We start from the raw sequence: 113,117 nt of genomic DNA, 5'->3' as shown, positions 1-113,117 counted from the left end.
AAGGTGGCCTCCGCCTCCCTCACCGACGACGAGCTGCTGCGCGCCCTGCGCGCCACCGGCCGTACGGTCATCCTCTCCACCGGCATGTCCACCCCGAAGCAGATCCGCCACGCGGTCGAGGTCCTGGGCAGCGACAACATCCTCATGTGCCACGCCACGTCGACGTACCCGGCGCAGGCCGAGGAGCTCAACCTCCGCGTCATCAACACCCTCCAGCAGGAGTACCCGAACGTCCCGATCGGCTACTCCGGCCACGAGACCGGCCTGCAGACCACCCTCGCCGCCGTCGCCCTCGGCGCCGTCTTCGTCGAGCGGCACATCACCCTCGACCGCGCCATGTGGGGCTCCGACCAGGCCGCCTCCGTCGAGCCGCAGGGCCTGACCCGACTGGTGCGCGACATCCGCACCATCGAGGCCTCCCTCGGCGACGGCGTCAAGAAGGTCTACGACTCCGAGCTGGGCCCGATGAAGAAGCTGCGCCGCGTCACCGGCGTGGTCGCCGAGGCGGAGATCGCCGCCGCCGCCGGCGAACCCGTGACCGTCTGACCCCGCATCCCCTCCACCCCACCCTTACGACGACGGGAACGGTCGTACGTCGATGAGCCCCCGCGCCGGCCGGCCCGGCCCCCACACTCTCGCCTTCGTCGAGAGCCCGGTACAACTGCTCAACGTGCTGGAGTGGGCGCACGCGCATGCGCCCGGCGTGGGGCTCACCCTCGTGGTGCTGTCCCCGGTCGACCCCATGACCCGCGGCCAGTTGCGCCGCATGGCGGAGCTGGCCCGCGAGGAGGGCCACGAGGTCCGCTGGGAGGAGGCGCGCGGGGGAGCGGGCGCCCCGCTGCAGACGGTCGGCGGCCTCACCGGGCCGCTCCGCCGGGCCGCCCGCGTCGTCCTCGGCGACCCCTTCTCCCGCTACGTCCAGCTGCTGCTGACGATCACCCGCGCCCGTGAGGTCGTCGTCGTCGACGACGGCACCGCGACCATGGAGTTCGTCGGCCAGCTGGCCCGGGGCGAACGCCTGGTGCGCTGGCACCGCAAGGGCGGCCGCCCCGGCCCCCGCGAACTCGTCCTCGCCCCCGTGTCCGCCGCCGCCCGGCGCCGGCTCACCCCCGGTGAGAAGCGCACGGTGGAGGTCTTCACCTCCATGCCCATGGAGGACACCCCGCCCGGCGTCACCGTCAGCTCCCACACCTTCGCCTGGACCAGGGACCGCTTCGGCCCGCCCCGCGTCACCCGGGGCGCCGACATGGTCGGCACGTCCCTGGTGGAGACCGGGGTGGTGGACGCCGACGCCTACCTGGAGGCCGTACGCGCCCTGGTCGCCACGCACGGCGCCAAGCGCTACTTCGCCCACCGCCGCGAGAGCACGGAGAAACTCCACCGGCTCGCCGTCGAGACGGGACTGGAGATCGTCCGCCCGGAGTTCCCGCTGGAGCTCATCGCCCGGCGCGGTCCCATCGGCGCCACCGTCCTCAGCTTCCCCTCCACGGTCGTCCACACCCTCCCGCTGGCCCTCGCCGGCACCGGCGTCCGCGTCGTGGTGTGCGACATAGACCCCGCCTGGCTGACCAAGCACGCCTCCCCCAGGGCCCAGGGCTTCCTGGCCAACGTCACCGACACGGCCAGGTCCGCCCACCACCTGCGGACGGCTCCGGCGGTCTGAGTCCCGGCGCCGGAAGGGAGCGGGTGTTCGGGCGCTCGCTCATGTCGGCGAAACCCGATGTCACCAGGTGAGAGCGCCCGTATGCTGGCCGTGGAGCCGGTTCTCGTCCTGCTGGAGGTCCCGATGAGCACGCCCGCACCCGAAGGCCTCGGCTACCCACAACCGAGGCCACGCGTGTCGGTCGAGGAGCTGCTGGCGGCGAAGAACACCCAGCCGATCCGTTCCCTGGACGACCTCGCCGCCGACACCTTCGAGTCGGACGAGGAGCTGGAAGAGTTCCTCGCCTTCACCTACGCCGAGCGTCGGCGCGACGCCGCCTGAGCCCGCCACATGCAACCCGTCGTCCTCGACACCGACGTCGCCTCCCTGCTGCACAAACGCAAGCTGACCGGGCCACTGGCGACCCGCCTGATCGGCCGCAAACCGCTGATCACCTTCGTGACCTACGGTGAACTCACGAAGTGGATGGAGATCCGTCACTGGGGCACCCGAAGCCGCCAGGAACTCGCCGACTGGCTCGCCGACGTCCCGGTCCTCCCGGGCGACGAAGCCGTCGCCACCACCTGGGGGCGACTGTCCGCCGCAGGGATACAGCGTGGCCGGCCCCGCCCCACCAACGACATGTGGATCGCCGCCAGCGCCCTCACCTACGACCTGCCGCTGGCCACCCTCAACCTCAAGGACTACGAGGACTTCCGCCTTCACCACGGCCTTCGCGTGCTCGGCGCCGAATAGCAGCCGTCGCCTGCCGGCATCCGCCGAATGAACCCGCCCGCGTGCCTTCGGCCGATCGTGGTAACCGTGAGGGGTGGACGGGTGCCGGAACCATGGCACGGAGTGTGATCGACCTCATGGACCGGCAGGCCATCGGCCTATACCCTCGCAAAAAGGCGGTGAGTGTACCCACCTCCACACACGGCTATGCGTAGGGCAGCCAGATTTTCTCCCCCCAACGGGCTGATTTTTCTTGATCGGGGGTCAGTGGACGGCTCCGGCGCCCTACTCTTCAAAGGGTGAAACCACTGATGTCACTGGAGTCCGAGATCGATCTCCCCGGGGGAGCGGTGCTCCCCGGCGCGTTGCCCGAGACCCTGCGCGCCGAACTCGTGGCCTTCCGACGCGACCTGCACATGCACCCGGAACTCGGCCACCAGGAGTTCCGCACCACCGCGGCGATCAAGGAACGCCTCGAGCAGGCCGGTCTGAAGCCGCGCGTCCTCTCCGGCGGCACCGGCGTGATCTGTGACATCGGAACCGACGACGAGGCCGGCACGGACTCGGCGATGCTCGCCCTGCGCGCCGACATCGACGGCCTGCCCATCCCCGACATGAAGGCCGACTGCCCCTACCGCTCCACCGTGCCCGACCGGGCCCACGCCTGCGGCCACGACGTGCACACCACCGTCGTGCTCGGCACCGGCCTGGTCCTCGCCGAACTGCACCGCCAGGGCCTGCTGCCCCGCCCCGTGCGGCTGATCTTCCAGCCCGCCGAGGAGGTGCTGCCCGGCGGGGCCGCCGAGGTCGTCGAGGACGGCGGACTCGACGGCGTCGGCCGGATCCTCGCCGTGCACTGCGACCCCCGCGTCGACGCCGGGAAGATCGGGCTGCGCGAGGGCGCCATCACCTCCGCCTGCGACCGGCTGGAGATCGCCCTCGACGGCCCCGGCGGCCACACCGCCCGCCCGCACCTGACCACCGACCTGGTCACCGCCGCCGCGCGGGTCGTCACCGACGTGCCCGCGCTGGTCGGCCGACGGGTCGACAGCCGCAGCGGGCTCGCCGTGACCTGGGGCCGGGTCGAGTCGGGCCACGCGCCCAACGTCATCCCGCAGCACGCCGAGCTGTCCGGCACCGTGCGCTGCCTGGACCTGGAGACCTGGCGGCAGGCCCCCGACATCGTGGTCGCCGCCATCGACGAGGTGGCCAACCTGCACCGCGCCAAGTCGGAGATCACCTACGTGCGCGGCGTCCCGCCGGTCGTCAACGAGGCCGGCGCCACCGAGCTGCTGCGCGACGCCATGATCGCCCGGCGCGGAGCCGACTCCGTCGAGAGCACCGAACAGAGCCTCGGCGGCGAGGACTTCTCCTGGTACCTGGAGCGCGTCCCCGGCGCCATGGCCCGCCTCGGCGTCCGCCCCCCGGGCGAGCGCACCGTGCGCGACCTGCACCAGGGCGACTTCGACGTGGACGAACACGCCATCACCGTAGGAGTGGAACTCTTCACCGGCGCGGCCCTCCTGGACGCCCTGCGCTAGGCAGTTCAGCCCCTCTGGGGGTGCCCCCTTCGGGGGAGTTCGAGGAGCGGGGTCCGGGGCGGAGCCCCGGGTTCGGGACGGGAAGGGGCGGCGGGGGCGAAAACCCTTGTCCGGCCCCACCGCGTCACCTCTCCCACCCGCTCCGCTTGCGCGCCCCGCGCACCAGAGGCAGCGTGGGCCGCGTGCACCCACGCCCCCCGCACCGACCGCCCGCTTCGGCCCCGTACGGCCCCCTGGTTCACAAGGACGTAACCGGCCATCGGCACGAATGGATAACGGCCCCGCTCGACCCCGTTCCCAGGAGTGTCTACGCGCGTTAATGTGCGCCGAACCGAGCGCCCGCTGCGGGGCTTTGGAGAATGGGGAACTTCAGATGCGTCGGATATCCAAACTGACCCGCGTCGCGGTGGGGGTCGCCTCGCTCGCACTCGCCGCCACCGCCTGCGGCGGCACCAGCGGTGACAACGGCGACAGCGGAGGTTCCAAGGAAGACCTCGGCCTCGCCATCGCCTACGACATCGGCGGCAAGGGCGACCAGTCCTTCAACGACGCGGCCTTCGCCGGCCTCACCAAGGCCAAGGACGAGTTCGGCTACAAGACCGCCGACGTCGAGCCCACCGAGGGCGAGACCGACGCGGACAAGGAGCAGCGCCTGGCCTCGCTGGCCCGCCAGGGCTACAACCCGGTCATCGGCGTCGGCTTCGCCTACGGCCCCGCGATGAAGGCCGTCGCCGCGAAGTACCCGAAGACCACCTTCGGCATCGTCGACTCCGTGGTCGAGGGCGACAACGTCGCCTCCCTCGTCTTCGCCGAGGAGCAGGCCTCCTACCTCGCCGGCGTCGCCGCCGCCAAGGCCACCAAGACGAAGACGGTCGGCTTCGTGGGCGGTGTGGACATCCCGCTGATCCACAAGTTCCAGGCCGGCTACGAGCAGGGCGTCAAGGCGACCGACCCCGACGTCAAGGTGATCCCGCAGTACCTGACGCAGACCGCGGAGGAGGGCGGCTTCTCCAGCCCCGACAAGGGCAAGGCCGCCGCCGAGGGCCAGATCGAGAAGAAGGCCGACGTCATCTACCAGGCGGCCGGTCTCTCCGGCCAGGGCGTCATCGAGGCCGCCGCCAAGGCGAAGGTCTGGGCGATCGGTGTCGACTCCGACCAGTACCAGCAGGAAGCCCTCGCCGCGTACAAGGACTACATCCTCACCTCCGCCCTGAAGGACGTCGGCGGCGCGGTGTACGCCCTGGCCAAGTCCGTCGAGGACGGCAAGCCGCTGACCGGCACCCAGGTCTTCGACCTGAAGATGGACGGCGTCGGCCTGTCCGAGAGCAACCCGAAGATGGCCGAGATCCCCGGCCTGACGGACGCCGTGAACAAGGCCAAGGAAGGCATCATCGACGGCTCCATCCAGGTCAAGACGGAGTAGCCGGACCCGGTGCACACGCACGGAGAGGGCCGGCACACCGGGTGCCGGCCCTCTCCGTCGTTCCCGCGCCCGCTCACCCACCGCCACCCTCCGTTCGCGCCCGGCGACGCCCTGGCCACCGCTCGGCGTTGCGTTGGCCACGGCCGCATAACAAGGTGGACAGAAGGGGTTTTCAGGCAGGTCTACGCGCGTTAATCTGCGGCAAAGCCAGCGCCGCAGCTGAACACGTCCCGGCGCTTGTACGACTAGGAGCACCACACATGCGCCGGATTTCCCGGATCACGGTCGCAGGCGCAGCGACCGCCTCCCTGGCCCTCGCCCTCTCCGCCTGCGGCGGCACCTCCACCTCTTCGAGCTCGTCCGAGTCGAAGGGCGACAAGGGCCTCGCCATCGCGTACGACGTCGGCGGCAAGGGCGACCAGTCCTTCAACGACGCCGCGTACGCGGGTCTGGAGAAGGCGAAGAAGGAGTTCGGCTACGAGACGGCCGACGTCGAGCCCACCGACGGCGAGACCGACGCCGACAAGGAGCAGCGCCTGGTCTCGCTGGCGAAGCAGGGCTACAACCCGGTCATCGGCGTCGGCTACGCGTACGCCTCCGCCGTCAAGGGCGCCGCGGAGAAGTTCCCGGACACCACCTTCGGCATCGTCGACGACGCCACGATCGAGGCGAAGAACGTCGCCGACCTGGTCTTCTCCGAGGAGCAGGCCTCCTACCTCGCCGGTGTCGCCGCCGCCAAGACCACCAAGACCGACGTCGTCGGCTTCGTGGGCGGTGTGAACATCCCGCTGATCCACAAGTTCCGCGCGGGCTTCGAGCAGGGCGTGAAGGACACCGACCCCAAGGTCAAGGTCATCTCGCAGTTCCTGACGCAGACCGCGGAGGAGGGCGGCTTCTCCAGCCCCGACAAGGGCAAGAGCGCCGCCGAGGGCCAGATCGAGAAGAAGGCCGACGTCGTCTACGCGGCCGCCGGCCTGTCCGGCCAGGGCGTCATCGAGGCCGCCGCCGCCAACAAGGTGTGGGCGATCGGCGTCGACTCCGACCAGTACAAGCAGGAAGCCCTCGCCAAGTACAAGGACTCGATCCTGACCTCGGCGATGAAGGACGTCGCCAAGGCGGTGTACAACCTGGCGAAGTCGGTCGAGGACGGCACGCCCACGACCGGTATCGTCAAGGGCGATCTGAAGACGGGTGAGGTGAGCCTGTCGAACTCCAACCCGAAGTTCGCGGACGACGCCGAGCTCCAGGAAGCCATCGAGACGGCCAAGGAGAAGATCATCAGCGGCGAGATCAAGGTCAAGTCGAGCTGAGCTGAGACACCCCTGTACCACCGCGGGGTCGCGACCGCTCGACGGGGTACGAGGAGCCCGGCTCCTCGTACCCCGTCGGTCAGGTGCGCCACCCCTTTGTATGCCGTAGGGGCGCTACGCGCGTAGACGGCCCCCGTCCCCAGGAGAGTGCGTCATCAACGCGTCCAGCAGCCCTCCGGCCGGAGCGGCGGTCAACGATTCGGTGACCGCCGTCGAACTCGCCGGCATCACCAAGCGCTTCCCCGGTGTCGTCGCCAACCACGACATCCACCTCACGGTCCGCAAGGGCACCGTCCACGCCCTCGTCGGGGAGAACGGCGCCGGCAAGTCGACCCTGATGAAGATCCTCTACGGCATGCAGAAGCCGGACGAGGGCACCATCACGATCCACGGCGAACAGGTGAGCTTCTCCTCGCCCGCCGACGCCATCGTCCGGGGCATCGGCATGGTGCACCAGCACTTCATGCTCGCCGACAACCTCACCGTCCTCGAGAACGTCGTCCTCGGCAGCGAGAAGCTCCACGGCATCGGCGCCAAGGCCCGCCGCAAGATCAAGGAGCTCTCCGACCGCTACGGCCTCGGCGTCCGCCCCGACGTCCTGGTCGAGGAGCTCGGCGTCGCCGCCCGCCAGCGCGTGGAGATCCTCAAGGTCCTCTACCGCGGCGCCACCACCCTGATCCTCGACGAGCCCACCGCCGTCCTCGTGCCGCAGGAGGTCGACGCCCTCTTCGACAACCTGCGCGAGCTGAAGGCCGAGGGCCTGTCGGTCATCTTCATCTCCCACAAGCTGGGCGAGGTGCTCTCCGTCGCCGACGAGATCACCGTCATCCGCCGCGGCACCACGGTCGGCACGGCGGTCCCCGCCGAGACGACCCCGCGCCAGCTCGCCGAGCTGATGGTCGGCAGCGAGCTGCCCACCCCCGAGACGGCCGAGTCCACGGTCACCGACCGCCCCGTCATCACCGTCGACAAGCTGCGCCTGGCGGCCCCCGGCGGCAAGGCCCTGCTCGACGACATCAGCTTCACCATCCACGCGGGCGAGGTCCTCGGCATCGCCGGTGTGGAGGGCAACGGCCAGACCGAGCTGGTCGACGCGCTCATCGGCCTGAAGCACGCCGACTCCGGCGTCATCCGGCTGGCCGACGAGGAGATCACCTCCTGGGCCACCCGCAAGCGCCGCGAGCAGGGCATCGGCTACATCCCCGAGGACCGCCACCGTCACGGCCTGCTCCTGGAGGCCCCCCTCTGGGAGAACCGCATCCTCGGTCACGTCACCGAGAAGCCCAACGCCAAGGGCGTCTGGCTCGACCCGAAGGCCGCCCAGGAGGACACCCGCCGGATCGTCACCGAGTACGACGTCCGCACCCCCGGCATCGACGTCACCGCCGCCTCCCTGTCCGGCGGCAACCAGCAGAAGCTGATCGTCGGCCGCGAGATGAGCCACAAGCCGCGCTTCCTGATCGCCGCCCACCCCACCCGCGGTGTGGACGTCGGCGCGCAGGCCGCCATCTGGGACCACATCCGCGAGGCCCGCCGCGAGGGCCTGGCCGTCCTGCTGATCTCCGCCGACCTGGACGAGCTCATCGGCCTGTCCGACACCCTCCGGGTGATCTACGACGGCAAGCTGGTCGCGGACGCCGACCCGGCCACCATCACCCCGGAGGAGCTCGGCACCGCCATGACCGGCGCCGCCGAGGGCCACCTGGAGCACGAAGAGACCCCGGCCGACGGCGGCCAGGGTGCGGAAGACGAGGCCCGCTGATGAAGAAGTTCGACAAGGAGCGCGTACTCCTCGCGGTGGCCGGGCCGGTCATCGCGCTCGCCGTGGCCTTCGTGCTCAGCGCGATCGTCCTGATCGCCTCGGGCAAGAACCCGGTCGAACCGTTCGCCCTGATGTTCGAGCAGGCCGGTTTCTCCGACATCCAGGTCCTGATCATCAACCAGGCCTCGATGTACTACATCGCCGCCCTCGCGGTCGCCATCGGCTTCCGCATGAACCTGTTCAACATCGGCGTCGACGGCCAGTACCAGCTCGGCGCCATGATGGCCGCCGTCGTCGGCGCCCACGCCGCCCTCCCGGCGTTCCTCCAGGTCCCGCTGCTGCTGCTGACCGCCCTGCTCACCGGCGCCTTCTGGGCCGGCATCGCCGGTGTCCTCAAGGTCACCCGCGGCGTCAGCGAGGTCGTCGCCACGATCATGCTCAACGCGATCGCCACCTCGCTCATCGTCTACATGTGGAAGCCGGACGTCTTCGGCGTCAAGATCGGCAACAACAGCACCACCGGCGAGATGCACGAGTCCGGCTGGATCCCCGGCATCGACATGGGCGCGGCCGGCGAGATCTACGGCCTGGTGATCCTCGCCGTCCTGCTCGGCATCGGCTACTGGGTCACCCTCAACCGCACCCGCTTCGGCTTCGACCTGCGCGCCTCCGGCGCCTCCGAGTCCGCCGCCTCCGCCAGCGGCGTCGACCCCAAGCGCATGGTCCTCACCGCCATGCTGCTCTCCGGCGCCATCGCCGGCCTCGCGGGCCTGCCGATCCTCCTCGGCGACTCCCACACCTACAACCTCAACTTCCCCACCGGCATCGGCTTCCTCGGCATCGGCATCGCCCTGCTCGGCCGCAACAGCCCGGTCGGCATCGCCTTCGCCGCCCTGCTGTGGGCCTGGCTCGACAAGGCCTCGCCCGAGCTGGACTTCCACGGCTACGACAAGGAGATCGCGGTCATCATGCAGGGCCTGATCGTCCTCTCGGTCGTCGTCTCCTACGAGGCCGTCCGCGAGTGGGGCCTGCGCCGCCAGCAGCGCCGGGTCGGCGCGGAACTCGCCGCAGGGCACGTCCTGGGCGCCGACAACAACACCACGAAGGAGGTGGCCGGCCGATGACCGCTCCGACCACAGCGACCGACGTCAACCAGCCGTCGCTGGAGCACGCACCGAAGGCCGGCCGCCGCATGTCGTGGCCCGTCCTGCTCCTGGTCATCGCCGGAGCCCTGGCACTGGTCTCGATCGTCCGCCTCGTCACCGGCGCGAACGGCATCACCAACGTCAGCCAGATGTCCACCGCCCTCCAGCTCGCCGTCCCGATCGGCCTCGCCGGTCTCGGCGGCCTGTGGGCCGAGCGCGCGGGCGTCGTCAACATCGGCCTCGAAGGCATGATGATCCTGGGCACCTGGTTCGGCGCCTGGGCCGGATTCCAGTGGGGCCCGTGGACCGGCGTCCTCGTCGGCATCATCGGCGGCTGCCTCGGCGGCCTGCTGCACGCCATCGTCACGGTCACCTTCAACGTCAACCACATCGTCTCCGGCGTGGCCATCAACATCCTCGCCCTCGGCGCCACCCGCTACCTCGCCCCGCTCGCCTTCGAGGGCCACCAGGGCGGCTCCGCCAAGCAGTCCCCGGCGGTCGACTCCCTCGGCCACTTCACCGTGCCGGGACTGTCCGACGGGCTGAGCGACCTCAACGACAAGGGCTGGTTCTTCGTCTCGGACATCGCCGGCCTGCTCGGCGGACTGGTCACCGACGTCTCCTGGCTGACCCTGATCGCCGTCGCGCTCATCCCCGCCACCTGGTGGATCCTGTGGCGCACGGCCTTCGGCCTGCGCCTGCGCTCCTGCGGCGAGAACCCGATCGCCGCCGAGTCCCTCGGCGTCAACGTCTACAAGTACAAGTACCTCGCCGTGATCATCTCCGGCGGCCTGGCCGGCCTCGGCGGCGTCTTCCTCTCCATCGTGGCCAACCCCTTCTACCTGGAGGGCCAGACCTCGGGCCGCGGCTACATCGGCCTCGCCGCGATGATCTTCGGCAACTGGATGCCCGGCGGCCTCGCCATCGGCGCCGGCCTCTTCGGCTACACCGACAGCCTCAACCTGCGCGGCGGCTCCGCCAACGTGCACGCCCTGCTGCTGCTCGGCGCGCTGCTGCTGGTCATCGGCGCGATCTGGCTGGCCGTCCGCAAGAAGTACGTCCACGCGGTGATCACCCTGATCATCGGCGCCCTCGTCTGGGCCTGGTACGCCACCACCAACGAGGTCCCCAACCAGGTCGTCTCCGCCACGCCGTACGTCATCACCCTCGTCGTCCTCGCGCTCTCCGCCCAGCGGCTGCGCATGCCGAAGGCGGACGGAATGCCGTACCGGAAGGGGCAGGGCAAGTGACCTCCGCCGGGTCCACCGCGGCCGACACCGACTGGGAGGCGCTGCGCGCCGTGGCACGGGACGCCATGTCCCACGCCTACGCCCCCTACTCGGGCTACCCGGTCGGCGTAGCGGCCCTGGTCGACGACGGACGTACGGTGTCCGGCTGCAACGTCGAGAACGCCTCGTACGGACTCGGCCTGTGCGCCGAGTGCGGACTGGTCTCCGAGCTCCAGCGCACCGGGGGCGGCCGGCTCACCCACTTCACCTGCGTGGACGGCGACGGCGAGATCCTCGTCCCGTGCGGCCGCTGCCGCCAGCTGCTGTACGAGTTCGGCGGCCCCGGCCTGCTCCTGGAGACCCCCGCGGGGATCCTGCCGCTGTCGGAGATGCTGCCGCAGGCCTTCGGCCCGCAGCACCTCACCAAGTAATCCCCGTACGGCCCCTCCGAGCGACCGTCGACACCCGTCGATACCGTCGACCGGAGGGGCCGCACCCTTCGCACCTTCGGAAGGAACGCCAGCCATGGCCATGGACGCCATCTCCGTCATCCGCACCAAGCGGGACCGCGGCGAACTCAGCGACGAGCAGATCGACTGGGTGATCGACGCGTACACCCGCGGGGAGGTGGCCGACGAGCAGATGTCGGCCCTCGCCATGGCGATCCTCCTCAACGGCATGAACCGGGGCGAGATCGCCCGCTGGACGGCCGCGATGATCGCCTCCGGCGAGCGCATGGACTTCTCCTCCCTGTCCCGCCCCACCGCCGACAAGCACTCCACCGGCGGCGTCGGCGACAAGATCACCCTCCCGCTGGCCCCCCTCGTCGCCGCCTGCGGCGCGGCCGTCCCCCAGCTCTCCGGCCGCGGCCTCGGCCACACCGGCGGCACGCTCGACAAGCTGGAGTCGATCCCCGGCTGGCGCGCGCTGCTCTCCAACGAGGAGATGCTGTCGGTGCTGGACGGCACCGGCGCGGTGATCTGCGCGGCGGGCGACGGACTGGCCCCGGCGGACAAGAAGCTGTACGCCCTCCGGGACGTCACGGGCACGGTCGAGGCGATCCCGCTCATCGCCTCCTCGATCATGTCGAAGAAGATCGCGGAGGGCACCGGCTCCCTGGTCCTGGACGTGAAGGTCGGCACCGGCGCCTTCATGAAGACGATCGACGACGCCCGCGAACTGGCCCGCACCATGGTCGGCCTGGGCACCGACTCCGGCGTGAGGACGGTCGCCCTCCTCACCGACATGTCCACCCCGCTCGGCCTGACCGCCGGCAACGCCCTCGAGGTCCGCGAGTCGGTCGAGGTCCTGGCGGGCGGCGGCCCGGCGGACGTCGTCGAGCTGACCCTCGCCCTGGCCCGCGAGATGCTGGACGCGGCGGGCCTGCGCGACGCCGACCCGGCGAAGGCCCTTGCCGACGGCTCCGCGATGGACGTCTGGCGCCGCATGATCGCGGCCCAGGGCGGCGACCCGGACGCGGAACTGCCGGTCGCCCGGGAACAGCACGTCGTCAAGGCCCCGTCCTCCGGCGTCCTGACCCGCCTCGACGCCTACGACATCGGCGTCGCCGCCTGGCGCCTCGGCGCGGGCCGTGCCCGCAAGGAGGACCCGGTCCAGGCGGGCGCGGGCGTCGAACTCCACGCCAGGCCCGGCGACCGGATCACCGAGGGCCAGCCCCTCCTGACCCTCCACACGGACACCCCGGACCGCTTCGACTACGCGCTCCAGGCTGTGGAGGGCTCGTACGACATCGCGGCCTCCGGCACGGACTTCGAGGCCACGCCGGTGGTGCTGGAACGTATCGCCTGACCAGCGGTTTCCCCGATCGGATGAACGGGACCGGTGGACCCCCACCGGTCCCGTTCGGCATGCTGTACTCGGTGACGCACCGAAGGAGACCGCCATGAGCGCACTCACCGTGAGCCAGGAGCCCGACCAGAACTGGGACGACCTCGTCCGGTTCTGGGAGGAGATGGAATGGCCCGAGGGCAGCAAGGTGGAGATCATCGAGGGGATCGTCACCGTGTCACCCGCTCCCGCATACCGTCACAACGTGATCGCGGCCCGCATCCAGCGTCGCCTCTACTCCGTGATCCCCGAGGACTGGGAGATCTTCCAGACCCTGGCCATCGCTGTGCCGTCACGTCTGGGCATGCTCGTCCCGGACCTCGTGGTCGCCCCGGTACGGGACCACACGGAATCGGACACCCACATTCCCGCCGCCCTCGCCGAGCTGGTCGTCGAGGTCACCTCGAAGTCCAACGCCCGCGACGACCGCGTCAGCAAGCCCGCCGCCTATGCCACCGCGGGCATCCCGCTGTACCTCCTCGTCGACCGCTGGGCCCCCGACGGTCCGACCGCGACGCTCTACGGCGAGCCGAAGGGGGACGTCTACCGCCCCTTGAGCACCGCGAAGTTCGGCGAGCCGATCAAGCTCCCCGCCCCCTTCGACCTCGTCATCGACACCAGCGAGTTCCCCGAGACCTGACTCACCCCGGCAACGCCGCGACCACCGGCACCGGCACGGACGGCACCGTCGACACCAGGATCGCCTCACGGGCCGGCTTCTCGCCCACACGGTAGCCGCGGGCGTAGGTGAAGAGGTTCCGGGCGGCCGGCAGGGCCGAGGTCACCACCACGTCCAGCAGATGCGCGCCGGGACATGACCGGTGCCGATCACCAGGGAACCGCCCAGCACCCCCTGCACGGCAGCTCCCCGCGGACGCGAAGGGCACCGGACACCGTGGACGGGGATGATCTGTGGCACATACAGCCGACCCTCCGGGCAGGGCCGCGCCCAGGTCGATGTGATCCTCACGGCGCCGGCCGCCCGCGATGAGTTACGCGCCGCCGCCCGGTCTACCGGTCGTGGATGCCATGACACCGCCCGTACTCGTGCTCAACGGCCCTCTCGTCCCGGACGAGGTGAGCGGACCCTGCGACGCGCTGCGGGAGCTGATGGACAGCGGCGGCGGTGGCTCGGGCCGGGTGGTCGTGTGCGACGTCGCCGGGCTGGGGCCGGCCGGTCTCGCCGCCGTGAACCTGCTGGCGCGGCTCCAGCTCACCGCCCGCCGGGCCGGGGGCCGGATACGGCTGCGCGACCCCTCCCCGGCGCTATGCGCCCTGCTCGACCTGGTCGGCCTCCGCTTCGAGACGGAGGGGCAGGTCGAACAGCGGGAACCACCGCTTGGTGTCGAGGAAGCAGTGGAACCCGGTGATCCGGCCGTCTGAGATCTCCAGCACCTGGACCGCCCACGGTGTGAAGCCGCCGGCCTCCGGGTCGGGCTTGTACTGCGCGAACCCCGGCAGCCCGTTGACCTCCACCGGTATCAGCCGCGAACCCGCGCAGGCGGCGCCCAGCGTCGTCATGAAGCCCGTGATGTCCTCGGTGCCGGTCAGCCACAGGTCGAACGGCGGCATCGTCATGACGGCGTCCTCGTGCAGCAGCGCGGTCAGCGCCGACATGTCGTACCCCTCGAACGCCGCGACATAGCGCTCGAGCAGCTTCTGCTGCTCCTCGTCCAGCGGGTCGGAGACCGACGCGTCGGAGCCCGGCTGCTGCCGCTCCGCGAGCGTGGCCCGGGCCCGCTGGAGCGCGCTGTTGACCGACGCGACCGACGTGCCCAGCAGCTCGGCGACCTCGCTCGCCTTCCAGGCCAGCACCTCGCGCAGGATCAGCACCGCCCGCTGCTTGGCCGGCAGCTGCTGCAGCGCGGCCATGAAGGCGAGCCGCACCGACTCCTTGGCGACCGCCGCCTCCGCCGGGTCGGCGGGGGCGGGCAGCACCCGGGAGTCGGGCATCGGCTCCAGCCACGTGCTGTCCGGGCGGGGGGACAGCGCCGCCTGCGCCAGCGGGGTGGACTCGGTCAGGTCCATCGGCCTCGCCCGCTTGTTGCCCGCCGTCAGCATGTCCAGACAGACGTTGGTCGCGATGCGGTACAGCCACGAGCGCAGGCTGGAGCGGCCCTCGAACGTGGCGAAGCTGCGCCAGGCGCGGATCATCGTGTCCTGCACCGCGTCCTCCGCCTCGAAGGAGGAGCCCAGCATCCGGTAGCAGTACCCGGTCAGTTCGACCCGGTACTGCTCCAGCCTGGCGTCCAGGCCGGTCGTCGTCGCGGTGCCGTTCGTCATTGTCCACTCACCCCATGCGGCCTCTCGTGGCGCACCATCGCACCCACCACTCCGGAAGCTACAACAGCCCACTGACAACGGCCCGCCGCGTGAACGAACGCGCAGGTCAAGGGTATTCCGCCCCCGCCGCCCCTTCCCGTCCCATCCCGGGGGCGCTGCCCCCGGACCCCCGCTCCTCAAACGCCGGAGGGGCTAAATGTCAGCCCCTCCGGCGTTTGAGGAGCGGGGTCTGGGGCGGAGCCCCAGGTTCGGGGCGGCGGGGGTGGGAAAAGTCAGGCCGGGCGGGCCACGGCCGCCCGCGCCGCCGCCCGCGTCCCGGCCAGGGTGATCGCCGCGACCCCGGCCACCGCGACCAGCCCGACCCCCACCGTCCCGCCCCAGCCCCCCGCGTGGAACGCGAGCGCCCCCACCGTGCTCCCCACGCTGGACCCGACGTAGTACGCGGACTGATACAGGGCCGACGCCTGCGCCCGCCCCACCGTCGCCGTCTTCCCGACCGCCGACGACGCCACCGCGTGCCCCGCGAAGAACCCCGCCGTGATCAGCACCAGCCCCAGCAGCACCACCGGCAACGACCCCGCCAGCGACAGCAGCAGCCCCGCCGCGGTCGTCCCGCCGCCCGCGTACAGCGCGCCCCGGCGGCCCAGCCGCCCCACCAGCCGCCCCGCCGCCGACGCCGAGACCGTGCCGACCAGGTACACCAGGAAGATCGAACCCACGATGCCCTGCGGCAGCGAGAACGGCGCCTCGGTCAGCCGGTAGCCGATCACCGTGTAGACACCGCCGAACACCGTCATGAACAGCGCACCGATCGCGTACAGCCGCCGCAGCAGCGGATCGGCGAGATGCCCCCGGACCGTGCGCACCAGCACACCCGGCCGCAGCGAGCCCGCCCGGAAGTGCCTCGGCGCCGGCAGCAGCAGCCGGAACGCCACCGCGCACGCCACCGCGACCACGCCGATCACCCCGACGGCGACCCGCCAGCCCCACTCCTGCGCCACCCAGCCGGTGATCACCCGGCCGCTCATCCCGCCGACACTGTTACCGGCGACGAACAGCCCGATCGCGGTCACCAGCGCCTTCGGCGTGACCTCCTCCGCGAGATACGCCGTCGCCGACGCCGGCAGCCCGGCCAGCGCCGCACCCTGCAGCGCCCGCAGCGCCACCAGCGCGCCCAGCGACGGCGCGAACGGCACCAGCAGCCCGAGGGTCACCGCGACGGCCAGGGACGCCGTCATGACCGTACGCCGTCCATAGCGCTCCGACAGCGCGCTCATCGGCAGCACGAACAGCGCCAGCCCACCGGTGGCCGCCGCCACCGTCCAGCTCGCGTCCCCCGCGCTCACCGCGAAGTCGCCGGAGATCAGCGGCAGCAGGGCCTGGGTGGAGTACAGCAGCGCGAAGGTCGCGACGCCCGCGAGGAACAGGGCGAGACTCATCCGGCGGTAACCGGGTCCGCCCGGAGACATCCGGGACTCGGAGACGGGCGGCTGGGCGGAGGGAACGGATGCGACGGCGCCCACACTGGTGGACGCCCCGGTACTGGCGGGAGTCATGCCTCGAAGCTACGTACGCCCCCGCTCATCCGTCCAATGCACGGAATCGCCATAATCGTTCCCATGGTGCATCAGCAGAGGTCACAGAGGAGACTGTCACAGACCAGTGACACACAAGACACGGACGACATGTCGAGGCTGCTCGCACCCCGCCTCGCCTACTTCGCCGGCGTCGCCCGCACCGAGCACGTCACCCGCGCCGCCCAGGAGATGCAGGTCCCGCAGTCCACCCTCTCCCGCGCGATGGTCCGCCTCGAACAGGACCTGGGCGTCGAACTGTTCGCCCGCCACGGCCGCACCGTCTCCCTCACCCCGGCCGGCCGCACCTTCCTCACCTCCGTCGAACGCGCCCTCGCCGAGATCGAGCGCGCCGCCGACGAGGTGCGCGCCGACGCCGACCCCGCCACCGGCAAGGTCGCCTTCGGTTTCCTGCACACCATGGGCGCCGAGACCGTGCCCGGCCTGCTGCACGCCTTCCGCGCCGACCATCCGCGCATCCGCTTCAGCCTGGTCCAGAACTACGGCGAGGCCATGCTGGAACGCCTCCGCGCGGGCGAACTCGACCTGTGCCTGACCTCCCCGGTGCCCGACGCCCCCGACCTGGTCGCCCGCCGCCTCGACGAGCAGAAGCTGCGCCTGGTCGTCCCCGCCGACCACCGCCTCGCCGGCCGCCGCCGCATCCGCCTGGCGGAGGCCGCCGACGAGACCTTCGTGACCCTGGAACCCGGCTACGGCCTCCGCCGCATCACCGACGACCTCTGCACTCAGGCCGGCTTCAAACCCCGCATCGCCTTCGAGGGCGAGGAAGCCGAAACCCTGCGCGGCCTGGTGGCGGCGGGTCTGGGCGTGGCCCTCCTGCCCCCACCGGCCTTCCCCCGCCCCGGAGTGGTCGAACTGACGGTCACGGCCCCCAGGGCGGCGAGGGAAATCGGCGTGGCCTGGCTCGCCGGCCACCCGGACACACCCCCCGTGGCAGCCTTCAAGAAGTTCCTGCTCTCCAAGAGGGGTACTTTGCTCCCCACGTGAAGAGGGGTGACTGACCGCCGACGCAAGGGCAACGTACTCAGGGGCGCGGGGCCGTATCGATATGCGGCTCCGCCGCGTGGGCGAGACCAGCCGCAGACAACCCGCACAGGCCGGACGACAGTCACCCCATCCGCGCTACCGCCGCAAAGACTTCCCGAACCCGACGGCAAGCGGCATCCGCAACCCCAACGGCGGAGGCGCGGCCAAAGCATCCTGCACGGGCCGCGAGAACGCCCGTCCGAACAACACCCCCATCACGAAGTCCTCGGACAGCGCCAGCACTTCGTCCCGGTACTGACTCAACCCGTGCCCGTCCGAATGGACTTCGAACCGGCACACCTCCCGGTTCGCCTTCTTCGCCCGCGCCGCCAGCCGGAACGACAGCTCGGGATCGCTGCGCGCGTCGTTCGTGCCGTGCACGATCAGCACCCGCCGGCCGGCGAGCTGTTTCACCGGTTCGGGTGGCGCCGCCACGTCCTCCTCGGGCAGCCAGGGTGCCAGCGCCAGCACGGAGTTGACGGCCTCGTGGCCCCCCGCGCGGAGCGCGGCCCTGCCGCCCATGCCGAGTCCGGCGAGGCAGACGGGGACGTCCCCGTAGCGCCGTACGGCCTCGTCGGCGGCCCACGCGGCGTCGCGCGCGAGATGCGCCTCGCTGCCGTTCCAGCCCCGGTAGCGGTAGTGGACGACATGGGCGGCGAGGCCCTCGTCGCGGCCCGCGCGGGTGAGACGGCGCCCCAGAGCGCGTACGGAGGCGGCCGCCAGCACTGCGGACGGTCTGCGGCCGGACACCTCCTCGCCGCCGGGGAGCAGCAGCACCACTCCGCCCACCGCCGTCGGCTCCGGGCCGAGCGCCCTCCCCAGCCGGGCCGTGCGAACCGGCATCGCTTCCTGTGCCATGACAGAACATTCTCAGAAGTGCGGGTGTACTCCACCCGGCCGTGCGATCACTGTTACGTATCGGCGTTTTCACCCACCCGGTGATCTACGCGCGTAGGAGTTAGAGTGCGGAAATGACGAGCCAGACCATCGCGAACACCCCGACCACGGAGCAGATCCGCCGGGCGCCCAAGGTTCTGCTGCACGACCACCTCGACGGCGGGCTGCGCCCCGGCACCGTCGTGGACCTGGCCCGCGAGAGCGGGTACCACCGGCTTCCCGAGACCGATCCCGACAAGCTCGGCCTGTGGTTCAGGGAGGCCGCCGACTCCGGCTCCCTGGAGCGGTACCTGGAGACGTTCTCGCACACCGTCGGCGTCATGCAGACCCGTGACGCCCTCGTCCGGGTCGCCGCCGAGTGCGCCGAGGACCTCGCCGAGGACGGTGTCGTCTACGCCGAGGTGCGCTACGCGCCCGAGCAGCACCTCGAAGGCGGACTGACCCTCGAAGAGGTCGTCGAGGCCGTCAACGAGGGCTTCCGGGAGGGCGAGCGGCGTGCGCGGGAGAGCGGCCGGCGCATCCGGGTCGGCGCCCTGCTCACCGCGATGCGGCACGCCGCCCGCGCCCTGGAGATCGCCGAACTCGCCAACCGCTACCGGGACCTGGGCGTCGTCGGCTTCGACATCGCGGGCGCCGAGGCCGGCTACCCGCCCACCCGGCACCTCGACGCCTTCGAGTACCTGAAGCGGGAGAACAACCACTTCACCATCCACGCCGGCGAGGCGTTCGGGCTGCCGTCCATCTGGCAGGCCCTCCAGTGGTGCGGCGCCGACCGGCTCGGGCACGGGGTGCGCATCATCGACGACATCCAGATCCGCGGCGACGGCACGGTCGAACTCGGCCGGCTGGCCTCCTACGTCCGCGACAAGCGCATCCCGCTGGAGCTGTGCCCCAGCTCCAACCTCCAGACCGGGGCCGCCGCCTCGTACGCCGAGCACCCCATCGGCCTGCTGCGCCGGCTGCACTTCCGGGCCACGGTGAACACCGACAACCGTCTGATGTCCCACACCACCATGAGCCGGGAATTCGAGCACCTGGTCGAGGCATTCGGTTACACGCTCGACGACATGCAGTGGTTCTCCGTCAATGCGATGAAGTCGGCTTTCATTCCTTTCGATGAACGACTGGCCATGATCAATGACGTCGTCAAGCCCGGATACGCCGAGCTGAAGTCCGAATGGCTGTTCCGTCAGACGGCCTCCACCAGCGGTTCTCCGGAAAAGGAAAACTGAGGGCGGCGTCCGCGGGAAACGTGAACGCCGTCGACGTTCACCATTCGTCCGCATTTCGATGTTTGCGGCGGGAGGGGCCCCGTGTTTACGGTCTCAGCACCGCTCACTCCCCGTATCCCATTTCGAGGACGCATTTACATGAAGCAGTCTGCTGCCAAGACCCTCGGTGTCGCCGTGCTGGGTGCCGCCTTCGCCGCCGCCGGTGCCGGCGCCGCCAACGCGGCCCCGGCCGTCCCGGACGCCGCCCCGGCGCTGGACACCGTCAACCGGGCCGTACCGGCGGAGAAGCTGTCCACCGCGCTGCCCGGCTCGGACCGGGCGCTGGCGACCGGCCAGGAGCTGGCCGGCACCGGCACGGCGACCGCGCAGCCGGTCGCCCAGCGGGTGGGCCCCGAGACCGCGGTCTCCGGCCTCCTCGGCGGCATGCCGCTGCGGAACCTGCCCACCAACGGCGTCACCCTCAACGGGATGCCGATCGGCGCCTGACCCCGCCAGGCGGAAACGCACCGATGGGGCGCGACCCGGAACCGGGTCGCGCCCCATCGGCGTACTCGCGGGAGACGGTGCCGCGGAGCTACCAGGCCGCCCGGGCCTTGTCCTCCGACGGCAACAGGATCCACAGCGCCACGTACAGCAGGAACTGCGGGCCCGGAAGCAGGCACGACAACAGGAAGATCACCCGCATCGTGGTCGCGGAGGTGCCGAAGCGCCGGGCCAGCGCGGCGCACACTCCGCCGATCATGCGGTCGTTGGTGGGGCGGGCGAGGCGGCTCATCGCGGCTCCTTCGTGAGTGGTGCGAGGCCTCCCGACCGGCTGCCTCCGTGCACTCCACGTTACGGAGACGAAGGGGGCAAAGCGTCACTCCATGGGGCGATCCCGACCCTGGGAATCGTCGGGGTCCTACCCTGAGCCGGCTCCTCCGGGAGGAGGGCCGTGACGGAGCGCCGTAGCGTCCGGCGGCGCAGCCAGGCGCGGCCCGCCGGCACCACCGCCGCATGCGCGAGTGCCGCGCCCGCCGTGTTCAGCAGCAGCGAGTCGACGTCCACGACCTGGCCCGGCACCGCCGTCTGCAGCATCTCGATGGCCAGCGACACCAGCGCGGTCGCCGCCATGGCGCGGATCAGCGAACCCAGCCGCGAGACGGCCAGCCGGCCCCCGGCCATCGGCAGCAGCACACCCAGCGGCGCGAGCAGCGCCAGCCCCTCGCAGATCCGGCGGACCCCCGTCGCCCAGCCCAGTGCGAAGTCGCCCCGGATGCCGTCCAGCGGCCGCAGATTGGCGGGCATCACCCAGGGGACGTCCAGGGGGCGCAGCGTGTACCAGGCGACGAACGCGAGATACGCGCCCAGGAGGAGACCCCCTGTCACACGGATACGGGTCGCGGCGGAGCCGCCGATGAGGCCTTGACGCTGCACGACCCCCTAGACGCGGCCTTCGGCACGATCGGTTCCGGGATGTCACCCGTTCACCGGATGAGGCGTGCGCCACAGCCGCGCGCTCACCCGCCGGTGGCCTCCGAGGACGGCGGTTCCTCCTCGTCCGGACGGGACCGGACCTCGTCCGTGCACTCGTAGCGGCGCGGCCGGGCGTCGTCGGGGCCGCCCAGGATCACCGAGCCGTCGCCCTCGGCCGCCGCCGAGTCGGAGAAGGTGCACACGATCTGCGCGAGCCCGGCGGAGGTGAGGTCCGCGGGCGCGGTGCTCAGCCGCAGCGTGTCCTCGGGATCGCCGGAGCGCGGACCGCTCACGGTCATCCCGCGCCGTACCCGCGTGCTGTACCCGGCCCGCTGCTCGGCGGCCGACGGCTCCCGCGACAACTCGTCCAGCAGCCCCTGCGCCACCAGCACGCGCCGCGAGTCCGCCGCCCCGTCCGGCACCCGCACCGTCCGGTCGACGGCCACCAGCGACGACCCGCACAGCAGGAACACCTGTACCGGCAGCCCCCGCTCCGCCCGCGTCGACGCCTCCGGCTCGGCCGGCGAGCAGCGCACCCGCGACGGCGCGGGACCGAAGTCGGTCGGCACCTCCGTGGCCCGTATCCCGCACCCGGCGAGCAGCACCGCGAGCGCCCCCGCCGCGAGCAGTCCCCGCGTACGCCGCGGGGCGGTCCGTACGTTCATCAGGCGTCCCCCTCGGCGACCTCGTCCTCGACGTCGCCGTCCTTCTCCGCGGGGCTCTGCGCGGACACGTCCCGCGGCAGCCGCAGGGTGAACACGGCACCCCCCTCGGGAGAGTTGGCCGCGGTGATCTCGCCACCGTGGATGTGGGCGTTCTCCAGCGCGATGGACAGACCCAGGCCGCTTCCCTCGGAACGCGGCCGCGAGGCGCTCGCCTTGTAGAAGCGGTCGAAGACGTGCGGCAGGACCTCCTCCGGGATGCCGGGACCGTGGTCCCGCACCTCGATGACCACCGCGCCCCCGTCCCCGGCGCCCTCCGCGCCGTCCTCCCGTACCGAGACCCGCACCGGCGACCCGCCGTGCTTGAGCGCGTTCCCGATCAGGTTCGCCAGGATCACGTCCAGCCGGCGCGGGTCGATCCGGGCGTGGATGCCGCGCTCGGCGTCCAGGTCGACCGCGTCCAGCCAGGCACGCGCGTCGATGCAGGCGGTGATCTGGTCGGACATGTCGACGTCGTCGAGGACCAGCCGGGCGGTGCCCGCGTCGAAGCGGGTCACCTCCATCAGGTTCTCCACCAGGTCGTTCAGCCGCCGGGTCTCGCTCACCACCAGCCGTACCGCGGGCTCGATCATCGGGTCGATGCCGCCGCCCTCGGAGTCCAGCTCCTCCTCCAGGACCTCCGTCACCGCCGTGATCGCGGTCAGCGGCGTACGCAGCTCATGGCTCATGTCCGCCACGAACCGCCGGGACGCCTCGTCGCGCCCCGCCATGTCCGCCACCCGCTTCTCCAGCGCCTCGGCCGCCTTGTTGAACGTCCGGGAGAGATCCGCCAGTTCATCGGTGCCCGACACCCTGAGCCGGGTGTCCAGCTTCCCCTCGCCGAGCCGTCGCGCGGCGACGCCGAGCCGCTGCACCGGCTTCAGCACCGTCGTGGCCGCCGCGTGCGCGAGCAGCGCGGAACCTATCAGCGCCAGCCCCGTGGCGATCCCCAGCGACCAGGCCAGCGAGTTGAGGTCCTTCGCCTCCGGCTCCAGCGACTTCAGCATGTAGCCGGTCGGCCCACCGCCGATCACCCGCGTCCCCGCCACCAGGTACGGGGTGTCGCCGTCGACGATCCGCTGCCAGTACAGGTGGTGCGGGTACTTGTTGTTCGACGTGACCTCCTGCCGCTCGGTCACCGCCTCGCGCAGCGAGACCGGCACGTCCTGCAGCGAGAAGCCGTTCAGCCCGCCCGAACTGCCGTACACGGTCCGCCCGTCGGGGTTCTCGGCGACCAGCAGCACGGTGAAGCGCTGGCTGCTGTTCGCCATCTGCCCGGCGGTGTGCTGCAGTTCGTCCTGCGTCGGACGCTCGGGCAGCGAGCCCGCCCGGTTGCGCATCTCCTGCTCGAAGTCGCGCAGCACCGCGTCCTGGGTACGGGTCAGCACCGACTCGCGGTTCAGCCAGTACGCGATGCCGGACGCGGACACCGCGGCGGTGAGCGCGACCAGCCCGAACACCACGACCAGCCGCAGCCGCAGGCTGGTGAACCGCAGCCGTGACCAGACTCCCTTGCGCGCCGCGGACCAGCCGCGGGTCTCTCCGTCGTGCTCCTGTGTCACTGAGGCGGATCCAGCCGGTAGCCGACACCGCGCACGGTACGGATCAGGGTCGGGGACGACGGCACGTCCTCGACCTTGGCGCGCAGCCGCTGGACGCAGGCGTCCACCAGACGCGAGTCGCCCAGGTAGTCGTGCTCCCACACCAGCCGCAGCAACTGCTGCCGGGACAGCGCCTGTCCCGGCCGCCGGCTCAGCTCGAGGAGCAGCCGCAGCTCGGTCGGCGTGAGCTGGAGGTCCTCGCCGTTCTTCGTCACCGTCATCGCCGAACGGTCGATGACCAGACTGCCGAAGGTCGCCGAGTCGGTGGACTCCCGCTCCCCGCGCCGCAGCACCGCCCGGATCCGGGCGTCCAGCACCCGGCCCTGGACCGGTTTGACGACGTAGTCGTCGGCGCCGGACTCCAGCCCGACCACCACGTCGATGTCGTCGTTGCGCGCGGTCAGCAGGATGATCGGCAACTGGTCCGTGCGCCGGATGCGCCGGCACACCTCGAACCCGTCGATGCCGGGCAGCATCACATCCAGCACGATCAGATCCGGCCGCTGCTCACGCAGCAGCTTCAGACCGTCCTCACCGCTGGCAGCGGTCGCCACCCGGTGACCCTGGCGCGTCAGTGAGAGCTCCAGGGCCGTACGGATGGCGTCGTCGTCCTCGATCAGCAACAGGGAAGGCACGGGCTCATTCTGGCCCATGGAGGGCCCCCTGTTCGACCCGTGGACGGCAGATGCCCATTGAGCCCGCATACGTGCCGCTACGTGCACGGACACCTGTGAAGGATCTGTGGGCCCACCGTGACCGACCTCTGTGACACGCCTGTGACAGTCGGCTGACACGGCCATGAAGGTCCCCGGGCAAGCTTTTCGGCACAAGCACAACAGCAGGACAGAACACCGGAAGTCCACGACGGGGGGCGCGAGATGAACACGCTGCACGGCACCAGCACCAGCGCAGTGATCACGCGTCTGCACGACGTGCACCGGGGTTCCGAGAAGTCCGGTGCGGCGGGCATGCGGGGGTGCGCCCGCGGCACCGGGCGTCAGCACACCACGATCATGACGGTGGTTGACGCGTCCACGGGGGACACGAACGGGGGGAACGCGTACAGGGAGGGCTCGGGGGAGCGCCGCTCGCTGTCGGAGGCGGAGTTCACCGCCTACGTCCGGGAGCGCCGCGCCTCCCTGTACGCCACCGCCTACCACCTGACCGGCGACCGCTTCGAGGCCGAGGACCTGCTGCAGAGCGCGCTGTTCTCGACCTACCGGGCGTGGGACCGGATCAGCGACAAGGCGGCGGTCGGCGGATACCTCCGCCGCACCATGACCAACCTGCACATCAGCGCGTGGCGCCGCCGCAAGCTGAACGAGTACCCGACCGAGGAACTGCCGGAGACGGCCGGTGACACGGACGCGATGCGCGGCACCGAGCTGCGCGCCGTGCTGTGGCAGGCGCTGGCCCGGCTGCCCGAGCTCCAGCGCACCATGCTGGTCCTGCGCTACTACGAGGGCCGCACGGACCCGGAGATCGCGGACATCCTCGGCATCAGTGTCGGCACGGTGAAGTCCAGCATCTGGCGGTCGCTCCGCCGGCTGCGAGAGGACGAGGTCCTCAGCTTCGGCCGTGACGAGGAGGACGCCTTCGGGGAGCTTGTCGCCTGAGGGTCACGGGGGGAGCGCGGGGACGCCGGGGGGCGTCGCCGTGACAAATGGGGGAGCGCGGGGGCGTCGGGGGACGTCGCCGTGACGAGCGGGGGACCGGAGGGGGAAGCACGAGGGGGGTCACGGGGGACCTCCGCGGATCCGGGGGGATCACGGGGGAACAAGAGGGATCCGGGGGGATCACGGGGGAGTGCGAAACAGCGGGACTGGAGGGCCGGGGGGCCCGCCCAGTCCCGCCTTTCGTATGTGCCCGTGTGCCCGTGTGCCCCGTGGCGCGGGCGCCCCGCTAGGCCGGCGTGCTCGTCCCCGTCGCCGTACGCCCGGCGACCGCCGCCCTCGCGAGACGGCCCAGCGCCTCGTCCCGGTCGCAGGCGTACGCGCCCAGCGCCGTCTGACGGGCCACGATCGACCGCTCCAGCCGCATCAGCCGCCAGCCGCGGCGCAGCAGGAACGGCACCGACTTGCGGCCCTCCTTCAGATCCCGCAGGAACCGCCGCCGGAACGTCCGCACCGGGCCCCGGCTCAGACACAGCGCGTCGGCCAGCAGCCCGAGTTCGCGGCAGCGCTCGACGATCTCCGCGGCGAAGATGCCCTCGGCGATGAACAGCGGCGTCCCGCCGATGTCGACGGTCTCCTCACCGGTGCGGGCGCTCAGCGAGATGTCGTAGACGGGAACCGGCGTACGACGCGTGCGGCACAGCCGCTCGATCGCGGCGACGGCGGTGTCCGCGTCCCAGGAGCCCGGGTGGTCCCAGTCGATGTCCGTGCTGCCCGCCACGAGGGGGAGGGTCGGGTCGCCGGCCTCCTTGTAGAAGTCGTCGAGGCGCAGCACGGGAAGGCCGGAACGGGCCGCGATGAGGGACTTGCCGGAACCGGAGGGGCCGCAGAGCAGCACGACTCGCGCGGACACGGGCGACTGGGAGGAGCTCACGGGACACCAGTTTGAGGCATCGCCCGGGCGGTGTACGCCCCGCGGTACGGCTTTGAAGCGCGCGTCACACCTCCACTACGCTGCGCGGCGACCCGATCACCCAGTGAAGGCGGCAGGTGGCAGAGCGATGGCCCGACACAAGGCACCCAGGACGCCGACCGTCCGACGCACCCTGGCCGTTCTCGCGACCGCCTCGGTGGCGCTCGGGACCGGCGCGGCGACGGCGGCGGCCGCGGACTCCGACTCGCTCCTCGACGACACCGGCCAGGCCGTGGGCACGGTCGCGGACCTCAAGCCCAACCCGCTCGCCGGCACGGGCGTCGACCCGCTCGACAACGGCGTCGGCACCCAGGTCGCCGACTTCCGGGCGGTGGACTCGCGGGAGGTGACGGGGCCGGTCGCCCAGGCGCGGTCGGTGGGCGGCATCCCGGTGGCGGGGCAGGCGACGGACGCGCTGAGGGGCTGAGTACCGGCCGGGGCGGGGCGCGTTCTCCACGAGGTGGAGGGCAGCCCTTGTCCCGGAACGGGGCTCGGCACGTCACCAGGGCCCGTTCTGCGTAACCACCCTCCAGGGAACCGCCCTTGACGCAGCCGACGAAGGGCTGCCGGGCCGCCCCGTCCAGCACCGTCACGGGGCCGGTCGGGTTCTCGCCGTCGCGGACAGGGACCATGCCGGGGAGGTCGTCGCGGACTTCGGCGCGGACGCCGTCGCCACGCCCCGGCCTCCGTCTCTCCCGCGACGCCGTTCCAGGCCATCCCCCGAAGAGTTCTTCCGCGGTACCCCTTCCGTTGACCGTGCCCGGCTACCTTTTCCCCGCCCCGTCCGGCCGCAGGAGAGGTACGTCCATGAGCACCCCGGCCCGCCGCACCTCGACACGTCAGTCCGCGGCCGTCCTGACGTCGGCCCGGCAGCGGCAGGAAGGGAGCCGGGCCGGGAGTCCGTCCCGGAACCCGGTGGGGCAGGCCCTCCTCCAGATGCAGTCCAGCGCCGGCAACCGGGCCACGGCCGCGGCGGTGCAGCGTGCCAGGAGCGCGGACAAGGGGAGGGCGCAGGAGAACGGTGACGCGTCCGCCGGAGCGAAGAAGAGCTATCGCGACCGGATCGCCGGGCTCCTGGACAGGTTCAAGAAGAATCTCGAGCCCATCGACACCTTCATCAAGGGAGTCCAGACCCCCGTCAACGCGGGCTTCACCCAGCAGGCCGCCGCCGCGGCCAACGAGGGCCTCAAGCACTCCGCCGCCGCCTCGGGGACCTCCGCCGCCTCGGGGAACCTCCTCACGGAGGCCGCCGGCACCGTGGTCAGCGGCATGGACGCGTACAAGAACATGAAGGACGCCAAGACGCACGAGACCGGGGCCAAGCACCACACGGCGCAGAAGAAGGCCAGGACCAAGGGGACCGACGCGGTCATCGGCGCCGCCGGTTCGGGAAGCTACAGCGCCGCCATCGCCAAGGAGGTGACCAAGATCCAGAAGGCGGCGGACGCCGCGGTGGCGTCCGAGGCGAGCGGTATCGCCAGCGCTTCCGTCGGCGCGATCAAGGGCGTGCGGGCGGCCTTCCGCGTCGGGGGAGCGGCCCGCAAGTACAAGAGGGTGAAGGAGCTCGGAGACCCCCACCTCGTTCGGCCGGCCGCGCTGACCCGGCTGAACGAGTCGTACGAGCAGGCCGAATGGGCCGCGGCGGAGGCGTACGTCGCGCTGGACGCCTACTGGGACCACGAGGGCGAGGAACGGCTGGAGCTCGTTTCCGAGGCCATCGACGCCGCCTGGGAGGCGATGAGGGAGGTCCGTGACACCGCCGAGGCCATCCAGCGCACGGAGAGGAAGTGGGAGGGGGAGGCGGACCGGCTGGCCAGGGCGCAGGAGTACGCGAAGAAGAAGCAGCTCACCAAGATCGGCAAAGAGGCGATCGGCGGCGCGGTGGGCGAATCCACCAAGGCCGCGGCCGGCGTCGTGACGGCGGTCGCGGCGGGAACGGCCGGGCTGGCGAGCAACCCGGTCGGATGGGGTCTCGCCGGGGCCGGCGCCAGCCTCGTCCTCGGCGTCACCCTGTACAAGGCGCTCCGCGCCGCCACGAAGCGCTACGAGGAGAAACGCCACCCCGAACGCTGGGCACCGGAGGGCGAGACCCCGGAGAATGCCGCGTCCCGCGGTGACTCGCTGAAGCACGCCCTGACGTTCTGGAAGAAGGTGTCGAAGGGCGAACGCCAGGCCATGGCGCGCGAGATCTACGCCCTGGCGGCGGGCCCCGGCATCCCCGGCAGCGGCGACACGACGCCCGAGATGAGGGAGTCCGCGAGGGCCCTCCTCATCGCTCTCAAGGCGGGCCCCACCGACCACGAGCTGGATCCTGAACCGTGGGCGCAGACCCTCGACGACCCGACGAAGACCGCGGGCTGGATCAGTGAGATAGCGGAACAGCTGGCCTCGGGGTGACGGGGGAGGCGGGGAGCGGGACGGTTCACCGCGCGGGCGGCTGTCGTGTGCCTTCCGGTGGACGGGTACGCCGTCCGTGCGGGGCCGGGTCCAGGTCCCGACGGCCTGTGTCAGGTGGTGCGAGGGGAGCCCGCACCGCTTCTCCGGCCCGGACCTCGGGGCTGCAGCGCGCCCGGCGTCGAAGGCGGCTCCGAAACCCGAGCTGACCACGGACGCCGTGCCGCACCCGGTCGGCGGTGCTCGAAGACGGCCGCGGCTCATCCGGACGGAGATGAGCCGCGGCCGTCTTCGAGGAGGCCGGAGGGCCGGCAGCGCAGGTGGTCGGTCAGTAGGCGGAGCCCGACGCGCCCAGCGAACCCGTCGGGTGCCAGACCGTCTTGGTCTCCAGGAACGCCGTCATGCGGTCCGTGCCGGGCATCGCCGACCAGTCGTCCACAGGCTGTGGACGCAGGACGCGCTTGAGGTTGTCCGCGGCCGCGATCTCCAGCTCCTTCGCCAGCACCTCGTCGGCGCCCGCGAGGTCGATCGCGTTGACGTCCTGGTGCGCGGCGAGCGGGGCGGCGATCTCCGCCGTACGGCCGGAGAGGACGTTGACCACACCGCCGGGGAGGTCGGAGGTGGCCAGGACCTCGCCGAGGGAGAGGGCGGGGAGCGGGGACTTCTCCGACGCCACCACGACCGCCGTGTTGCCGGTGGCGACGACCGGGGCGACCACCGAGACCAGGCCCAGGAAGGACGACTCCTGCGGGGCCAGTACGGCGACCACGCCCGTCGGTTCGGGGGAGGACAGGTTGAAGAACGGGCCCGCGACCGGGTTGCCGCCGCCGACCACCTGGGCGATCTTGTCGGTCCAGCCCGCGTACCAGACCCAGCGGTCGATCGCCGCGTCGACCTGCGCCGCCGCCTTCGACTTCGACAGGCCCTCCGCGTCGGCGACCTCCGCGACGTACTGGTCGCGGCGGCCCTCCAGCATCTCCGCGATCCGGTACAGGATCTGGCCGCGGTTGTACGCCGTCGCACCGGACCAGCCGCCGAACGCCTTGCGCGCGGCGACCACCGCGTCACGGGCGTCCTTGCGGGAGGAGAGCGGGGCGTTCGCCAGCCACTTGCCCTTTGCGTCGCTCACCTCGTACACCCGGCCGCTCTCGGAACGCGGGAACTTCCCGCCGACGTACAGCTTGTAGGTCTTGAAGACACTCAGTCGCTGCTCGGACTTCTCAGACATCGAGGTACGCCTCCAGGCCGTGGCGGCCGCCCTCGCGGCCGAAGCCCGACTCCTTGTAGCCGCCGAACGGCGAGGTCGGGTCGAACTTGTTGAACGTGTTGGACCAGATGACGCCCGCGCGGAGCTTGTTCGCGACCGCCAGGATGCGCGAACCCTTCTCCGTCCAGATGCCCGCCGACAGGCCGTACGGCGTGTTGTTGGCCTTGGCGACGGCCTCGTCGGGCGTGCGGAAGGTGAGGACGGACAGCACCGGGCCGAAGATCTCGTCGCGGGCGACCGTGTGTGCCTGGGTGACGTTCGTGAAGAGCGTCGGGGCGAACCAGTAGCCGGACGAGGGGAGTTCGCAGGCCGGGGACCAGCGCTCGGCGCCCTCCGCCTCGCCCTGGTCCGCGAGTGCGGTGATACGGGCCAGCTGCTCGGCCGAGTTGATCGCGCCGATGTCGGTGTTCTTGTCCAGCGGGTCGCCGAGGCGGAGCGTGGACAGGCGGCGCTTGAGGGAGTCAAGCAGCTCGTCGTGGATCGACTCCTGGACCAGCAGGCGGGAGCCCGCGCAGCAGACCTGGCCCTGGTTGAAGAAGATGCCGTTGACGATGCCCTCGACGGCCTGGTCGATCGGCGCGTCGTCGAAGACGATGTTGGCGCCCTTGCCGCCCAGTTCGAGGGTGACCTTCTTGCGGGTGCCCGCGACCGTGCGCGCGATCTCCTTGCCGACGGCGGTCGAGCCCGTGAAGGCGACCTTGTTCACGTCGGGGTGGGCGATCAGCGCGGCGCCGGTGCGGCCGTCGCCGGTGATGATGTTGACGACGCCCTTGGGCAGGCCCGCCTGGCGGCAGATGTCCGCGAAGAAGAGCGCGGAGAGGGGCGTCGTCTCGGCGGGCTTCAGGACCACCGTGTTGCCGGTCGCCAGCGCCGGGGCGATCTTCCACGCCAGCATCAGCAGCGGGAAGTTCCAGGGGATGACCTGGCCCGCGACGCCGAGGGGACGCGGGTTCGCGCCGTAGCCGGCGTGGTCGAGCTTGTCGGCCCAGCCCGCGTAGTAGAAGAAGTGCGCGGCGACCAGGGGGAGGTCCGCGTCGCGGGTCTCCTTGATCGGCTTGCCGTTGTCGAGGGTTTCGAGGACGGCGAGCTCGCGGCTGCGTTCCTGGATGATGCGGGCGATGCGGAAGAGGTACTTCGCGCGCTCGGAGCCGGGGAGCGCCGACCACTTCTCGAAGGCCTTGCGGGCGGCCCTCACCGCGCGGTCGACGTCTTCCTCGGTGGCCTCGGCGACCTCGGAGAGGACCTCCTCCGTGGAGGGGGAGACGGTCTTGAAGACCTTGCCGCCGGCCGCCTCGGTGAACTCGCCGTCGATGAACAGGCCGTACGACGGGGCGAGGTCGACGACCGAGCGGGACTCGGGCGCCGGTGCGTAGTCGAAAACAGGTGCCATGGTGATCAGTCCACCGTCACGTAGTCGGGGCCGGAGTAGCGGCCGGTGGCCAGCTTCTGACGCTGCATCAGCAGGTCGTTCAGCAGCGAGGAGGCGCCGAAGCGGAACCAGTGGTTGTCCAGCCAGTCCTCGCCCGCGGTCTCGTTGACCAGGACCAGGAACTTGACGGCGTCCTTCGACGTGCGGATGCCGCCGGCCGGCTTCACGCCGACCTGGACGCCCGTCTGGGCGCGGAAGTCGCGGACCGCCTCCAGCATCAGGAGGGTGTTCGCGGGGGTCGCGTTGACGGCGACCTTGCCGGTCGAGGTCTTGATGAAGTCCGCGCCGGCCAGCATGCCGAGCCAGCTCGCCCGGCGGATGTTGTCGTACGTCGACAGCTCGCCGGTCTCGAAGATGACCTTGAGGCGGGCGTTCGTCCCGCAGGCCTCCTTCACGGCGGTGATCTCGTCGTACACCTTCATGTAGTTCCCCGCGAGGAACGCCCCGCGGTCGATGACCATGTCGATCTCGTCCGCACCGGCGGCGACGGCCTCGCGGACGTCCGCCAGCTTCACGGCGATCGGGGCGCGGCCGGCCGGGAAGGCGGTGGCGACGGAGGCGACCTTGACGCCGGATCCGGCGACGGCCTCCTTCGCCGTGGCCACCATGTCGGGGTAGACGCAGACCGCGGCCGTGGCGGGCGTGGTGCGGTCGGTCGGGTCGGGGCGGACCGCCTTCGCGCCGAGCGCCCGGACCTTGCCCGGGGTGTCCGCGCCTTCCAGCGTCGTCAGGTCGACCATCGAGATGGCGAGGTCGATGGCGTACGCCTTCGCGGTCGTCTTGATCGAACGGGTGCCGAGGGAGGCGGCGCGCGCCTCCAGGCCGACCGCGTCGACGCCGGGCAGCCCGTGGAGGAAACGGCGCAGCGTGCTGTCGGACGCGGTGACGTCGCTGAGAGCGTTTGGTGCAGTGGTGGGCATGGTCACCAGACGAGCATATCTACGCGCGTAGCGGCTGTACAGCCCCGTGGGGGATCGCGTACGGCTTCCACCGCGTACGGCTCACTCCGGGGCGTCGTGCAGAATCGGGAGCATGACGTCCCCCGAGCACCAGTCGCCCGACCCGGAGCCCACGAAGCCGACCGGGTCTGCGGCACCCCAGTACAAGGACCGCATCTACCGCTCGCTCGCGGGCATCGTCGGCGGTGTGCTGCTGCTCGCCGTCATCGGCTGGCTCGGCGTCGACGCGGTGTTCGCCGGCGAGGGCCGCACCCCCTGGCTGGCCCTCGCCGCGATGCTCTTCCTCGTACCGCTGATCGTCGCCTACACCCTGCGCCCCGCCGTGTACGTGAACGACGACCGGCTGCGCGTCCGCAACCCGTTCCGCGTGATCGTGCTGCCCTGGGGACAGGTCGCCTCGCTGCGGTCCGGTTTCACCAACGAGGTCTTCGCCGAGTCCGGTGCGAAGTACCAGCTGTGGGCCCTTCCGGTGTCGCTGCGGGCCCGCAGCAAGGCGAACCGGCAGGAGGCGCGGGCCGCGGCGCAGGCCGCGCGCAAGGGCGGCGGCGGTGCGGGGGGTGCCGTCGAGGGGCCTCGGCGGCATGAGAGCGACCTGGCCATGGCCGAGATGCGCGAGCTGCACGAGCGGCGGCGGGGTGACGAGGCCGCGCAGGGTGAGGTGACCGTGCGGTGGGCCTACGAGATCGCGGCGCCGGCCGTCGCGGGGGCCGTGCTGCTGGCGGTGCTGCTGGCCGTGGGGTGAGGGGGTGACGTGGGGCGAGCGGGCTCGCCCCACGTGGGGTTCCCTCAGATGCCGGCGGCCTCGGACAGGTCCTGCTTGATCCTCGCGAGGAGTGCCGTCGCCTTCGTACGGGCCTCGGGGAGGCCGGTCCTCGTGGCGACCGGGACCACCACCTCCAGGTAGCACTTCAGCTTCGGTTCCGTGCCGCTGGGGCGGACGACGACCCGCGCGCCGTCCAGGGTGTAGCGGAGGCCGTCGGTGGGCGGGAGGGTCTCCGTGCCCCGGGTCAGGTCCTCGGCCCCGGTGATGCGCAGGCCGGCCAGCTCCGTGGGCGGCCGGTCGCGCAGGCGGCGCATCGCGGAGGCGATCAGGCCGAGGTCCTGGACGCGGACCGAGAGCTGGTCGGTGGCGTGCAGGCCGTGCTCGACGGCGAGGTCGTCGAGGAGGTCGAGGAGGGTGCGGCCCTCGGCCTTCAGCTCGGACGCCAGTTCCGTGAGGAGGAGGGCCGCCGTGATGCCGTCCTTGTCGCGTACGCCGTCCGGGTCCACGCAGTAGCCGAGGGCCTCCTCGTAGCCGTAGCGCAGGCCCTCCACCCTGGCGATCCACTTGAAGCCGGTCAGGGTCTCCTCGTACGGGAGGCCCGCCTTCTCGGCGATCCGGCCGAGGAGGGACGACGACACGATCGACTCGGCGAACGTGCCGGTCGCCCCGCGGCGGACCAGGTGGGCGGCGAGCAGCGCGCCGACCTCGTCGCCGCGCAGCATGCGCCAGTCCGCGCCGTCCTTGACCGCGGCGGCGCAGCGGTCGGCGTCCGGGTCGTTGGCGATGACCAGGTCGGGGCCGGTCTCCCGGGCCTTCGCGAAGGCCAGGTCCATCGCGCCGGGCTCCTCCGGGTTGGGGAACGCGACGGTCGGGAACTCCGGGTCGGGGTCGGCCTGCTCGGCGACGAGGACGGGCTGCGGGAAGCCGGCCCGTGCGAAGGCGGCGAGGAGGACGTCCTTGCCGACGCCGTGCATCGCCGTGTAGACCGTCCGGGCGGTGCGGGGGGAGTCCTTGGCCAGGACCGCGTCCGTGCGGGCGAGGTAGGCGTCCAGGACGGTGTCGTCGAGGGTCTCCCAGCCTTCGGTGGGGCGGGGGACCGTGGTGAGCGAGGCCACGGCCTCGATCTCGGCGGCGATCTCCGCGTCGGCCGGGGGGACGATCTGGGAACCGTCGCCCAGGTACACCTTGTAGCCGTTGTCGCGGGGCGGGTTGTGGCTGGCGGTGACCTCCACTCCGGCGACGGCGCCGAGGTGCCTTATGGCGAAGGCGAGGACGGGGGTGGGGAGGGGGCGGTCCAGGACGGCCGCGCGCAGTCCGGCGCCGGTCATGACGGCGGCGGTGTCCTCGGCGAAGTCGCGGGACTTGTGGCGGGCGTCGTAGCCGATGACGACCAGGCCGTCGGTGTGGCCGTGCTTCTTGAGGTACGCGGCGAGGCCGGCGGCCGCGCGGATGACGACGGAGCGGTTCATGCGCATCGGGCCCGCGCCCAGTTCGCCCCGGAGGCCGGCGGTGCCGAACTGGAGGGTGCCGCTGAAGCGGGCGGCGATCTCGGTGTGGTCGCCGGTGTCGATGAGGCGGGCGAGTTCCTCGCGGGTGTCCGGGTCGGGGTCCTCGGCGAGCCACGCCTGGGCCTGTGCGATGAGGGCGTCGTCTTGCACGCTGGGTCGACCTCTCTCGTTGGTCGTCGGTCAGGTTTTCATGCTTGCGGAGGGTACGGGGGCGCGCTGACGCCTGTGGCGCCGTTGTTCGCCCCCGGTGGGGGTGCGGGTCTTGTGCCTGCGGCGCCGCTTTCGGTCCGGTGGGGGCGTGTGTAGCGCCCACGGCCGGTGGGTGGGGCGGGGCCGCGTCGGGGGTGTCCGTCCTCGGACTGGCGCGACTGCGTTCCTTGGACGGGGTGCAGGGCGCGGACGCGCCAGCCGCTGCGGGCGGCCACCCCCGCCCCGTCCCCTTCCCGCCGTAGGCGTCCGGTTCTCCGCCCACCCCGATCCACCACGCGTCGCGCCGTACGCGCCTCCCCCCCCCGCGATCAGCCGCACGCCGCTCTCCGCGGGCAGTCATGCCGCTGGGGCGGCACGGGTGGGCGCGACGGCACCCCGCAAACGCCGGGCCGCGCGAACACCCCTGACCCACACCCACGCGAGGCACCCCACCAGGCACCGGAACTGCACGAGCCGGGACGCGACAGCGCGCCGCGCCCCGAGGAAGTGGGACTCCGTGCCTACAGGCGGCCGAGGACCTGACCCAGCAGGGAGCCCATCCGCGTCGCGGAGTCCCGGCCCGCCTGGAGGACCTCCTCGTGGTTCAGCGGCTCGCCCGTCATCCCCGCGGCCAGGTTGGTGACCAGGGAGATGCCCAGAACCTCCGCCCCCGCCTCACGCGCGGCGATGGCCTCGAGGACCGTCGACATGCCGACCAGGTCCGCCCCGATCACCCGGGCCATCCGGATCTCCGCCGGAGTCTCGTAGTGCGGGCCGGGGAACTGCGCGTAGACCCCCTCCTCCAGCGTGGGGTCGATCTCCTTGCACAGCGCCCGCAGGCGGGGCGAGTAGAGATCGGTGAGGTCGACGAAGTTCGCGCCGACGATCGGGGAGGTCGCCGTCAGGTTGATGTGGTCGCTGATCAGCACCGGCTGACCGGGGCGCATGCCCGCGCGCAGCCCTCCGCAGCCGTTCGTCAGGACGATCGTCTTCGCGCCCGCGGCCACGGCCGTACGGACACCGTGGGCCACCGAGGCGACCCCGCGTCCCTCGTAGTAGTGCGTACGGCCCAGGAACACCAGGGCCCGCTTCGCACCGATGGCGTACGAGCGGATCTTGCCGCCGTGGCCCTCCACCGCCGGCGGCGGGAAGCCGGGCAGTTCGGTGACCTGGAACTCGGCCTCGGGCGTGCCGAGGGCGTCCACGGCCGGGGCCCAGCCGGAGCCCATCACGAGGGCGACGTCGTGGGTCTCGGCGCCGGTGAGTTCGCGCAGGCGCGCGGCTGCGGCGTCGGCTGCGGCGTACGGGTCGCCCTGGATGTCGTCCGGAAGAAGAGAAGCGTTCACGCGATGAGGGTAGCCGGTATTCGCCTACGCGCGTAGATGTCGGAGTGAACGGGTTGGCGATCGTTGTCTTGTCGTTTCCCGCGCGGTGGCGCGCGAAGGGGTTGTGAGCAGGTGGCGATCGATTGAGCTTGAGGGTGTTCTGGCGCGTATGCGTGAGTCTGCGGGCAACGGTTGGTGCGCTCACTGGAGGTGAACGGAAGTTCATGTCTCGAATATGTGACCTTCGCCGGTGGTGGTCGTTGGGTGTGGTGACGGATTGCTGCGACAACGGACCGAGGGGTGACGGCGTGAGCGAACTGCGGGAGGTGGCGGCGCCGTTCGTGGTACCAGGCCCCTCGGGAGTTGCCATCCGTACGCGACTCAAGGAGCTGACCGCCGACGACGAGAAGGTTTTGTGCCTGGTCGGGGAACATCTCGGTTCGCTCGCTGCCCGTGATCTGAAGGCGCGGTGCGCGGCCGGGCTGGAGCACGACAGTGAGCAGTGGGCGCAGCGTAAGCGTTTCCTGACCGAGGCGTCCTCCTCCCGCTGGGCGGGCAGCATCACCAAGGCCACCCACGATCAGTGGGCGCTCGCCCGGAGGGCTCAGCTCGCGCACATCCAGAACCTCGAAGCCGGGATCGAGACGGTCGAGCACCGGCTGTCCCAGCCGGTCGGCCAGAAGGGCAGCAAGAAGGCTCCGGGCGGCTACCGCAGCAGGCGGGAGTGGCATGCGAAGTCGCGCCGCCTGCGCGTGCTGGGCGACCGGCTTGAGGCGGTGCGGGCCGACCGCGAGGCCGGAGTCGTGCGTGTGGTGCGCGGCGGCAAGCGGTTGCTGAACACCCGCCACCATCTGGAGCAGGCGCGGCTCACCGAGGAGCAGTGGCGCAGGCGGTGGCAGGCCGGGCGCCGGTTCCTGGCCGCCGACGGCGAGTCCGGCAAAAAGTTCGGTAACGAGACCCTCCGCGTCACCCCCGACGGCGAGGTCTCGATCAAACTCCCCGCGCCGCTGGCGCACCTGGCGAACGCGCCGCACAGCCGGTACGTGCTCACCGCCCGCGTGCGCTTCGCGCACCGGGGTGAGCAGTGGGCCAACCGCGTGGCAGCGAATCGGGCCATCGCCTACCGCATCCACGAGGACACCGTCCGGGGGCGCTGGTATCTGACGGCGTCCTGGGCAATCCCGCCGGTCCAGACGGTGCCATTGGCCACGGCCCGCGCGAACGGCGTGATCGGGGTGGACACCAACGCCGACCACCTGGCCGCCTGGCGCCTCGACGCACACGGCAACCCCACCGGTGAGCCGCGCCGCTTCGACTACGACCTGTCCGGCACCGCAGACCACCGCGACGCCCAGGTCCGGCACGCCCTGATCCGCCTGATGCACTGGGCCAGGCGCCACGGCCTGTCCATCGCGATCGAAGACCTCGACTTCACCACCGAGACCACCCGGGAGAAGCACGGCCGCCGCAAGCGCTTCCGCAACCTGATCTCCGGCATGCCCGTCAGCAGGCTGCGGGCCCGGCTCGTGTCGATGGCGGCCGAACTCGGCATCACCCTCGTCGCGGTCGACCCGGCCTACACCTCGCGCTGGGGCGCCGAGCACTGGCAGAAGCCCCTCGCCGGCAAGACCCGCAAGACTTCTCGCCACGACGCTGCCGCCGTGGCGATCGGCAGGCGCGCCCTGGGGCACCCGATCCGGCGTCGGACGGCACCGCCCCGCACCCACCAGAGCGATGGGTGCGGGCATCGGACCGTCCAGGCCCGACCGGGCACCCCAAGGCGTGAGGGAAACCGCCCCCGCATCCCCGGACCACGGACACGATCCGCTGGCGCCGGACGCGGCGAGAACGCGGCCGACCAGAACGCCCAACACCGTTCGGGGCGTTCGGCTGAGCATGGGTCCTGGCAACAGGACTCGCTCCCGCTCAGCCTCTAGGAACGGTCAGCAAGGGCGCTTGCGGAGTTCCATCACGTAGTCGTGGGGCGCGCCCGCGGACTCCGCCGCGTCGGCGATCTCGCCCAGGTAGCGGGCCGCGGGGAGGCCGCCCTCGTAACTGTTGAGGACGTACGTCCAGGCCGGCTCCTCGCCGTCCAGGGTGTGCACGCGCACCCGGGTGCGGCGGTAGAGGTCCAGGCCGCCCGCGCCCTCCCAGCGGTCCAGGGACTCCTCGTCCATCGGGGCGATGTCGTAGAGGGCGACGAAGACCGCGGAGATCGGGTCCTCGACCAGCGTGGCCAGCGCGCCCTCCCAGCCCATGTGCTCGCCCCCGAACGTCAGTCTCCACCCGTTCAGCCAGCCGGTGGCGCGCAGCGGCGAGTGCGGGGCGCGGCGGGACATCAGCCGCGCGTCGAGATTGCCGGCGTACGCGGCGTAGAGCGACATGGGGGAAGGGTACGGCAGCGGGAACGGGCGCCACTTCCGGTAACGGGGGAGCCACGGTCGAGGCCCCCGGGCGGTCGCACGGTGAAGTGTGCGGGACAATGGAGTACGTGACTCGGATCGTGATCATCGGTGGCGGACCCGGCGGATACGAAGCGGCGCTGGTCGCCGCACAGCTCGGCGCGGAGGTGACCGTCGTCGACTGCGACGGCCTGGGCGGGGCGTCGGTGCTCACCGACTGCGTGCCGTCCAAGACCTTGATCGCCACGGCTGAGGTGATGACCACCTTCGACTCCTCGTACGAGGAGCTGGGCATCATCGTCGCCGACGACACCCCGCCCATGGAGCAGGCCGCCCGGGTGGTGGGCGTGGACCTCGGCAAGGTCAACCGGCGTGTGAAGCGGCTCGCACTGGCCCAGTCCCACGACATCACCGCGTCGGTGACCCGGGCCGGCGCGCGGGTGCTGCGCGGGCGCGGGCGGCTGGAGGGCATGCAGGCGCTCGACGGATCGCGGAAGGTCGTCGTCCGGGCCGCGGACGGGACCGAGGAGACGCTCACCGCCGACGCCGTACTGATCGCGACCGGCGGGCACCCGCGCGAACTGCCGGACGCCCGCCCCGACGGCGAGCGCATCCTGAACTGGACCCAGGTGTACGACCTGAACGAGCTCCCCGAGGAGCTCATCGTGGTCGGATCCGGTGTCACGGGCGCCGAGTTCGCCGGTGCCTACCAGGCGCTCGGGTCGAAGGTGACGCTCGTGTCCTCGCGCGACCGGGTGCTGCCGGGCGAGGACCCGGACGCCGCCGCCGTGCTGGAGGACGTCTTCCGCCGCCGCGGGATGAACGTCATGGCGCGCTCGCGGGCCCAGTCCGCGAAGCGGGTCGGGGACCGGGTGGAGGTGACGCTCGCCGACGGCCGCGTCATCACCGGCTCGCACTGTCTGATGGCCGTGGGCGCCATTCCGAACTCCGAGGGCATGGGCCTGGAGGAGGCCGGGGTCCGGCTGCGCGAGTCCGGCCACATCTGGACCGACAAGGTCTCCCGGACCACCGCCCCCGGCGTCTACGCCGCCGGTGACGTCACCGGCGTCTTCGCGCTCGCCTCCGTGGCGGCGATGCAGGGCCGTATCGCCATGTACCACTTCCTGGGCGACGCGGTGGCCCCGCTGAACCTGAAGACGGTCTCGTCGAACGTCTTCACCGACCCCGAGATCGCCACCGTCGGCTACTCCCAGGCCGACGTCGACGCCGGCAAGATCGACGCCCGCGTGGTGAAGCTGCCGCTGCTGCGCAACCCGCGCGCGAAGATGCAGGGCATCCGCGACGGCTTCGTCAAGATCTTCTGCCGTCCGGGCACCGGCATCGTGGTGGGCGGCGTGGTCGTCGCGCCGCGCGCCTCGGAACTCATCCACCCCATCTCGATCGCGGTCGACAACAATCTGACGGTGGAACAGATCGCGAACGCCTTCACGGTCTACCCCTCGCTGTCGGGCTCGATCGCCGAGGTGGCACGGCAGTTGCACACCCGGAAGGCGGGCGCGGAGGCCTGACGACCGGAAAGGGCGGCCCTATACCACTTGGTGTGGGGCCGTGCGAACAACTTCTGCTATTCAGCGCAAACTGCTGAAAGCAGACGGTCGCTGGCGTTACTGTCAGTTTCGTGTTCGCTGCAGAACGTCGTCAATTGATCCTCGAAATGGTGCGAGCGAACGGGGCCGTGTCGCTCCGTGAGCTCGCCCGCGTCGTCCAGACCTCCGAAGTGACCGTACGGCGGGACGTGCGCGCACTGGAGGCAGAAGGACTCCTCGACCGCCGGCACGGCGGTGCGGTACTGCCGGGCGGTTTCACGCGAGAGTCCGGTTTTCCGCAGAAGTCACATCTCGCGACCGCCGAGAAGACCGCCATCGCCGACCTCGCCGCGAATTTCGTGGAAGAGGGCGAGGCGATCGTGGTCGGCGCGGGTACCACCACACAGGAGCTGGCCCGCCGGCTGGCCCGGGTGCCGGGCCTCACCGTCGTCACCAACTCCCTGCTGGTCGCCCAGGCGTTGGCCCACGCCAACCGGGTGGAGGTGGTGATGACCGGCGGTACGCTCCGCGGCTCGAACTACGCCCTGGTGGGCAGTGGTGCCGAGCAGTCCCTGCAGGGGTTGCGGGTGTCCCGGGCGTTCCTCTCCGGGAGCGGCCTCACCGCCGAGCGCGGGCTGTCCACGTCCAACATGCTGTCGGCGTCGGTCGACCGGGCATTGGTGCAGGCCGCGGCGGAGGTGGTGGTCCTCGCGGACCACACCAAGCTCGGTACGGACACGATGTTCCAGACGGTGCCCACGGATCTGATCACGCGGCTGGTGACCGATGAGCCGGCCGGGCATGACGACCGGGCGGCAACGGAGTTGCAGGCGCTGGCCGATCAGGGTGTGCAGATCGCTGTCGCGGGGGCGGGGGGTGAGGGAGGCTCGGCGGGGCGCCAGCGCCGGGACGTTCCTCTTCCCGGGCCGCGGCGGCAGGGGGCCGGCGGGCTGCGTACGGCTGTGGCGCTGGGGGCGGCGGAGTCGGCGCAGGGGGCTGAGCGGGCGCGGGTGGCGGATCTGCGGAGGCGCTGACGCGGTCTGCTCGGGGGGTGCTTTTGTGAGCGCCCTGCGCTGTCGCGTCCCGGCTCGTGCGGTTCCGGTGCCTGGTGGGGTGCCTCGTGTCCGGCAGGGGCCGGGGGTTGCGCGGCCCGGCACCTTGCGGGTGCCCCGCGTGGGTGTGGGCCGGGTAGCTTCGCGGCCCGGCGTGCTGTGCGGGGTGCCCCCGTGTGGGTGTGGGCCGGGGGGTGTTCGCGCGGCCCGGCGCTTGCGGGGTGCCTCCCCCACTCTCGGCTTCGCTCGAGCGGGAGGTACCCCCACCGCCCACCCGTGCCGCCCCAGCGGCACGACTGCCCGCGGTTACGCCGCCTACGGCGGGGAGGGGACGGGGCGGGGGTGGCCGCCCGCAGTGGCTGGCGCGTCCGCACCCCGTACCCCGTCCAAGGAACGCAGTCGCGCCAGTCCGAGGACGGACACCCCCGACGCGGCCCCGACCCACCCACCGGCCGTGGGCGCTACACACGCCCCCACCGGACCGAAAGCGGCGCCGCAGGCGCAAGACCCGCACCCCCACCGGGGGCGAACAACGGCGCCGCAGGCGCAAGACCCGAGCCCCCACCGGGGGCGAACAGCGGCGCCGCAGGCGTCAGAGGTGTCAGTCCTTGATCTCGCAGATCGCCGCACCGGAGGTGATCGAGGCGCCGACCTCCGCACTCAGGCCCTTGATCGTGCCGGACCGGTGGGCGTTGATGGGCTGCTCCATCTTCATGGCCTCCAGGACGACGACCAGGTCGCCCTCCTTGACCTCCTGCCCCTCCTCCACGGCGAGCTTGACGATCGTGCCCTGCATCGGAGAGGCGAGGGTGTCGCCCGAGGCCACCGGGCCCGACTTCTTCGCCGCCCGCCGCTTCGGCTTCGCGCCCGCCGCCAGCCCCGTACGGGCCAGGGACATGCCCAGCGAGGCCGGGAGGGAGACCTCCAGACGCTTGCCGCCGACCTCGACGACGACCGTCTCGCGGTCGACCTCTTCCTCCGCCCCCGCGTCGACCGCGGCGGCGAACGGCTTGATCTCGTTGACGAACTCCGTCTCGATCCACCGCGTGTGCACCGTGAACGGTTCGGCCGAACCGGTGAGCTCGGGCGCGAACGCCGGGTCCCTCACCACCGTGCGGTGGAACGGGATGGCCGTGGCCATGCCCTCGACCTGGAACTCCTCCAGCGCACGAGAGGCCCGCTCCAGCGCCTCCTTGCGGGTGCGCCCGGTGACGATCAGCTTCGCCAGCAGCGAGTCCCACGCCGGTCCGATGACCGACCCGGACTCCACGCCCGCGTCCAGTCGCACACCCGGCCCCGACGGCGCGTCGAAACGGGTGACGGTACCGGGCGCCGGGAGGAAGTTGCGCCCCGGGTCCTCACCGTTGATGCGGAACTCGAAGGAGTGCCCCCGCAGCACCGGGTCGCCGTACCCCAGCTCCTCACCGTCGGCGATGCGGAACATCTCCCGCACGAGGTCGATCCCCGCGACCTCCTCGGTCACCGGGTGCTCCACCTGCAGACGCGTGTTGACCTCCAGGAAGGAGATCGTGCCGTCCAGGCCGACGAGGAACTCCACGGTGCCCGCGCCGACGTAGCCGGCCTCCTTCAGGATCGCCTTGGAGGCGGAGTACAACTCCTCCATCTGGGCGTCCGACAGGAACGGCGCGGGGGCCTCCTCGACCAGCTTCTGGTGCCGCCGCTGCAGCGAGCAGTCACGGGTGGAGACCACGACCACGTTGCCGTGCTGGTCCGCCAGGCACTGCGTCTCCACGTGGCGGGGCTTGTCCAGGTAGCGCTCGACGAAGCACTCACCGCGACCGAAGGCGGCGACCGCCTCGCGCACCGCGGAGTCGTACAGCTCCGGCACCTCCTCCAGCGTCCGCGCGACCTTCAGACCGCGTCCGCCACCACCGAAGGCGGCCTTGATCGCGATCGGCAGCCCGTGCTCCTCCGCGAAGGCGACGACCTCGTCGGCACCGCTCACCGGATCGGGCGTACCCGCCACCAGCGGAGCGCCCGCGCGCTGCGCGATGTGCCGGGCGGCGACCTTGTCGCCGAGGTCGCGGATGGCCTGCGGCGGCGGGCCGATCCAGATCAGGTCCGCGTCCAGCACCGCCTGGGCGAACTCCGCGTTCTCGGAGAGGAAGCCGTAGCCGGGGTGGATGGCGTCCGCGCCCGACTCACGCGCGGCCTTCAGCACCTTGTCGATGTCGAGGTAACTGGTGGCCGGAGTGTCACCGCCCAGGGCGAACGCCTCATCCGCGGCGCGGACATGCAGAGCGTCCCGGTCCGGGTCGGCATAGACGGCAACGCTCGCGATTCCGGCATCCCGGCAGGCCCGGGCAACGCGGACAGCGATTTCGCCACGGTTGGCGATGAGCACCTTGCGCACGATTGAGGCTCCCTCCTTGAAACAAGCCGAGTTTAGGGACTGCCGACACGGCACTTCGACCCGTCCCCACTGGTGAGCTTGCCCACACGGAGCGTGATACGAGGCTCGCTCGACCCGCGAAAGCCCTTGTCGCACCTCGGTACGCAGGACTCCTCCCGGAAACCCTAGCCGTCCTGTGTGGTCAAGGTCTCTGTGAGAGCGTGCTGCGGCCCACTCCGTTTCTTTGTGGAGTCCCTACGAATGGCCCAATGATTCTTTGCCCTCCGCAGAACCCTTGTACCGAGGTTTACCCGTTAGTAGCCTTCGCGTCGGCCCGAACATACTCGGGGTAACCGCAAGCGTGCTCGAAAGTGGGTGGGGGTCGGTGGTGCGCAGACCGGTGGCGTGGGTCGTGGCGCTCGTACTGTTCGCCGAGGCGCTCGGCACAGCGGCGCTGAACTGGTTCCTGGGCGTCGTCGTCGACCGGCAGGACATGTCGCTGGCCGGTCTCGACCCGGACGTGATGTCGACGTCCTCGAAGATCGGCGGAGTCGTCTTCGGGCTCTACTTCGCGCTGTGCGGCCTGGTGGCCCTGCTGGTCGCCCTGCGCGACCGGGCGCCCGCCGGGCCCGGCCGGGTGCTGCTGATCAGCGCGGCGGTGGTGCACGCGCTGCTGGGTGCGGCCACATGGGGCCTGGTCGGCCCGACCGCGTTCCTCTACATGGTGGTCGTGCTCGCGCTCATCGTGCTGCTGCTGATGACGTACGACGGCGGTCCGGAGCAGCCGGCCGACGCCGGGTCCGGCGCCGCTCCCGGGAGCGGCGCCGGCGGTGACGGCTCGCCGGTCACGCCCCCGGCTGCGCCCACAGCTCCGTGATGCCGACGCCGAGGTCGGCGAGGAGACGCCGGACCAGGGGCAGGCTGATGCCGATGACGTTGCCGTGGTCGCCGTCGATGCCGTCGATGAACGGGGCCGAGCGGCCGTCCAGGGTGAACGCCCCGGCGACGTGGAGCGGTTCGCCGGAGGCCACGTAGGCGGCGATCTCCTCGTCGGTGGGATCGCCGAAGCGGACCACGGTGGAGGCGGTGGCGGAGACGTAACGGCCGCTGACGGTGTCGTACACGCAGTGGCCGGTCTGCAGCGTCCCCGCACGGCCCCGCATGGACTTCCAGCGCGCGGTGGCCTCCTCGGCGTCCGCGGGCTTGCCGAGGGCCTGGCCGTCCAGCTCCAGGACCGAGTCGCAGCCGATCACCAGCGCGCCCTTGACCTCGGGCTTCGCGGCGACGACGGACGCCTTGGCCTCGGCCAGGGCGAGCGCGAGGTCGGCGGGGGTGGGGGCGGTGACGGCGTCCTCGTCGACCCCGCTGACGATCACCTCGGGGTCCAGCCCGGCCTGGCGGAGCAGCCCGAGCCGGGCGGGGGACTGGGAGGCGAGCACGAGTCGCCTGCGGCGCTGAGCAGTCATGTCCTCAGGTTAGCCATCTGGGCCGGGCCGCATCACCGCACGCCGATCACGACCATCGCCAGCACCATGGCCATGGCCAGGAGAACGCTCAGCCTCCGCAGCATGTCCTGCGTGTCCCGCAGTTCCTCGGGCGGCTCGTTCTCGGGGTCGGACCACAGCATGTCACCAGCGTGGGGCCTGGCAGGTCGTGGTGCCTGAGTACGCGTACTCAAGTAGGGGCGCGGGGTTGCAGTACCGTGCGCCCGCGCGGCGGAGCCGCACATGGGTACGGCCTCGCGCCCCTGAGGTCGGCCGCGGCTCAGCTCGGCCAGTAAGTGCGCGTCCACGATGCCGGGCCCGGGCGCGGGACGCTGTGGCCCGCGATCCGGGACGGGTCGGACCAGGAGTCGCGGGGGGTGGGCGCGCCGGGCGGTACGGCTGACGCCGCCGCGGCGCGCGCCCGGACCACCGCCAGTGCGGCGGCCAGCTCCTCCGGGGTGGGGTTGCCCCGTACGACCTTGATCACGTCGACTCCTTACAGGGGGATGTTGCCGTGCTTCTTCGGAGGCAGGGATTCCCGCTTCGTACGCAGCTGACGCAGGCCCCGGACGATGTGCCGGCGGGTGTCCGACGGCAGGATCACCGCGTCGACGTAGCCGCGCTCGGCCGCGACGTAGGGGTTGAGGAGGGCGTCCTCGTACTCCCGCATCAGGCGGGCGCGGGTCTCCTCCGCGTCCTCCGACTCGGCGATGGTGCGACGGTGCAGGATGTTGACCGCTCCCTGCGCGCCCATCACGGCGATCTGGGCGGTGGGCCAGGCGAGGTTGAGGTCGGCGCCCAGGTGCTTGGAGCCCATGACGTCGTACGCGCCGCCGAACGCCTTGCGGGTGATGACCGTGATGAGGGGGACGGTGGCCTCCGCGTAGGCGAAGATCAGCTTGGCGCCGCGTCGGATGATGCCGTCGTGCTCCTGGTCCACGCCGGGCAGGAAGCCGGGGACGTCGACGAAGGTGATCACTGGGATGTTGAAGGCGTCGCAGGTGCGCACGAAACGGGCCGCCTTCTCGGAGGCGGTGATGTCCAGGCAGCCGGCGAACTGCATCGGCTGGTTGGCGACGATGCCGACGGGGCGGCCCTCGACGCGGCCGTAGCCGGTGAGGATGTTCGGCGCGAACAGCGGCTGGGTCTCGAAGAACTCGGCGTCGTCGAGGACGTGCTCGATGACGGTGTGCATGTCGTAGGGCTGGTTCGCCGAGTCCGGGACGAGCGTGTCGAGTTCGCGGTCCTCGTCGGTGACCGTCAGGTCCGCCTCCTCCGGGAACGCCGGGGGGTCGGAGAGGTTGTTGGAGGGGAGGTAGGACAGGAGCTGCTTGACGTACTCGATCGCGTCCTTCTCGTCGCCGGCCATGTGGTGGGCCACGCCGGACGCGGTGTTGTGGGTGCGGGCGCCGCCGAGCTCCTCGAAGCCGACGTCCTCGCCGGTGACCGTCTTGATGACGTCCGGTCCGGTGATGAACATGTGGGACGTCTGGTCGACCATGATCGTGAAGTCGGTGATCGCGGGCGAGTAGACCGCGCCGCCCGCGCACGGGCCGACGACCAGGCTGATCTGCGGGATCACGCCGGAGGCGTGGGTGTTGCGGCGGAAGATCTCGCCGTAGGCGCCGAGGGAGGCCACGCCCTCCTGGATGCGGGCGCCGCCGGAGTCGTTGATGCCGATGACCGGGCAGCCGGTCTTCAGCGCGAAGTCCATCACCTTGACGATCTTCTGGCCGTAGACCTCGCCGAGGGCGCCGCCGAAGACGGTGAAGTCCTGGGAGAAGACGGCGACCGGGCGGCCGTCGACGGTGCCGTAGCCCGTGACGACGCCGTCGCCGTAGGGGCGGTTGGCGTCGAGGCCGAAGTTGGTGGAGCGGTGCCGGGCGAACTCGTCGAGTTCGACGAAGGACCCCTCGTCGAGCAGGAGGTCGATCCGCTCACGGGCCGTCAGCTTGCCCTTGGCGTGCTGCTTTTCGACGGCGCGTGCGGAGCCGGCGTGCGTCGCCTCTTCGATGCGACGCCTCAGATCCGCGAGCTTGCCCGCGGTCGTGTGAATGTCAGGCTGCTGCTCTTCCGGCTCGGACATCGGGATGCGGCTCCCTGCCTGCTCAAAAGGGGGGACGGTTACTCATCCGTAGCGTAGTAGGGGGTCCTCCGATCGGCAGTGCGGTGTTTCCCACACCGCTTTCCCCTTCACAGACGAGGCAAGGAGATCCTCGAAGGGGCGACCGTGAGCCTCGGCCCCCGGGGCCGGGATCCGTCCCCTGTGCGGGGCGGAGGGTGCCGAACCTAGTGTGGGTCGCATGACACCCCATGCTGAAGGTACGCCCGACGGGCGCAGTGAGCCGGGTCCGGGACGCTGGTCCGACCTCGGCCGTCCGCCGTTGAACGCCGCTGGTCTGCGCCGGGGGCTGGTGCGTGCGGGCGGATTGTGGACGCAGGTGGACGTGGTGCAGCGCACCGGTTCCACCAACTCCGACCTCGTGGCCCGTGCCGACGCGGGCGGGCTGGAGGAAGGCGCCGTCCTGGTCGCCGAGGAGCAGACCGCCGCGCGGGGCCGCCTGGACCGGCGGTGGACCGCGCCGGCCCGGTCGGGGTTGTTCTTCTCCGTGCTGTTGCGGCCCGTCGAGGTGCCGGTGGCTCGGTGGGGGTGGCTGCCGCTGCTCACGGGGGTGGCGGTGGCGACCGGGCTGTCGCGGGCCGCGGGTGTCGATACGGCGTTGAAGTGGCCCAACGACCTGCTGGTCACGGTGGGGGGAGAGGAGCGCAAGGCCGGGGGGATCCTGGCGGAGCGGGCCGGTGACGACGGGGTGGTGATCGGCGTCGGGATCAATGTGAGCCTTCGGGACGATGAGCTGCCGGTGCCGACCGCGGGGTCGCTGGCGTCGGCGGGGGCGGTGAGTACGGACCGGGATCCGTTGCTGCGGGGGGTGCTGCGGTCGCTGGAGGACTGGTACGGGCGATGGCGTGCGGTGGGGGGTGACCCGGGGGCGAGCGGCCTGCAGGAGACGTATGCGGCGGGGTGCGCGACGCTGGGGCGGGTGGTGCGGGCGGAGCTGCCGGGGGACCGGGAGCTCGTGGGGGAGGCGGTCGCGGTGGACGGCGACGGGCGGCTGGTGCTGGCCACGGGGGAGGGCGTGCAGGAACCGGTGGGCGCGGGCGACATCGTGCACTTGCGCGCACGCTGATGCCTGCGGCGCGGCGTTCGGTCCGGTGGGGCTGGGGCAGCGCCTACGGAGGGTGGGCGCTACGGCACCCCGTGAGCGTCGGGCCGCGCGACCCCGCCCCCGGCCCACGCCGACGGGGGGGGGGGGGGGGGGGGCACCCCGTAAGCGCGCCGGGCTGCGGGGACGTCCGCGCCGGTGACCATGGAAACGCCGGTCACCGCAACCCCCGGCCCAACCTGACGGAGTGAGCTGGCGCACACCTGCCGTAGAGTTGAGCCCGGTCGATACCTGGCCATGTCAGATCGGAAGGGCACGCGTGACCGTCGACGACTCGGGTTCCACGGACGCGCAGGGCGCCGGCGAGGATCCGCTTGCCCTGCGCCTCGAACAGCTCATCCTGGGCGCCGAGCGCCGTTACACACCGTTTCAGGCGGCCCGCAGCGCCGGCGTCACCATGGAGCTGGCCACCCGCTTCTGGCGGGCGATGGGTTTCGCCGACGTGGGCCAGGCCAAGGCCCTCACCGAGGCGGACGTACTCGCCCTGCGCCGGCTCGCCGGTCTGGTGGAGGCGGGCCTGCTGAGCGAGGCCATGGCGGTACAGGTGGCGCGGTCCACCGGGCAGACCACCGCCCGGCTGGCCGAGTGGCAGATCGACTCGTTCCTGGAGGGGCTGACCGAGCCGCCCGAGCCGGGCATGACCCGTACCGAGGTGACGTATCCGATCGTCGAGCTGCTCCTGCCCGAGCTGGAGGAGTTCCTCGTCTACGTCTGGCGGCGGCAGCTCGCCGCATCGGCCGGGCGGGTCGTGCAGGGCGCCGACGACGAGGAGATGGTCGACCGACGGCTCGCCGTCGCCTTCGCGGACCTCGTGGGGTTCACGCGGCTGACCCGGCGGATGGAGGAGGAGGAGCTCGGCGAGCTCGTCGAGGCCTTCGAGACCACCGCCGCCGATCTGGTCGCCGCGCGGGGCGGGCGGCTCATCAAGACGCTGGGCGACGAGGTGCTCTACGCCGCCGACGACGCCGGTACGGCCGCGGACATCGCGATGCGGCTGATCGAGACGATGGCGAACGACGAGACCATGCCGGAGCTGCGGGTCGGCATGGCGTTCGGCACGGTGACCACCCGGATGGGCGATGTGTTCGGTACGACCGTGAACCTGGCCTCCCGGCTCACGTCCATAGCACCGCGCGATGCCGTGCTCGTCGACAGCGCCTTCGCCGAGGAGCTGATCCGTACCGGTGACGCGCCCGCCTCCGAGGCGGCGGCGGCCGAGGCGGTGGCCGCGGCGGAGAAGGAGGGCGAGGAGCCGCCGGCTTATCGGTTCGCGCTCCAGCCGATGTGGCAGCGGCCCGTGCGTGGTCTGGGTGTGGTGGAGCCCTGGCTGCTCACGCGCCGGAACGGGGCTTCCGTCCCGTCCTAGATCCCCTTACGAGCCGGTCCTGCTGTCGTACGCCCGTCGGTGGTTCTGGATTTCCTCGCCGTGCTCGACGGTCCAGCGGTAAAGGTGACCGAAAGGCTCCCGCAGGGACTCGCCCAGCGCCGTGAGCGAGTATTCGACGCCGACCGGTGAGGTCGGCAGTACTTTCCGCTGGATCATGCCGTTCCGCTCGAGACGGCGCAGTGTCTGGGTGAGGACGCGCTGCGTCACACCTTCCAGGCGGCGCTTCAGCTCATTGAACCGCATGGGCCGCTCCAGAAGCGCCATGACCATCATCGACCACTTGTCCGCTATCTGGTCGAGGATCGGCCGACTGGGGCAGTCCGCCCGGAAAACGACCTGCGTTCCCGCGTCGATGCCGTACGGGTCGGTGTCCCTCATGATCCTTGGTTCTCCCGAAGTGCGTTATTGACGGTCCCGGAGGCATCGCCGACGGTAGGTATGCATCGCAAACCTACATGCCTGTCGGTAACTTATGGAGAGTCCCTTGAACGCCAACGCCTGCTCGACTCTGCACGTGAGCATCGAAGACGGAGTCGCCCGGATCGTCCTCGACAACCCGCCGGTGAACCTGCTCGACGTGACGATGATGCGTGAGCTCCGCACGGTGCTGGACGCCTTGAGGGAGGATTCGTCGGTCCGGGTGATCGTCTTCTCCAGCGCCGACCCGGAGTTCTTCCTCGCTCATGTGGACATGCGGATCGGGGAGAGGACGGACGATCTGGAGCGGCTCGCCGCGTCGGCGCCGGCGGACGTCAACGTGTTCCAGGCCGTAGGCGAGCTCCTCCGCCATCAGCCCCAGGTGACCATCGTGAAGCTCGCCGGGAAGGCCCGCGGGGGCGGGGCGGAATTCGTGGCCGCGGCGGACATGGCGTTCGCCGCTGCCGAGACCGCCGGCATCGGCCAGATCGAAGCGCTCATGGGCATCGTCCCCGGTGGGGGTGGAACGCAGTACCTCCGTGACCGGGTGGGCCGCAATCGCGCGCTGGAGGTGGTGCTCACCGCGGAGCTGTTCGATGCCGGGACCGCGGCGTCCTACGGCTGGATCAACCGGGCTCTGCCGGCCGACCGGCTCGATGAGTACGTCGACCGTGTCGCCCGCGATATCGCCGCCCTGCCCGATGGCGTCATCGAAGCGGCCAAGCGCGCGTTGCCCGCCGAACGCATCACGGACGGACTCCTCCGCGAGAACGAGGCGTGGTCCGCTCGGATCGCTTCGCCCGCTGTGCGGCGGTTGATGGGCCGAGGACTGCGCGACGGGGCGCAGACACCCGCGGGTGAACGCGACCTCGAGGGACTGATGCGCGGTGCCGCGCGCCGGTGAGCCGGGAGCGGTGGTCGGCGCCGGGGCGGCCGAGCGGGCCGGTGGCGCGATCCCGCAGGTCGTCTAACCCTGACCGTCGAGATCCAGGTCACCGCCCACGCAGACGCCGATGATCGGTACGCACAGGCCGGGACGAGGGTTCGGGGCGGAGCCGTCCGGCTGTGGTGGCGTCGGGGTGTGGGGAGCCGGTGGGGGCGGACCCGGAGTGTCGCGTGGGGGCTGCCGGGGTGTGGGTGGGTGCGGTCGGCGGGTCGCCGGGGGGCCGGTGGTGGGTGGGGTGAGGGGGGTGGGGGTGGTCGCTGTGTCCGGGACGGTGGTCCGGGCCGGGGACGATCGCTCGGGCGTTGCGAGCGGGGCCGGGTTCTTGCCGCCCAGGGCCGTGGGGGAGGACGGGCTCGCCTCGGGGGTGGGGGCGACGGTCTCGGGTGCGGTCGGGGAACCGGTGGGTGCGGCGGCGTTCGTGTGAGGGGCGGGGCGGGGGGCCGCCTCCGTGCCGATGTCCGTGCCGCCGCCCTGGGTGGTGGCCAGGCGGGCCAGGGTCACGGCGCTCGCGGCCACGGCCAGGCTTCCCGCGGCCAGCAGAACCTTGCGGGGGCGGGGCTTGCGGTGGCGGCCCCGGAGGCGGGGAGCGCGTGCTGGTGGTTCGTCGGTGGGTGCTGTCGGTGTCATTGCGGTTCCCTCCCCCGCGTGCGCGCCCCCGGCGTGCCGCGGTGTGCGCACGCTATGCACTCCTGCGCGGGGGGCGGGCCGGAGTCGGGGCGATGTCACTCGAACGGGTGGGCGGGGGGTGACAGGGGAACCGGGCGTGCGCCCTTTTCCCCGGTGGGCTCGGGCTGCCATGATCGGGTGAGCGAAAGTTAACCCGCGTTAACCGGAGGATGTCGATGAGTGAGGAACGGTTCGGGGAGTTCGTGCTGGTGCGCCGGCACGAACGGGGGCATGTCGCGGAGCTCGTCCTCGACCGGCCGGGGGCCATGAACGCCGTGTCGACCGGGATGGCCCGCTCCATCGCCGGTGCCTGTGCGGCGCTGGGGGAGGACCGGAGCGTACGGGTGGTGGTGCTGAGCTCCTCGCACGAGCGGGCGTTCTGCGTGGGGGCCGATCTGAAGGAGCGCAATTCCTTCAGCGACGCCGATCTGGTGCGTCAGCGGCCCGTGGCGCGCGGGGCGTACACCGGGGTGCTCGAGCTGCCCGTGCCGACGGTGGCGGCGGTGCACGGGTTCGCGCTCGGCGGCGGGTTCGAGCTGGCCCTGTCGTGCGACGTGATCGTCGCCGACCGTACGGCGGTCGTGGGGCTGCCCGAGGTGTCGGTCGGGGTGATTCCGGGCGGGGGCGGTACGCAGTTGCTGCCCCGGCGGGTGGGGGCGGCCAGAGCCGCCGAGCTGATCTTCACGGCGCGGCGGGTGGAGGCCGCCGAGGCCCGGGAGCTGGGGCTGGTCGACGAGCTGGTGGAGGAGGGGCGGGACCGGGAGGAGGCGCTCGCCATGGCGTCCCGGATCGCCGGGAACTCGCCGGTGGGGCTGCGGGCGGCCAAGCGGGCGCTGCGGCTCGGGCACGGGCTGGATCTGTCCGCCGGGCTGGAGGTCGAGGACGCCGCCTGGCGGTCGGTGGCGTTCTCGGGGGACCGGGCGGAGGGGGTCGCCGCCTTCAACGAGAAGCGCAGGCCGGAGTGGCCCGGGGAGTAGGGATCCGGTGGGCCCCGTTCGCTTCTTTAATGTCCCGGTCGGTCCTGAATCTTCCTAATCTGGAGAGATGGGTGAGGAGAGCCGGCTGGCGGCCGTGGTGGCGCTGGCCCAGGGCATGGCCGCCGCGCACGGTTCGCGGGACGCCTGGCGGGCCGCGGCCGGCGGGGCCTGCCGGGCGCTGGGCGGGAGCTTCGCCGCCCTGTCGGTGTGGGAGCGGGAGCTCGGGCGGCTGCGGGTCCTGGTGAACGTCGGCGAGCTGGCCGAGGGCGAGGAGGAGTTCCCGGAGAACGAGTCCTATCCGGTGCATCAGTTCGCCGAGATCACCGAGTTCCTGCACGAGCGGTGGGCGGGGGGCGGTGAGCCCGACGCCTGGGTGGAGACCGCCGAGGGGCCCTCGGCGGGGCGCGCCGGGTACTGCCATCAGCGGGTGGCCGCGCTCAGGCGGCGGGGCCGCGGGTGCTGTGTGGTCGCGCCGATCGTGCTGCACGGGCGGGCCTGGGGCGAGCTGTATGTGGCCCGGCCGGCCGGTGTGCCCGTCTTCGGGCGGGGCGACGCCGACTTCGCGACGGTCCTGGCCGCCGTCGTGGCCGCCGGGATCGCGCAGACCGAGCGGCTGGAGGAGGCCCGGCGGCTGGCGTACACGGACTCGCTGACCGGGCTGGCCAACCGGCGTGCCGTGGACGCGCGGCTCGACGAGGCCGTGGAGCGGCACCGGCGCGACGGGGCCGTCGTCAGCCTCGTGGTGTGCGATCTGAACGGGCTGAAGCGGGTCAACGACACGCTGGGGCATGCCGTGGGGGACCGGCTGCTGGAGCGGTTCGGGACCGTGCTGTCGCTGTGCGGGGCCATGCTGCCGGGGGCCCTGGCGGCGCGGCTCGGCGGGGACGAGTTCTGTCTGCTGGTGGTGGGGCCGCCGGCCGACGAGGTCGTCAAGGCGGCCGACGAGGTGTGCCGGCGGGCCGTGGAGCTGGGGATCGGGGACGGTGTCGCCTGCGGGGTGGCGTCCACCGAGGATCCCGTCGGGCCGGTGCGCTCCGCCCGGCGGCTGTTCCGGCTGGCCGACGCGGCGCAGTACCGGGCCAAGGCCGAGCGTGCCGCGCATCCCGTCGTGGCCGGACGGGAGGGGCCGGACGATCCCGTCGTGCGGCTCGCGGACGAGCCGTCGCGGGCGGCGGACGGGGAGCGGCGCCGGTTCCGGGGGCGGCATTCGCCGTAGCGCGCGGCCCGGCGGTGTGGGCTGTCGCGCGGGGCCTGTCGCGCGTGACCTGTCGGTAAGGGGTGCGGCGGGAATCCGGTGGTGACATCATTGAATTCAGTGCGTACGCTCCTGAATATGGATATGCACACTGTGGTGGTGGGGACATCAGGCGTGACCGCGTCCGACGTGCTCGCCGTGGCGCGCGGCGGTGCCCGCGTCGAACTGTCCGCGGAGGCGGTGGCCGCCCTCACCGCGTCCCGCGAGATCGTGGACGCCCTGGCCGCCAAGCCGGACCCCGTGTACGGGGTGAGCACCGGCTTCGGCGCCCTGGCGACCCGGCACATCAGCCCCGAGCTCCGTGCCCAGTTGCAGCGCAACATCGTCCGCTCGCACGCCGCCGGAATGGGGCCGCGCGTGGAGCGGGAGGTCGTCCGGGCGCTGATGTTCCTGCGGCTGAAGACCGTCTGCTCCGGACGCACCGGCGTCCGGCCCGAGGTCGCGCGGACGATGGCCGACGTGCTGAACGCCGGGATCACCCCGGTCGTGCACGAGTACGGCTCCCTCGGCTGCTCCGGCGACCTCGCCCCGCTGTCCCACTGCGCCCTCGCGCTGATGGGCGAGGGGGAGGCGGAGGGTCCCGACGGCAGCGTGCGGCCGGCCGGTGAACTGCTCGCCGAGCACGGCATCCAGCCCGTCGAACTGCGCGAGAAGGAGGGGCTCGCCCTCCTCAACGGCACCGACGGCATGCTCGGCATGCTGGTCATGGCCCTCGCCGACCTGGACCTCCTGTACAAGTCCGCCGACGTCACGGCCGCCCTGAGCCTGGAGGCGCTGCTCGGCACCGACAAGGTGCTCGCCCCCGAGCTGCACGCCATCCGCCCGCACCCCGGTCAGGCCGCCAGCGCCGCCAACATGCTGGCCGTACTGAAGGGTTCGGGGCTGACGGGGCACCACCAGGACGACGCGCCCCGCGTCCAGGACGCCTACTCGGTGCGCTGCGCCCCGCAGGTCGCCGGCGCCGGACGGGACACCCTGGCCCACGCCCGGCTGGTCGCCGAGCGCGAACTCGCAGCGGCCGTCGACAATCCGGTGGTGCTGCCCGACGGACGGGTGGAGTCCAACGGCAACTTCCACGGGGCCCCGGTCGCGTATGTGCTGGACTTCCTCGCCATCGCCGTCGCCGACCTCGCCTCCATCGCCGAGCGCCGCACCGACCGGCTGCTGGACAAGAACCGCAGCCACGGGCTGCCGCCCTTCCTCGCCGACGACGCCGGCGTGGACTCCGGGCTGATGATCGCCCAGTACACGCAGGCCGCCCTGGTCAGCGAGTTGAAGCGGCTCGCCGTACCGGCGTCGGCGGACTCCATCCCGTCCTCCGCGATGCAGGAGGACCACGTCTCCATGGGCTGGTCGGCGGCGCGGAAACTGCGCACGGCCGTCGACAACCTCACCCGGGTCGTCGCCGTCGAGCTGTACGCCGCCACCCGGGCCGTGGAACTGCGCGAGGGGCTGACCCCGGCGCCGGCCACGCGGGCGGTCGTCACGGCCGTACGGGAGGCGGGCGTGGGCGGGCCCGGCGCGGACCGCTATCTCGCTCCCGACCTCGCGGCGGCGGACGCGTTCGTGCGGGACGGACGGCTGGTCGCGGCCGTGGAGACGGTCACCGGACCGCTGAGCTGAACCGTCCGGGGCCCGGCGGCCGTTCCGCCGGGCCCTCCGTACATACGTCGCCGGGCTTCCCCGCGCATACGTCAGAGGCCCAGCCGCTCCCGGCGCACCGAGTAGACGACGAAACCGGCGCCGAGGGCGAGGCAGGCCGTGCCGCCGGCGATGTACGGGGTGCTGTCGAAGCTGCCGGTGTCCGCGAGGCGGACGTCCTCGCCCCCACCGCCGACGGACGTCGACACGACTCTCGCCTGCTGTGTGACCTGCGGAGACGGACTCGCCGAGACCGTGTCCGCCACCGGTGTGTTCGAGGTCGCGTTGGCGGACGGGACGAACCACAGGGCGCACAGCAGGGTGCCCGCGGCGGTGGCGGTCAGCAACGGACGGAGCGCGGAAGACACGGAATATCGATCCCCTTGTGGCGCTGGCGAATTGGCCGTGTGGGCAGATGTTAGTGAAAGTCGCGGGTCACAGGAAAGTCACGGGCACCCGAGGCCGTACGCTCCGGGCATGAGCACCCCAGAGACATCACGGTTTGTACGGCTTCGCGTGGAACTCGTCCTCGAGATCGACGACGAGGAGGCGGTGACCGGGGCCGCGCTGAGCAGGATCGCGGAGGACGGCGACATGCCGGACGAGGAACGGGTACACGCCGAGAGCGCCGTGACGGAGGACACCGCGGAGGCCCTCGCCCAGCTCGTCGACCCGTTCGCCCTGCTCGGCGAGGTGCCGGGTGTGGAGCTGCTCCAGGCCTCCTGGAGCGGCGAGGAGATCGACTACGACCCCGACTCGCCGGAGTGGGACCTCGACGAGGACGAGGACGACGAGCCCTACGACGACGAGGGTGACGAGGACGGGGCGGACCGAACCGGCTGAGGCGTTTTGGGGAAATCGTGACCCCGGGCGGCAACCGCCACCGGGGTCCTGTCGTCTCAAGCGACGGAGGCCGACCGGAAACCCTCGCCGTCCGTCCGGCGGACGTGGCGAGCCCCACACTCGCGGGCCGTGGGGAACGGGAGGGCACGGTCGTAGCGTTGAAGGTTGTGGACGAGGTCCCTCGTCTTCGCGGCGGGCCTCGTGGGGTTGGGATTCGGCAACGATGGAGAAGCGTGTGATGACGGTCGGTAAGCGGCGCAGGGGTCTGGCGGCCGCGTCCGCTCTGCTCGGCGGAGTGCTGGTGCTCTCGGCGTGTTCCGGTGGTGACGACAGCGCCTCGGGCGACAGCGACAAGGGCGGTTCACAGGCCCAGGTCGACGAGGCGGCGGCGAAGAAGTCCTCCGAGGCGCAGATCAAGATCACGCCGAAGGACGGTTCCAACAACGCCTCCATCAACAACTCCGCCGCCGTGACCGTGGCCAAGGGCACGCTCACCGAGGTGAAGATGACCACCGCCGACGGCACCGCCGTCGCCGGTGAGATATCCGCCGACAAGAAGAGCTGGAAGCCCAGCGCCCAGCTCGAGCGCGCCACCACCTACAAGCTGTCGGCCACCGCCGAGGACTCCGAGGGCCGCGCCGCCCACGAGAACGCCTCGTTCACCACGGTCGCCCCGGACAACAGCTTCATCGGCACCTTCACCCCGGACGACGGCACCACCGTCGGCGTCGGCATGCCGGTGTCGATCAACTTCGACAAGGCCATCACCAACAAGGCCGAGGTGCAGAAGGGCGTCACCGTCACCAGCAGCAGCGGCCAGGAGGTCGTCTGCCACTGGTTCAACGCCAACCGCATGGACTGCCGGCCCGACGAGTACTGGCAGGAGGAGTCCACCGTCACGCTGAAGCTGGCGCTCGACGGGGTCGAGGGCGCCGAGGGCGTCTACGGTGTGCAGCAGAAGACGGTCACCTTCAAGATCGGCCGCAACCAGGTGACGTACGTCGACGCCAAGACCAAGCAGATGAAGGTCACGCAGGACGGCAAGACCGTCCGCACCATCCCGATCTCCGCCGGGGCGCCCGAGAACAAGACGTACGAGGGCCAGATGGTGATCTCCGAGAAGTTCAAGGAGACCCGGATGAACGGCGCGACGGTCGGCTTCACCGACGACGACGGCAAGGGCGAGTACGACATCAAGGACGTGCCGCACGCCATGCGGCTGAGCACCTCCGGCACCTTCATCCACGGCAACTACTGGGGCGCCAAGTCCATCTTCGGCAGCGTCAACACCAGCCACGGCTGCGTGGGCCTGTCCGACACCAAGGGCGCGAACGACCCGAGCACGCCGGGCGCCTGGTTCTACGACAACTCGATCATCGGCGACGTGGTCGTCGTCCAGAACACCGGCGACAAGACCATCGCCCCGGACAACGGCCTCAACGGCTGGAACATGGACTGGGAGCAGTGGAAGGCGGGCTCGGCGGTCTGACGCCGGCCGCGCACGCGGCGCCCCACCCCACCACCTGACCGATGCCGCCGTCCGCCCCTTCCGGGGAGCGGGCGGCGGCATCGGTCTTCTTCTCATGGGGCTCTTATGGAGCGCTTATCGCTTCATCACCCGGTGTCCCTAGCTTGCCGCCATGTTCTTCACCTACCTGAGGCGCGAGCTGCGCCGCCGCAGAAAGGCGGCCCTCGTCGTCGCCTCCGGGCTCGCGCTCGGCATCGCGCTGGTCATCGTGGTCAACTCCGTGTCCTCCGGCATGGGCAAGGCGCAGGAGAAGGTCCTGGAGTCCCTGTACGGGCTCGGCACGGACATGACGGTCACCAAGGCCGCGGAGGCCCAGTCCGGGACCGCCGGCGAACGCCCCCGGTTCCGGTTCGACGCCCAGGACGACGGCTCCGGCGAGGAGCAGAGCAGCGACCGCGTCATGGTGCAGGGCTTCCAGACCCTGGCGAGCTCCACCGTGACCGAGGTCGGCGAACAGGACGGCGTCGCCGACGCGGTGGGCGGACTGAGCCTCCAAGTCATGAAGGTGAGCGGCGAGTTCACCCGGGGTCAGTTCCAGCAGGACGGCCAGGGCGGTACGGGCGGCCAGGGCGGTCCCGGTGGCGGCCAGTCCTCCCCGCAGGGCCAGGTCGAGGGCGGCGGCGCCGACTTCGACGTCAACAGCTACTCCGTCTACGGCACCGACGTCACCGAGCCCGCCCTCGGCCCGCTGACCTCCTCCGAGATCACCGACGGACGCACCTTCAAGACGACCGAGACCAATGCGAAGGTCGCCGTCGCCGACTCCGCCTACGCCAAGGAGAAGGAGCTCGAGACCGGTGACACCGTCACCGTCAAGGGCACCGAGTACGAGGTCATCGGCATCGCCACCGCCACCAGCGGGGACGCCGCGGCCAACCTCTACCTGCCGCTGAAGCAGGCGCAGACCCTCGCCGACGCCAAGGACAAGGTCACCACGATCTACGTCCAGGCGACCGACTCCCAGCAGATCGACAGCGTCAAGTCCGGGATCCAGAAGAACATTTCCGGTACGACCGTCACGACCTCCGCCGACCTCGCGGACACCGTCTCCGGCTCCCTGTCCACCGCCTCCTCGCTCGCCGCCGGTGTCGGCAAGTGGCTGTCGGCCGTGGTGCTCGTGGCCGCGTTCCTCGTCGCCGGTCTGCTCACCTCCTCCGCCGTCTCCCGCCGGGTGCGCGAGTTCGGCACCCTCAAGGCGCTGGGCTGGAAGTCCGGCCGGGTGACCCGGCAGGTGGTCGGCGAGTCCATGGTCCAGGGCCTGATCGGCGGCGCCCTCGGCATCGCGCTCGGCCTGGCGGGCGCGTACGCCGTCACCGCCGTCAGCCCCACCCTGCAGGCCCAGCTCGGCGGCGGCAGCGGTGGCGCCGGCGGCATGGGCGGACCCGGTGGAGGCGGCATGGGAGGTCCCGGCCGGCAGACCGCCGCCAAGACCCTCGACGTCGCGCTCACCGCGCCGGTCAGCCTCACCACCCTCGCCCTCGCGGTCGGCCTCGCCGTGGCCGGCGGTCTCGTCGCCGGCGCCTTCGGCGGCTGGCGCGCCTCCCGGCTGCGGCCGGCCGACGCGCTCCGCCGCGTCGAGTAGCACCCGCCCGGCACCGGCAACCGGGGCCCGCCCGCGGCGGACGGGCCCCACCCCCGCACGCGATCCAGGAGCAGACCCATGTACGAACTCAGAGGCGTCACCCGGCGCTACACGCGCGGCAAGGAGACCGTCGACGCCCTCGACGGAATCGACCTGACCATCCCCGACGGCGACCGGCTCGTCATCCAGGGCCCCACCGGCGGCGGCAAGTCCACGCTGCTGCAGATGCTCGGCGGCCTCGACCGGCCCACCTCCGGCGAGATCGTCCTCGACGGCACCGACCTGGCCAGGCTGCCCGAGGCCCGGCTCACCCGGGTCCGCAGCGAGAACATCGGCTTCGTCTTCCAGTCGTTCAACCTGATCCCCACGCTCACCGCGCAGGAGAACGTCGAGACCGCGCTCGTCCCGCTCGGCGTGAAGGCCAAGGAGCGCCGGGAGAAGGCCGCCGAGGCGCTGGCGTCGGTCGGCCTGGGCGAGCGGCTGGGCCATCTGCCCGGCGAGATGTCCGGCGGTCAGCAGCAGCGCGTGGCCATCGCGCGGGCGCTGGTGAAGGAGCCGAAGGTGCTGCTCGCCGACGAACCCACCGGAAACCTCGACGAGTCGACGCGCGACGAGATCATGGACGTGCTCATCCGCATGTGGAAGGAGCTGGGGCTGACCTTCGTCATGGTCACCCACGACTCGGCCATCGCGAAGGCGGCCCCGCGCCTGGCGACGATCCGCAAGGGGCGGATCACCGTGAAGGAGAACACGAAAGCCTGACCGGGAAAGCGCCGACCACACGGTTGTGTAACGGAGTTCCGGCGGTGGCATCACAGTCACCCGGCGACTTCCGCACCCTTCCCGGCGTCCCTTGAGGCGCTTGATCACCCCTCGGCATACTGCGGGATCCGGGGGGTGCGCGCATGCGTACGAGACCACCCCCGACCGGGTGACACCGAGTTCACCCGGCGATCTCGCTAGGGGGAACCTTGCGCAGACAAGTGAAGAGGGCGCGCGCGGCCACGGTCGCCACGGCGACCGCCGTGGCGCTCGCGGCGGGCATGGCCGGCCCGGCGTCGGCCGACGGGGAGCGCACGACCGCCGCCGCCTCGACGGGGGCGTCCGCGGCGCAGGCCGAGCACCGGATCACGCTGATCACGGGGGACCGGGTCGCCGTGGACGCCAAGGGCCGCGTGGTCGGCCTGGAGCGGGCCGAGGGCCGGGAGCACATACCCGTACAGGTCCGCCGCACCGGCGGCCACACCCTCGTGCTGCCGGCCGACGCCGCCCGGCTGATCGCGAGCGGCAGGCTGGACCAGCGGCTGTTCGACGTCACCGAGCTGAACAAGGCCGCGACCCGCGGCTCCCAGAAGCGGGGCCTGAAGGTCATCGTCGGCTACAAGGGCGGCGCACAGGCCGCCAAGGGCGACGTCCGTGACGCGGGCACGGTCCGCCGGACCCTGAAGTCCCTGAACGCGGACGCGGTGCAGACCCCGCACGAGGACACGCCCGAGCTGTGGGACGCCGTCACCGACGGCGACAGGACCGCCTCCGGCATCGCCCACGTCTGGCTCGACGGGGTCCGCAAGGCATCCCTCGACACGTCGGTGGCGCAGATCGGCACCCCGAAGGCCTGGGCGGCCGGCTACGACGGCAAGGGCGTGAAGATCGCCGTCCTCGACACGGGTGTCGACGCCACCCACCCGGACCTCAAGGGCCAGGTGACCGCGTCCAAGAACTTCACCTCCGCGGACAGCGCAGGCGACAAGGTCGGCCACGGCACCCACGTCGCCTCCATCGCGGCCGGTACGGGCGCCAAGTCCAAGGGCACGTACAAGGGCGTCGCGCCCGGCGCCAAGATCCTCAACGGCAAGGTCCTCGACGACACCGGCTCCGGTGACGACTCCGGCATCCTCGCCGGCATGGAGTGGGCGGCCGCGCAGGGCGCCGACGTGATCAACATGAGCCTGGGCGGCATGGACACGCCCGAGGTGGATCCGCTTGAGGCGGCGGTCGACAAGCTCTCCGCCGAGAAGGGCGTCCTGTTCGCCATCGCGGCCGGCAACGAGGGCCCGCAGTCGGTCGGTTCGCCCGGCAGCGCGGACGCCGCGCTCACCGTCGGCGCCGTCGACGACAAGGACGCGCTCGCCGACTTCTCCTCCACCGGCCCGCGCGCCGGCGACGGCGCCGTCAAGCCGGACGTCACCGCTCCCGGCGTGGACATCACGGCCGCCTCGGCGAAGGGCAACGCCATCGCCGAGGAGGTCGGCGAGAAGCCGGCCGGGTACATGACCATCTCCGGCACGTCGATGGCGACCCCGCACGTCGCGGGCGCGGCGGCGCTCCTCAAGCAGCAGCACCCCGAGTGGACCTCGGCGGAGCTGAAGGGCGCGCTCACCGGCTCCACCAAGGGCGGTAAGTACACGCCGTTCGAGCAGGGTTCGGGCCGCGTCCAGGTCGACAAGGCCATCAAGCAGACCGTGATCGCCGACCCGGTGTCGCTGAGCTTCGGCATCCAGCAGTGGCCGCACACCGACGACAAGCCCGTCACCAAGCAGCTCACCTACCGCAACCTCGGCACCCGGGACGTCACCCTCGAGCTGACGTCGACCGCCACGAACCCCAAGGGCAAGGCGGCCCCGGCCGGCTTCTTCGCCCTGGGCGCCACGACGGTCACGGTCCCCGCGGGCGGCAAGGCCTCCGTGGACGTCACCGTCGACACCAGGCTCGGCGGCACGACCGACGGCGCGTACTCGGCGTACGTGGTCGCCACCGGCGGCGGGCAGACCGTACGCACGGCCGCCGCGGTGCAGCGCGAGGTCGAGTCGTACGATGTGACGCTGAAGTTCCTCGACCGCGCGGGCAAGCCGGCCGCCGACTACGTCGCCAACCTCGCCGGTCTCTCCGGCCTGGGCGCCGACCGGTGGTACCAGCCCTACGACGCCGACGGCACCGTCACCGTCCGCGTGCCCAAGGGCGGTTACGTCCTGGACACCAGCATCCTCGTCGGCTCCGACCCGGAGACGTACGAGGGCGCCGACTGGCTCGCCCAGCCCAGGCTGGACGTCACCCGGAACACGACGATCACGCTGGACGCCCGCAAGGCCCGGCCGGTGAAGATCACCGTGCCGGACAAGGCGGCCAAGCCCGAGTTCGCCTCCGCCGACTACACTGTCGAGACGAACGACTCCTCCTACGGGTTCGGCTGGTGGCTGGATTCGTACGACAACTTCCGCTCCGCCCACCTCGGCCCGCAGATCACCGACGGCTCGCTGAGCCAGCAGTGGGACGCCCACTTCAGCAAGGGCGCCAAGGACCAGTACGACACCGTCATCGGCGGCAAGGTCAAGAAGCTGGCCACCGGCTACACCCGGCACTACAAGGCGGGCGACCTCGCCACGGTGAAGGTCGGCATGGGCGCGGCGGCGAGCGGCAAGAAGGGCACCGTCAACGCCCTGGGCCTGCTGCCCGGCGGCACCGGCGGCTCCTCGATCGGCATCCCGCAGAACCTGCCCGGCACCCGCACCCTGCACCTGTCCACCGTGGCCGGCGTGAAGTGGGACCTCGACTTCGAACAGCAGGGCGGTGTCGACGCGGACGGCTGGCCCGTCTCCGAGGCCGGGTACCTCATCGGCCGGGAGAAGGGCTACAAGGCCGGCAAGACGTACCAGGAGACCGTGAACACGGCCGTCTTCGGGCCGAGCCTCACCTCCGAGTACGGCCTCTTCCGCGACGGCAACAGCATCTCGGGGCTCGTCCCGCTGTTCGCCGACGGCAAGGGCCACGCCGGCTCCTCGGTGTTCACGTCGGTCACCACCAGCCTCTACCGCAACGGCAAGAAGGTCGGTTCGCACGACGACCCGCTGTTCGGGGAGAAGGAGTTCAAGGTCCCGTCCGGGGACGCCTCCTACAGGCTGACCACCTCGGTCAAGCGCAGCGCCGCGGTCGCCGCCGCCTCCACGCGGATCGACGCGAGCTGGACCTTCCGCTCCAAGAAGACCGCCGAGCTCAAGCAGCTTCCCGCCTCCACGGCCCGCTTCCAGGCGGCCACGGGGCTGGACAGCAAGGCGACGGCCGGCAAGAAGGTCACGATCCCGGTCACCGTCGAGGGCGCCGCCAAGGGCAAGAACCTCAAGTCCCTGACGGTGCACGTGTCGTACGACCACGGCAAGACCTGGAAGAAGACCACGGTCAAGAAGGGGAAGATCACCGTCAAGAACCCGGCGAAGGGGAAGGCCGTCTCCTTCCGCGCCGAGATCGCCGACAAGAAGGGCAACACGTCGACGATCTCGGTCTACAACGCGTACTACGGCAAGTAGTCCGTGAGCGGACGGCCCGCCGGAAGACTTCTCCTCCGGCGGGCCGTTCCGCGGCTGACGCGGGAGAAACCGGGCGTCGCGGGCTGAGGACCGCCGCCTGTCTCGGGGAGCCGTGACGGTCAGGGATCGGGGAGCCGTGACGGTCAGGGATCGGGGGAATCGTGGCGGTCCGGGCTCAGGGAGCCGTGGCGTCCGCCCCGGCCCGCATGGCGTCCGCGCCCCAGCTGCACAGCAGCTTCAGGGCCTCCGCCGACGGTGAACCCGGCTCCGCGAAGTACGTGACCAGCGACTGCCCGGTGTCGTCACCGGCCGGACGGAACGACTCCCACAGCAGCGTCAGCTCACCGACCAGCGGATGCCGGACGTGCTTGACGCCGTGGCTCTTCTCCTTGACGTCGTGCGCCGCCCACAGCCTGCGGAACTCCTCGCTCTTCACCGACAACTCGCCCACCAGCGAGGAAAGCTGCGGGTCGTCCGGGTGACAGCCCGCGTCCATGCGCAGATAGCCGACCATGTCGTGCGCCTTCTGCTCCCACTCCACGAACAGCTCGCGGTAGTCCGGGTTCAGGAACACCAGCCGCGCCCAGTTCCGCTCCTGCGCCGGAAGCCGCCCCCAGTCCCCGAAGACCGCCGCCGCCATCCGGTTCCAGGCGAGGATCTCCGAGCGCCGGCCCACGACGTACGCCGGGACCGCGTCCATCGACTCCAGCAGGTGCCGCAGCGCGGGGCGGGCCTGCTGGGTCCGGGCCACCGGCTTCCGCTTCTGCCGCTTCGGCTTCGCCAGGTGCGTGAGGTGGGACCGCTCGGCGTCGGTGAGGCGCAGGGCGCGCGCGATCGAGTCCAGCACCTCCGCCGACACGTTCTGCCCGTTGCCCTGTTCCAGGCGCGTGTAGTACGCCACGGACACCCCGGCGAGCTGGGCCAGCTCCTCGCGGCGCAGGCCCGGCACCCGGCGGTGCCGTCCGAAGTCCGGCAGGCCCACGTCCCCCGGCTTCAGCCGGGCCCGCCGGGTGCGCAGGAACTCGCTGAGTTCCGCTCGCGGGTCGAGGCCGCCGTTCGCCGGGCCGGCCGGGTGGGTGTGCTGCTCGTCCATGACTCCAGTATTCCCGGTCGTACGCACGGCATCCTGTCCCCGTCAGTGGTACGCACGGCCAACGTAGGCAGAACCGTGGTCTGGGTAAGTACGTGACGTCGTCGCAGGCTGGATGCCGTGCCCGGCCGGACGGAAAGACAGCCGGGCGTACGACCACACGAGGAGAACCCCCGGCATGACCACTGTTGCCGCATACGCCGTACCCGCCGCCAAGGCTCCGCTGGAGCGGACGACCGTCGAGCGGCGCGCGGTCGGCGAGCACGACGTCCTGATCGACATCAAGTTCGCGGGCATCTGCCACTCCGACATCCACCAGGCCCGTGAGGGCTGGGGCGAGGCGATCTTCCCGATGGTCCCCGGCCACGAGATCGCCGGTGTGGTGTCCGAGGTCGGCCCCGGCGTCACCCGGTACCGGGTGGGTGACCGCGTGGGCGTCGGCTGCATGGTCGACTCCTGCCGCACGTGCGAGAACTGCGAGGCCGGCCGGGAGCAGTACTGCACCGGCAGCGGCATGGTCGGCACGTACAACGCCCTCGACAAGAACGGCGAGCCCACCTACGGCGGCTACTCGGAGAAGATCGTCGTCGACGAGGAGTACGTCGTCCGCATCCCCGACGGGCTGGCCCTCGACGTCGCCGCGCCCCTGCTGTGCGCCGGCATCACCCTGTACTCCCCGCTGAAGCGCTGGGGCGCCGGCCCCGGCAAGAAGGTCGCGGTCCTCGGCATGGGCGGTCTCGGCCACATGGGCGTCAAGATCGCGCACGCGCTGGGCGCCGAGGTGACGGTGCTGTCGCAGTCCCTGCGGAAGAAGGACGACGGCCTCAAGCTGGGCGCCGACCACTACCACGCCACCAGCGACCCGAAGACCTTCGAGGAGCTGCGGGGCACCTTCGACCTGATCGTGTCGACGGTGTCGGCCCCGCTGGACTTCGGCGCCTACCTGTCCCTGCTGAAGACGGAGGGCACGCTGGCGAACGTGGGCGCTCCCGAGGAGCCGGTCGCCCTCAACCTCTTCTCGCTGCTCGGTGGCGGCAAGACCCTCGCCGGTTCGATGATCGGCGGCATCGCCGAGACCCAGGAGATGCTGGACTTCTGCGCCGCGCATGGCATCGGCGCGGAGATCGAACTGATCGGCGCGGCCGAGATCAACGAGGCGTACGAGCGCGTCCTGAACAGCGACGTCCGCTACCGCTTCGTGATCGACACGGCGACGATCTGACGCCCGGCGCCGTGTCTCCGGGCCGCCGGGGCCCGGAGACACGCGGGGGCCGCCGCCTTCGGCGGGACCCCCGGCGGGACGGCACGGGTCAGTGCGGGAGCGTCGCCGGGCTGCCGCCGTTCGCCTCGTAGCCGGCCACCGCCAGGGCGCGGTAGACGGCGAACTCGGCGGCCGGGTCGGGGGAGAGGGTCCAGGGGAGGGCGCCCACGTGGCCGTCGATGTGTATGAGCTGGCTCATGGCCTCCGCCCAGCGCTCGCCGCGGACCAGGAAGAAGACCAGCAGGTGCCGCACGTGCGCCGCCATCGGGTCGTCGGGGCGGGCCGAGTGCACCGCGTGCAGCGCGCCGTGCATCGCCTTGGTGACGGTCTCGCTCCGGTAGAAACCGGCGACCAGGTTCACCTCGGGCAGGTGCTCGAACACCGCGAAGAGCGGCATGGCGGCGAGGAGGGAGCCCTGGGGCGCCCGCGCCGCCGCGGCCTCCGCGAACTCGTACGCCTGCTGCCGCGAGCCGTGCCACTTCTCGCACCAGTAGTGCAGCGCGGCCAGGTGCGCCCCCATGTGGGCCGGGGCGCGGTCCAGGATCTTCAGCCAGACCTGCTCGAAGTCCTGCTGCGAGTAACCGAGTCCACGCGCCACCGACAGCTCCACGATGTACGGGACCGGGTCACCGGGAGCCAGCAGCGCGGCCTCGCCGCACGCCGCCTTCGCCTCCTCCATGATGATCCGGAACTCGTCCGTCCCGGGCGCCGCCGTACGCCACGCCTGCTGCACCAGGAACTCGGCGTGCACCGCGGCTCCCCCCGCGTCCTTGGGCATCTCGGTCCGCCACACCCGCAGCCACTGCCCGCCCGGCGCCTCGCCCACCCCGCCGGGCCGCTGCTTCAGCTCCAGCGAGGCCGCGCCCGCGAACGCCTGGACGCGCTGCCAGCGCAGCTCGCCCTCCGCGTCCGTGCCGGCCAGCAGCTGCTGCGCCGCGCGGTAGTCCTGGGTGCGCTGCACCAGGTCCAGGACGTCCAGCAGGTCCTGGTCGGGGCCGGGCATGCGGATGTCCAGCTCCTCCTCGCGGGCGAAGCCGTAGTTCGCCGGGTCCGCCGCGTCCGGGTGGCCGGCGGGGACCTGCGTGATCGTCCCGCGCCCGCGCCTCACGAACGGCAGCACCACGAAGCCGAGCATGACGAGCGCGATCAGGACCCAGAGAATCTCCATGTCACAAGCGAACCAGACCACGCCGACAATTGGCCAACCCGGTACCGGGCCCTGTGGAAAACCCCCGGCATCCGCCCCGCCGCCCGCCCCGACCGCTCCGCGTCCGTCATCCGCGCCGTACGCGCACTACCCTCGGTGCCCATGAGCGACAGGCACATCAGTCAGCACTTCGAGACGCTCGCGATCCACGCGGGCAACACCGCCGACCCCCTGACGGGCGCGGTCGTCCCGCCGATCTACCAGGTGTCCACCTACAAGCAGGACGGCGTCGGCGGCCTGCGCGGCGGCTACGAGTACAGCCGCAGCGCCAATCCGACCAGGACCGCGCTGGAGGAGAACCTCGCGGCCCTGGAGGGCGGCCGCCGCGGCCTCGCGTTCGCGTCCGGACTGGCGGCCGAGGACTGCCTGTTGCGTACGCTGCTCAGCCCCGGCGACCACGTGGTGATCCCGAACGACGCGTACGGCGGCACGTTCCGCCTCTTCGCCAAGGTCGTCGCCCGCTGGGGCGTGGAGTGGTCGGTGGCCGACACGAGCGACCCGGCCGCCGTGCGGGCCGCCCTCACCCCGAAGACCAAGGCCGTCTGGGTGGAGACCCCCTCCAACCCGCTGCTCGGCATCACCGACATCGCCGCCGTGGCCCAGGTCGCCCGGGACGCGGGCGCCCGGCTCGTCGTCGACAACACCTTCGCCACGCCGTACCTCCAGCAGCCGCTCGCGCTCGGCGCGGACGTCGTCGTGCACTCCCTGACCAAGTACATGGGCGGCCACTCCGACGTCGTCGGCGGCGCCCTGATCACCGGCGACGCGGAGCTGGGCGAGGAGCTCGCCTACCACCAGAACGCGATGGGCGCGGTCGCAGGCCCCTTCGACTCCTGGCTGGTGCTGCGCGGCACCAAGACCCTCTCGGTCCGCATGGACCGGCACAGCGAGAACGCGACGAAGGTCGCCGACATGCTCACCCGCCACGCGCGCGTGACGAGCGTCCTGTACCCGGGGCTGCCCGACCACCCCGGTCACGAGGTCGCCGCCAAGCAGATGCGGGCCTTCGGCGGCATGGTCTCCTTCCGCGTGGAGGGCGGCGAGGAGGCGGCCGTCGAGGTCTGCAACCGGGCCCAGGTGTTCACGCTCGGCGAGTCCCTGGGCGGCGTCGAGTCGCTGATCGAGCACCCCGGGCGGATGACGCACGCGTCCGCGGCCGGTTCCGCGCTCGAGGTCCCCGCCGACCTGGTGCGCCTCTCCGTGGGCATCGAGAACGTCGACGACCTGCTCGAAGACCTCCAGCAGGCGCTCGGCCGGTAGACCCCGGTCACCAGCCCGTGAGCGGTGGAGTCGTCTCCGACGGCGGCTCCACCCACGGGCGGACCGTCAGCGCCCACACCACGAACGCCACGGTCACCGCCAGCAACAGCAGCCACATCGCGCGGCGGGCGAGCGTCCTGCGGCGCAGGATGCGGGCCCCGCGGCGGACCGCGTCCGCGTGGAGCCCGTGCGGCACGCGCGGCGGCGACTGCTCCAGCATCCGCCGTACGGTCGCCTCGCGCCTCAGCCGGGTCACGACGGCACCGCCTCGACACCGCCCACCGCGGGGGCCGGTCTGGGGGGCGGGCGCAGCACGGTGGCCATCGCGCGGTGGAAGACGGTCCGCACGCGCTCCGCGGACAGGCCGAGCAGGGCCGCCGTCTGCTCCTCGGCGACTCCTTCCCGCAGCCGCAGGACCAGGATCAGGCGTTCCTGCGGGGAGAGCCGGGCCAGCGGGCCCGCCGGGCGGGCGCGGGGGCGGAGCAGTCCGCCGCGCCGGTGCCAGGCGCCGCTCGCGAAGCGGGTCGCCAGGTACCGGCGGGTGTGGACGTAGGGGTCCGCGCCGTGCAGCCGGTCCCAGCTCGCGTACGTGTGGGCCAGCGCGAGGGTCAGCAGGCGCCGGGCGTGCGGGTTGGCGTCCGGCGGTTCGGCGGTGAGCAGGGTCGCGGTGTGCAGCAGGCGGGGGCCGGCGCCCGCGACGTACGCCTCGAACTCGCGGGCGCGGAGGTCGTCCTGGGAGGTGTGCCGTGGGTGCAACCGTGCCTCCCCTCGCCCCTGAGAGCCCTCGGTTCTCATATCAGGGCAGGGTGCGTCCCGCGGTCAAGAGACGTGCACATGTGGGCGGATCCCGGTTTTCTCGCCCCCGCCGCCCCTTCCCGCCCCGACCTGGGGCTCCGCCCCGGACCCCGCTCCTCAAACGCCGGAGGGGCTGGAAGTCAGCCCGTCCGGCGTTTGAGGACGAGGCCCGTTCAGGGCCGAAGGGGGTCTGGGGGCGCAGCCCCCGGAGAGTCAGGAGTCCACCCGCTCAGAGGTGGACATCCGAGCCGACAGCGCTCCGTTGAAGCGCGTCAGGAGCGCGCAGAACGCCTCGCGCTCCTCCGGCTCCCAGTCCTGCGTCAGCTCGGCCATCAACTGGCGCCGCGAGGAGCGCACTTCCTCCAGGCGCGACTGTCCGCGCGGGGAGAGCTGGAGCACGACCGCGCGGCCGTCCTCGGGGTGCGAGGTCCGTTTGACCAGGCCGGTGTCCACGAGCGGGGCGACCTGCCGGGTGACCGTCGAGGAGTCGATGCCCATGCTCGCGGCGAGCGCCTTGACGCCCATGGGACCTTCCTTGTCGAGGCGGTTGAGCAGCAGGTACGCGGCGCGGTCCATCGAGTTGCGCACCTGGCCGACCCCGCCCAGACGCGTCTGTTCGGCACGGCGGGCGAACAACGCCACCTCATGCTGCAGCGTGTCGAGAAGACCGGTGTCGCCGACGGCCGTCAGGTCCGTCCTCATGTCCATCGACATATCAGGTGTTGTGGGCATGGCCGGGGGCTCACTTCGTGGAGGGCTGCTAATTGGGGGACAGGGTACGCGGCCGGACGTCGGCCCGTACCGGCGCTGCGCAAAGCCGAGTCCGCGGATTGGTCACTCCGGTCGCCGTCACCGGCGGACTGCGATGCTGGAGTCATGAGCTACAGCACGGCCGAATCCCTGCGGACCGTCACTCTCGACGATGTGCGCGGTGCCTGGAAGATGCTCTCGGGCGTGGCACGGACGACCGCGCTGGAGGGCAGCAGGCACCTGTCCCGGCGGGTGGGCGCGCCGGTGCACCTGAAGTGCGAGAACCTCCAGCGGACGGGGTCGTTCAAGCTGCGCGGCGCGTACGTCCGGATCGCCGGGCTGCTGCCCGAGGAGCGGGCCGCCGGTGTCGTCGCGGCGAGCGCCGGCAACCACGCTCAGGGTGTCGCGCTGGCGTCGTCGCTGCTCGGGGTGCGGTCCACGGTCTTCATGCCGAAGGGCGCCCCGCTGCCGAAGATCAGCGCGACCCGGGAGTACGGCGCCGAGGTGCGCCTGCAGGGCCAGGTGGTCGACGAGACGCTGGCCGCGGCGATGGAGTACGCGCACGAGACGGGCGCCGTGTTCATCCATCCCTTCGACCACCCGGACATCATCGCGGGCCAGGGCACGGTGGGCCTGGAGATCCTGGAGCAGTGCCCCGAGGTGCGCACGATCGTCGTCGGGGTCGGCGGGGGCGGGCTGGCCGCCGGGATCGCGGTCGCGGTGAAGGAGCTGCGGCCCGATGTGCGGATCGTCGGCGTGCAGGCGGCGGGCGCGGCGGCGTATCCGCCCTCGCTGGCGGCCGGGCGTCCGGTGTCGGTGCGCAACCCGGTGACGATGGCCGACGGGATCAAGGTGGGGCGGCCCGGTGACGTGCCGTTCGGGATCGTCGGCGAGCTGGTGGACGAGGTGTGCACGGTCACCGAGGACGAGCTGTCGGCCGCGCTGCTGCTCTGTCTGGAGCGGGCCAAGCTGGTCGTCGAGCCGGCCGGGGCGAGCCCGGTCGCGGCGCTGCTGAGCCGGCCCGGCGCCTTCGAGGGGCCGGTCGTCGCGGTGCTGTCCGGCGGCAACGTGGATCCGGTGCTGATGGAGCGGGTGCTGCGGCACGGCATGGCCGCGCAGGGCCGCTACCTGGCCGTACGGCTGCGGCTGACGGACCGGCCGGGTGCCCTCGCCTCGCTTCTGGGGGCGTTGTCAGTGGCGGACGCTAACGTCCTCGATGTGAGCCACGTACGGACCGATCCACGGCTCGGGCTCACGGAGGCGGAGGTCGAGCTGCACCTGGAGACCAAGGGCCCGGAGCACTGCGCGGAGGTCAACAGGGCTCTGCGCGAGGCGGGTTACACGGTCATGGACTGATACCCGACCGGGTGTCACTCCTTCGGGCAATTCCATTGTGAGACGCGATACATCGCGTTATGGTGTGTGTCTCGCCGCCGGGTTGGCCGCCGTCCGTTCCGCCACCCGCGCCCGACGAAAAACCTCAGCACACCAAAGCGCGCAAACCTAGGCTTTCCGAAGAATCACGACGACGTGGAGACTCATATGCCAGGCGCCATCTATGCCGAAGGTCTGGTGAAGACCTTCGGGAACGTAAGGGCACTGGACGGCGTCGACCTGGAGGTCCCCGAGGGCACCGTCCTGGGCCTGCTCGGGCCGAACGGCGCGGGAAAGACCACCACCGTCCGCTGCCTGACCACCCTGCTGCGGCCCGACAGCGGCAAGGCGGTCGTCGCAGGCATCGACGTGCTGAAACAGCCCGACGCCGTACGCCGCTCCATCGGCCTGTCCGGCCAGTTCGCCGCCGTCGACGAGTATCTGACCGGCCGCGAGAACCTGCAGATGGTCGGACAGCTCTACCAGATGAAGGCGAAGGCGGCGAAGGCCCGCGCGGACGAACTGCTGGAGCAGTTCAACCTCGCGGACGCCGCCGACCGCACCGCCAAGACCTACTCCGGGGGCATGCGCCGCCGCCTCGACCTCGCCGCCGCCCTGGTCGTCTCGCCGCCCGTGATGTTCATGGACGAGCCGACCACCGGCCTCGACCCGCGCAACCGCCAGCAACTGTGGGAGGTGATCAAACAGCTCGTCTCCGGCGGTACGACCCTGCTGCTCACCACCCAGTACCTGGAGGAGGCCGACCACCTCGCGCACGACATCGCGGTCGTCGACCACGGCAAGGTCATCGCCCAGGGCACCTCCGACCAGCTCAAGGCCCGCACCGGCGGCGAACGCGTCGAGGTCGTGGTGCACGAACGCGAGCACATCCAGTCGGCGTCCGCCCTCCTCGACAAGTACAGCCTGCGCGGCGCCGGCCAGGGCGACACCACGGTCGAGGACCACATGCGCAAGATCACCACACCGGTCTCCGGCGGCGCGAAACTCCTCGCCGAGATCATCCGCGACCTCGACACCAACGGCATCGAGATCGACGACATCGGTCTGCGCCGCCCCACCCTCGACGACGTCTTCCTCTCCCTCACCGGCCATGTCGCGGAGGCCAAGGACGACCAGGACACCAAGGAGACCGCGAAATGAGCGCCGTCACCGACACCGTCCGGGTCACGGCCCCCGGCAACCCCATCGGCCGGTCGATCCGGGACTCCCTGGTCGTCGCCAAACGCAATCTGATCCGCATGGCCCGGATCCCCGAAGTGGTGATCTTCGGGCTCATCCAGCCCATCATGTTCGTGGTGCTGTTCTCGTACGTGTTCGGCGGGTCCATGGACATCGGCGGCAGTACGAGTCCGCAGGTCTACCGAGAGTTCCTGATGGCCGGCATCTTCGCGCAGACCGTCACCTTCGCCACCGCCGGAGCCGGGGCGGGCATCGCCGAGGACATGCACAAGGGGCTCATCGACCGCTTCCGCTCCCTGCCCATGGCGCGCGGCGCGGTGCTCACCGGCCGCACCCTCGCCGACATGGTGCAGACGGCGCTCACCCTGCTGGTGCTCGCCGTCGTCGCCCTCCTGGTCGGCTGGCGCACCCACACCAGCGTCGGCGAGGTGCTCGGCGCGTTCGCCCTGCTCCTGCTGGCCGGGTACGCGTTCACCTGGATCGGCGCGCTCATCGGCCTGTCGGTCCGCACGCCGGAGGCGGCCACCTCCGGCGGACTGGTCTGGCTCTTCCCGGTGACCTTCGTGTCGAACGCGTTCGTGGACTCCAGCAACATGACGCCCTGGCTGCGCCACATCGCCGACTGGAACCCGTTCAGCGCCACCGTGCAGGCCTGCCGCGAGCTCTTCGGCAACCCCGGGGTCTCCACCTCGGACGCCTGGCCCATGCAGCACCCGGTGTGGGCGTCGCTGATCTACTCGGTCCTGATCATCGCGCTCTTCCGGACGCTCGCCGTGCGCAAGTACCGCTCGGCGGCGGCATGACGAAGCCCCCGGCACCGCAGGGGTGCCGGGGGCCCGTCGGGGACTCGCGGGGGCGGGTCAGCCGTTGTACGGCTTCGCCTCCAGGATCTTCACCGAGGCCTTCTTGCCGTTCGGCAGCTCGTACTCCGCGTCCTCGCCGACCTTGTGGCCGATGACGCCCGAGCCGAGCGGGGACTGCGGCGAGTAGGTCTCGATGTCGGCGCTCGCGTACTCGCGGGAGGCGAGCAGGAAGGACAGCGTGTCGTCCTCGTCACCGTCGAAGGCGATCGTCACGACCATGCCGGGCGCCACGGCGCCGTCGGCCGCCGGGGCCTCGCCGACCTTGGCGTTCTCGAGGAGCTGGGTGAGCTGGCGCACACGGAGCTCCTGCTTGCCCTGCTCCTCCTTGGCCGCGTGGTACCCGCCGTTCTCCCGCAGGTCGCCCTCCTCGCGCGCGGCGGCGATCTTCGCGGAGATCTCCGTGCGCGCGGGACCAGTAAGGTACGCAAGCTCTTCCTTGAGCTTGTTGTACGCCTCCTGGGTCAGCCAGGTGACGTTCTCGCTGGTCTGGGTCACAGGTGCTCCTCGTAGGTACTGGGAATACAAAGCATCGCCCTACCCAGAAGGATGTTCCTCCAGGGATGGGCGAAACCACGAGCCTAACAATTGAGTGCCCGTAGGGGGAGGACATAAGCCACCGGACTCATGTCAGCGCAGGTCAGCGGCCAGGTATTCCCCGCGGCGTCAGCCCGTGTGACAGCCGAGGAGCTCGGCAGAGGTGCCCCGGGAGGTGGTGCGGAGCGTGACGACCTCGTCGACGCGTGTGGCGTCCTCGTCGAAGCGGAAGTCGGCGCGGCCCACCTCGGCGCCGTCCTCGGACTGGGAGCGGACCGTGCAGTAGCCGGCGACGCCCGCGTCCTTGTGCACCTCCAGGTGCACCTTCACGGAGTCCTCGGAGATGTCGAAACCGATCACCTCGGCGCTGATCTCGTTCTGGGCGACGTAGTGGTAGCCGAACCAGCCGACCAGCCCGAGCATCAGCACCGACAGCACGGCGCCGACGACCTTGAGGGTGCGGTCGGCACGCTGGTCCGAGGAGCGGCCGTAACGGCCCTCGGGCAGCCGCGTGCTCGACGTACTCATGATCGTCTCCTCGGCAGGAGGGGGCCGGTGTCCCCAGGCGGGTCCCGGAGCGCGGACTCCGGAATTTTTCGTCCCCCGATTCGGTCACTATAGAAGCCTGCGACCGCGCCGCCGCACTGAGGGCGCCTACCGACTTGAGGATTGAGTCTTGACTGACCAGCTGCGACTGATGGCCGTGCACGCCCACCCCGACGACGAGTCGAGCAAGGGCGCGGCCACCATGGCGAAGTACGTGTCCGAGGGGGTGGACGTGCTGGTGGTGACCTGCACGGGCGGGGAGCGCGGCTCCATCCTCAATCCGAAGCTGCAGGGCGACGCGTACATCGAGGAGCACATCCACGAGGTGCGCAAGAAGGAGATGGACGAGGCCCGGGAGATCCTGGGGGTGAAGCAGGAGTGGCTCGGGTTCGTCGACTCCGGGCTGCCCGAGGGCGACCCGCTGCCGCCGCTGCCGGAGGGCTGCTTCGCCCTGGAGGACGTCGACAAGGCGGCCGGCGAGCTGGTGCGGAAGATCCGTTCCTTCCGTCCCCAGGTGATCACCACCTATGACGAGAACGGCGGCTACCCGCACCCCGACCACATCATGACCCACAAGATCACGATGGTGGCGTTCGAGGGCGCGGCGGACACCGAGAAGTACCCGGAGGACGAGTACGGCCCGGCGTACCAGCCGCTGAAGGTGTACTACAACCAGGGGTTCAACCGTCCCCGCACCGAGGCGCTGCACCAGGCGATGCTGGACCGCGGCCTGGAGTCGCCGTACGGGGACTGGCTGAAGCGCTGGAGCGAGTTCGAGCGCAAGGAGCGCACGCTCACCACGCACGTGCCGTGCGCCGACTTCTTCGAGATCCGTGACAAGGCGCTGATCGCGCACGCGACGCAGATCGACCCCGACGGGGGCTGGTTCCGGGTGCCGATGGACCTCCAGCGGGAGGTCTGGCCGACGGAGGAGTACGAGCTGGCGAAGTCCCTTGTCGATACCTCCCTCCCCGAGGACGACCTCTTCGCGGGCATCCGGGACAATGCCTGACATGAGCGCAAGCGCAAGCCTGGCAATGACCCACCTGGTGCCTCTGGCCAAGGAACTCGACGAGGACAAGGTGACCCCTGGTGTTCTCGGGTTCATCGTGTTCGCGGTGATGGCTCTGGCGGTGTGGGCCCTGATGAAGTCCATGAACCGTCATATGGGCCGCGTCGACTTCGTCGAGTCCGAGGACTCGGGGACGGCCGAGAAGGCCGAGGCGACGGCTGCGGAGAAGCGGGGCTGATCCCGTCCGCCGCTCCCGCGGGCAGTCGTGCCTCCCTCAGCGCCTCAAGGGCCTGGGAGGCATCCCGCGAACGCCGGGCTGAGACGCCTCCGGCCGGCATCGACGCCGGGGGCCGGCTGCGGGGTGGTTGTGCCCACCCTCCCCCACTCTCGGCTTCGCTCGAGCGGGGGAACCCCCACCGCCCCGCGGAACGACTGCCCACAACCACCGGTGGGTGGCCGGCGCGCCCTAAGCCTTCTTGGCCACCGCCACCCCCATCACCTCCCGGGCGTGGCGGCCGGGGACCATGCCCAGGTGCCAGGCCTGCCAGCCGGCCTCCAGGCTGACGCCCCGTTCCAGGAGGAGCTGGTACGCCTCCACGCAGTCGGACAGTTTCCCGTCGCGGGAGTCGTGGCCGGACCGGCCCAGCCGGGACAGCTCCTCCTGGGCCACCGCCGTACCGACCTCCGTGCCGCCCGGTGCCGCGTACGGCAGCAGCGTGCAGCGCAGGAAGCGTGCCCAGTCCTCGCCGCGCCGGTCGCCGTAGGACACGAACAGGGACACCGCCTCGTCGCACAGCGCCAGCGCCTGCTGGGTGCGCGCGTTGCCCGCGTCGACGACCGCCAGCTCCAGGCAGGTCCACGCCTCCCCGTGCGCGACCCCGATGCGCTGGAAGTCGGCGCGCGCGTCCACCAGGAGCTGCCGGGCGAACCCGGAGTTCCGCAGCGACCCCGTCCGGGCCGCCAGCTGGTCCCGGGTCACCCGCGCCGAGTGGTGCCGGGCGCAGGCCAGGCCGTACACGTCCCGCATCCGGGAGAACATCGTGCGGGCGCGTTCCAGCTCGCGCACCGCCCGGTCCAGGTCACCGGTCTCCTCCAGCGCCTGGCCCAGGTAGTACAGCGTCCACGCCTCGCCCCGCGCGTCCTCGTTGTCCCGGTGCCGGGCGGCGGCCCGGCGCAGGTCCTCCACCGCCGGTGAGGCGTCCCCGTCGACCAGCCGGGCCCGCGCCAGCTCGGTCAGCGCCCACGCCTCACCGCGGGCGTCGCGGGTACGGCCGTACAGCTCCAGGGCCGTGCGCAGCTCGGCCTCCGCACGCGGCACGTCGCCCATCCGCAGGTTCAGCTGGCCGAGCTGGAAGTGCGCCCAGGCCTGCCCGTGCACGGACTCGCCCGCGCGGTGCAGCACCAGCGACTCGGTGAGCAGGTCCAGCGCCTCGGACAGCCGGGCCCGGTCCCGCTCCACCGCGGCGAGCGCGTGCATCGTCCAGGCGCGGTCGGTGGCCAGCTCGGGCGCGGCCTGCAGCTCCAGCGCCTCCCGCAGCCTCGCCGACGCCTCCGTCAGATTGCCCTGGTGGTGCAGCGTGATGCCCAGCGAGGTCAGCGCCCGCGCCGCGCCCGCGCCGTGCTGCGCCTCCCGGTACAGGTCCACCACCGACGTCAGCGTGGTCCGCGCCTTGTCCAGCTCGCCGAGCTGCCGTGCCGCGATACCGGTGCGCCACTGCACGGAGCGCACCAGCAGCCCCTCGTCCACGGCCTGCGCCAGCTCGTTGATCTCACCCAGGCGGTACAGGTCGCCGCGCAGCAGGCAGTAGTCGCACAGCGCGCCGAGCAGGTTCAGCACCGCCCGCCGGTCCACGCCCTCCGCGTGCCGCAGCGCCGCCGTGATGAAGCTCGACTCGTCGTCCAGCCAGCGCAGCGCCTCGTCCAGCGAGGTGAAGCCGTACGGGCTGAAGCGGTCCGAGCGGGTCGACATGTTGCCGTCGACCAGCCGCAGCACCGAGTCGGCCAGCTCGGCGTAGTTCACGATCAGCCGTTCCTGCGCGGCCGTGCGCTCGGCCGGTTCCTCCTCGTCGAGGAGCCGGGCCAGGGCGAAGGCGCGGACGAGGTCGTGCAGCCGGTAGCGGCTGTGCCGTACGCGGTCGATCAGGCCGGCGCGGTGCAGCGCGACCAGGTGCCGGGTGCCCTCGGCCTCGTCGGTGGCGAGGAGGGCCGCCGCCGCGGCGGCGCCCAGGGAGGCCCGGCCGGCCAGGGCGAGCCGCCGCAGCAGCCGCCGCAGGATCTCCGGCTGGTCGGTGTAGCGCAGCCACAGCGCCCGCTCGACCGGTTCGACGGGCCCGTAGGCGCCCAGGTCGGTGGCGAGCGCGAGGGGCGAGCGGGGGCCGAGGGCCGCACCGGCGATCCGCAGCGCCAGCGGCAGGCCCCCGCACAGCTCCCGCACCCGCTCGGCGGAGTCGGCGTCGTAGGGACCCGAGGAGTCCTGCGCGGCGACCGCGAGCAGCTCCTCCGCACCGGCCGCGTCCAGCGCGTCCACCGGCAGCTGGTGGACCCGGGCCGGCAGATCGTCCGGCAGCCCGAGCGGCGCGCGGGAGGTGACCAGGACGAGACTGTCGGACCGTTCCGGTATCAGCGTGCGCACCTGCTGCGGATCGGAGGCGTCGTCCAGCACCACCGTCACCGGCATCCCGGTCAGATGCTGGTGGTACAGCTCGCTCAGCCGTTTGACCTGCTGGTCGGGGGAGGACCGCTCGCGGAACAGCAGCTGCTCGCGGGGCGCCCCGAGCCGGTTCAGCAGGTGCAGCAGCGCGTCCCGGGTGGACAGCGGGGGCTCGCCGGGGCTGTCGCCGCGCAGGTCGACGACGCAGGCGCCGCGGAAGTGGTCCTTCAGGTCGTGCGCGGCGCGCACCGCGAGCGTCGTACGGCCGCTGCCGGACGCCCCGTGCAGCACGACCACCGTCGGCTGGGTCTTCGTGGTCGCGCGGGCCGCCTGCACCCACTGCCGGATGCGCGCCATCTCCTGCCGCCGCCCCGCGAACGGTCCCAATGGCTCCGGGAGTTGTCCGAACGACTGCTCCAGCACGCTCCGCCCGCGGGCCGCCGCGCTCTTGTCCGTGCCGCGCAGCCGGGGCCCCGCCTTCTTCGGCCCGGTGGACGCGGCCAGCACCCGCTGCTGGTCCAGGAACGGCCGGATTCCCCGTACCTCCAGCGCCGTCAGCCACTGCAGCCGCAACTGCTGCGGCCCGCCCGGCTGGCTCACCGCGCCGGCCCGGTGGTGCGCGGCGGGCACATGCGCGCCGGCCACCTTCACCACCGTCGCCGCCGCGCCGACGACCCCGACGGTCACGCCCGCGCCCAGCGCCGTCCCGGTGCCCGTCCCGAGCGCCATGTCGGCGACCACGGCCGCGACCCCCGCCACCCCGGCCACCAGCAGCGGCGTCCCGGCGCCCTCGCGGGCGTAACGCTGCCGGAAGGTGAGCCGCCCGGCCTCCGCCTCGTCCAGGGCGCGCGTGTACGCCTCGTACTCCTCGGCCGCCGCCTGCGCCATCGTGTCCAGTGCCCCGCGCGCCCGCGCGAGCAGCACCTTGCCGTCGGTGCGCCCGCCCGACCTGCGCACCTCCTCCTCCACGGCCCGCGCCAACAGCCGCTCGGCGTCCGCCCGCTGACTGTCCCGCATGACATGTCCCCCTCCGGCGGCAACTCCTTCGCCCACGAGTGTCCTTCGTGCGGGCCGTCAGCGCGAGGGGGCGACGATCAACGGCTGCGCCGGCGCTGCCTCTTCATCCGGCCGCGGACCGTGCGGGCCGCGGGTTTGGGCAGGGCCGGTGGCGACGACGGCCAGGAGCGGCCACCCGAGGGTCCGTACCGCCCGCAGGCCGTATCCGGCCACGGCGCATGTGTCACGGCGGGCGGTGATCAGCCGGCCTGTACCGCCCGTTCCGCCGTGCTCACATGCCTGCCGCAAAGGCTTCACGGTCGTTCCGCCGAGGGGGAGCGGGGGCGGTTTTCGGCTATTGCGTGATCAAGTCTTCCTGACATGTACGCGCGGTACCTACTATGGCCGCCGCTCGAAGGAGTGGACCAGACCACTCCTTCGCTCACTGGGCGCATCACGGGCGGGGGCTTCGGTGCACGGGGGTGCCGCGCTCGCCCGTTGTCACCTTGAGGCGGTTCTGTGCGGCTGCCGGGCGGACACATCGAGGTGTCCGCCTCGCCGGCGGAGTCTGTTCGGTCAGATGCACCACCGGACCCTGGAGAACTCTTGAGACGAAGAAGCAGAAGCAGATGGGCTGCCGTCACGGCCGCGGCCATGGCCGCGGCGCTGCTGCCGTCGGCCTACGCCTGGGCGGGCCCCGGCGGGCAGGACACGGCGGCGACGGCGAAGAGTACGGAACGGCCCCCGACTCCGGAGCCCTCCGCGAACCCCTCCGCGGATGCCGGTGACCGGTCCGGCCCCGTCGACAGCGGTCCGTCGAAGGTGGAGAAGCCGGACGGAACGCTTCCGAAGGGCTGGCGCACTTCGGACGACCGGGCCGTCACCGTGGCCGGTGACCCGCGGGGGCTGCACCTGCTGGTCGCGGAGAGTTCCGAGGCGTACCAGTGGCGTGAGATCGCGACCCTGCGTGAGGACGGCTTCGACGCCGACGCCTGGATCGGCAACGTGTGTGTCACGGGCTCGGGGAAGCGCGCGGTCGTCGCCTACGCGCCCCGGACCTTCACCAACGAGCCGGCGCTGTTCGACCGGGGCGCCTTCGCGGCCGTGGTGGACCTGGCGGACGGCAAGGTGACCAAGTTGCGGGAGCAGGTCTCCCTGGCCTACTTCAACCCCGGCTGCGGCACGGACGAGACCGTGGTGCTCAGCCAGTTCGGCGACGAGTCGGTGGGCAGGACCCGGCTGCTGCGGCTCGACGCCGCCACCGGCGAGGTCACCCGCACTCAGACCGTGCCGGGCGAGGCGACGTCGGCCGTGCCGGTCGAGGACGGCATCGTCGCGGCCTTCGGCGACAAGCTGACCCGGGTCGCCGCCGACGGACGCAGGAAAGTGATCGGCGAGACGTCGGGTCCCGCGTTCCGCCTGCACCCGGACGCCGACGGCGGAGTCGGCTTCCTCGACCGCGAGGGCGACCGGGTCGACGTTCGCCGCACGACGTCCGACGGCAAGATCAGCACCCTCGCTCACGGCAGGCTCGGCCAGGTCGGTCTCGCCGGCGGCACCGGCGGCAGGCTCTTCCTCACCGGCGACGCCGAGGACGTGACCGACCTGCCGGCGAGCATCAAGCGCCTGGACGTCGCGGCCGACGCCCAGGTCTCCTCGCACGGACGTCTGGCCGTGCGCAAGGCCGTCTCCGCCGGCCTGCGCACACACGGGTCACCGGACCCACTGGCCGATCGGGCGGACGAAGGCATCGCGCTGCCGTACCGGGTCGAGGCCGAGGTGCCGCAGACCGGCGAGAAGGTCGAGTTCACCGTCCCCGGCAGGACGGCCTCCACCCTGGAGAAGCCCTCACCGGCCCTGCGGACCGCCTCCCCGGCGGGTGCGGGCGGCTCCGGGAAGCAGGAGCAGGGCACGCGGACCCAGGCGGCCGGATCCCGCCCGCTGGCCGCGGTCGACTCCTCCTCCACCACGTACGATCCGGAAGCCACGTGCGGCGTTCCTCGTAACCACCCCGGCTACCAGGCGCTGCAACCCACCCCCAACCAGGTCGAGTGGGCGGTGGACATGGCGATCAGGGGCAACCTCACCAGCGGCTGGATCACCCAGGGCGGCTGGCGCTCCCAGGCCGGACTCGGCTCGTCGGTGTCACCGTCCTCCATGTTCCCGCTGCCGGAACTCAAGGACGCGCCGGCGGGCTCCCGGATACCGGCCCAGGTGCTGCTGGGCGTTCTCGCCCAGGAGTCCAACCTCTGGCAGTCGACCCATCACGTGCTGCCGGGCCAGACCGGCAGCCCGCTGATCGGGAACTTCTACGGCACCAACATCTACCCCGGCACGCCCGGTTACGACCCCGACAAGTACTGGACCATCAACTGGGACGAGGCGGACTGCGGCTACGGCATGGGCCAGCAGACCGACGGCATGAGCAGCGCCTCCCGCCAGCAGCCGGGCAAGCCCGCGGCGTTCCCCGCGGATCAGCAGCGCGCGATCGCCCTCGACTACACGGCCAACGTCGCCGTCGCGGCGCAGACCCTGTCGAAGAAGTGGAACGAGCTGCACACCGACGGCCAGCGCGTCGAGATCAACGACGACGACCCGCGCAACATCGAGAACTGGTTCGCCGCGGTGTGGAACTACAACCTGGGCTTCAACACCCCTGACTCCGAGGGCAAGTGGGGTCTCGGCTGGCTGAACAACCCCGCCAACCCGAAGTACCCGGCGGACCGCAACGCCTTCCTCGACAACAACAGCTACGCGGACGCCGCCCATCCGCAGGACTGGCCCTACCCCGAGAAGGTGATGGGCTGGGCCGCGTTCCCCATCGACACCGGACGCGCCTACAGCGACTCCGGCGAGCAGAACGACAGCAACACGCACGGCTACCAGGCGGCCTGGTGGAACAGCGCCCTCTACCGTACGACCGGCATCAAGCCGCCGCTCAACGCCTTCTGCAACGACACCAACGACTGCGACGACACCAGCCCGCCGGACTGCACCACCCTGGACTGCTTCGAAGCGCGCTGGTACGACGGATACGCCAAGTGGAAGACGTGCTCCGGCGACTGCGGCTTCGAGACCCTCACCTACAAGACCCTGCGCTCGGAACTCGGCCGGGGCGACAGCGGCACACCCACGTGCAGCACCAGTGGTCTGCCTTCCAACGCGCTGATCATCGACGACGTCGCCGACAGCGTGCCGACCATGCGCACGGACTGCGGCAAGTCCTGGACCAACGCGGGCAGACTGGAGTGGGAATTCGCTCCGACCGCCCCCAACGGAACCGACAGCACGGTCACCACGTACGAGGGCAAGGAGGACTTCCACCAGGTCGGCGGCGGGTTCGGGTCCCACTTCTGGTTCGCCCACACCCGCAACGGACAGAAGAGCATCGACAAGATGCGGGTCACGGGCACCTGGAAACTGGACCGGAACATGGACCAGTGGGCCCGTGTGCTCGTGCATCTGCCCGACACCGGTGCCCACACCCAGCAGGCGCGCTACCGTATCGACCTGGGCGACGGCAGCGCGCCGCGGGAGCGTTACGTGAACACCAACGTCCGTACGAACAAGTGGGTGTCGCTGGGCGTGTACCGCTTCGACGGCGTACCCAGCGTCGTCCTGGACAACGAGACGACGGACGGCACCGCCGACAACGACATCGCCTGGGACGCCGTCGCCTTCCAGCCGCTTGCCGCCAAGCCCCAGCACGTCGTCGCCGTACTGGGCGACTCCTACACCTCCGGTGAGGGCGCCGGCGCCTATTCCCCCGAGTCCGACAAGCACCACGGCACCGCGGACTGGAACGGCTGCCGGCGCAGCGACAACGCCTGGGCGCGCAAGATCGTCCTCCCGGGCCAGTCCGCGCCGCTCGGCGAACTGAGCGACGACTGGTCCACGAACGCGGAACTCGGATTCGTCGCGTGCTCGGGCGCGATGACCAAGAACGTGGCCTACGTTCCCTCGGGGAACAGCCCGCAGAATCACAACGAGGGCCAGTTCCGCGAGGTGCGCCAGGTGGATTCCGGGGTTCTGGACGACAGCACCACACTGGTGATGCTCACTCTGGGAGGCAATGACGAGAACGGTTTCGCCAACGCCATGCAGGAGTGCGGCAACATCACCGACTGCAGTGACGACTCGGGCTTCCTGACCGAGAAGAAGGCCATCGTGGACCGCATGGTCGCCGACCTGGAGTACGTCATGACGGACATCGCCGGAAAGGCGCCCAACGCGACGGTGATGCTCATGGGGTACCCCGAGCTCCTCAGCCGTACCGTCAAGTGCGCGGGCTCGTGGTACTACGACATGCCCGAGGTGGCCGCTCTCGCGGAGCTCGTGAACTACGCCAACGCGGAGCAGCGGGAGATGGTGGACCGCCTCCGCACGGGCCCGCAGAAGTACCGGATCCAGTACGCCGACCCGGTCAGCGCCTTCGTCGGCCACGGAGGCTGTGACGACCCGGAGTGGATCAACAAGATCGTCATCGGTCCCAACGGCGAGGGCGACTTCCACGCCGGAGACCCCGCGTCGCAGGCCTGCACCTGGGAATGGCTCGGTGGGGACTGCCTCAGCCGCGAGTCCTTCCACCCGAAGGACGCCGGCACGACGGGCTATGCCGCGGTGATGCGTCAGCGCCTGGACGACATCGGGTACGTAGGTTCGTGAAGTGACACCGCACCGGGAGCCGCGTACCCGCCCAGCCACCGTGACGAGGTGGCTGGGCGGGTGCGCGGGCCTGACCGCCGGTGCGGCGGTCCTGGCCTTCGCGGCCGTCGCCCTGTGGGTCGCGTACGCCGTGCCGGCGTTCTTCGACCGCGCGGAGGTGCCGACGGACGAATCGTTCGGCAAGCAGTCGGGGCTGACCCGGTCCCGCATCGCGCAGGCTCTCGGCGACGGAGTGCTGACCGATCAGGAGATCTCCCACGCCGCGACGGGCAACGAGTGGCAGGCACGGCTCACGGACCCGACGCCGCGCGTCGTGGTGAAGTACCGGGCGAACGATTCCCACCGCTGCTATTCGTTCCTTTTCCCCGACGGGCTCACCGAGCGGGGGACCGTCGGAAGCGTGCCGCTCGACCGGTGCCCCTTCTGACGAGCGGGTGGCGGCTTCGGTGTCCGCGACGCACGAGGCGTCACAGGAGCTCCGGCACGTCTCCGCCGGTGCCGGCGAGCGGGCCGACATGGGCATCGCAAGCTGGGCCGGACGGCCCCGGGCGTGCGACGATGCCGGTATGAATCGCCTGGCCGACTCCCAGTCGCCCTATCTGCTCCAGCACGCCTCCAACCCGGTGGACTGGTGGCCATGGGGAGAGGAGGCGATGGCGGAGGCCAAGCGGCGGAACGTGCCCATCCTCTTGAGTGTGGGCTATTCGAGCTGCCACTGGTGCCATGTCATGGCGCACGAGTCCTTCGAGGACCGGGCCACCGCCGACGAGATGAACGCGCACTTCGTCAGCGTCAAGGTGGACCGTGAGGAGCGCCCGGACGTCGACGCCGTCTACATGGAGGCGGTGCAGGCGGCGACCGGGCAGGGCGGCTGGCCCATGACCGTCTTCCTCACCCCGGACGCCGAGCCGTTCTACTTCGGTACGTACTTCCCGCCCGCCCCCCGGCACGGCATGCCCTCCTTCCGGCAGGTGCTCCAGGGCGTCCACCAGGCGTGGGCCGAGCGGCGCGGCGAGGTCGACGAGGTGGCGGGGAAGATCGCCCGGGATCTGGCAGGGCGGGAGCTGTCCTACGGCGACGACCAGGTGCCCGGCGAACAGGAGCTCGCCCAGGCGCTGCTCGGGCTGACCAGGGAGTACGACCCGCAGCGCGGCGGGTTCGGCGGGGCGCCGAAGTTCCCGCCGTCCATGGTGCTGGAGTTCCTGCTGCGCCACCACGCCCGCACCGGCGCCGAGGGCGCGCTGCAGATGGCGGCGGACACCTGCGAGCGCATGGCGCGCGGCGGGATCTACGACCAGCTCGGCGGCGGCTTCGCCCGGTACTCCGTGGACCGCGACTGGATCGTGCCGCACTTCGAGAAGATGCTCTACGACAACGCCCTGCTGTGCCGGGTCTACGCCCACCTGTGGCGGGCCACCGGCTCCGGACTCGCCCGCCGGGTCGCGCTGGAGACCGCCGACTTCATGGTCCGCGAACTGCGCACCGTCGAGGGCGGCTTCGCCTCGGCGCTGGACGCCGACAGCGACGACGGAACGGGCCGGCATGTCGAGGGCGCGTACTACGTCTGGACGCCCGCGCGACTGCGCGAGGTCCTCGGGGACGACGACGCGGAACTCGCCGCGCGGTACTTCGGCGTGACCGTGGAGGGCACCTTCGAGGAGGGCGCCTCGGTGCTGCAGCTCCCGCAGCGGGACGAGGTGTTCGACGCCGGGCGGATCGACGGCATCAGGGAGCGGCTGCTCGCGGCGCGCTCCGCCCGGCCCGCGCCCGGCCGGGACGACAAGGTGGTCGCCGCCTGGAACGGCCTCGCGATCGCCGCGCTCGCCGAGACCGGCGCCTACTTCGACCGGCCGGACCTCGTCGAGGCCGCCGTCGCCGCCGGTGACCTGCTGGTCCGGCTGCACCTGGACGACCAGGCCCGGATCGCCCGCACCAGCAAGGACGGCCGCACCGGCGCCAACGCGGGGGTGCTGGAGGACTACGCCGATGTCGCCGAGGGCTTCCTGGCGCTCGCCTCGGTGACCGGCGAGGGCGTCTGGCTGGAGTTCGCCGGACTGCTGCTCGACCATGTCCTGGCCCGCTTCACCGACCCCGGCTCGGGCGCCCTGTACGACACGGCGTCCGACGCCGAGCGCCTCATCCGGCGTCCGCAGGACCCGACCGACAACGCCGCCCCGTCCGGCTGGACCGCCGCAGCGGGGGCGTTGCTCGGCTATGCCGCGCACACCGGTTCGGAGCCGCACCGCACGGCCGCCGAACGGGCGCTGGGCGTGGTGAAGGCGCTCGGCCCGCGGGTCCCGCGGTTCATCGGGTGGGGGCTCGCGGTCGCCGAGGCCGTGCTGGACGGGCCGCGGGAGGTCGCGGTGGTCGGCCCGGCGCTCGACGACCCGGCCACGACCGCCCTGCACCGCACGGCGCTCCTGGGTTCCGCGCCCGGCGCGGTGGTCGCCGCCGGAACCCCGGGGAGCGACGAGTTCCCGCTGCTCGCCGACCGCCCACTGGTCCAGGGCGAACCGGCCGCCTACGTCTGCCGCAACTTCACCTGCGACACCCCGACGACCGACCCGGACCGGCTGCACAGGGCGCTGAGCGCCCCATAGGGGCGCGGGGCCGTATCGATATGCGGCTCCGCCGCGCGGGCGCGACCAGCCCTCACGGCGCCGCGGTCCCCCACGGCGCCTTCCCCCGGATGGGGCCGCCGCATCAGCCCCGCTCGGCCCGCGCGGCGACCGCCCGCTCCACGATCGCGACCAGTTGCTCGTGATGCGCCCCCTTCCAGTACGCCCGCCCGCACTCACCGCACTGCGCGAACACGTCGTACGTCCGATGCGTCCCGCCCTTCAACTGGTCGGCGACCTCGTCCTTGGTGGCCCGGCGCAGCAGCCCGTTGCAGGCGGTGCACCGGCTCCACGGCCGCAGCTCGGGCCGGAACCGGTCGAGCACGTAGGTGAGTTGCTCCTCGGGCCGGGTGCTGTAGACGAACGCCCCCGCCCACAGCTCCCGCCGCCGCAGCAGCCCCCGGTCCCGGCTGAGCATCACCCGCCGCTCCGCCGCCGACCGCGCGGCCAGCGCCGGATCGCCGATGTCGGTCGACTCGTACGCCGTGTCCACGCCCAGCAGCCGCAGCCGGCGCGCGAGCGTGCCGAGGTGCACGTCGAGCAGGAACCGCAACGGCGCGCCCGGCACCCGCTGCGGATGCTCGACGGCGCGTACGGTCACCGACTCGCCCGCGGCCGGCACGTGGCCGGCCGGCACCTCGCGGCCGTCCACGAACAGCGCGCCCACCTCGGTCAGCGGGACTCCGAGGGACTCGACGACATGGCCGAGGCTGGAGACGCCGTCGGTGGCGGCCTTCGTGGCACCGGTGGGCCGCGCCCTGGGGACGAAGAGCAGCAGCTCGGGGGCGAACTCGACGTGGATCTCGGGACCGTTCACCCGCCCAAGGATGTCATGTCCGGTGTCCGCCGCTCCGGGATTTCGCGGCGGGCAGGCCGTGCTCGACCACGTCGAGGGCCCGGTCGAGAAGGGTGGGGAGGTCGTCGGTGTGGCCGCGTTCGGCCCAGTACGTCGTGGCCTCCAGCAGGCCGCCGAGCAGGGACGTCGTGGCGACCCGCACCTCCAGGCCGTCCGGGGCGAGCCCGGTGCGCGCGGCGATCGTGTCGGCGAGGAGCCGTCCGGTGGCCGACAGGCTCTCCCGGGTCCGGGAGCGCACCGCCGGGACCTCGGCCAGCAGCCGGGCCCGCAGCAGTGTCACCTCGGGCTGCTCGGCCATCGCGCGGCGCACGGCCCCGCGCAGCACGTGCCGGACGGAGTCCGGCCAGGGCTCGCCGGCGGGCCGTGCGGCGAGTGCCGCGGCCAGCGGACGGTCGGACTCGTCCGTGAGGACGATGTCCTCCTTGGCCGGGAAGTAGCGGATGACGGTCGACGGCGACACCTCGGCGCGCTCGGCGATCCGCTCGATCGTCGTGGCGTCGTAGCCCTCTTCCCCGATCAGCGCGAAGGCCGCGCCGCGGATCGCCTCACGGGTCTTGATCTTCTTCCGCTCGCGCAGCCCCGGCCGGGGCGGGTCGGCGGGGGTGAGGGGGGAGGGTGCGGCCTTCATGAAGGCCATTGTCGGCGATCGCCGGCCACCACGGCCGGTACCGGTCCCGCGGCCGGTACCGGTCACTACGCGTGCCGGTACCGGTCACTACGCGTGCTGGTACGCCACCAGGGAGATGCCGACGTAGTGGGCGATGAAGGCGGCCAGGGTGAAGGAGTGGAAGACCTCGTGGAAGCCGAACCAGCGCGGTGAGGGGTTGGGCTTCTTGATGCCGTAGATCACTCCGCCCGCGCTGTAGAGCAGACCGCCCACGACGACCAGGACGAGTACGGCGATGCCGCCGGTGCGCATGAAGTCCGGGAGGAAGAAGACGGCCGCCCAGCCCATCGCGATGTAGCAGGGCGTGTAGAGCCAGCGGGGCGCGCCGACCCAGAAGACCCGGAAGACGATCCCGGCGGCCGCCGCCGCCCAGATGCCCCACAGCAGCCACTGTCCCTTGGAGTGCGGCAGCAGCAGGATGGTCAGCGGGGTGTAGGTGCCCGCGATGATCAGGAAGATGTTGGCGTGGTCGAGGCGGCGCAGCACCCCGTCCATGCGGGGGCTCCAGTCGCCCCGGTGGTAGAGCGCGCTCACGCCGAACAGCAGGCAGGCGGTCAGGGCGTAGACCCCGCAGGCCAGGCGCCCTCGGGCCGAGTCGGCGAAGGCGGTCAGGGCCAGTCCGGCGACCAGGGCGGCGGGGAACATGCCGAGGTGCAGCCAGCCGCGGAGCTTGGGCTTGACCGGGTGCGGCAGGGAGGTCGCGACCGGACCAGGGCCGTCGGCCACCGGGTCCTCGGGCGCGTCGGGGGCGAGCGCAGTCATGTCCGGCATCGTACCTACGGAACCGTAAGTTATGCCTCGGGGTGCCGAATTGGCCCGCGCCGAGTGGCCATCATCTCACGGTACCCCGTCGCGTTGTCACGCAAAGAAACAGTCCGGTGAACCCAACGTGCACGCAAAGTGCCACGAGAAACCGTGGCCATCGTCACGTTGCTCACCTGTGCGGCCCTCTGGACAGATGGGCGCTCTCGTCGGATGATCAAATGAGTGCGGTCGACACCGGATGAGCGCCCGAGCTCCAACCGTGAAGCATCCGGGTCGCAGCCCCCACGGGGCCTCCCAACAAAAAACCCCTCATTTAGGAGCAATCGTGGCGCGCGACATCGCGGCTCCCAGCGTCCCCACCACCCACCAGGGACTGATTTCCTGGGTCAACGAGATCGCAGACCTGACGCAGCCGGACCGGGTGGTCTGGTGCGACGGCTCGGAGGCTGAGTACGAGCGCCTGTGCGAGGAGCTCGTCGCCAAGGGCACCTTCCGCAAACTCGACCCGATCAAGCGCCCCAACTCCTACTACGCGGCCTCCGACCCCACCGACGTCGCCCGCGTCGAGGACCGGACCTTCATCTGCTCCGAGAAGGAGGAGGACGCCGGCCCGACCAACCACTGGAAGGCCCCCGCCGAGATGCGGGAGATCTTCCGGGGCGACAAGGGCGTCTTCCGCGGCTCGATGAAGGGCCGCACCATGTACGTCGTGCCCTTCTGCATGGGCCCGCTCGGCTCGCCGCTGTCCGCCATCGGCGTCGAGATCACCGACTCGGCGTACGTCGCCGTCTCCATGCGCACCATGACCCGGATGGGTCAGCCGGTCCTGGACGAGCTCGGCTCCGACGGCTTCTTCGTCAAGGCCGTGCACTCGGTCGGCGCCCCGCTGGAGCCCGGCCAGGAGGACGTCCCCTGGCCCTGCAACGGCACCAAGTACATCTCCCACTTCCCCGAGGACCGCGAGATCTGGTCCTACGGCTCCGGCTACGGCGGCAACGCCCTGCTCGGCAAGAAGTGCTACGCCCTGCGCATCGCCTCCGTCATGGCCCGCGACGAGGGCTGGCTGGCCGAGCACATGCTCATCCTGAAGCTCACCCCGCCCACCGGTGAGTCGAAGTACGTCGCCGCCGCCTTCCCGTCCGCCTGCGGCAAGACCAACCTCGCCATGCTGGAGCCCACGATCTCCGGCTGGACGGTCGAGACGATCGGCGACGACATCGCCTGGATGCGCTTCGGCGAGGACGGCCGCCTCTACGCCATCAACCCCGAGGCCGGCTTCTTCGGCGTCGCCCCCGGTACGGGTGAGCACACCAACGCCAACGCGATGAAGACCCTGTGGGGCAACTCCGTCTTCACCAACGTGGCGCTGACGGACGACGGCGACGTGTGGTGGGAGGGCATGACCGAGGAGACCCCCGCCCACCTCACCGACTGGAAGGGCAACGACTGGACCCCGGAGTCCGGCACGCCCGCCGCCCACCCCAACGCCCGCTTCACCACCCCCGCCGCGCAGTGCCCGATCATCGCGCCCGAGTGGGAGGACCCCAAGGGCGTGCCGATCTCCGCGATCCTCTTCGGCGGGCGCCGCGCCAGCGCCGTACCGCTGGTGACGGAGTCCTTCGACTGGAACCACGGCGTCTTCCTCGGCGCCAACGTGGCCAGCGAGAAGACCGCCGCCGCCGAGGGCAAGGTCGGCGAGCTGCGCCGCGACCCGTTCGCCATGCTGCCGTTCTGCGGCTACAACATGGGCGACTACATGGCGCACTGGGTCGACGTGGCCAAGGACAAGGACCAGTCCAAGCTGCCGAAGATCTACTACGTCAACTGGTTCCGCAAGAACGACGACGGCAGGTTCGTCTGGCCCGGCTTCGGCGAGAACTCCCGCGTCCTGAAGTGGATCGTGGAGCGCCTGGACGGCCGCGCGGAGGGCGTCGAGACCCCGATCGGCGTGCTCCCGGCCAAGGCCGCCCTGGACACCGAGGGGCTGGACCTCTCCGACGCCGACCTGGACTTCCTGCTCACCGTCGACAAGGACGTGTGGCGCGAGGAGGCCGCCCTGGTCCCCGACCACCTCAACACCTTCGGCGACCACACGCCCAAGGAGCTGTGGGACCAGTACCACGCGCTGGTGAAGCGCCTGGGCTGACGCCCGCACAGACCCCGCGGCCGGTCACTTCTCGGTATGAGGATGCCCTGACCAGCGATCGTCACACCACGACCGGCCGCGGAACACACCGGCGAGGCCCGCACAACGGCGTGCGGGCCATGGGGCCTGTCGTCTCCTCCCCGCCCGCCCCGGCGGGGAGGCCGACGACAGGCCCTCGCCCATTCCGGGCTCACGGGAACATGCGGGACTCACGGAGACCGGTCCTCCAGGTACCGGGTGTGCGACTCCTGCCGCCGCGCCTCCGTCTCCCGCAGGCCCTGCGCCAGCCGCTCCGCCTCCGCGTGCAGCAGTTCGAGCTGACGCACCAGGTGCTGCTCCGGAGGCACCTGCCCGGGTGTCAGCCGCGTCCACCAGCGGGTCCGCGCGTAGACGTCGACGGCCTCCGGCACGTCCTGCCGCACGGCCCGGGACAGGGTGTGCACGGCGTCCGGGTCCTGGGCGAGGACCTCGGTCGCCCACCCCGGATCCAGCAGCGCGGCCAGCAGTTCCGTCAGCAGGGTGAGCCGGTCCGTCGCGGTGGGCGGCAGGTCGACGTCCGCCAGGTACTCCCGCAGCCGCCCGAAGTCGGCCCGCACCTCGTCGAGCTGCGCGGACGGGTCCGGGAAGGCGGGCGGCGCGGGCCGCTCGGGCGGGGCGACCAGCGCGCCCGCCCCGTACAGCCCGGCCACCACGACCGGCCAGTACGGTCCCGCCACGCCCGTGAACGTCAGCACCAGCCCCGCCAGCCCGCCCACGCACCCGGCGATGTTCTTGCGGGACTCCACGTACCTACTGATAGCCACGGATCTCCTCGAACGCCCCGTCCAGCGAGCCCTGCCCGTCGAACAGCCGGCCTCCGGTCAGCTCGGCGATGTGCTCCAGCTCGGCCCGGTCGGAGTCGCCGAACAGGATGGGGAAGACGGGGATGTCCTGCCGCTCGCGGGACAGCCCCGCGTAGAAGGCGTCGAAGTCACCGGCGTCGTCGCCCGCCGTGTTCTCGCCGTCCGTCATCAGCACGATCGACGTGAACGTGTCCTCGCCGCCGCCCAGACGGTCGTACGCCTTCCGCAGGGACGTGTAGATCGCGGTGTCGCCCTCGGCCCGCAGCCCTTCCGTGTCCCGGCGGATCGCGGCGATCCCCCGCCGCGGATCGTCGGGGCGTACGACATGGGTGCGCACGCTCTTCACGTCCGTGCCGAACGGCATCAGGGTGACCTCCTCCCGGTCGCGGAAGTCGTCGGTGAGGCCGGTGAGGGCCTGCTTCAGCCGGCTGATCCGCTCGCCCTCCATCGAGCCGGAGGTGTCGAGGACGTACACCGTCCGGGACGGGCGGCGCAGCTGGTTCTCGTACGCGTCGAGCAGCCCGTCGGCGACGGAACGGCTGCCGGGGAAGGGCAGTTCGCGCCTGCGGCCGGTGTCCAGCCCGGCCGCGGGTTCCACCGAGGCGACGACCGGGCGGCGCAGCGTGCGGTCGGTGATCAGCCGCTGCACGGCGTCCGAGCGCAGCGCCTCGGTCACCCGGCGTACGTCGTCGCGGGTGGCCGCGTCGGTGGAGGCGAGGGAGGAGAGCGGATAGTCGGCGGTGACCACCCCGTCCTTCGGGCGGATCACCGTCAGGTCCTTGAAGCCCTTGAGGACGGACTCGTAGTTGAGGAGCGCGTCGACGTCACCGCGGCGGTCGTACGCGCCCGCCAGCCAGCCCGACGAACCCGAGGTGAGCTTCTGCCCCTCGAAGAACTCCTTCAGCCGCGGCGTCGCCTTCGTCACGTCGGCGTCGGTGAGCGCGGACTGCGCGCCGGAGAGCGCCGAGGCGACGGAGATCAGCGTGGAGAAACCGGAGTTGGAGCGGGTCGGGTCGGTCATGCCGTAGGTGAGCCCGCCGTCCCGGACGGCCCGCTCGATCGCGGACCAGGTGACGTCCTCGGGGTTCCAGCCCAGCTCCTCGACGACGGCGGACCGCACGCCGACGGCGACCGGGCTGGACATCACGGGCGTCTCCGAGACGATCTTCCCGGCCGCCTCCGGGCGCAGCCGCAGATAGTCGTTGGAGGACAGCCACACGGCGTCGTACCGGCCGTCCGTCTTCCCCGTGGCCAGCATGTCCACGGCGTCGAGCGTGCCGACGTAGGTCGGCCGGACGGTGACGCCGGTGTCCTTCTCGACCCGTTCGAGGACCGGGGTCATGTCGCTGAGTTCGCTGGAGGCCAGCACCCGCAGCGTGCCCGGCGCGGCGGCGTGCGGGTCCTCGTCCTCCCGCGGGTCCGGCCCGGCGGTGCACGCGCTCAGCAGGACCGCGCCGGCGGCGAGCAGCGCGGCCAGGGGGCGTCGTCTCATCCGAGGCCCCCTTCCAGCGCGCCCTGCGACCGGCTGCGCTCCAAGTAGGTACTGGCGTGCTGGAGTTCGGAGGTCAGGTTCTCCACCGTCGCCGCCATCGCCTCGGTCGCCCGCACCTTGTAGGTGTCGATGGCGTCGAGGGTGCGGTAGATCTGCTGGAACGCGGTGCGCAGGGTCTCGGCCCCGACCGCCGGGTCGGCGGCGATGCGCTGGATCTCCCCGCTCTGCGTCGCCAGCATCTCCGCGTTGCCCCGGATCAGCTCCTCGGTGGTGCCGCGCAGCGCGTCGACCTGCTCGACGACCTTCTTCTGGTGGTCGAGCGCGGACGCCAGCATCACGGAGATCCGCAGCGCCGACACGGTCGTCGTGGCCGCCCGGTCCACGCCCTTGATCAGCTCGTCGTTGTTGCGCCGTACGACGTCCATGGCGAGGTAGCCCTGCGCGCACACGGCGAGCTGGGTGAGCAGGTCCTGGTGCTTCTGCCGGACGGGGAAGAGGACGTCGGCGCGGAGCGAGTCGGCCTGTACGGGATCGGTGGTTTCGACGCCCGCGATGTGCCGCTCCACGGCCGCGTCCAGGGCCTCCGTCAGGACGACGTACTCCTGGAGCTTGCCCATGGTCTCCCACAGGCGGACCCGCTCCGTCTGCAACGCGGCGTTGTCGCGGCGCAGTTCGTCCTGTCCGCCGCGCAGCGCGCCCACGATGCCGTTCAGGGTGTTCTGCGCGGAGGCGTACTTGGCGACGTGGTCGCGCAGCCTGTTGCCGCCGGGCAGCCGGGAGAGGAACTTGCGGCCCTTGTTCGCGGGCAGGTCGCGCGGGTCCAGGTCCTCGACCACGCGCCGCAGTTCCACGAGCGACCCGGCGACCTTGGACTGGGCGTCGCCGCCCTTGTCGGGCAGGCTGCGGACCGTGCGTTCCAGCATGCGGTTGGACTGCGCGGTGGCGGTGCGCATCTCGCCGGCGCCCAGTGCGGTGATCTCACCGACCTTGCCCGCGAACTCGGGCGAGCGGGCGTCCAGGGCGGCCAGCCCCTCGACGTACGCGGCGGCCTTGGCCGCCATGTCGGCGCGCACGCCGTCGTCGACGGGCACGAGCCCGCCGGCCCTCTCCCGGGGCACGGGCGTGACGGCCTCGGGCGGTGTGAGGACGAAGTCCCCGTCGGTGCTGCTCATCTGTCGCTGTTCCCCCTTATCCGCGCGCCCGTCGCGCCAGCTCGTGCAGCACCGCCGAGGTGGGCACGGGCGCCTGGCGGACGCCGGTCAGTCGCTGCTTGAGGTAGGCGGTGCGGCCCACGGCGGCCGCCGCGAACTCGGTGACGTCGCCCTGCGGGCGGAAACCGTGCCGGACGGCCAGTTTGCGCAACGCCGGGTCCTCACCGAGGAGTTCGGCGACCTTCCGGCCGTTCTCGGTGAGCGGCACGACGGTGTGGTCGCTGTTGACCGTGGTGTCCGGGTAGAGGACGGCGAGGTCGTCCGCGTTCTGCTGCTCGTTGAGGAGCGCGGCCACCTGGGACTCGTAGACGAGGACGAGCGGGTTGCCGGCCCCGCTGACGAAGTCCCGGAACGCCGCGTCCGTGCCGGTCTGCTGGGCGCCCTGGACGCCGACCAGCTTGCGCAGCAGGGGAGCGGTGCGCCCGATCTCGGCGTCGCTCGCGACCACCTTGCCGCCGTTGGCGACGTAGGAGGCGGCGGCCAGGTACAGGGCGCCGGAGTTGGAGCTCTCCGGGTCGGTGCTGGAGATGAAGAGGGTGCCGGTCAGCTCCCCGTACTTCTCCGCCCCCTCGAGCTGCTGCCAGGTGCGGTCGCGCTCGGCCGCGTCGAGGTAGGCGGCCATCCTCAGCGTGCCCGGGTTCTTCCCGTCGAGCACGGCCAGCCCGTTGGCGGCCAGCACCTCGGCGGCGTTGCGGCGGGACACGACGACGAGGGGCGAGTAGAACGGGCGCGGGAGCATTCCCCGTACCCCGTGCTTCTCGGCCAGTTCGACGGCGGGCGCCCGGCTGGACGGGAAGGCGAGGTCGTACCCCTCCAGATCCAGCCCCTCCATGGCCCAGGACCCGGAGGTCTCGGCCTCGACGGTGTAGCCCTTGGCGGCGAGGGCCTCCACCACGTCCGGATCGGCGAAGAACTCCGCCTTCTCCGATCCGATCACCATGCGCACGGTCTTCGTTGCCGTGCCCGTCTCCCCGCTGTCCCGGCCCGCGACGACGGCGGCCACCACACCGGCCGTCAGCAGCACCGCGAGGACGATTCCCATAATCCGTCTCACGCCCGGAGCATCCCGCCGGAATCCAACGTTCCCCGGCGGCCCCGGTGAACGGCCGGTGTCCGGGTGATACCGGTACGCAACGGGAACCGGCCGATCCGGCCGGCGGGCGCGGGACGCCACCCGTCCCGCGCCCGCCGGCCGGTGGTTGCGTGGTCCGGATCAGCGGGCGCTCCTCCGCACGTCTGAACCAGCGGTTCGTCCGGCCCCGACCTCGGAGGTCCTCGGTGCCGTGGCCGACGGGCGGCCCGACCGGACCGCGGTGGCCGGCCGTCGGACGGCCGTCACGTGACGGCCGTGTCGCCGAGGTTCTCCAGCATCTGCCGGAGGCCGTCGGCGGTCTTCCCGACCAGGCCGCGGTCCACGCCGTCGAGCAGTCGCGCGTAGTCCGCCAGGTGGTCGGCGAAGGCGGCCCGGGTGACCTCGTGTCCGTGCTCGGTGAGGCGGATCCTGACGGTGCGCCGGTCGCCGCCCTCGCGCACCCGCTCGACGAGGCCCTTGGCCTCCATCCTGTCGATGCGGTTGGTGATCGCTCCGGAGGTCACCATGGACGCTTTGAGGAAGGCCCCGGCGGTGAGGGCATAGGGAGGCCCGGAGCGCTGCAGTGTGGTGAGCACGTCGAACTCGCCGTGTTCCACCCCGTGCGCGGCGGCCGTGGCCCTGGCGGACTTGTCGATCACCCGGGCCAGCCGCTGGATCCGTGCGAAGAGTTCCACCGGCCAGAGGTCCTCCACCACATCGGGACGCTCTTTCGCCCACTGGCCGATGATCGCGTCCACGGCATCGCTCATCTCCATCGCTCCTCTCCGTCGACATCTTCTCAACGTTAAGAGACTTGACGTTGAGACGTCTGCACTGCTTTTATCTTAACGTTGAGATTATCAAGGTTGAAGGAGGAGCTTGCCATGTCCGCGATCAACACTCCGCCCGCTGTGGTGCTGACCCGTCGTGCGGACGCCGAGACCTGTTCCGACCCGAGCAGCGTGATGACCCTTCTGGCCGATTCGGACGGCGGCGCGGGCGGGTTCACGAGCTACCGGTCCACCTTCGCGAAGGGCGCGGCAGGAGCGCCGGCCCACTTCCACACCCGGGCGTCGGAACTGTTCTTCGTGATCGGCGGATCCCTGCGGGTGCTGGTGGGCGAGGAGGTCACCGTCCTGGAGGAAGGCGACTTCCTCGCGGTCCCGCCCCGCACCCCGCACGCCTTCGCGGCCGCTCCGGGCCGTGAGGCGGACGTCCTGTTCGTCTTCACCCCCGGTATGGGCAGGTTCGACTACCTGCGCCTGCTCGGCCGGGTGATGCGTGGCGAGGCCGACCCGAAGGAGATCGCCGAGTCGTCGGAGCGCTTCGACAACCACTATGTCGACAGCCCCGTATGGCGTGCCGCCCTGGAGGGTTCCGCGTGATCGGCTCCACTCGGCCGTTCGAGGGGACGGAAGCGGCTGCTCACGGCAGGGCGGCCCCCCGAGCCCGGGGCCGGCCGCCGACGGTGCCGTTTCCGCGTACGGCCGGCGCGGCGCCACGCCGCCGGAAACCTGCCGTGAGGCGCGACGCGCCGGTGTACGCTCCCGATCTTGTACGACCCGAACGGCTGTTCCCCGTCCACGGGTGGGGGCGGCTTTCCAGTGCGGGTCGCCGACACAGCCTGTGGGGGGCACAGTTGAATACAGCACACCGTCCCGGACGCCTCGTGGCCACCGTTCTCGCCGCCGCGCTCGCCGGGACCGGGCTCGCCGTCGCCGTCGCGCCCGCGGCGCACGCGGCCGCATCCGACAGCGTGGCCAAGCTGCCGTTCACCACGTACTCGGCGCTGGCCGTCGACAACGTCCACCAGCGCGTCTTCCTCGCCGACGCCGCCGTGGGCTCCAGCTCCAACTACGGCCGGATCGCCGTCTACACCTTCCAGGGCGAGCGGATCTCCACCATCAACACCGACTACCACGTCTCCGGCCTGGCGCTCAGCGCCGACGCGGGCACGCTCTACGTCGGTGAGCGCTTCCGGATCTCCACGTACGACACCACCACGCTGACCCTCAAGAGCGTGTACAACGCGCCGAGCGACAACTGCGGGCGCGAGGTCGTCGTCGCGGGTGGCAAGCCGTACTACACCTCGCAGTACACCAACTACCTGTACGAGTGCGCCACGGCCACGTCGACCGTGGACACGCTCGTCAACGGCGGCTGGCAGCGCACCGGCTGGAACGACTCCGGCAAGCTGCTGCTGGAGGGCGGCCCGAACGACACGTTCGTGATGGGCCAGGCGCTCAACTCCTCGGCGCCCGACCCGTTCCTCAGCGTCTTCGACGGCAGCGGGGAGACCCCCGTACGGAACGCCACCCGCCGGTTCGCCGACAGCGCGGGCAACGGCGCCCTGAACCTGAAGGACATCGCCGTCTCCCCGGACGGCGCGAAGATCGCCCTCGCCGACGCCTCCGCCGGCACCCGGCTGCTGAACACCAGCGACCTGTCGGACGCGGCCGACGGCTACCAGGCCCTGCCCGCGGGCGCCACCGCCAGCTCGGTCGCCTTCAGCGGCGACGGCAAGTACGTCGCACGCGGCGCCTCGGCCACCGGCGCCACCCCCGACCTGCTGGTCCAGCCCGCCGACCCGACCGATTCCACCGCCCCGCTGGAGTTCGTCTTCGAGGGCAGCCAGGACGGCGACCGGGTCGCGCCGCGCGGCATGGAGTGGTCGGCCGACGGCTCCCGGCTCTTCGCGGTCACCACCAACGCGGCCGGCAACCAGTACTGGCTGCACATCGTCCAGCCCCCGGCCGTCCAGTACGACGTGCGCCTCGGCGAAACGCTCACGCACAGCCCCGCCCAGGCCGTCGCGGGTGAGCCGCTGTCGGTGCGGGGCCGGCTGGAGCACGACGGACCGGCGCCCGCCGAGCCGCTGAAGGTCAAGGCGACCCGCACGGACGCGGGCGGCACCCACGACCTGGGCACCTTCACCGTCAAGGAGGACGGCTCCTACACCGTCCTCGACGAGCCCGGCCTGGTCGGCGACGCCACCTACACCGTCTCCTACCTCGGCGACCTCACCCACCGCCCGGCCACCGACGTCACCCACACGGTGTCCGTAGGCAAGGCGGCCAGCTCGATCGCGCTCACCGCGCCGGAGGAGGCGTCGATGAGCACGGGCGTCCACATCACCGGGGCGTTCACCGCGCAGGGCAAGGCGCTGCCGGACCGGGCGGTGCTGAAGGTGGAGCGCACCGACCGGCTCGGCACCGGCACCCTGTCGTCGGTGACGGTCGCCGCCGACGGCACCTTCACCATCGACGACCTGCCGCGCACCCGCCGGGACACGACCTACACGGTGAGCTGGCCCGGCGACGACCTGCACGAGGCGTCCACGGCGTCGGCGACGGTCCGCGTCACCCGCTGATCCCCGCGCGCCCGCCCCGGCACCCCGGGTGCCGGGGCGGGCGCCGCGCGTCCCGGCGTCAGCGCAGTTCCGCGGGGAGCTCGATCCTCCCCGCGTACGGGCCCTGGTTCTTCTCCGAGACCCGCTGCTCGAAGGAGACTTCCTGGCCGTTGTACGGAACGAGGAAGCCGAAGTCGAGACGGTGACTCTTGATCCGATACGTCTTGGCGTCCAGGACCAGCACCTCCTCCAGGCCGGACAGCGTCAACCGGCCGTCCCGCACGGGTATGCCGGCCTTGCCCAGCTGCTCGGCCGTCGGTTCGAACTCGCGCCTGGCCTTCTCCGCCCACGCCCGGTCCCGCACGGCGCTCAGCTTCTGCCTGCCGCTGGTGACACGGAGTTCGACCGTGCCACCGGCCCGGGTCACCCGCACATCGCCCTCGGCGGCCCGGGCGTAACCCCGGAAGTCCTCGACGGCCGAGACCGGGTCCTCGACCTTGTTCTCCACCTCCGGTCCGGTGGGGTCCACGGCCTTCCAGTCGCCCGCGTCCTCCTTCAAGTAGCCCGCGCCCTCGACGACGTAGAGCTCCTCGGTCCCCTTCGCGCCCTTGCTGCTGGTGCTGACGCCCTGCGAGTGCAGCGCCGCCCGTCCGCCCGCGCGCCGGACGGTGCCCTCGTAGGTGGCGGCGCTCTTCCGCCCCTGAAGGGTCAGCCCCTCCTCGCCCTCCACGGAGAAGCTCCAGGCGGACTCGTCGGCCATGGCCTTCTCGGCGAGATCGAGGAAGTCCTCGGCGGACTCGGGACGCGGGGCCTCCCGGGACGGCTGCGGCGCCGCCGCCTCCTGGGAGTCCCCCGTCCCGCCGGGCTCCTCCGTCTCCGTGCCGCACGCGGTCAGCGCGAGAGCGAGCGGGAGGACGAGCACGACGGCGCGCAGAGGGCCAGTTCGCATGGGGTTTCCTTACGTCGCGACAGGGCGCGGACTGTACAACAACGCGGGGTCCGCGATCACGCCGACAGACAATCCCGGCATCCGGGACGGGTCGGACTCGATGTCGCCGCCGAGGAAGGTCTCCGCGGAACCGGCCCGGCGGGATTCCCCGCCGCTGACCACCCCGGGCGCTTCGGATGTGAACCGCGGGTGAAGGAAGCGGAGTTGCTTGTCAAGCTTCCGTGTTCGTTCCCCCCGCCCGGCGCAACCCCCGCCACACCTTGATCGTCATGCATGCGGCCCCCCACGCCTCACCTCTGTCCTTGAGACTGGAGCAACCTTGCGCACACGCACCCTGGCCGCCGCCCTGGCCGTCGCCACGGCAGCCGCGGGCCTGTCCCTGACCCTCGCCCCCACAGCGAGCGCGGCCACCTCCGCGGCCGACGACTTCAACGGCGACGGCGTCGCCGACCTCGTCGTGGCCACCCCCCATGCCCCCGTCGACGGCCGGACCGACGCCGGCTCGGTCACCGTCCTGTACGGGTCCGCCGACGGCGTCTCGCTGGCCCGCTCGACCACCCTCACCCAGAACTCCGCGGGCGTCCCCGGCGACGCCGGCTCGTACCACCTGTTCGGTGCCACGCACGCCGGTGGCGACCTGGACGCCGACGGTTACACCGACCTCGTCGTCGGCGCGCCGGGCGAAGCGGTGCGGTACAGCAGCTCCTACGGCACGCTCACCGTGCTGTGGGGCGGCCCGGACGGCCTGAGCGGCGACGGCATGACGATGGTCAGCCCGTACGCCACCAGCGAGTGGTCCGCCGAGAAGGACTACGGCAAGAAGGCCGTCGTCGCCGACCTGGACGGCGACGGCGTCCCCCAGATCGCCACCCTCAGCCGCACCAACCTGTGGGCGTACGACGACCTGGCGGGCCGCACGGCGCCCACCGACGCGGCGCGCTTCTACAACTACGGCTCCTACATACAGCCCCGCACCCTCACCGCTGGCGACTTCACCGGCGCCGGACGCGCCCAGCTCGTCGTCACCGGCCCGGAGAACTGCGGCGGGACGCCGGGCGGCTGCCGGCACACCGGCGTGTACACGTGGAGCGACAGCGGACTGGAGGCGGTCTCCGTGCCGGGGCCGGGCACCGACGCCTCCGGTACGGGCGAGGCACCCACCGTCTCCGTCGCCGCCGGGGACATCGACGGCGACGGCCACGCCGACCTCGTCACCGGCCACGTTCCCGCGTCGGCGACGACCACGGGCGAGTACTCGGACGCCGCGGGCTCCGTCCACGTCCGCTACGGCAGCGCGGACGGCCTCGGCGCCCACCGCACCGCCACGCTCGACGCCCCGGGCGGCAGCCGGTCCGGCGACAACTTCGGCGCGTCCGTCGCGGTCGGCGACGTCACGGGCGACGGCTACGCGGACGTGGCCGCCGGGGCGCCGGGCGCGACGGTCCGAGGCGTGCCGGGGACCGGCGCGACGGTGCTGCTCAAGGGCACGGCCACCGGCCTGACCGACACCGGCGCCCAGGTGTTCCACCAGGCCGCCGACGGCGTGCCCGACACGGCGGAGGCGGACGACTGGTTCGGCTCCGCCGTGGACATCACCGACCTCGACGGCGACGGCACGGCGGACCTCACGGTCGCGGCGAAGGGCGAGGACGTCCTCACCGGGTCGGTGCGCGACGGCGCCGACTGGGTGCTGTACGGCTCGGCGACCGGCCTGACGACGACCGGCGCGACCTCGTTCAGCGCACAGGACTTCGGCCTCACCCACCCGAACGCCGAGTTCGGCTCGGTGCTGGGCGGCTGATTCCCCGTAACGCCGCATGAGGGGCGGCTGCCGCGGGCCCGCGGCCCGCGGTGGTCGTCCCGACCGGTCCCTCCGGCTCAGGGCGGTACCGGGTGGCCGTAGTCCTGGTACCAGTGGACGTCGTACCAGCGGGCCGTGGAGAACGGATGGCCCGGGTCCGTGAGCATGTGGTAGATGAACTCGGCGGTCGTGCCGTTGAACCGGATCCACGACCCGGGTGTGTCCTCCTGCGCGAGAACGGGCCACTTGTCCGGATCGGGGTCCCCGGTGAGCCAGTAGAACCCTTCCCCTGGCTCGGTGCCGGCCCACTTCAGCACCCCGCCCGGGGCCGGGTACACCGGGTACGGGTCCCGCAGACGGCTGCCGTGCGTACGGACCCACTCGTCGAGCCACTCGGTGTCCCGGACGATGTCCATGCTCTCGACGTGTGCGTCGGGGAACTGGAGCTGAAGGTAGTCGTCGAAGGCGCCCGGCCTGCCGAAGATCTCGATGAGCCGTTTGTAGTCACCGGGCAGCGGGGTCCCGAGCCGGGCCTCCACCGCCGCCCAGTCGACCGTGCGCACCCGTGTCGGCTCCCACCCGGTGACGGCGACGATCCCGTCCACCCAGGACGCGGGCCTGCCCAGACCCGCCGCGGGATCCTCCCGTTCGGCGACGAGCACGACAGGCCGGACGTCACCGTCGTCGTCGTGCGTCGTGCCGCAGCCGAGCCACCGGTCCCCGCACGCCCACGCCCGCATCTCGACGACCCGCTCCCCGAACGGCGTGAGAAGCGGCAGCCCGGTCCGTACGCTCGCGGCCGGATCGACGGTGCCGCCCGTGACGAGGCTGCGCGGCTCCCCGAACCGCGAGCCGATCGCCTTCTGGAGGTCGGGGAAAGCGGTCCGCGCGGACGGCACCAGGCACACGTGCCCCGCCGCATGCCCCGCCGTCCCGCACACCGGCGTGCTCATACGCTGAGCGGTCAGCCGGTGAACGGCCGCCAGCAACTCCTCCATCGCGTTCATGGCGTCATTCAACCGGACGCCACTGACACCGGATCGCGGTCCGGGGCAGCGCTTCCTTCACCCGGCCCCGCGCCGAGCTCGCACCACTGGTCTACTCTGCGACGCCCACACCGCCGTAGTCCCCGTCCGTGACTCCAAGGTCCCCCACGGCCCGGTCCTCATCGTCACGGCCCCGGCCTGGACGTCGTTCGTCACGTTCCTCAAGCAGGTGCCCGCGTGCCTTCCCTCCGCCACGAGGGAAGGCACGCTCGGGCACTGGCCGAACGGGCAAGGTCAGACCATCACCCACTGGATGTTGGACCACTTGTAGCAGTGCACGAACTGCCCCGTGCTCCGGCGGTAGGTCGGCCATCCGATGTGCTTCAGCGTGTTGGGGCCGTACTCGCCGTCGACGGTCGCTCCGGTCGCCCTCTGCGCCCTGCGCAGCGCGGCCTCGGTCAGGTCACCGAAGACGCCGTCGACCGTCAGACCCGCCGAGTGACACTTGTTCAGGGCTCTTTGCAGGACCCTGACGCCCGTGCCCGTGTCACCGTTGGTGAGATAGCACGTGGCGGTGACGTGGCTCTCGTCGTACCCGAGGGGGATCGCCACGCTGTAGTCCGGGTTGTTGGCCGCGAACAGCGACGCGGAGGTCGTGCAGTGTCGGTAGCCGCCGTGAGCCGATGCCGCGGGGGCTGCGACCACCGCCGCTCCGAGCGTGGCCGCGAGGGTGACTCCTGTGGTGGCCAGTGCCGCGAGGCGACGGCGATTGATGATCCGCATGGTCTTCCTTTCGGTTGGTGAACTCTGGTGTCTCTCAGGGCATGGGCAGCGACTGCAGCCTGATGACCTGCCCCTCGTCGTCGAAACTCAGGTCGTACCCGATGGCCGAGCGGGCCGAGGACGACTTCGCCGTCAGCCGGCTGACGAACTCGGCCCGGGAGTACGACGCGGCACGCGTCTCGTCGCCGAGCGGGACCGACAGCAGCACCTGGGCGTCCTCGGCCATGGGCACCTCCGTGAAGGGCCCCTTGCCCGGGGTGATCACCCATGCGTCGAACTTGGAGTGGAGCTTCTTCTTGGCGGGCCGCACCGACAGGTACGTCCGTCCGTCGTCGGTCCGGACGCCGTCGATCTGGACGAACTTCTTGGCGCCGGCCCAGGAGGCCGCACCGGCCGACGACGACGCCGTACCGTCCGGGCCGGCACCGTCGCCCGGCGCGGTGGCCGGGGCCTTCTCCTCCGCCGACGCGGAAGGCGTCGCCGATGCCACGGGTGCGGTGGTGGCCGCCTGTCCGTCGCTCTCATCACTGCACCCGGTCAGAGCCACAAGGCCGAAGGCGAGAGCGGTGAGGCAGCGCAGGGCGGGCCGGCGGTGTGCGAGGCGCATGGTCAAGTCCCCCGAGAGATCACGTGCGTTCTGGATACGCAGTCTCTACGTGTCACCTCACCCTGCGGGTTACACCCCGAGGCGATTTATTTTGTCGCCGCCCGCCACGGCCCCCAGGGGGACTCACTCGGCGAGCCAGTACGCCTCCCGCAGCGACCGCACGCGGCCCTCGCCGTCGTAGTCGATCGCGAACGCCCACCGGGGACCGGCGGCCAGTTGGTCCACGAGTTCGCCCAGTTCCACGTCCGCGGGGTTCCCGCCGGCCAGCCGCCGTACTTCGACCAGCGTCCACCGCGGCAGGGTCAGCGTGTGCACCCCACCACCCGGTGTCGCGGTTCCCCGCACGCCACGGAGCCGCTCGACGGTGACCCGCACCGTGTCGCCCTGCGCCACCGCCCCGTACACATAGCCCAGCTCGCTGGCGTACTCCTCACCCGGAGCGGGCGTCGGCGGCACGAACGGCGAAGCGGTCGGCGCCGGGACGGCGGCGGGCGGCTCGGGCGCCCGAGTGGCCTGGATCAGCGACACACCGCCCAGGGCCACGGCCGCGGCCAGCAGTGCGCCGCCGGACGCCAGAGCGGCCCGCTTGCGGCGCAGGCGCTGCTCACCGCGCGCCCGGATCCGCTCCGCGGCGAGCGGCTCCGTGTGCCGTCGGCCCGCCTCGGCGAGGTCGGCCAGGTGATCCCCCAGCCTCGTTTCGTCAGCCATGACGTCCCTCCGGCAGGCGGCTCGTCCGCGGATCCAGTTCGGTGTCGGCCAGCAGTCGTGCCAGTGCCGCACGGCCCCGGCTCAGGTGCGCCTTGACCGTACCGACGGGGCAGTCGGCCTCGGCGGCCACCTGTTCCACCGTGAGGTCACACAGATGGTGCAGCACCACGGCCCGGCGCTGCGCCTCCGGGATCTGCCGCAGCGCCTGGACCAGCACCACATGGTGCGGTTCCGGTGGCGGAGTCGTGGCCGGCGGGCCCTGCCGCCGGGCGAACGCGAGCGCGGTGCGCACCCGCCGCCACCGGCTGACCGCCAGCCGCCAGGCCACCGTGCGCACCCACGCCTCGGGTGCGCCGTCCAGGTCCAGCTCGGCCCGGCGTTCCCAGGCCCGGGCGAAGGCCTCCTGGACCACGTCCTGTGCCTCGGCGAGGTCGCCCGTCATGGCGTACAGCTGGCCGATGAGCCGACCGACGCTCTCGGCGTAGAAGGCGTCGAACTCGGCGTGCTCGTCCGCACCCCCGCCGCCGCGCGGTACATCTGGTGATCGCATGCCTCTCCTGTCGCGCTGCACGGTGTCACCCGACTGCCTCGCGACACAAGTGGTCAGCGATTCAAAGGCGGGCTCGGGAGCAGTGACGTTCTTGCCGTCGGGCGCGCAGAGAGAATCATGAGCGTCATGGAGTGGTGTCCCCGGGCCAGCGAGCGAGGCCTGGAGACCAGGCATGCCGGGGCGGTCCGCCGAGCGCGAGGACGTGGCTGAGTGTTCCGTGTTTCCCCGCGTTCCTGGTTGATCCTCGCCGTGCTCGTCGTGGGTCTGTTGGTGCTGACGTATTCCGCCACGACGTCCGAGCCGCGCGCGTCCGCGGACTGGCAGGCCGCTGCCGAACCCTTGCGGGACGGTCCGCTCCCCGCCGGCGGCACGGCCCAGTTGTCGAAGTGCGGGGTGGACGACTGGCCGCGGCCGGAACCACAGGGGAAGGGCGAGGAGAGCAAGGCCCCGAGTCTGGTGCTCACGAGCTGGGGCTTCCACGATCCGGGGCCGAAGACGCCGGGTGAGCCCCGCGTCACCGTTCACGCGGCCATCCGCACGGGCGAACGCCCCCTGCTGCTCGACGCACCGCTGGCCGAGGGCCGGGTCACGCTCGACATCTACGGCCCCCACGGTGAGGGTGTCCGCGCTTCCGCCCGCGGTCTCACGGCGACCGTCGTGGACGGCGGTTACCTGGGCAAGCCGGTGGAGGTCCCGGCGTCCGGCGGTTTCCGTGTGGAGCCGGGCGAGGAGTTGCTCCTGGAAGTGGAGTTGCCTGCCGGGGCCGTGTGTCCTGGTCACAGCCTGGTCGACGTCATCAAGTGCTCGCCCGAGCACACCAATGACGCCGCGGACTGCCCGGTGCTGACCCTCACCCTCGCCGACCCGGCGATCCGTGCGTACCGCGCCGGGACGACGACGGGCGACAGCGCCGCCGGCTCTTTCAGCGACCGGCTTGTCGCCGTCTCCATGGAGCTGGAGGCATCTCGGGTGTGAGCAAGCCCGACCAGGTGCCGTGCGGGCGTACGGTGGGGCCCGCGGCCGAGGTTCAGCCCTGGTTCACCGGCAGGACGGCCGCCGGATCGCAGCGGAGCGGGCAGGCCAGCAGATAGACCTCGCTGCCGAGGAACAGGGCGTAGGCGTCGTCCCGGATGCCGTGGGACTGCACCGGAGCCCCGGGGCGGACGGCGAACTCCCGGGACTCCGGTACCTGGCAGACGAACGCCAACTCCGCGCCGCACGCGCACCGGTAGGACTCGGGGTACAGCGCCCAGGCCGCCGTACCACCCGCCTTGAAGAACATGGTGAACGGCCCGTGCGCGTCCACGAAGGGCCGCAGGGTCAGCGGCAGGGCGCGTACGGCCGGTTCGGGCTCCGCCTCCGGGATCCCCGGGTCGCGCTGGAGCAGCACCCGCCAGAACGAGCCCGGGAACGGCGGCTGGGGAGCCTCCCAGAACCGGGGCGCGAGACGGTCGTCGACCGTCATCGGGTTCGACCTGCCGTTGTGGTGGGCGCACTGGAACACCGACAGGTGTTCTCCGCCGAAGAACTCGATGTCGTCGGGCAGATCCAGTTGGAAGAACAGCGCCATGCGTTCGCCGCAGAAGCACCGCGGCCACTCCTGGTCGTCATCGAGGTAGGGCCATCCGCCGACCGAGTTCCGGGCCGGCCGGTCCAGCGGCTCGGTGCCGATCTCGATCTCGTACTCGCGCGACGGCGCCCACTCCTCCTCCAGTCCGTCCGCGTTCACCGGTCGGTGTCCAGGCGGGCTTCGAGGACGGTCCGACCCGTCAGGCAGCCACCGGGCGCGACGAGCCGCTCCGCGTGGGACGCCCGCACGGCCCGCAGCAGCGGCTCCCAGACAGTGAGGTCACGTATCGAGGACAACGGTGTTCTCCGGTCGGTCGGTGGGTGAGGACAGGGAGACGGCGGGGCACGGCGGGGCGGCTCAGTCGCCCGAGTATCCGAAGATGCCCAGGTGGGTCGGCTCGGGCCGGTCATCGGCGTGGAGGAGGACGTACACACCCGTCCACCGCATGCGGCACTCGTCCAGCAGGGTCTCCTCGGGGGCGGGCGGGAGCCGGTCGGCCGTGCGGGCGTGGTCGAGGAGTTCCGCGAACCGGACCGGTGTCGGCCGGCCGGTGCCGAAGTGGTGCAGGACGCGCTCGTGCGGCAGGGGACGCAGCGTCCCGTAGTCCTCGACGGCGAGCGGCGTCGGCGCCGCGGTGGAGTGGACGACACGCTGGATGTCGAGGATGGAATGCGTCCCCTCCTCACCCATGAACTCCTCGTCGGCCCAGAGGTCGTCCAGGGAGTCGTACATGTCGTCGTGGCCGTACAACTCGTCGAAGACCTGCCGGTGCAATGCCTCCAGCGACTTCTCGACGCTGCCTTCGTACGCGGTGACGTACTCCCACCCACTGGCGCCCACGGCCGCCCCCTCTGTCTCGATCCGGCGTGATCATAGGGCCGCCCACTGACACGGGGCGCCACGCCGCCGGAAACCTGCCGCGCACCCGCCGGTACACGACCTGCACGGTGAGTCGGCCCGGCGACGACCCGCACGAGGCGGCCACGCCGTCGCCGGTCAGGTCGTACACCATCGCCGGCGAGGCCGCCGTTTCCGTGCGCGACCCCGTGATGACGAGTCAATTGCGGACGCCAGGACGGAGCGACGGGTGAAGGTGACCTTCAAGTCCTCTTCCCCGACAGCCGGTTGTTCGCGGGAGGGTGGCCGGAGGCCGGTTCTCGATCATTCCCCGGAAGGATGTGAGGACCGTCCGTTTCCCTTGACGATGATCTCGATCGATCATCCGTCGATCCCGAAGGCAAGCGAAAGGACAGGAAGTTGCGCATTGCCCGACTTCTCGGAGCCATCCTGGGCACCACGTTGTTGACGACCACCGTCGTACTCACCCAACCGGCTCTCGCCGGCCCCGGAGGCTCCACGTCCCTGGACGGAACGGGACTGCGCGACGCGCTGGACGCCGTCCACGAGGCGGGCATGTACGGCGTCTTCTCGTCCGTCCGGGACGGTGGCGAGCGGTGGACCGGGGCGGCGGGTGTCGCAGACGTGGACACCGGCCGCCCGGTCACGCCGGGCATGCGGCAGCGGGTGGGCAGCATCAGCAAGACCTTCACCGCCGTGGGCCTGCTCCAGCAGGCGGAGCGCGGCCGGATCCGGCTCGACGCGCCCGTCTCCGACTACCTGCCGGACCTGATACCCGGGGAACGCGGACGGCAGATCACCGTACGCATGCTCCTCAACCACACCAGCGGGATCGGCGACTACATCGTGGGCGCCTTCCCCTCCCTCGCCCGGGGCTCGACGGCCAGCCTCGACGAGGAGCGCTTCCGCTCCGTCCACCCGCGGGAACTGGTCCGGCTGGGCCTCACGGCCCCCGCCACCGGACGCCCCGGCTCGGTGCCGGGCACGTACTCCAACACCAACTACGTCATCGCCGGGCTCCTTCTGGAGAAGGTCACCGGCCAGAGGGCCTACACGTACCTCACCCGCAACGTCATCGACCGGGCCGGGCTGCGGCGCACGTACCTGCCGCGCTCCCCGTACATCAAGGGTCCGCACCCGCGGATGTACGAGTCGTTCCACGGTCTGATCGATCCGCCCCGCGACTACAGCGTCTACGACATGTCGTGGGCGTACACGGCGGGATCGGTCGTCTCCACCACCGACGACCTGAACCGCTTCTACCGCGCCCTGCTCGGCGGGAAGCTCGTCGGCGCGGCGTCCCTCGACGAGATGACGCGCACGGTCCCCGTCTCCGGCATGGACTACGGCCTCGGCATCTACGCCCTGGACCTGCCCTGCGGACGCTTCTGGGGCCACGACGGCGCGGTGTTCGGAGCCGGCACGATCGCGCTGTCCAGCCGGGACGGCAAGCGCCAGATGGCCGTCGCGCAGAACCTGATGAAGTACCAGGAGGTCGACGAGAACGGCGTGCCGCAGGCACACCCGATCGACAACGCCCTCGGCACGTACGTCGTCCGCGCGCTCTGTCCGGCCGCCCCCGAGGCGGGGGCCGCGAGCCCGGAGGCCCGTCGGGAGGGGCTCACGCGGCTGCCCCGCATCGACGACTTCCCGTTGACCGGGGGTGCCCCGGCCGGCCGGCCGTCTGCCTAGTCCCGCTCGCGAGCAGGGCGGCGCGTCACGGCGGTGGTGTGCCTCTCGTCGAGCCGCCCGGCCGGGCGGCTCGACGAGAGGAAGTGTGGCGCCCGGTCCGCGCGTCGCTGCGGGTGCACGCGGACCGGGGCCGTCGAGGGGAGCCCCCGTGGGGGCTCAGTGGGAGGACGCGAGGGTGCGTGGCTGCAGGGCCGCGGTGTGCGCGTCCATCCGCTCGGCGGCGAGGATCGCCGCCGCCGTGTCGGCGCGGGAGGCGGCGACGACCAGGGCGCGGCCGGCGAGCGCGTGCGCCCGCCGGTGCAGGGCCGCCGCGTTCGGCTCGCGGCCCGTCGTGGTCGCCGACGCGCGGGCCGGCGTACGTCCTCCCCGCAGGCGGGCGACCTCCTCGGCGAGCCGCTCGGCCGCGGTGTCCAGATCGGCCGAGGGTGCCGTCACGCGCAGCTCGTCGGTGACGGCGAGCAGCGCGGCGAGGTGCCCCGCGAGCTGGATGTCCAGCTCTTCCTCACGGGACCGGTGGGGGAAGTCGTGGGGGGTGCCGGCCATCGTGCTGTGGACCGACTTGGCGCGGATCGGTTCGTACATGGATGGCCTCCTGTGGTGTAACAGGAAACCATCCTAGCTTAGATCCATTCTAAAGTTGAGTCGTTCGTAAAAAGGGCCTCCGTGAAGAGGCCCTCCGTGAAGGGGGCGCCCGCGCGCAGACCTCAGGGCTGGCCGTAACCGTCCAGGAAGCGGGCGATCCGCCCGACCGCGTCCCGCAGGTCGGTGACCGACGGCAGGGTCACCACCCGGAAGTGGTCCGGTTCCGGCCAGTTGAAGCCGGTGCCCTGCACGACCATGATCTTCTCGCGGCGCAGCAGGTCCAGGACCATCCGCCGGTCGTCCTTGATCTTGAAGACGTCCGGGTCGAGCCGTGGGAAGAGGTACAGCGCCCCCTTCGGCTTCACGCAGCTCACGCCGGGGATCTGGGTCAGCAGCTCGTACGCCGTGTCCCGCTGCTCGCGCAGCCGTCCGCCCGGCAGCACCAGGTCGTTGATCGTCTGGCGTCCGCTGAGTGCCGCGACCACCCCGTGCTGCCCCGGCATGTTCGCGCACAGGCGCATGTTCGCCAGGATCGTCAGGCCCTCGATGTAGGAGTCGGCGTGGGCGCGCGGCCCCGAGACCGACATCCAGCCCACCCGGTAGCCGGCCACCCGGTACGCCTTCGACATGCCGTTGAAGGTGAGGGTGAGCAGATCGGGGGCGACGGAGGCGGTCGGGACGTGCTTCGCGTCGTCGTAGAGGATCTTGTCGTAGATCTCGTCCGAGCAGACCAGCAGGTTGTGGCGGCGGGCGATGTCGGTGAGGCCCTTGACGACCGCCTCGTCGTAGACCGCGCCGGTCGGGTTGTTCGGGTTGATGATCACGATCGCCTTGGTGCGGTCGGTGACCTTGCGCTCCACGTCGGCGAGGTCCGGCATCCAGTCCGACTGCTCGTCGCACCGGTAGTGCACCGCCGTACCGCCGGAGAGGGAGACGGCCGCGGTCCACAGCGGGTAGTCGGGCGCGGGGACGAGCACCTCGTCGCCGTCGTCCAGCAGCCCCTGCATCGCCATCACGATCAGCTCGGAGACGCCGTTGCCGATGAAGACGTGCTCGACGTCGGTCTCGATGCCGAGGGTCTGGTTGTGCATGACCACCGCCCGGCGCGCGGCCAGCAGGCCCTTCGCGTCGCCGTAGCCGTGCGCCGTCGACACGTTGCGGAGGATGTCCTCCAGGATCTCGGGCGGGCACTCGAAGCCGAACGCCGCCGGGTTGCCGGTGTTCAGCTTGAGGATGCGGTGACCGGCCGCTTCCAGCCGCATCGCCTCCTCGAGCACCGGGCCCCGGATCTCGTAACAGACGTTGGCGAGCTTGGTCGACTGGATCACCTGCATGCTGGGAGCTTACGGCCCGGTATGGCCCTCCGGGCCGTGTTTTCCGCCACGTGAGACGCGTCGTTTCGAGCGATATGTCCGCCGACTGTCCCGTGGGCCCCTTACGTCTCTAGAATGCGCCGCCATGTCCAGCCCTCCTCCGTACGCCGACGGTGGGTACGACGGCCGGGACCCCCAGGGTCCGCCGGCCGTGTACCTCCCGCAGACCGCTCAGGCCCCGGCGTACGACGCCTACACCGACCCCGCGACCGCCCACGGCTGGCAGAACGCGTACGACGAGACACGCGAGCTGCCGCCCGTGGCGGGCGCCGGACCGGGCTCGCCGGAAGAACCGGAAGAAGACGCGGCGCCCCCTCCGGGGGGCGGGGGGACGGACCCGGTGCACGACGCCGGGGCGCCTTCGCCGGAGGGCGGCACGAGCCGTCCCGCGGGAGACGGCGCGGGAAGTGCCCCCGGGCGGTCCCGTGCCGGCGGTTCGCGTCATGGATCGGGCCGGCGCGGGCGCCGCAAGGCCGCGCCCTGGCGCTCGCGCCGCGCCGTGGTGGCGGCGGGGGCGGTGGGCGCGGTGTCGGTGGCGGCGCTGATCGCCGGGTTCGCCTTCTCGGGTTCGCCGTCCGGCGGCGCCGAGGGCGGGGGCGACCGCACGGGGCCGACGGCGGGGGAGTCCGGGGCGGCTTCCTCGGGGCCGGACGCGTCCGGCCCCGCCGAGGAGCCGGCCGGCACCGGCGGCCCCTCGGCCGGTCAGGGCTCCCCGGGCGCGAGCGGTTCCGGCGAGGACCGTGAGGCCGAAGGGGCCCCGTCCGGGGCGTCGGCCGACGCCTCCACCACCTCCACACCGACCCTCCCCACGGCGGCCCCCTCCGCCTCCACGGGCTCGGGCCAGTCTGGTCCGGGCAACGCCGAAGAGGGGCGGGGCCGGGGCCAAGGGCCGAAGAAGACCAGGTAGGAGCGGGGTCCGGGCGGGAGTCCGGACGCGGGCGGGCGGGCCGGTGCCCGGTGGACCGGCCGGCCCGCCGGTCGCGCGTGCCCGGCGCCGTCGGCGCGGTCCCGGACCACGGCGTCCGTTCCGCCGCGACGGGGTTACCGGCTGGAAACAAGTGCTTGTCCCCTCGTCGTCCGCATGCTGACAATGCGCATGACAACCACGTGGGTGGCCGGGAGTCCTCCGGCCGCCCGACGCCGCAAGAGGGGACCCCCATGAGAAAACCTCTCGTCGTCGCGCTCTGTGCCCTGGCCCTCGCCGGGACGGGCGCGATCCCCGCGGTCGCCGCCGAGCCTTCCCCCACGGGCGCGGACGCGACCACGGACGCGGCCCCGACCACGCTGACGGATGTCGTCAACGGCGTGGTCGGGACCGCGGCGGACACCCTGTCCGGACTCACCGCGCCCGAGGAGGGCGCGGTGGACTTCGCCGGCACCGTCTCGCTCAGCAACTGCTCCGGCTCCGTCGTCCGCATGCCCGGCTCGGCGGACGACGACCCGGCGCTCGTCCTCACCAACGGCCACTGCCTGGAGAGCGGCTTCCCCGCACCCGGCCAGGTCCTCGTCGACCGGGCGTCCAGCCGCAGCTTCGGACTGCTGAACTCCGCCGGCTCCAGGGTCGCCACCCTGCGCGCCGACCGGCTCGTCTACGCGACCATGACCGACACGGACGCCGCGATCTACCGGCTGAGCACGACGTACGCGCGGATCAAGAGCGCGTACGGCATCGACGCGCTGACCCTGAGCGCCACCCGCCCGGCGGCCGGCACCTCCATCAGCGTGGTGTCCGGCTACTGGAAACGCATCTACGACTGCTCCGTCGACGGGTTCGCGTACCGCATGAAGGAGGGCGACTGGACCTGGAAGGACTCGGTCCGTTACACCTCCGCCTGCAACACCATCGGCGGCACCTCCGGCTCGCCGGTCGTCGACGGCGCCACCGGTCAGGTGGTCGCCGTCAACAACACCGGCAACGAGGACGGCGAGCGCTGCACGGTCAACAACCCCTGCGAGATCGACGAGAACGGGCAGGTCACGGTCCGTC

The 113,117-nt window shown here is 71.7% G+C and carries 103 protein-coding genes and 3 pseudogenes (2 of these 106 cut by a window edge); 55 read left to right on the top strand and 51 right to left on the bottom strand.

Annotated elements, in window-relative coordinates:
• The 13 genes from ACZ62B_RS06520 to ACZ62B_RS06460 all read left to right on the top strand — a co-directional run.
• Positions 1-546 carry the 3' portion of an N-acetylneuraminate synthase family protein gene (locus ACZ62B_RS06520; protein WP_344557588.1) on the top strand. Its footprint begins 393 nt before the window's first position, so the window shows 546 of its 939 coding nt (coding positions 394-939); its start codon lies off the left edge, out of view; the stop codon is at positions 544-546.
• Positions 547-598: 52 nt separating this feature from the next.
• Positions 599-1,663 carry a hypothetical protein gene (locus tag ACZ62B_RS06515; RefSeq protein ID WP_344557586.1) on the top strand — a complete coding sequence of 355 codons (1,065 nt, stop codon included), beginning with the start codon at positions 599-601 and terminating at the stop codon, positions 1,661-1,663.
• Between the two features lie 81 nt (positions 1,664-1,744).
• Positions 1,745-1,984, top strand: a complete 240-nt coding sequence (locus tag ACZ62B_RS06510; RefSeq protein WP_344557584.1) for a hypothetical protein — start codon at positions 1,745-1,747, stop codon at positions 1,982-1,984.
• A gap of 9 nt (positions 1,985-1,993) precedes the next feature.
• Complete coding sequence (locus ACZ62B_RS06505; protein WP_344557582.1) at positions 1,994-2,398, top strand: type II toxin-antitoxin system VapC family toxin; 405 nt, start codon at positions 1,994-1,996, stop codon at positions 2,396-2,398.
• Between the two features lie 290 nt (positions 2,399-2,688).
• Entirely contained in the window at positions 2,689-3,918 is a 1,230-nt protein-coding gene (locus ACZ62B_RS06500) for a M20 family metallopeptidase (RefSeq protein ID WP_344558050.1), read from the top strand.
• A 373-nt stretch (positions 3,919-4,291) separates the two neighbouring features.
• Positions 4,292-5,341 (top strand): BMP family lipoprotein, encoded by a 1,050-nt coding sequence (locus tag ACZ62B_RS06495; protein WP_469689363.1) that lies wholly within the window; start codon positions 4,292-4,294, stop codon positions 5,339-5,341.
• Between the two features lie 260 nt (positions 5,342-5,601).
• A complete protein-coding gene (locus ACZ62B_RS06490) occupies positions 5,602-6,651 on the top strand; it encodes a BMP family lipoprotein (RefSeq protein ID WP_344557578.1) in 1,050 nt (349 codons plus the stop codon).
• 202 nt (positions 6,652-6,853) lie between these two features.
• Positions 6,854-8,413: an ABC transporter ATP-binding protein gene (locus ACZ62B_RS06485; protein ID WP_344557575.1), complete on the top strand. Its 1,560-nt coding sequence runs from the start codon at positions 6,854-6,856 to the stop codon at positions 8,411-8,413.
• Positions 8,413-9,537 carry an ABC transporter permease gene (locus tag ACZ62B_RS06480; protein ID WP_344557564.1) on the top strand — a complete coding sequence of 375 codons (1,125 nt, stop codon included), beginning with the start codon at positions 8,413-8,415 and terminating at the stop codon, positions 9,535-9,537. Before ACZ62B_RS06485 ends, ACZ62B_RS06480 begins: the two co-directional genes overlap by 1 nt.
• Complete coding sequence (locus ACZ62B_RS06475; protein ID WP_344557554.1) at positions 9,534-10,808, top strand: ABC transporter permease; 1,275 nt, start codon at positions 9,534-9,536, stop codon at positions 10,806-10,808. The genes ACZ62B_RS06480 and ACZ62B_RS06475 overlap by 4 nt, the downstream gene beginning before the upstream one ends.
• A complete protein-coding gene (locus ACZ62B_RS06470) occupies positions 10,805-11,218 on the top strand; it encodes a cytidine deaminase (protein WP_344557552.1) in 414 nt (137 codons plus the stop codon). The genes ACZ62B_RS06475 and ACZ62B_RS06470 overlap by 4 nt, the downstream gene beginning before the upstream one ends.
• 100 nt (positions 11,219-11,318) lie before the next feature.
• Positions 11,319-12,596, top strand: coding sequence for a thymidine phosphorylase (locus ACZ62B_RS06465; RefSeq protein WP_468725210.1), 1,278 nt, complete (start codon positions 11,319-11,321; stop codon positions 12,594-12,596).
• 94 nt (positions 12,597-12,690) lie between these two features.
• Positions 12,691-13,275 carry a Uma2 family endonuclease gene (locus tag ACZ62B_RS06460; RefSeq protein WP_468725143.1) on the top strand — a complete coding sequence of 195 codons (585 nt, stop codon included), beginning with the start codon at positions 12,691-12,693 and terminating at the stop codon, positions 13,273-13,275.
• Position 13,276: 1 nt separating this feature from the next.
• Here ACZ62B_RS06460 and ACZ62B_RS06455 read toward each other — a convergent pair.
• Positions 13,277-13,444: pseudogene (locus ACZ62B_RS06455) on the bottom strand (AEC family transporter); the annotation flags it as partial.
• A gap of 178 nt (positions 13,445-13,622) precedes the next feature.
• Between ACZ62B_RS06455 and ACZ62B_RS06450 the strand changes: the two are divergent.
• Complete coding sequence (locus tag ACZ62B_RS06450) at positions 13,623-14,018, top strand: STAS domain-containing protein (protein WP_344557541.1); 396 nt, start codon at positions 13,623-13,625, stop codon at positions 14,016-14,018.
• Here the strand turns inward: ACZ62B_RS06450 and ACZ62B_RS06445 are convergent.
• Positions 13,902-14,918 carry a sigma-70 family RNA polymerase sigma factor gene (locus ACZ62B_RS06445; RefSeq protein WP_469689362.1) on the bottom strand — a complete coding sequence of 339 codons (1,017 nt, stop codon included), beginning with the start codon at positions 14,916-14,918 and terminating at the stop codon, positions 13,902-13,904. The genes ACZ62B_RS06450 and ACZ62B_RS06445 overlap by 117 nt on opposite strands.
• A 272-nt stretch (positions 14,919-15,190) precedes the next feature.
• The gene (locus tag ACZ62B_RS06440) at positions 15,191-16,474 is read right to left on the bottom strand and encodes an MFS transporter (protein WP_344557537.1); all 1,284 of its coding nucleotides are present in this window, start codon (positions 16,472-16,474) and stop codon (positions 15,191-15,193) included.
• Positions 16,475-16,537: 63 nt separating this feature from the next.
• Between ACZ62B_RS06440 and ACZ62B_RS06435 the strand changes: the two genes are divergently transcribed.
• On the top strand, positions 16,538-17,500 hold the full coding sequence (locus ACZ62B_RS06435) for a LysR family transcriptional regulator (protein ID WP_344557524.1): 963 nt from the start codon (positions 16,538-16,540) through the stop codon (positions 17,498-17,500).
• Positions 17,501-17,635: 135 nt separating this feature from the next.
• Here the strand turns inward: ACZ62B_RS06435 and ACZ62B_RS06430 are convergent, their stop codons facing one another.
• Complete coding sequence (locus ACZ62B_RS06430; RefSeq protein ID WP_344557522.1) at positions 17,636-18,397, bottom strand: alpha/beta hydrolase; 762 nt, start codon at positions 18,395-18,397, stop codon at positions 17,636-17,638.
• 113 nt (positions 18,398-18,510) lie between these two features.
• Here ACZ62B_RS06430 and ACZ62B_RS06425 point away from each other — a divergent pair, with 113 nt between their 5' ends.
• Together ACZ62B_RS06425 and ACZ62B_RS06420 are read left to right on the top strand one after the other, a co-directional pair.
• Positions 18,511-19,668 carry an adenosine deaminase gene (locus tag ACZ62B_RS06425; RefSeq protein ID WP_469689361.1) on the top strand — a complete coding sequence of 386 codons (1,158 nt, stop codon included), beginning with the start codon at positions 18,511-18,513 and terminating at the stop codon, positions 19,666-19,668.
• Between the two features lie 138 nt (positions 19,669-19,806).
• The gene (locus tag ACZ62B_RS06420; RefSeq protein WP_344557519.1) at positions 19,807-20,154 is read left to right on the top strand and encodes an ATP-binding protein; all 348 of its coding nucleotides are present in this window, start codon (positions 19,807-19,809) and stop codon (positions 20,152-20,154) included.
• 88 nt (positions 20,155-20,242) lie between these two features.
• Here ACZ62B_RS06420 and ACZ62B_RS06415 read toward each other — a convergent pair whose 3' ends face one another.
• From ACZ62B_RS06415 to afsQ1, 5 genes are all read right to left on the bottom strand, one after another.
• Positions 20,243-20,443 (bottom strand): PspC domain-containing protein, encoded by a 201-nt coding sequence (locus ACZ62B_RS06415; protein ID WP_344557518.1) that lies wholly within the window; start codon positions 20,441-20,443, stop codon positions 20,243-20,245.
• A 59-nt stretch (positions 20,444-20,502) separates the two neighbouring features.
• Positions 20,503-21,084: a VanZ family protein gene (locus ACZ62B_RS06410; protein ID WP_344557516.1), complete on the bottom strand. Its 582-nt coding sequence runs from the start codon at positions 21,082-21,084 to the stop codon at positions 20,503-20,505.
• An 83-nt stretch (positions 21,085-21,167) separates the two neighbouring features.
• Positions 21,168-21,788 carry a hypothetical protein gene (locus ACZ62B_RS06405; RefSeq protein ID WP_469689360.1) on the bottom strand — a complete coding sequence of 207 codons (621 nt, stop codon included), beginning with the start codon at positions 21,786-21,788 and terminating at the stop codon, positions 21,168-21,170.
• Positions 21,788-23,386, bottom strand: a complete 1,599-nt coding sequence (locus ACZ62B_RS06400; protein WP_469689359.1) for an ATP-binding protein — start codon at positions 23,384-23,386, stop codon at positions 21,788-21,790. Before ACZ62B_RS06400 ends, ACZ62B_RS06405 begins: the two co-directional genes overlap by 1 nt.
• Positions 23,383-24,060: a two-component system response regulator AfsQ1 gene (gene afsQ1, locus ACZ62B_RS06395; protein WP_158075115.1), complete on the bottom strand. Its 678-nt coding sequence runs from the start codon at positions 24,058-24,060 to the stop codon at positions 23,383-23,385. Before afsQ1 ends, ACZ62B_RS06400 begins: the two co-directional genes overlap by 4 nt.
• A gap of 243 nt (positions 24,061-24,303) precedes the next feature.
• Here afsQ1 and ACZ62B_RS06390 point away from each other — a divergent pair, with 243 nt between their 5' ends.
• Positions 24,304-25,041 (top strand): SigE family RNA polymerase sigma factor, encoded by a 738-nt coding sequence (locus ACZ62B_RS06390; protein ID WP_344557502.1) that lies wholly within the window; start codon positions 24,304-24,306, stop codon positions 25,039-25,041.
• A 286-nt stretch (positions 25,042-25,327) separates the two neighbouring features.
• Here ACZ62B_RS06390 and ACZ62B_RS06385 read toward each other — a convergent pair whose 3' ends face one another.
• Entirely contained in the window at positions 25,328-25,972 is a 645-nt protein-coding gene (locus ACZ62B_RS06385) for a uridine kinase family protein (RefSeq protein WP_344557500.1), read from the bottom strand.
• Between the two features lie 127 nt (positions 25,973-26,099).
• Between ACZ62B_RS06385 and ACZ62B_RS06380 the strand changes: the two genes are divergently transcribed.
• The gene (locus ACZ62B_RS06380) at positions 26,100-26,438 is read left to right on the top strand and encodes a hypothetical protein (protein WP_344557498.1); all 339 of its coding nucleotides are present in this window, start codon (positions 26,100-26,102) and stop codon (positions 26,436-26,438) included.
• Positions 26,439-26,818: 380 nt separating this feature from the next.
• Positions 26,819-28,408, top strand: a complete 1,590-nt coding sequence (locus ACZ62B_RS06375) for a hypothetical protein (RefSeq protein WP_469689358.1) — start codon at positions 26,819-26,821, stop codon at positions 28,406-28,408.
• Positions 28,409-28,733: 325 nt separating this feature from the next.
• On the opposite strand, the gene ACZ62B_RS06370 is transcribed toward ACZ62B_RS06375, so the two are convergent.
• Genes ACZ62B_RS06370 through deoC form a run of 3 tightly spaced genes read right to left on the bottom strand, consistent with a single transcriptional unit; the run spans position 28,734 to position 32,021 of the window.
• Positions 28,734-29,633 carry an aldehyde dehydrogenase family protein gene (locus ACZ62B_RS06370; protein ID WP_468888073.1) on the bottom strand — a complete coding sequence of 300 codons (900 nt, stop codon included), beginning with the start codon at positions 29,631-29,633 and terminating at the stop codon, positions 28,734-28,736.
• Positions 29,626-31,062, bottom strand: coding sequence for an aldehyde dehydrogenase family protein (locus ACZ62B_RS06365; RefSeq protein WP_469689357.1), 1,437 nt, complete (start codon positions 31,060-31,062; stop codon positions 29,626-29,628). Before ACZ62B_RS06365 ends, ACZ62B_RS06370 begins: the two co-directional genes overlap by 8 nt.
• A gap of 5 nt (positions 31,063-31,067) precedes the next feature.
• Entirely contained in the window at positions 31,068-32,021 is a 954-nt protein-coding gene (gene deoC / locus ACZ62B_RS06360) for a deoxyribose-phosphate aldolase (RefSeq protein ID WP_073932133.1), read from the bottom strand.
• Between the two features lie 112 nt (positions 32,022-32,133).
• Between deoC and ACZ62B_RS06355 the strand changes: the two genes are divergently transcribed.
• Positions 32,134-32,802, top strand: coding sequence for a PH domain-containing protein (locus ACZ62B_RS06355; RefSeq protein ID WP_344557490.1), 669 nt, complete (start codon positions 32,134-32,136; stop codon positions 32,800-32,802).
• Between the two features lie 44 nt (positions 32,803-32,846).
• Here the strand turns inward: ACZ62B_RS06355 and ACZ62B_RS06350 are convergent, their stop codons facing one another.
• Together ACZ62B_RS06350 and ACZ62B_RS06345 are read right to left on the bottom strand one after the other, a co-directional pair.
• Positions 32,847-34,481, bottom strand: a complete 1,635-nt coding sequence (locus tag ACZ62B_RS06350) for a phospho-sugar mutase (RefSeq protein WP_469689356.1) — start codon at positions 34,479-34,481, stop codon at positions 32,847-32,849.
• Positions 34,482-35,041: 560 nt separating this feature from the next.
• Positions 35,042-35,866, bottom strand: a complete 825-nt coding sequence (locus ACZ62B_RS06345; protein WP_344557486.1) for a purine-nucleoside phosphorylase — start codon at positions 35,864-35,866, stop codon at positions 35,042-35,044.
• 287 nt (positions 35,867-36,153) lie between these two features.
• On the opposite strand from ACZ62B_RS06345, the gene ACZ62B_RS06340 reads away from it, so the two are divergent.
• On the top strand, positions 36,154-37,782 hold the full coding sequence (locus ACZ62B_RS06340) for a nuclease/transposase family protein (RefSeq protein WP_469689355.1): 1,629 nt from the start codon (positions 36,154-36,156) through the stop codon (positions 37,780-37,782).
• Positions 37,783-37,788: 6 nt separating this feature from the next.
• On the opposite strand, the gene ACZ62B_RS06335 is transcribed toward ACZ62B_RS06340, so the two are convergent.
• Positions 37,789-38,229: a gamma-glutamylcyclotransferase family protein gene (locus tag ACZ62B_RS06335; protein ID WP_073932137.1), complete on the bottom strand. Its 441-nt coding sequence runs from the start codon at positions 38,227-38,229 to the stop codon at positions 37,789-37,791.
• Positions 38,230-38,300: 71 nt separating this feature from the next.
• Here ACZ62B_RS06335 and ACZ62B_RS06330 point away from each other — a divergent pair.
• Both ACZ62B_RS06330 and ACZ62B_RS06325 read left to right on the top strand, forming a co-directional pair.
• A pseudogene (locus tag ACZ62B_RS06330) lies at positions 38,301-39,776 on the top strand (NAD(P)H-quinone dehydrogenase); the annotation flags it as partial.
• Between the two features lie 110 nt (positions 39,777-39,886).
• Positions 39,887-40,828, top strand: a complete 942-nt coding sequence (locus tag ACZ62B_RS06325) for a DeoR/GlpR family DNA-binding transcription regulator (protein ID WP_344557477.1) — start codon at positions 39,887-39,889, stop codon at positions 40,826-40,828.
• Positions 40,829-41,447: 619 nt separating this feature from the next.
• On the opposite strand, the gene ACZ62B_RS06320 is transcribed toward ACZ62B_RS06325, so the two are convergent.
• On the bottom strand, positions 41,448-43,220 hold the full coding sequence (locus tag ACZ62B_RS06320; protein ID WP_344557475.1) for an acetyl/propionyl/methylcrotonyl-CoA carboxylase subunit alpha: 1,773 nt from the start codon (positions 43,218-43,220) through the stop codon (positions 41,448-41,450).
• A gap of 364 nt (positions 43,221-43,584) precedes the next feature.
• Between ACZ62B_RS06320 and ACZ62B_RS06315 the strand changes: the two genes are divergently transcribed.
• On the top strand, positions 43,585-44,076 hold the full coding sequence (locus tag ACZ62B_RS06315; protein ID WP_468725166.1) for a hypothetical protein: 492 nt from the start codon (positions 43,585-43,587) through the stop codon (positions 44,074-44,076).
• Here the strand turns inward: ACZ62B_RS06315 and ACZ62B_RS06310 are convergent.
• The 4 genes from ACZ62B_RS06310 to ACZ62B_RS06295 all read right to left on the bottom strand — a co-directional run bounded on the left by ACZ62B_RS06310 (position 44,045) and on the right by ACZ62B_RS06295 (position 46,769).
• On the bottom strand, positions 44,045-44,665 hold the full coding sequence (locus tag ACZ62B_RS06310) for a Maf family protein (RefSeq protein WP_344557471.1): 621 nt from the start codon (positions 44,663-44,665) through the stop codon (positions 44,045-44,047). The genes ACZ62B_RS06315 and ACZ62B_RS06310 overlap by 32 nt on opposite strands.
• Before the next feature lie 32 nt (positions 44,666-44,697).
• Positions 44,698-44,826, bottom strand: coding sequence for a morphogenic membrane protein MmpB (gene mmpB / locus ACZ62B_RS06305; protein WP_344557469.1), 129 nt, complete (start codon positions 44,824-44,826; stop codon positions 44,698-44,700).
• Positions 44,827-44,963: 137 nt separating this feature from the next.
• Entirely contained in the window at positions 44,964-45,170 is a 207-nt protein-coding gene (locus ACZ62B_RS06300; RefSeq protein ID WP_468725169.1) for an acyl-CoA carboxylase epsilon subunit, read from the bottom strand.
• Positions 45,171-45,179: 9 nt separating this feature from the next.
• Positions 45,180-46,769 (bottom strand): acyl-CoA carboxylase subunit beta, encoded by a 1,590-nt coding sequence (locus tag ACZ62B_RS06295; RefSeq protein WP_344557466.1) that lies wholly within the window; start codon positions 46,767-46,769, stop codon positions 45,180-45,182.
• 217 nt (positions 46,770-46,986) lie between these two features.
• Between ACZ62B_RS06295 and ACZ62B_RS06290 the strand changes: the two genes are divergently transcribed.
• Together ACZ62B_RS06290 and ACZ62B_RS06285 are read left to right on the top strand one after the other, a co-directional pair.
• Positions 46,987-47,871: a biotin--[acetyl-CoA-carboxylase] ligase gene (locus ACZ62B_RS06290; protein ID WP_468725172.1), complete on the top strand. Its 885-nt coding sequence runs from the start codon at positions 46,987-46,989 to the stop codon at positions 47,869-47,871.
• 295 nt (positions 47,872-48,166) lie between these two features.
• Positions 48,167-49,273, top strand: a complete 1,107-nt coding sequence (locus ACZ62B_RS06285; RefSeq protein WP_344557462.1) for an adenylate/guanylate cyclase domain-containing protein — start codon at positions 48,167-48,169, stop codon at positions 49,271-49,273.
• 6 nt (positions 49,274-49,279) lie between these two features.
• On the opposite strand, the gene ACZ62B_RS06280 is transcribed toward ACZ62B_RS06285, so the two are convergent.
• On the bottom strand, positions 49,280-49,672 hold the full coding sequence (locus tag ACZ62B_RS06280) for a winged helix-turn-helix transcriptional regulator (RefSeq protein WP_469689354.1): 393 nt from the start codon (positions 49,670-49,672) through the stop codon (positions 49,280-49,282).
• 106 nt (positions 49,673-49,778) lie between these two features.
• Between ACZ62B_RS06280 and ACZ62B_RS06275 the strand changes: the two genes are divergently transcribed.
• On the top strand, positions 49,779-50,615 hold the full coding sequence (locus ACZ62B_RS06275) for an enoyl-CoA hydratase/isomerase family protein (RefSeq protein WP_469689353.1): 837 nt from the start codon (positions 49,779-49,781) through the stop codon (positions 50,613-50,615).
• A gap of 63 nt (positions 50,616-50,678) precedes the next feature.
• Here ACZ62B_RS06275 and ACZ62B_RS06270 read toward each other — a convergent pair whose 3' ends face one another.
• Positions 50,679-51,284 carry a hypothetical protein gene (locus tag ACZ62B_RS06270; RefSeq protein WP_469689352.1) on the bottom strand — a complete coding sequence of 202 codons (606 nt, stop codon included), beginning with the start codon at positions 51,282-51,284 and terminating at the stop codon, positions 50,679-50,681.
• Between the two features lie 215 nt (positions 51,285-51,499).
• Here ACZ62B_RS06270 and ACZ62B_RS06265 point away from each other — a divergent pair, with 215 nt between their 5' ends.
• The 3 genes from ACZ62B_RS06265 (at position 51,500) to hutH (ending at position 55,178) form a co-directional block, all read left to right on the top strand.
• A complete protein-coding gene (locus ACZ62B_RS06265) occupies positions 51,500-52,300 on the top strand; it encodes an enoyl-CoA hydratase/isomerase family protein (protein ID WP_451835703.1) in 801 nt (266 codons plus the stop codon).
• Between the two features lie 67 nt (positions 52,301-52,367).
• Positions 52,368-53,516, top strand: coding sequence for a GGDEF domain-containing protein (locus ACZ62B_RS06260; protein ID WP_468882889.1), 1,149 nt, complete (start codon positions 52,368-52,370; stop codon positions 53,514-53,516).
• 123 nt (positions 53,517-53,639) lie between these two features.
• A complete protein-coding gene (gene hutH, locus ACZ62B_RS06255; RefSeq protein WP_344558045.1) occupies positions 53,640-55,178 on the top strand; it encodes a histidine ammonia-lyase in 1,539 nt (512 codons plus the stop codon).
• Positions 55,179-55,249: 71 nt separating this feature from the next.
• On the opposite strand, the gene ACZ62B_RS06250 is transcribed toward hutH, so the two are convergent.
• Positions 55,250-55,564, bottom strand: a complete 315-nt coding sequence (locus tag ACZ62B_RS06250; RefSeq protein ID WP_201262987.1) for an LAETG motif-containing sortase-dependent surface protein — start codon at positions 55,562-55,564, stop codon at positions 55,250-55,252.
• Positions 55,565-55,673: 109 nt separating this feature from the next.
• Here ACZ62B_RS06250 and ACZ62B_RS06245 point away from each other — a divergent pair, with 109 nt between their 5' ends.
• The 5 genes from ACZ62B_RS06245 to ACZ62B_RS06225 all read left to right on the top strand — a co-directional run bounded on the left by ACZ62B_RS06245 (position 55,674) and on the right by ACZ62B_RS06225 (position 63,450).
• Positions 55,674-56,039 (top strand): hypothetical protein, encoded by a 366-nt coding sequence (locus ACZ62B_RS06245; protein ID WP_344557448.1) that lies wholly within the window; start codon positions 55,674-55,676, stop codon positions 56,037-56,039.
• 238 nt (positions 56,040-56,277) lie between these two features.
• A complete protein-coding gene (locus ACZ62B_RS06240) occupies positions 56,278-57,528 on the top strand; it encodes a L,D-transpeptidase (protein WP_469689351.1) in 1,251 nt (416 codons plus the stop codon).
• A gap of 151 nt (positions 57,529-57,679) precedes the next feature.
• Positions 57,680-59,149 (top strand): ABC transporter permease, encoded by a 1,470-nt coding sequence (locus tag ACZ62B_RS06235; RefSeq protein WP_469689350.1) that lies wholly within the window; start codon positions 57,680-57,682, stop codon positions 59,147-59,149.
• Positions 59,150-59,227: 78 nt separating this feature from the next.
• Entirely contained in the window at positions 59,228-59,911 is a 684-nt protein-coding gene (locus tag ACZ62B_RS06230) for an ABC transporter ATP-binding protein (RefSeq protein ID WP_344557442.1), read from the top strand.
• A gap of 281 nt (positions 59,912-60,192) precedes the next feature.
• Positions 60,193-63,450 carry a S8 family peptidase gene (locus ACZ62B_RS06225; protein WP_469689389.1) on the top strand — a complete coding sequence of 1,086 codons (3,258 nt, stop codon included), beginning with the start codon at positions 60,193-60,195 and terminating at the stop codon, positions 63,448-63,450.
• 175 nt (positions 63,451-63,625) lie between these two features.
• On the opposite strand, the gene ACZ62B_RS06220 is transcribed toward ACZ62B_RS06225, so the two are convergent.
• Positions 63,626-64,543: a helix-turn-helix transcriptional regulator gene (locus ACZ62B_RS06220; protein WP_344557432.1), complete on the bottom strand. Its 918-nt coding sequence runs from the start codon at positions 64,541-64,543 to the stop codon at positions 63,626-63,628.
• 175 nt (positions 64,544-64,718) lie between these two features.
• On the opposite strand from ACZ62B_RS06220, the gene ACZ62B_RS06215 reads away from it, so the two are divergent.
• Positions 64,719-65,762, top strand: coding sequence for an NAD(P)-dependent alcohol dehydrogenase (locus ACZ62B_RS06215; RefSeq protein ID WP_344557430.1), 1,044 nt, complete (start codon positions 64,719-64,721; stop codon positions 65,760-65,762).
• 88 nt (positions 65,763-65,850) lie between these two features.
• Here the strand turns inward: ACZ62B_RS06215 and ACZ62B_RS06210 are convergent, their stop codons facing one another.
• A complete protein-coding gene (locus ACZ62B_RS06210; RefSeq protein ID WP_344557428.1) occupies positions 65,851-66,969 on the bottom strand; it encodes a hypothetical protein in 1,119 nt (372 codons plus the stop codon).
• A gap of 141 nt (positions 66,970-67,110) precedes the next feature.
• On the opposite strand from ACZ62B_RS06210, the gene ACZ62B_RS06205 reads away from it, so the two are divergent.
• On the top strand, positions 67,111-68,268 hold the full coding sequence (locus ACZ62B_RS06205) for a cystathionine gamma-synthase (RefSeq protein ID WP_344557427.1): 1,158 nt from the start codon (positions 67,111-67,113) through the stop codon (positions 68,266-68,268).
• A 7-nt stretch (positions 68,269-68,275) separates the two neighbouring features.
• On the opposite strand, the gene ACZ62B_RS06200 is transcribed toward ACZ62B_RS06205, so the two are convergent.
• From ACZ62B_RS06200 to ACZ62B_RS06190, 3 genes are all read right to left on the bottom strand, one after another.
• Positions 68,276-68,524, bottom strand: a complete 249-nt coding sequence (locus ACZ62B_RS06200; RefSeq protein WP_344557425.1) for a hypothetical protein — start codon at positions 68,522-68,524, stop codon at positions 68,276-68,278.
• Positions 68,521-69,024: a sigma factor-like helix-turn-helix DNA-binding protein gene (locus ACZ62B_RS06195; protein ID WP_344557423.1), complete on the bottom strand. Its 504-nt coding sequence runs from the start codon at positions 69,022-69,024 to the stop codon at positions 68,521-68,523. Before ACZ62B_RS06195 ends, ACZ62B_RS06200 begins: the two co-directional genes overlap by 4 nt.
• A gap of 252 nt (positions 69,025-69,276) precedes the next feature.
• Positions 69,277-69,771 (bottom strand): MarR family winged helix-turn-helix transcriptional regulator, encoded by a 495-nt coding sequence (locus ACZ62B_RS06190; RefSeq protein WP_344557421.1) that lies wholly within the window; start codon positions 69,769-69,771, stop codon positions 69,277-69,279.
• A 168-nt stretch (positions 69,772-69,939) separates the two neighbouring features.
• On the opposite strand from ACZ62B_RS06190, the gene ilvA reads away from it, so the two are divergent.
• The 3 genes from ilvA (at position 69,940) to ACZ62B_RS06175 (ending at position 73,190) form a co-directional block, all read left to right on the top strand.
• The gene (gene ilvA, locus ACZ62B_RS06185; RefSeq protein WP_344557419.1) at positions 69,940-71,169 is read left to right on the top strand and encodes a threonine ammonia-lyase; all 1,230 of its coding nucleotides are present in this window, start codon (positions 69,940-69,942) and stop codon (positions 71,167-71,169) included.
• Positions 71,170-71,355: 186 nt separating this feature from the next.
• Positions 71,356-72,348: an ATP-binding cassette domain-containing protein gene (locus ACZ62B_RS06180; protein ID WP_344557417.1), complete on the top strand. Its 993-nt coding sequence runs from the start codon at positions 71,356-71,358 to the stop codon at positions 72,346-72,348.
• Entirely contained in the window at positions 72,345-73,190 is an 846-nt protein-coding gene (locus tag ACZ62B_RS06175) for an ABC transporter permease (protein ID WP_398365464.1), read from the top strand. Before ACZ62B_RS06180 ends, ACZ62B_RS06175 begins: the two co-directional genes overlap by 4 nt.
• Before the next feature lie 57 nt (positions 73,191-73,247).
• Here ACZ62B_RS06175 and greA read toward each other — a convergent pair whose 3' ends face one another.
• Positions 73,248-73,745 carry a transcription elongation factor GreA gene (greA, locus tag ACZ62B_RS06170; RefSeq protein ID WP_344557403.1) on the bottom strand — a complete coding sequence of 166 codons (498 nt, stop codon included), beginning with the start codon at positions 73,743-73,745 and terminating at the stop codon, positions 73,248-73,250.
• Positions 73,746-73,913: 168 nt separating this feature from the next.
• Entirely contained in the window at positions 73,914-74,312 is a 399-nt protein-coding gene (locus tag ACZ62B_RS06165) for a DUF4307 domain-containing protein (protein WP_344557401.1), read from the bottom strand.
• 148 nt (positions 74,313-74,460) lie between these two features.
• Here ACZ62B_RS06165 and mca point away from each other — a divergent pair, with 148 nt between their 5' ends.
• Both mca and ACZ62B_RS06155 read left to right on the top strand, forming a co-directional pair.
• Positions 74,461-75,342: a mycothiol conjugate amidase Mca gene (gene mca / locus ACZ62B_RS06160; protein ID WP_344557399.1), complete on the top strand. Its 882-nt coding sequence runs from the start codon at positions 74,461-74,463 to the stop codon at positions 75,340-75,342.
• Positions 75,335-75,580, top strand: a complete 246-nt coding sequence (locus ACZ62B_RS06155; protein ID WP_344557397.1) for a hypothetical protein — start codon at positions 75,335-75,337, stop codon at positions 75,578-75,580. The genes mca and ACZ62B_RS06155 overlap by 8 nt, the downstream gene beginning before the upstream one ends.
• Before the next feature lie 228 nt (positions 75,581-75,808).
• Here ACZ62B_RS06155 and ACZ62B_RS06150 read toward each other — a convergent pair whose 3' ends face one another.
• On the bottom strand, positions 75,809-79,009 hold the full coding sequence (locus ACZ62B_RS06150; RefSeq protein WP_468725196.1) for a tetratricopeptide repeat protein: 3,201 nt from the start codon (positions 79,007-79,009) through the stop codon (positions 75,809-75,811).
• A 585-nt stretch (positions 79,010-79,594) separates the two neighbouring features.
• Here ACZ62B_RS06150 and ACZ62B_RS06145 point away from each other — a divergent pair.
• From ACZ62B_RS06145 to ACZ62B_RS06135, 3 genes are all read left to right on the top strand, one after another.
• On the top strand, positions 79,595-83,653 hold the full coding sequence (locus tag ACZ62B_RS06145; protein WP_469689349.1) for an SGNH/GDSL hydrolase family protein: 4,059 nt from the start codon (positions 79,595-79,597) through the stop codon (positions 83,651-83,653).
• A 40-nt stretch (positions 83,654-83,693) separates the two neighbouring features.
• A complete protein-coding gene (locus tag ACZ62B_RS06140) occupies positions 83,694-84,080 on the top strand; it encodes a hypothetical protein (RefSeq protein WP_344557383.1) in 387 nt (128 codons plus the stop codon).
• Positions 84,081-84,219: 139 nt separating this feature from the next.
• Entirely contained in the window at positions 84,220-86,253 is a 2,034-nt protein-coding gene (locus ACZ62B_RS06135; RefSeq protein ID WP_469689348.1) for a thioredoxin domain-containing protein, read from the top strand.
• Between the two features lie 103 nt (positions 86,254-86,356).
• Here the strand turns inward: ACZ62B_RS06135 and ACZ62B_RS06130 are convergent, their stop codons facing one another.
• The 3 genes from ACZ62B_RS06130 to trhA form a co-directional block, all read right to left on the bottom strand.
• The gene (locus tag ACZ62B_RS06130; protein ID WP_344557380.1) at positions 86,357-87,088 is read right to left on the bottom strand and encodes a Mut7-C RNAse domain-containing protein; all 732 of its coding nucleotides are present in this window, start codon (positions 87,086-87,088) and stop codon (positions 86,357-86,359) included.
• Positions 87,089-87,101: 13 nt separating this feature from the next.
• Complete coding sequence (locus tag ACZ62B_RS06125) at positions 87,102-87,755, bottom strand: TetR/AcrR family transcriptional regulator (protein WP_344557379.1); 654 nt, start codon at positions 87,753-87,755, stop codon at positions 87,102-87,104.
• 87 nt (positions 87,756-87,842) lie between these two features.
• Complete coding sequence (trhA, locus tag ACZ62B_RS06120) at positions 87,843-88,556, bottom strand: PAQR family membrane homeostasis protein TrhA (RefSeq protein WP_344557377.1); 714 nt, start codon at positions 88,554-88,556, stop codon at positions 87,843-87,845.
• Positions 88,557-88,884: 328 nt separating this feature from the next.
• Between trhA and ACZ62B_RS06115 the strand changes: the two genes are divergently transcribed.
• Positions 88,885-90,705 (top strand): phosphoenolpyruvate carboxykinase (GTP), encoded by a 1,821-nt coding sequence (locus tag ACZ62B_RS06115; RefSeq protein WP_344557375.1) that lies wholly within the window; start codon positions 88,885-88,887, stop codon positions 90,703-90,705.
• A gap of 209 nt (positions 90,706-90,914) precedes the next feature.
• On the opposite strand, the gene ACZ62B_RS06110 is transcribed toward ACZ62B_RS06115, so the two are convergent.
• The 5 genes from ACZ62B_RS06110 to ACZ62B_RS06090 form a co-directional block, all read right to left on the bottom strand.
• Positions 90,915-91,508, bottom strand: coding sequence for a hypothetical protein (locus ACZ62B_RS06110; protein WP_344557373.1), 594 nt, complete (start codon positions 91,506-91,508; stop codon positions 90,915-90,917).
• Positions 91,495-93,039, bottom strand: a complete 1,545-nt coding sequence (locus tag ACZ62B_RS06105) for a substrate-binding and vWA domain-containing protein (protein WP_468888088.1) — start codon at positions 93,037-93,039, stop codon at positions 91,495-91,497. Before ACZ62B_RS06105 ends, ACZ62B_RS06110 begins: the two co-directional genes overlap by 14 nt.
• Positions 93,036-94,211, bottom strand: coding sequence for a toxic anion resistance protein (locus tag ACZ62B_RS06100; protein ID WP_344557369.1), 1,176 nt, complete (start codon positions 94,209-94,211; stop codon positions 93,036-93,038). The genes ACZ62B_RS06105 and ACZ62B_RS06100 overlap by 4 nt, the downstream gene beginning before the upstream one ends.
• Positions 94,212-94,227: 16 nt before the next feature.
• A complete protein-coding gene (locus tag ACZ62B_RS06095) occupies positions 94,228-95,304 on the bottom strand; it encodes a hypothetical protein (RefSeq protein WP_344557367.1) in 1,077 nt (358 codons plus the stop codon).
• A 281-nt stretch (positions 95,305-95,585) separates the two neighbouring features.
• The gene (locus ACZ62B_RS06090) at positions 95,586-96,092 is read right to left on the bottom strand and encodes a MarR family winged helix-turn-helix transcriptional regulator (RefSeq protein ID WP_344557365.1); all 507 of its coding nucleotides are present in this window, start codon (positions 96,090-96,092) and stop codon (positions 95,586-95,588) included.
• 114 nt (positions 96,093-96,206) lie between these two features.
• Here ACZ62B_RS06090 and ACZ62B_RS06085 point away from each other — a divergent pair, with 114 nt between their 5' ends.
• Positions 96,207-96,707, top strand: coding sequence for a cupin domain-containing protein (locus tag ACZ62B_RS06085; protein WP_469689347.1), 501 nt, complete (start codon positions 96,207-96,209; stop codon positions 96,705-96,707).
• Positions 96,708-96,991: 284 nt separating this feature from the next.
• Positions 96,992-98,692: an Ig-like domain repeat protein gene (locus ACZ62B_RS06080; protein ID WP_469689346.1), complete on the top strand. Its 1,701-nt coding sequence runs from the start codon at positions 96,992-96,994 to the stop codon at positions 98,690-98,692.
• A gap of 58 nt (positions 98,693-98,750) precedes the next feature.
• On the opposite strand, the gene ACZ62B_RS06075 is transcribed toward ACZ62B_RS06080, so the two are convergent.
• On the bottom strand, positions 98,751-99,620 hold the full coding sequence (locus ACZ62B_RS06075) for a hypothetical protein (protein WP_469689345.1): 870 nt from the start codon (positions 99,618-99,620) through the stop codon (positions 98,751-98,753).
• A 319-nt stretch (positions 99,621-99,939) separates the two neighbouring features.
• Here ACZ62B_RS06075 and ACZ62B_RS06070 point away from each other — a divergent pair, with 319 nt between their 5' ends.
• Positions 99,940-101,421, top strand: a complete 1,482-nt coding sequence (locus tag ACZ62B_RS06070) for an FG-GAP repeat protein (protein WP_469689344.1) — start codon at positions 99,940-99,942, stop codon at positions 101,419-101,421.
• 77 nt (positions 101,422-101,498) lie between these two features.
• Here the strand turns inward: ACZ62B_RS06070 and ACZ62B_RS06065 are convergent, their stop codons facing one another.
• The gene (locus ACZ62B_RS06065) at positions 101,499-102,428 is read right to left on the bottom strand and encodes an SMI1/KNR4 family protein (RefSeq protein ID WP_469689343.1); all 930 of its coding nucleotides are present in this window, start codon (positions 102,426-102,428) and stop codon (positions 101,499-101,501) included.
• Between the two features lie 94 nt (positions 102,429-102,522).
• Here ACZ62B_RS06065 and ACZ62B_RS06060 point away from each other — a divergent pair.
• A pseudogene (locus tag ACZ62B_RS06060) lies at positions 102,523-102,633 on the top strand (DUF397 domain-containing protein); the annotation flags it as partial.
• A gap of 68 nt (positions 102,634-102,701) precedes the next feature.
• Here ACZ62B_RS06060 and ACZ62B_RS06055 read toward each other — a convergent pair.
• From ACZ62B_RS06055 to ACZ62B_RS06040, 4 genes are all read right to left on the bottom strand, one after another.
• Complete coding sequence (locus ACZ62B_RS06055) at positions 102,702-103,190, bottom strand: peptidoglycan-binding domain-containing protein (RefSeq protein ID WP_469689342.1); 489 nt, start codon at positions 103,188-103,190, stop codon at positions 102,702-102,704.
• 34 nt (positions 103,191-103,224) lie between these two features.
• On the bottom strand, positions 103,225-103,797 hold the full coding sequence (locus ACZ62B_RS06050) for a hypothetical protein (protein ID WP_469689341.1): 573 nt from the start codon (positions 103,795-103,797) through the stop codon (positions 103,225-103,227).
• A 123-nt stretch (positions 103,798-103,920) separates the two neighbouring features.
• Positions 103,921-104,505, bottom strand: a complete 585-nt coding sequence (locus ACZ62B_RS06045) for a hypothetical protein (protein WP_469689340.1) — start codon at positions 104,503-104,505, stop codon at positions 103,921-103,923.
• Positions 104,498-105,055 (bottom strand): SigE family RNA polymerase sigma factor, encoded by a 558-nt coding sequence (locus ACZ62B_RS06040; protein WP_469689339.1) that lies wholly within the window; start codon positions 105,053-105,055, stop codon positions 104,498-104,500. Before ACZ62B_RS06040 ends, ACZ62B_RS06045 begins: the two co-directional genes overlap by 8 nt.
• 210 nt (positions 105,056-105,265) lie before the next feature.
• On the opposite strand from ACZ62B_RS06040, the gene ACZ62B_RS06035 reads away from it, so the two are divergent.
• Positions 105,266-106,030 (top strand): hypothetical protein, encoded by a 765-nt coding sequence (locus tag ACZ62B_RS06035; protein WP_469689338.1) that lies wholly within the window; start codon positions 105,266-105,268, stop codon positions 106,028-106,030.
• 52 nt (positions 106,031-106,082) lie between these two features.
• Here the strand turns inward: ACZ62B_RS06035 and ACZ62B_RS06030 are convergent, their stop codons facing one another.
• The 3 genes from ACZ62B_RS06030 to ACZ62B_RS06020 all read right to left on the bottom strand — a co-directional run bounded on the left by ACZ62B_RS06030 (position 106,083) and on the right by ACZ62B_RS06020 (position 107,465).
• On the bottom strand, positions 106,083-106,784 hold the full coding sequence (locus ACZ62B_RS06030) for a hypothetical protein (protein ID WP_344557336.1): 702 nt from the start codon (positions 106,782-106,784) through the stop codon (positions 106,083-106,085).
• Positions 106,781-106,921: a hypothetical protein gene (locus ACZ62B_RS06025; RefSeq protein WP_468888104.1), complete on the bottom strand. Its 141-nt coding sequence runs from the start codon at positions 106,919-106,921 to the stop codon at positions 106,781-106,783. The genes ACZ62B_RS06030 and ACZ62B_RS06025 overlap by 4 nt, the downstream gene beginning before the upstream one ends.
• A 61-nt stretch (positions 106,922-106,982) precedes the next feature.
• Positions 106,983-107,465, bottom strand: coding sequence for a hypothetical protein (locus ACZ62B_RS06020; RefSeq protein WP_468888107.1), 483 nt, complete (start codon positions 107,463-107,465; stop codon positions 106,983-106,985).
• A gap of 417 nt (positions 107,466-107,882) precedes the next feature.
• On the opposite strand from ACZ62B_RS06020, the gene ACZ62B_RS06015 reads away from it, so the two are divergent.
• Positions 107,883-109,175 carry a serine hydrolase domain-containing protein gene (locus ACZ62B_RS06015; RefSeq protein ID WP_468888109.1) on the top strand — a complete coding sequence of 431 codons (1,293 nt, stop codon included), beginning with the start codon at positions 107,883-107,885 and terminating at the stop codon, positions 109,173-109,175.
• 156 nt (positions 109,176-109,331) lie between these two features.
• On the opposite strand, the gene ACZ62B_RS06010 is transcribed toward ACZ62B_RS06015, so the two are convergent.
• A complete protein-coding gene (locus ACZ62B_RS06010) occupies positions 109,332-109,757 on the bottom strand; it encodes an SCO4983 family protein (protein ID WP_344557327.1) in 426 nt (141 codons plus the stop codon).
• A 122-nt stretch (positions 109,758-109,879) separates the two neighbouring features.
• On the bottom strand, positions 109,880-111,091 hold the full coding sequence (locus ACZ62B_RS06005; protein WP_344557325.1) for a pyridoxal phosphate-dependent aminotransferase: 1,212 nt from the start codon (positions 111,089-111,091) through the stop codon (positions 109,880-109,882).
• A gap of 124 nt (positions 111,092-111,215) precedes the next feature.
• Here ACZ62B_RS06005 and ACZ62B_RS06000 point away from each other — a divergent pair, with 124 nt between their 5' ends.
• Positions 111,216-112,037, top strand: a complete 822-nt coding sequence (locus ACZ62B_RS06000) for a hypothetical protein (protein ID WP_469689337.1) — start codon at positions 111,216-111,218, stop codon at positions 112,035-112,037.
• Positions 112,038-112,288: 251 nt separating this feature from the next.
• A protein-coding gene (locus ACZ62B_RS05995) for a S1 family peptidase (RefSeq protein ID WP_344557321.1) crosses the window boundary here: on the top strand, positions 112,289-113,117 show its 5' portion. Its footprint extends 104 nt past the window's final position; the window shows 829 of its 933 coding nt (coding positions 1-829); the start codon lies at positions 112,289-112,291; its stop codon lies off the right edge, out of view.

The sequence above is a fragment of the Streptomyces sp. NPDC053426 genome, assembly GCF_055585405.1.
This window is presented reverse-complemented; position numbering and strand designations above follow the sequence as displayed.

Excerpts from the sequence above, each read along its gene's own strand:
- ACZ62B_RS06515 (WP_344557586.1), top strand. The coding sequence starts at position 599 with ATGAGCCCCCGCGCCGGCCGGCCCGGCCCCCACACTCTCGCCTTCGTC.
- ACZ62B_RS06510 (WP_344557584.1), top strand. The coding sequence starts at position 1,745 with ATGCTGGCCGTGGAGCCGGTTCTCGTCCTGCTGGAGGTCCCGATGAGC.
- ACZ62B_RS06505 (WP_344557582.1), top strand. The coding sequence starts at position 1,994 with ATGCAACCCGTCGTCCTCGACACCGACGTCGCCTCCCTGCTGCACAAA.
- ACZ62B_RS06500 (WP_344558050.1), top strand. The coding sequence starts at position 2,689 with ATGTCACTGGAGTCCGAGATCGATCTCCCCGGGGGAGCGGTGCTCCCC.
- ACZ62B_RS06495 (WP_469689363.1), top strand. The coding sequence starts at position 4,292 with ATGCGTCGGATATCCAAACTGACCCGCGTCGCGGTGGGGGTCGCCTCG.
- ACZ62B_RS06490 (WP_344557578.1), top strand. The coding sequence starts at position 5,602 with ATGCGCCGGATTTCCCGGATCACGGTCGCAGGCGCAGCGACCGCCTCC.
- ACZ62B_RS06480 (WP_344557564.1), top strand. The coding sequence starts at position 8,413 with ATGAAGAAGTTCGACAAGGAGCGCGTACTCCTCGCGGTGGCCGGGCCG.
- ACZ62B_RS06475 (WP_344557554.1), top strand. The coding sequence starts at position 9,534 with ATGACCGCTCCGACCACAGCGACCGACGTCAACCAGCCGTCGCTGGAG.
- ACZ62B_RS06465 (WP_468725210.1), top strand. The coding sequence starts at position 11,319 with ATGGACGCCATCTCCGTCATCCGCACCAAGCGGGACCGCGGCGAACTC.
- ACZ62B_RS06460 (WP_468725143.1), top strand. The coding sequence starts at position 12,691 with ATGAGCGCACTCACCGTGAGCCAGGAGCCCGACCAGAACTGGGACGAC.
- ACZ62B_RS06450 (WP_344557541.1), top strand. The coding sequence starts at position 13,623 with ATGAGTTACGCGCCGCCGCCCGGTCTACCGGTCGTGGATGCCATGACA.
- ACZ62B_RS06445 (WP_469689362.1), bottom strand. The coding sequence starts at position 14,918 with ATGACGAACGGCACCGCGACGACGACCGGCCTGGACGCCAGGCTGGAG.
- ACZ62B_RS06440 (WP_344557537.1), bottom strand. The coding sequence starts at position 16,474 with ATGACTCCCGCCAGTACCGGGGCGTCCACCAGTGTGGGCGCCGTCGCA.
- ACZ62B_RS06435 (WP_344557524.1), top strand. The coding sequence starts at position 16,538 with ATGGTGCATCAGCAGAGGTCACAGAGGAGACTGTCACAGACCAGTGAC.
- ACZ62B_RS06430 (WP_344557522.1), bottom strand. The coding sequence starts at position 18,397 with ATGGCACAGGAAGCGATGCCGGTTCGCACGGCCCGGCTGGGGAGGGCG.
- ACZ62B_RS06425 (WP_469689361.1), top strand. The coding sequence starts at position 18,511 with ATGACGAGCCAGACCATCGCGAACACCCCGACCACGGAGCAGATCCGC.
- ACZ62B_RS06420 (WP_344557519.1), top strand. The coding sequence starts at position 19,807 with ATGAAGCAGTCTGCTGCCAAGACCCTCGGTGTCGCCGTGCTGGGTGCC.
- ACZ62B_RS06415 (WP_344557518.1), bottom strand. The coding sequence starts at position 20,443 with ATGAGCCGCCTCGCCCGCCCCACCAACGACCGCATGATCGGCGGAGTG.
- ACZ62B_RS06405 (WP_469689360.1), bottom strand. The coding sequence starts at position 21,788 with ATGAACGTACGGACCGCCCCGCGGCGTACGCGGGGACTGCTCGCGGCG.
- ACZ62B_RS06390 (WP_344557502.1), top strand. The coding sequence starts at position 24,304 with ATGAACACGCTGCACGGCACCAGCACCAGCGCAGTGATCACGCGTCTG.
- ACZ62B_RS06380 (WP_344557498.1), top strand. The coding sequence starts at position 26,100 with ATGGCCCGACACAAGGCACCCAGGACGCCGACCGTCCGACGCACCCTG.
- ACZ62B_RS06375 (WP_469689358.1), top strand. The coding sequence starts at position 26,819 with ATGAGCACCCCGGCCCGCCGCACCTCGACACGTCAGTCCGCGGCCGTC.
- ACZ62B_RS06370 (WP_468888073.1), bottom strand. The coding sequence starts at position 29,633 with ATGTCTGAGAAGTCCGAGCAGCGACTGAGTGTCTTCAAGACCTACAAG.
- ACZ62B_RS06365 (WP_469689357.1), bottom strand. The coding sequence starts at position 31,062 with ATGGCACCTGTTTTCGACTACGCACCGGCGCCCGAGTCCCGCTCGGTC.
- deoC (WP_073932133.1), bottom strand. The coding sequence starts at position 32,021 with ATGCCCACCACTGCACCAAACGCTCTCAGCGACGTCACCGCGTCCGAC.
- ACZ62B_RS06355 (WP_344557490.1), top strand. The coding sequence starts at position 32,134 with ATGACGTCCCCCGAGCACCAGTCGCCCGACCCGGAGCCCACGAAGCCG.
- ACZ62B_RS06335 (WP_073932137.1), bottom strand. The coding sequence starts at position 38,229 with ATGTCGCTCTACGCCGCGTACGCCGGCAATCTCGACGCGCGGCTGATG.
- ACZ62B_RS06310 (WP_344557471.1), bottom strand. The coding sequence starts at position 44,665 with ATGACTGCTCAGCGCCGCAGGCGACTCGTGCTCGCCTCCCAGTCCCCC.
- mmpB (WP_344557469.1), bottom strand. The coding sequence starts at position 44,826 with ATGCTGTGGTCCGACCCCGAGAACGAGCCGCCCGAGGAACTGCGGGAC.
- ACZ62B_RS06295 (WP_344557466.1), bottom strand. The coding sequence starts at position 46,769 with ATGTCCGAGCCGGAAGAGCAGCAGCCTGACATTCACACGACCGCGGGC.
- ACZ62B_RS06290 (WP_468725172.1), top strand. The coding sequence starts at position 46,987 with ATGACACCCCATGCTGAAGGTACGCCCGACGGGCGCAGTGAGCCGGGT.
- ACZ62B_RS06280 (WP_469689354.1), bottom strand. The coding sequence starts at position 49,672 with ATGAGGGACACCGACCCGTACGGCATCGACGCGGGAACGCAGGTCGTT.
- ACZ62B_RS06270 (WP_469689352.1), bottom strand. The coding sequence starts at position 51,284 with ATGACACCGACAGCACCCACCGACGAACCACCAGCACGCGCTCCCCGC.
- ACZ62B_RS06265 (WP_451835703.1), top strand. The coding sequence starts at position 51,500 with ATGAGTGAGGAACGGTTCGGGGAGTTCGTGCTGGTGCGCCGGCACGAA.
- ACZ62B_RS06260 (WP_468882889.1), top strand. The coding sequence starts at position 52,368 with ATGGGTGAGGAGAGCCGGCTGGCGGCCGTGGTGGCGCTGGCCCAGGGC.
- hutH (WP_344558045.1), top strand. The coding sequence starts at position 53,640 with ATGCACACTGTGGTGGTGGGGACATCAGGCGTGACCGCGTCCGACGTG.
- ACZ62B_RS06245 (WP_344557448.1), top strand. The coding sequence starts at position 55,674 with ATGAGCACCCCAGAGACATCACGGTTTGTACGGCTTCGCGTGGAACTC.
- ACZ62B_RS06240 (WP_469689351.1), top strand. The coding sequence starts at position 56,278 with ATGACGGTCGGTAAGCGGCGCAGGGGTCTGGCGGCCGCGTCCGCTCTG.
- ACZ62B_RS06235 (WP_469689350.1), top strand. The coding sequence starts at position 57,680 with ATGTTCTTCACCTACCTGAGGCGCGAGCTGCGCCGCCGCAGAAAGGCG.
- ACZ62B_RS06230 (WP_344557442.1), top strand. The coding sequence starts at position 59,228 with ATGTACGAACTCAGAGGCGTCACCCGGCGCTACACGCGCGGCAAGGAG.
- ACZ62B_RS06225 (WP_469689389.1), top strand. The coding sequence starts at position 60,193 with ATGGCCGGCCCGGCGTCGGCCGACGGGGAGCGCACGACCGCCGCCGCC.
- ACZ62B_RS06220 (WP_344557432.1), bottom strand. The coding sequence starts at position 64,543 with ATGGACGAGCAGCACACCCACCCGGCCGGCCCGGCGAACGGCGGCCTC.
- ACZ62B_RS06215 (WP_344557430.1), top strand. The coding sequence starts at position 64,719 with ATGACCACTGTTGCCGCATACGCCGTACCCGCCGCCAAGGCTCCGCTG.
- ACZ62B_RS06210 (WP_344557428.1), bottom strand. The coding sequence starts at position 66,969 with ATGGAGATTCTCTGGGTCCTGATCGCGCTCGTCATGCTCGGCTTCGTG.
- ACZ62B_RS06205 (WP_344557427.1), top strand. The coding sequence starts at position 67,111 with ATGAGCGACAGGCACATCAGTCAGCACTTCGAGACGCTCGCGATCCAC.
- ACZ62B_RS06190 (WP_344557421.1), bottom strand. The coding sequence starts at position 69,771 with ATGGACATGAGGACGGACCTGACGGCCGTCGGCGACACCGGTCTTCTC.
- ilvA (WP_344557419.1), top strand. The coding sequence starts at position 69,940 with ATGAGCTACAGCACGGCCGAATCCCTGCGGACCGTCACTCTCGACGAT.
- ACZ62B_RS06180 (WP_344557417.1), top strand. The coding sequence starts at position 71,356 with ATGCCAGGCGCCATCTATGCCGAAGGTCTGGTGAAGACCTTCGGGAAC.
- ACZ62B_RS06175 (WP_398365464.1), top strand. The coding sequence starts at position 72,345 with ATGAGCGCCGTCACCGACACCGTCCGGGTCACGGCCCCCGGCAACCCC.
- ACZ62B_RS06165 (WP_344557401.1), bottom strand. The coding sequence starts at position 74,312 with ATGAGTACGTCGAGCACGCGGCTGCCCGAGGGCCGTTACGGCCGCTCC.
- ACZ62B_RS06155 (WP_344557397.1), top strand. The coding sequence starts at position 75,335 with ATGCCTGACATGAGCGCAAGCGCAAGCCTGGCAATGACCCACCTGGTG.
- ACZ62B_RS06150 (WP_468725196.1), bottom strand. The coding sequence starts at position 79,009 with ATGCGGGACAGTCAGCGGGCGGACGCCGAGCGGCTGTTGGCGCGGGCC.
- ACZ62B_RS06135 (WP_469689348.1), top strand. The coding sequence starts at position 84,220 with ATGAATCGCCTGGCCGACTCCCAGTCGCCCTATCTGCTCCAGCACGCC.
- ACZ62B_RS06125 (WP_344557379.1), bottom strand. The coding sequence starts at position 87,755 with ATGAAGGCCGCACCCTCCCCCCTCACCCCCGCCGACCCGCCCCGGCCG.
- trhA (WP_344557377.1), bottom strand. The coding sequence starts at position 88,556 with ATGACTGCGCTCGCCCCCGACGCGCCCGAGGACCCGGTGGCCGACGGC.
- ACZ62B_RS06105 (WP_468888088.1), bottom strand. The coding sequence starts at position 93,039 with ATGAGACGACGCCCCCTGGCCGCGCTGCTCGCCGCCGGCGCGGTCCTG.
- ACZ62B_RS06100 (WP_344557369.1), bottom strand. The coding sequence starts at position 94,211 with ATGAGCAGCACCGACGGGGACTTCGTCCTCACACCGCCCGAGGCCGTC.
- ACZ62B_RS06090 (WP_344557365.1), bottom strand. The coding sequence starts at position 96,092 with ATGAGCGATGCCGTGGACGCGATCATCGGCCAGTGGGCGAAAGAGCGT.
- ACZ62B_RS06085 (WP_469689347.1), top strand. The coding sequence starts at position 96,207 with ATGTCCGCGATCAACACTCCGCCCGCTGTGGTGCTGACCCGTCGTGCG.
- ACZ62B_RS06075 (WP_469689345.1), bottom strand. The coding sequence starts at position 99,620 with ATGCGAACTGGCCCTCTGCGCGCCGTCGTGCTCGTCCTCCCGCTCGCT.
- ACZ62B_RS06065 (WP_469689343.1), bottom strand. The coding sequence starts at position 102,428 with ATGAACGCGATGGAGGAGTTGCTGGCGGCCGTTCACCGGCTGACCGCT.
- ACZ62B_RS06055 (WP_469689342.1), bottom strand. The coding sequence starts at position 103,190 with ATGCGGATCATCAATCGCCGTCGCCTCGCGGCACTGGCCACCACAGGA.
- ACZ62B_RS06050 (WP_469689341.1), bottom strand. The coding sequence starts at position 103,797 with ATGCGCCTCGCACACCGCCGGCCCGCCCTGCGCTGCCTCACCGCTCTC.
- ACZ62B_RS06045 (WP_469689340.1), bottom strand. The coding sequence starts at position 104,505 with ATGGCTGACGAAACGAGGCTGGGGGATCACCTGGCCGACCTCGCCGAG.
- ACZ62B_RS06040 (WP_469689339.1), bottom strand. The coding sequence starts at position 105,055 with ATGCGATCACCAGATGTACCGCGCGGCGGCGGGGGTGCGGACGAGCAC.
- ACZ62B_RS06010 (WP_344557327.1), bottom strand. The coding sequence starts at position 109,757 with ATGTACGAACCGATCCGCGCCAAGTCGGTCCACAGCACGATGGCCGGC.
- ACZ62B_RS06005 (WP_344557325.1), bottom strand. The coding sequence starts at position 111,091 with ATGCAGGTGATCCAGTCGACCAAGCTCGCCAACGTCTGTTACGAGATC.
- ACZ62B_RS06000 (WP_469689337.1), top strand. The coding sequence starts at position 111,216 with ATGTCCAGCCCTCCTCCGTACGCCGACGGTGGGTACGACGGCCGGGAC.